This is a genomic window from Christiangramia flava JLT2011, from assembly GCF_001951155.1.
GTDB classification, from domain to species: domain Bacteria; phylum Bacteroidota; class Bacteroidia; order Flavobacteriales; family Flavobacteriaceae; genus Christiangramia; species Christiangramia flava.
The window spans coordinates 3,907,359-4,007,868 of sequence record NZ_CP016359.1 but is presented as its reverse complement, the minus strand read 5'-3'; the positions used below and the strand labels follow the sequence as shown (position 1 = coordinate 4,007,868).

The window sequence follows — 100,510 nt, the reverse complement described above, 5'->3', positions numbered from 1 at the left end:
AGCTTAGCATTAGCGAAGGCTTGAACTGAAGCCCCGGTAAACGGCGGCCGTAACTATAACGGTCCTAAGGTAGCGAAATTCCTTGTCGGGTAAGTTCCGACCTGCACGAATGGTGCAACGATCTGGATACTGTCTCAGCCATGAGCTCGGTGAAATTGTAGTATCGGTGAAGATGCCGATTACCCGCTACGGGACGAAAAGACCCCGTGCACCTTTACTATAGCTTAGTATTGACTTTGAACAAGTGATGTGTAGGATAGGTAGGAGACTTTGAAGCGGTATCGCCAGGTATCGTGGAGTCGTTGTTGAAATACTACCCTTTACTTGTTTAGAGCCTAACTTCCAATGGAAGGACAGTGCTTGGTGGGTAGTTTGACTGGGGTGGTCGCCTCCAAAAGAGTAACGGAGGCTTCTAAAGGTTCCCTCAGCACGCTTGGTAACCGTGCGTAGAGTGCAATGGCAAAAGGGAGCTTGACTGAGAGACATACAGGTCGATCAGGTACGAAAGTAGAGCATAGTGATCCGGTGGCACCGCATGGAAGGGCCATCGCTCAAAGGATAAAAGGTACGCCGGGGATAACAGGCTGATCTCCCCCAAGAGCTCACATCGACGGGGGGGTTTGGCACCTCGATGTCGGCTCGTCACATCCTGGGGCTGGAGAAGGTCCCAAGGGTTGGGCTGTTCGCCCATTAAAGTGGCACGCGAGCTGGGTTCAGAACGTCGTGAGACAGTTCGGTCTCTATCTGTAGTGGGCGTTAGAAATTTGAGTGGACCTGACTCTAGTACGAGAGGACCGAGTTGGACCAACCTCTGGTGTATCTGTTGTTCCGCCAGGAGCATTGCAGAGTAGCTACGTTGGGAAGGGATAAGCGCTGAAAGCATATAAGCGCGAAACCCACCACAAGATGAGATTTCTTTAAAGGACCGTGGGAGACGACCACGTTGATAGGCTACAGGTGTAAAGGCAGTAATGTCATAGCCGAGTAGTACTAATACTCCGTAAAGCTTGATGCGCCTGCCCCGATCAACAGGTCGGGGCAGATAATGCTGCTCTTTTATAGGCTGTTGTATTACTTGTTTCTTTAATCATGTCAACATATTAGAAGTGGGATATTAGATAAGTTAGAGACACTCTAACCGCGCAAGCGATCTAAGGTCTAATCATCTTACTTAAAAATTTAAGGTGGCTATTGCAACGGGGCTCACCTCTTTCCATTCCGAACAGAGAAGTTAAGCCCGTTAGCGCCGATGGTACTGCTATCATTGTGGGAGAGTAGGTCGCCGCCTTCTTCTTGAAAACCCTTTATCTACACAGATAAAGGGTTTTTTTATGCGGTGAATTTAAATACCTTATTCAAAATACGACAATTGCCGTATTGATTGCACTTACTTACCGAAGTAGTTTTATCTCATAATCTAACAAATCCAATAAATTATGAAAACATTAAAACTACACTTAAAAGTTTTCGCCTTTTTCCTATTAATTTCGGTAGCCTTGACTTCATGCTCAGGCGATGATGAAAACGGAGCTGGCGATGGTGGTGGAAAAATGACTGCTAAGATTGAAGGTAAAGATTTTGAATCTTTTGCCATCTCTTCAAATGCCGTAAAATCTTCGAGTAACGGCGGTACTATGCTTTTTCTTCAAGGAACCAATTCAGATGGAATAGGGATCACAATGACTATCATAGGATATGATGGCGAAGGAACATATCAGTTCGGTCCAGTGACTTCCAATTTCAATACAGCGAGTTATACCGAAACAAATATCAGTAACCCTATGAATACACAGGTATGGAGTGCATCATACGACACTTCTTCCAGTGGTTCGGTCACTATTTCTGAAGAAACTGATTCAGGGGTAAAAGGCACTTTCCAATTCAAAGGAAAAAATGGAAATGATGATTCTATTAAAACAATTTCCGGTGGAGAATTCGATTTAAACTTTAAAAGCTAGAACGATGAAAAAGTTATTATTATCATTCCTGGCTTTCGGTTCTCTTTCAGCATTTTCTCAAAGTCAACCAGATAACACATATGAACTCGGCGCGAAGATCAATGAAATGACACTTACGAATGCCGGAACTCTTATCGCTGCAACTAACGACGGTCTTGTTGGAATTTCAGCAGCCAATAGTCAGCCTCTATTTAATTTTACAGATTATGGTGCTATCAAAACTGAAGAAATGGAATTTGTTCCGTTGTCTCCATACGTAATTGTCGCACAAGGAGGTGGTAAAGGTGCTATGGCGGGTCTTTCCGCTTTGACCGGTACAAAAAGAGCAATTATTGATCATGTTTCGGGACGGGTTATTTTCAAAACCGATGATCTTGGCTGGAAACAGGTATATACTTTTGACGTGATTCTTCCGCAGAATAAACTGGTCATTTCCGGACTTCAGAAAGAAGGTTCGATGGCCGAGAAGAATACCGCGAAGGTTGCTGTTTACGATCTTTCCGGTGGAAAAATGGATTATTCTTTTTTCCTGAACGAACCTGGAAAAACAACCGCTAAATATTTTGCTGTTACCGGAAAACCTCTTTTACTAAAATCATCGTTAATCATTCCAACTACACAGGGGCTAATTAGCAAAGATCATTCAGGAAAGACTCTTTGGGAGAATAAAATGAAGGATATAAGCTGGATGGTTTCCGATAAAACAGAAAAGGAAATCTACGCATTTGAACCAGTCAATAACGGTTCCAATACCAGAATTCATAAAGTTGGTTCTAATGGAGCAGAATTATGGAAGGATGACAGAAAGGTAAAGGGAACGATTTCCAATTTTGAAATACTTGATAAAGGTCTTGCCATTGTGAGTGACCAAAGTGGAGGAACAGGTGGCGTAATTGGTAAGAAAAATGAATCGAATATCGCCTTCATGAGTGCAACCAACGGCGAGGATCTTTGGGAGAAAGCCCCTAAAACCAAAGGATATGTCCAGCATTTCTACGTGATGGATGACGGAATTCTTTTCGGAATCTATGAAGGAGGGATCAATAAAATATCTTTTGAAGGCGAAACACTTTTCAAGAAACCTTTGAAAACTGGTGAGAATATTCAGATAATGGCAGAAACACCTCAGGGTCTTATTTATATTACTAATGAAGATGCCAATATCGTTGACCTTAAAACCGGTGATCAGGTTTGGGACAAGCCATTAAAATATAAAAATGCTGCGGCAGTTGCTTCGGCTTATGATGCCAAAAACTCCAGATATTTAATTGGCGCTGACGATGAGATCTTTGCGGTAGATGAGAATACTGGAAATGTTTCGGAATTTGGAAAGGTTAAATTTGATGAAAAGGAACAGCCAGACCATATGGAATTACGGGATAATGGAGTTTACCTGTCCTCCAGTCAGAATATGGCTTTATATAATTTTGACGGGGATGAAGCATATCATGAGTATTACAAATCTCCAACTAATAGCGGTATCATGAAAATTGCTTCCGGAGTTGTTGCTGTAGCCAGTACAGCGCTTGCAATGGCCAGTGCCTATAAAGCAGGAGCCAATAAAACCAGCTTTGGCAGTAGTAATAATCTTCGGAATTATAACGAATACGGAAAAGAAGCCAAGCGTGCTGCCGATATGTTTGCCGGAATAGCCGATGCGTCATTCGCAATCATGTCACAGCGATATAAAGCTACATCTGCTACAGAAAATGATCAGTTCATATTAACCAAACTGGATGATGGCGCCGGATTGGTAAAAGTGAATAAAGATACTGGTAAGGTTGAAAAGGAAATTCTATTAAAGGATAAAAAACCAGAATACAAGGTTGATGATATTGGAGGGGTATTATATTATCAAGCCGATAATAACACGGTTTATGCCTACGACCTTACCAGATAAGCACCTATGAAAATTCAATGATCTTTTATTGGGTTTTTAACAGTAGGCCGGGAAAATTGCTAGACGAATTCCCGGCCTTTTTTCTTGAACCGAAAACTATGGAACGTTTTATTCTTCTCTTTATCATATTAGCCATTCTTGCACTGATGCTGTATTTTAGAAAAGCTAACAGAACTTTTCTGAAGAAATCGCAGCGCGAGGAGCATGCTTTGAAGGAGAAAATAGGGCTGCATAAACAGCAACTTAGTTTTCGGAAAACAAAACTTCAGCAGTATAATTTTCTAATTTTCAATCTTTCAGAAGTTTTAGTCTCACAAAAAAGTATAAATTTAAAGGCATAACTAACCACGATTCCATGAAACAATTAAGGGGTATAATTGTTTTGCTGCTATCGATTTCTTTGGGAAATGCACAAACCAAACAGGAAATCGATTCCCTCAACAACCGGCTCGTTCAGAATGCTTCGATCACGACCGATTCTTTACTCAGCATTTATACGACCAATCTTCGCAACGCCGAAAAACTGAGTTACGAAAAAGGAATAGCCAATTCCTATCAGCAGCTTGCCGTGATCCATACGTATCGCGGCGAATATGAGAAAAGCACCGCGAATATGCTGGAGGCTATCAGGCATTATGAAAAAGCTGATATGCCCAAAGATGTGGCCTATGCTTATGGAGAGCTGGGTTACGGTATGAAACGCCGGGATATGGACAAAGCCCAGTATTACATGAATAAAGGCATTAAGCTCGCGCGTAAACAGGAATTTCTCAATACGTTGAGTCGACTTTATAATAATTACGGCGTTTTAAAGGAAATGCAGGAACAGCTGGACAGCGCACAATATTTTTATGAGGAAGGATTGAAACTGGTTGAACAATTAAAATTTGAAGAAGGCTTGCCCTATAGCTACAGCAATCTGGCCGGCGTTTATAGTTTAAAAGGGAACCATCAAAAGGCGATCGAATTTTTTGAAAAATCGATGGAAATTCGCCAGGAGTTGGATGATCAGAAAGGGCTTGCGGAAAATTATACCCAAATAGGAGAAGTATACCTGGCTCAAAATAGGAATGAACAGGCCATCAATTTTTTTCAGAAATCGGTTCCCATTGCCAGGAAGGAAGATTATCGGTTCCTGGTTCAGTATAATTATGAAAAACTGGCTGAAGCTTTTAAAAATCTAAAGAATACCGATAGTTCGCTATTCTATTTTGAAAAATATAGTCAGTATAAAGACAGTATATCAGGGCTGGAGGTTCAGAAGAAACTGGCAGAACTGAATGTGGAATTCGAAACGGAACAGAAAGAAAACGAGCTATTACGAAATCGAGCGGAACTGTTACAGCAGGAAAAAGACCTTAGAAAAAAGGAAATTATCATCTTTTCGGTTGTAGCGCTGCTAGTGGTGCTTGCTGCTTTTAGCTACCTTTATATGAGGCAGCAAAAACTGAAGAGAGAACAGCTGGAAAAAGAGAAAGAACTGGAAGTCGCCCTGGCACGAATCGAAACGCAGAACCGCCTGGAAGAGCAGCGTATACGAATTAGTCGGGATTTGCACGATAATATTGGTTCGCAACTAACCTTTATCATGAGCAGTTTGGATAATCTTCGGTTTAAATTGAAAGATGAAGAACCAGAAATTTCAGAAAAGCTAAAGCAAACCAGTATTTTCACCTCTCAGACCATCAATGATTTACGGGATACCGTCTGGGCCATGAACAAGGAAAGCATCAGTTTTGAGGAATTGAAACAGCGCCTGATGAACCTGTTGGACCAGGCCAGGGAGATGAACCCTGAAATTTATTATTCTTTAAGAACTGATTCAAACATCGATCCGGAAAGGACATTTACGGCATTAGAAGGCATCAATTTTTTCCGAATTATTCAGGAGGCCGTTAACAATGCCACTAAATATTCCAAAGGTGAGAATATAGATGTGCATATTTTCGAGAAAAAGCAGAAAATATTTTTCCAGGTGAGCGACGATGGGGTTGGTTTTGTGGAAAGTAAGATCAAGAAAGGCAATGGTCTGCGGAATATGCAAAAAAGAGCTGAATTGATTGCGGCTGATATTAATATCAGCTCCAACGGAAACACCAACATAGTGGTAAGTAAAAAGATAAGCTGAACATGGCCAGTATCAGGATAGGGATCGTGGAAGACAATTATTTCCTTCAGAAAGCACTGGAAGAAAAGCTGGGATTATTTCCAGATCTGAGTTGCCGCTTTATTGTTTCCAACGGAAAAGAACTGCTGAAGACGATTGTGGGACACCTGCAAACTGAACTGTTGCTGATGGATATTGAGATGCCTGAGATGGATGGTATCGAAGCGACCGAGAGGATCAAGGAGAAATATCCGCATATTCACGTGCTGGTGCTAACAGTTTTTGATAGTGATGAAAAAATTTTCAACGCCATCAAAGCCGGTGCCGATGGTTACCTGTTAAAGGATACCCCTGCAGAAAGGCTGTATGAAGCTATACAGGAAGTATTAAGTGGCGGAGCTCCTATGACGCCGTCCATAGCGAGGAAGGCACTTCAGTTACTGCGCAAACCCATGGAACAGGCAAGTTTGGAAGAACAGGAAAAAATGGAGCTGAGTACCAGGGAAACAGAGGTCTTGGAACAACTGGCCACCGGAAAAAGCTATACGAAGATTGCAGAAATTCTGGTGATATCTCCCGCAACCGTAAGAAAACATATCGAAAATATCTATAAAAAATTACAGGCTCATAATAAGCTGGAGGCTATCCAGATTGCCCGAAGAAATAAATTGTTGTAATAGCTAATTTTTGGTGTTTAGAAGACTCCAGATGGTTATGGATATAAAACGACCGTTTTTCTTTTCAGCATCTCGCATAATTCCTTCCTGCTGAAACATCAGTTTTTCCAACAGTTTCGCTGAGTTAGTATTTTCGATTTCTACAAATGCTTCCAGCCTGTGAATATGCAATTGATCGAACAAATACGGAAAGACCAGTTCTGCAGCTTCCTGCATGATTCCGCTGCCCCAGAATTCCGGGAAAAGCCATAGACCGATTTCCGCTTTTTCATGTTCCTTATTCCAATCATTAAAACCGATGGCACCGCAAAAATGACTGCCAGATCGCAGGCGGATGATCCACCATTTTCCCGAACCGGACTTTTCCAGGTTTTGATACCACTGCATCTGGATACCGGTTTCTTCAAGCGTGTCGTAATGTACGCCATAATATTTGATGATTTCCGGATGCGACAGACCTTTAAAAATAGCTGGTTGGTCTTCTGAAGTAATATGCTGAAGCAGCAATCTATCCGACTCAAATTCGGGATGTTTCATAGCAGGATTTGACGGTAAGGTATTAAAAAAATAGCCGCGCGTTTCAACGCGCGGCTATTTCCTAACCATTAACTTAAAAAAATCAGTCAATAAACTCTTCGCCATACTTAACTGGCGACAGACTTTCGTATTCTTCCGGCTTAAACATTCTCGATTTGATCACAAAACGAACTCCCATCGGAATTTCCAGGGAGAAACTGGAGCCGCGACCTTTGGTGACATCCACAGTTAAATGGGTGTGTTTCCAATATTCGAACTGGTCTTTTGACATGAAGAACTCGCAACCGTGAATAGTGCCCAGCCAGACGTCGTTTTCATTCAATAGCAGATCACCTTTTTCAAGACACATGGGAGATGATCCATCGCAGCAGCCTCCGCTTTGATGGAACATCAGTTCACCATGTCGCTCTCTTAGCTGATCGACAATTTTTCTTGCTTCATTGGTAATAGCTACTCTTTCGCCCATCTTAGAAGAATCCCATCGGTTTCTTATCATAAGAAATCAGCATATTCTTGGTCTGGCGATAATGATTCAGCATCATCTTATGATTTTCTCTACCAATACCTGATTTTTTATAACCTCCAAAAGGAGCATGAGCCGGATAATTATGATAATTATTCACCCATACACGCCCAGCTTTAATCTCACGCGAGATCTGGTATGCCTGGTGCATATCCCGGGTCCATACTCCGGCACCTAATCCGTATAAAGTGTCGTTCGAGATTTCGATCGCTTCCGCTTCATCTTTAAAAGTAGTCACACAAACCACGGGCCCGAAAATCTCTTCCTGGAACACGCGCATTTTGTTATTTCCTTTTAAGATAGTTGGTTTGATATAATAACCGCCATCAAGACCTTCGTTGTAGGCTGCTTCACCTCCGGTCAACACTTCGCAACCTTCTTCTTTACCAATATTGATATAATTCAGGATCTTTTCGTATTGGTCGTTAGAGGCCTGGGCACCCATCATGGTATCTGGATCCAGCGGATGACCCAATTTGATCGCTTCCGTTCTTTCAATGACTCTTTCAATAAATTTGTCATAGATGCTTTCCTGAACCAGCAGTCGGGAAGGACAGGTACATACTTCACCTTGATTTAGTGCGAACATCACGGCGCCTTCAATACATTTGTCAAAGAAATCATCATCGGCATCCATTACGCTTTCAAAGAAAACATTCGGTGATTTCCCACCAAGTTCCAAGGTTACCGGAGTAATATTTTTTGAGGCATACTGCATGATTAGTTGACCGGTCGTGGTTTCACCTGTAAAGGCAACTTTGTTGATTCTGGAACTGGAGGCCAGAGGTTTTCCAGCTTCCGCACCAAAACCGTTCACGATATTCAGCACGCCAGCAGGAAGCACTTCTTCGATCAATTCCATAAGGATCATGATTCCTACCGGAGTTTGTTCAGCAGGTTTCAGTACCACACAGTTTCCAGCTGCGAGTGCCGGTGCAAGTTTCCAGGCGGCCATCAATAGAGGAAAGTTCCAGGGAATGATCTGGCCTACCACACCCAGTGGTTCTGTAACGTTCAGGCATACGGTGTTCGCATCCAGTTCGCTTACCGAACCTTCTTCGGCCCTGATCACACCGGCAAAATACCTGAAGTGGTCCACTGCCAGCGGAAGATCGGCAGCAAGGGTTTCTCTTACGGCTTTCCCGTTATCCCAGGTTTCAGCTCTGGCGAGATCTTCCAGGTTCTGTTCCATGATATCTGCAATCTTCAATAGCATATTGCTACGCGTGGTTGCGGAAGACTTGTTCCATTCGGGTGCGGCTTTCCAGGCGGCATCAATCGCTTTATTGACGTCTTCTTCGGTGCTACGGGCTACCTTGGTAAAACTATTCCCATCTACCGGGGAAATATTATCAAAATATTCACCATTGATAGGCGCGGTCCATTTTCCGCCAATGAAATTGTCATACTTGTCTTTAAATTGGGGTTTCTGAATGGATTTTTTTTCGGTTGCTTGTACATCGCTCATAATAAAATGTTTTAATTGTTTAATCTGAATATTACCTGCTCGTTTAGAAGTGGTTACAGCAAGTCTTTCAAAGTTATGATTCCCAAGAGCAAATGATCTGACCTATTCTATCATTACCGTGAACAATTCTGTAAAAGCTTGTGATTATGATAATTAATCTTACTTAAAATTGTATATTTAGAAATATATCTTCTTAAAAATTTATAGTTTTCAAAATGGTGCTTCCTGAGAGCTTTTATAAAAATCGAAAATTAGAGAACCTGGTAGAAAATCAGACCTCTTATACGCTGAATAATGCCGCCCTGCATATTTTTGAAACACACCAGCAGGCAGAACGGGTTTTATTGCAATTTGATCAACCGGTATTGGCCAGTATGCTGAAGGGAAAAAAGATCATGCACCTTCGGGAGCAGCAGTCTTTTGATTTTTTACCCGGTGAATCACTTATTTTACCTTCAAATGAATTGATGTGCATCGATTTTCCGGAAGCCCGTGATCAAAATCCTACCAAATGCCTGGCAATGGCAATTTCCGAAGAGAAAATAAGGAAAGTACTGGGGCGTATGAATGAGCTGATGCCTAAAACTGATAACCGCGAATGGCAATTGATCGATTATAATTTTCATTTCACGAACGATATCGGGATCTACCAGATTTTGCAGCGATTGATCTTTCTTTTTACGGAAAACCATCCGTCTAAAGATCTTTTTGTAGATAACATGCTGGATGAGCTGGTCATCAGGATCCTTCAAACCAATTCCAGGAAGATCTATAATGAGAAAAGCTTTGAGCTGAGTTCATCTAACCGTCTGGCCTATGTGGTGGCTTATATTCGTGAGAATTTGCATAAATCCATTTCCGTAGAAGAATTAAGCCAGAAGGCCTGCATGAGCGAATCTAATTTTTACCGGGTCTTCAAAAATGAACTCGGAATTTCCCCAACCGATTTCATCAACAATGAGCGCATTAAACTCGCTGTGAGCCTGCTACAGAACCCTAAAAAGATGATTAAGGAAGTGTATCTGGAGTGTGGTTTTGAGAGTAGGTCTTATTTCAACCGTGTTTTTAAAGCCCGAAAAAGTGTTTCGCCCGGAGAGTTCCAGGCGAAAACAGCAGGAATGGCATAACCTTTTAACGGGTGTACACCTGCTTACCTTTCATGCTCACACTGTAATCGATGCCCATCTGGCTCATGTCCTGAGTGACGTCAAATGTGAGGACCATTCTCGAGCTGGTCAGTTCTTCGATGGTCATAGATTGCACTTCTGCCTGTTGAACATACTGGTTGTTAAAACTGGCAACCTGGTTGCTCAATTTCATCGAGTTGCCATCAATACTCCAGTTTCCGGTTCCGTTAAAAGCGGTATTGGCCATGGTCTGATCCATAGATTGTCCCATATAATCCATACTCATGTAAAAATCGATAGAGCCCGTAGCTTTAAAGGTGTTGTCCTCCAGCAATTCTAAATAGGCGTCGGAATTTTCAGTGGTGACCGAATAGGAAGAACTCAGGTCCATACCGTCATAGCTGCCCTGACTGTCTCCGGAGTAGTAATATTCCTGCAGTTTCCATTTTCCCACCGCATCTGAGGAGTTGACTGAAGGTTTGTCATCTTTGGAACAGGAAACAGCAACAAAGATCACGAGAATCGCAAAAGTGACATTTTTAAAATTTTTCATTCTAAATGGTATTAGTGGTTAGTGAACAGTTAGAATGAAAGACTGGTAGGGAAAGACGTAAGTCGCTATCTTTCTAACTGCAAGATAGTTAAAAACGGTAATTGAAGTTTTAGTTTTTAATAAAATCCGCGAAATCCTTAAAAAACTCTTCCAACTTACTCATTTTCATCGCCAGGAACTCTTTTACCTGCGGCCAGTTGTTTTTATTGTGAATGCTCACACCCGGTAATTCCACGTAAATGCGGGAGATCATTTTTTCTTCTGGTAGTTCATATTCAGGGTCGAAAATGACTTCGGAAAGATATTCCTCCTGAAGGATCTTTTGTAAAGATTGTAACTTTTCGTAATAATATTCCCTGATGAGCGGGTCCTCATCGATAATGTCCAAAGAAACCTGCGCCTTTTTGCGGTCGAAGGTGAACTTCAGTTGAATTTCCTTCATTTTGGTGTTGTACAGCAGCCATTTTCGAGGGTATTCTTTTCCGAAGCTCGTCCAGAATTCCTGCCTGATTTTCTTTGATTCCTCCCGGCTAAACATATCAGATAAAATAAGCGAGCAAAATCCCTAAAATGATCACACCAAGCTTGGAAGCATTGAAACTGTGATTTTTGGAGGCTTCGAATAAAATGGTCGTGGAGACATGCAGGAATATTCCAATAACCACAGCGTTGATGTAGGGAGCATACGCATGCAAGACTTCAAAATGCTGTTTCATCCAGCTTCCTAAAGGTGTCATAAGCGCAAACAAACTTAAAAACAGGACGACCTGGTACTTTTTGATCTTGCTCTTCAGCAGAAATACGGAGAGTATCGCCGCCACCGGGATTTTATGTACGACCACGCCGTGCAGTAAATGAGAATCGTGGTCTATTGGGAAGCCTTCCAGTAGTGAATGAATGCTCAAGCTCACCAGCAGTAACACAGGGAAATGATCTTCGTGGTGATGAATATGACCGTGTTCCACTCCTTTGGACAGAAATTCCAACACGATCTGCAGCAACAATCCAAGTAAAATGAAAACCCCAATGCTCTTTCCTTCGTGGCTGTACACATCTGGCAGAAGCTCCAAAACAGTGACCGAAAGGAGGTAGGCACCACTAAAAGCCAGTAATAGCTTAAAACTGGACGAATCGCCCGGCTTTAGTAAAAGGGAAATTAAGAATCCAAGAATGACCGCGATGACCGGTAACAGGTATAAATAAATCTGGCTGTGCAAGACTTTGGCTGGTTTTGTACTTTGCGCCAAAATTAACCTATTTTTGTGGTTCTATAAAGAGAGAGATGGCGAATAACTATAAAATGATCGCGAAAACCATGTTCGGTTTTGAATCGGTTTTGGCGAATGAACTGCTCCAACTGGGCGCAATGGATGTTAAAGAAGGCACGAGAATGGTAAGTTTCGTGGGTGACAAAGGCTTTATGTACAAGGCAAACCTGTGTTTGCGTACGGCATTGAAGATCCTGAAGCCGTATAAAAGTTTCAAGGTGCACAACGAAAAAGAACTTTATGACCAGATCTATGCGCTGCCGTGGGAAGATTTTATGGGGGTAGATGATAGCCTGGCTATTGATACCGCAGTACATTCTGAAGTTTTTACGCATTCCCAGTACGTGGCTTTGAAAGTGAAAGATGCGATCGTGGACCGTTTCCGGGAAAAATTTGGTCGGCGTCCAAATGTAGACCTGAAACATCCTACTTTACGAATCAATATTCATATTGAAAAACAGTTCTGCAATGTGAGTTTTGACAGCTCCGGGAGTTCCTTGCATAAACGCGGGTACCGTAGTTCCACCAATATCGCCCCGATCAATGAAGTACTGGCAGCGGGAATGCTACTGCTTTCTGGCTGGAAAGGTCAGTGTGATTTCCTGGACCCGATGTGCGGAAGTGGGACCATCCCGATCGAAGCAGCGATGATCGCCTGTAATATTCCGCCGAACATCAACCGGAAGGAATTTGCTTTCGAAAAATGGAAAGACTGGGATGAGGCGCTTTTTGAAAAGATCGAAGAATCTGTCATGAAAAAGATCACAGATTTTCAATATTCAATCAAAGGTTATGACAAGGCTCCTTCAGCCGTGGAAAAAGCCACGGAAAATGTAAAGAACGCGAACCTTTCGGATTTTATAAAAATTGAGCGCAAGGATTTCTTTCATTCTGAAAAGGAAACCGAAGGCTACCTGCACATGGTTTTCAATCCACCGTATGGGGAACGCTTGGAGATCGACGTGGAAAAATTCTTTGAAAGCATTGGAGATACGCTGAAACAGAATTATCACGGGACACACGCCTGGTTCATCGCTACCAATGTAGATTCGATAAAAAGTGTTGGTTTGCGCGCGTCCAGAAAGATCAAATTGTTCAATGGTCCCCTGGAAGGTCGCTTGCTGAAATATGTGATCTACGAAGGCAGCAAGAAGAACCGCGATTAATTGCCGGTTTCGTCCTGTTCTTTTTCTGAAGCCTGGTGCGCTTTCTTATAAAGCGGGATCATATAGGAAATAGAATACCCGTATCCAGCTCCAAAATTGGATTGGTCATAAGTTCTTCCGAAGCCGGGAATGGTAAGATTGTCGTATTCCTCAGGAGCTTTTTCACTAATGCGTCTTTTCAACTGCACGTTCAGGGACAGGAAAAGGTTGTTCAGGACTTCTACTTTGATACCGCCCATTAATTCAACCCAGCTGGCATTCAGGCCTTTTGTTTGCTCGTTGGCTTCCACGATATGGTCTCCGTAATAATTGGAGGAAGTGTAAATGGCGTAGGAATTCAGGGTTTGGGAAAAAGTGGAAAATCCGTAACGCATTCCTACAAATATCATATTTTGCATGTCCTGCCAGTTTTCGTAGGCATTGTAATCTGCTCCAAGCTTGATATAACTTCCGGTTGAAAATGTGGAAATATTATCCCCATCGTAGGTTAGTTTTTCATTTCCAAGTTCGGCGGCGGCATAGAAATTTTCCGTGACGCGATAATCTCCCAGCAATTCCAGACCCCGATACTGGTCATCTAACAGGGAGCGCACCGGTTTGCTAAGGTCCACACCAATTCGCAAACCATATTTGTCTTTATAATTAATGGTATCTGAAGCCTGCTGACTCAAAGCCACGGCAGAAGCCAGCATCATAAGAAGACTAAAAGTATATCGAAACATGGGCTTGGTTTTCATCTTCCACATTATTTTCTTCGATATTAATTTCCCTGATCCAGTTTTGGCCATCTTCTTCGGCGGTGCGATTTACCTTCAAATTGATAAATTTTCTTTGGAAGGAGCAGGCGCGATTGAGGTATTCCTCCTGCAGGTCGTAGCTAAAGGTCAGCGTGTCTGCGTTTCCGCTGGTCACAAATCCGTTTTCATCGATTTCAGTATCCAGTATGAAATAAAAACGAGTCAGATTTTGATCAGTTCTAAGCGGAATGGCGATACTATCCTGGCTTCTTCGGCGCAGGGTAACGGTATTTCCCTCATCATCCACATAGGTCGCCCAGCTTAGGGAGTCGGTTTCTGTCTCAGGAATTTCAGCGATACTTAAATTCTGCGGAGGAGTTGGTTCATCGGGTGCTTCAAAATCGTAAAACCTGATGATGAGCAGGGGTGTGGTATTTGTGCTGCCCGGACAAAGATCGTCCCGCTGGCAGCCCAGCAATACCAATAATCCAACAATTAAAAACCCGAAACTGTATTTTTTCATGAACGCTTTTCTAAACAAACAACATTTTCAACGTGATGCGTTTGCGGGAACATATCTACCGGCCGTACCGCTGTGACTTTATAATGTGCGTCCAGCAGTGCCAGGTCTCTTGCCTGGGTTGCTGAATTACAACTTACGTAAACAATCCTTTCCGGCAATATACCAATAATCTGGTTTACCACATCCTGGTGCATCCCATCACGAGGCGGATCGGTAATGATCACATCTGGCTTACCGTGCTTGGCCACAAAACCTGAAGTAAAAACCTTGCGCATATCTCCAACATAGAACTCTACATTTTCGATATTATTATTTTGGGCGTTTTCTTTGGCATCTTTGATTGCCTCCGGCACAGCTTCCACGCCAATCACCTTTTTGGCGGATCTGGCAATGAATTGAGCGATCGTCCCCGTTCCGGTATAAAGATCGTAAACCAGTTCGTCACCTTTCAGCTGGGCGTATTCCCGGGTGATCTTGTATAAATTGTATGCTTGTTCGGAATTGGTCTGATAAAAAGATTTAGCGTTGATCTTAAACTTCAGGCCTTCCATTTCTTCAAAAATATGATCGCGCCCCTGGAAACATATTACTTCCTGGTCATAGATCGTATCGTTTGCCTTTTGATTGATCACATATTGCAGGGAAGTAATCTGCGGAAATTTTTGCGCTACTGCTTGTAGCAATAGCTCTCTCTGGTCTTTTCGGTCTTCATAGAACTGAATCAGTACCATGATCTCACCGGTAGAAGTGGTCCTGATCATTAAAGTTCTAAGTAACCCTTCCTGTTGACGGGTATTGAAGAAAGCCATCTCATTTTCTGTAGCAAATGTTTTCACGAAATTTCGGATTTCATTGCTAGGGTCTTCCTGCAAATGGCATTTTTTAATATCGAGAATTTTGTCCCACATTCCTGGGATATGAAATCCCAGAGCATTCCGGTTTTCGATGTTTTCACCACTTTGGATTTCTTTTTGTGTAAGCCAGCGGCTGTCACTAAAAGAAAACTCCATTTTATTGCGGTAAAAATAAATGTCTTTGGAACCTAAAATGGGTGTCACCTCGGGCAATTCGATCTTTCCAAGGCGTCGCAAATTGTTCTCCACCTCGTTTTGCTTATATTCCAACTGGTAACGATATTCCATATTTTGCCATTTGCAACCACCACAGGTTCCAAAATGCTGGCAAACAGGCTCGGTTCTTTTGCTGGATAATTTATGGAACTCCGTAGCTGTTCCCTGGTAGTATGATTTCCGTTTTTTAGTCGTTTGGATATCTACCACATCGCCGGGAACGGCATTATCGATAAAGACCACTCGGCCATCTGGAGTTTTAGCTACAGCTTTACCTTTTGCACCGGCATCGGTCACTTCAATTTCGGTAAAAAGCTTGTTTCTGTTTCTTCTTCCCATAGCGCAAAAATAGGATAATTAACAAGACTTAAAGACTGTGCAGTTTAAAAATTCCTCAAACATTTTGTAATTTGCGGGAATGGAATTTTGGGATGATTTCTCTCCCGTATCTGCCTGTTTTCGGGCCAAAGAAGGAATCGCAAAAAACTAATCAAAAACAAAATTTACAATGCCATTACCTAAAATCAATTCTTCTGAAGAAGCCATTAAACTTGAAGACCAGCATGGTGCTCATAATTACCATCCGCTACCTGCCGTACTAAGCAGGGGTGAAGGAGTGCACGTATGGGATGTTGAGGGTAATAAATATTACGATTTCCTTTCGGCTTATTCCGCAGTAAACCAGGGCCACTGTCACCCAAAGATCGTGAATGCCCTGCACGAGCAGGCGTCCAAGCTGGCACTTACTTCCAGGGCTTTTCACAACGATATCCTGGGAGCCTATGAACAATATGCTACGGAATATTTCGGTTTTGATAAGCTATTACCCATGAATACCGGGGCTGAGGCCGTGGAAACTGCAATCAAAATTGCCAGAAAATGGGCCTATGAACGCAAGGGGGTAAAAGAAGCCGACGCCAATATTATCGTTTGCGAAAATAATTTCCACGGAAGGACTACCACCATTATTTCATTTTCTAACGATGAGGAAGCAAGGAGAAATTTTGGGCCCTATACGCCGGGATTCATTAAAATTCCTTACGATGATCCGGAAGCTTTGGAAGCAGCCATTGAAAACAATCAGAATATAGCAGGATTTTTAGTGGAACCTATTCAGGGTGAAGCCGGGGTCTACACACCGTCTTCTGATTTTCTAGCGCGTGCCAAAGAAATTTGCAGCAAACATAACGTGTTGTTCATGGCCGATGAGATACAGACTGGAATTGGCCGTACCGGCGGACTCCTGGCTGTTTGTGGAAATTGTACCTGCCAGGGGCATTGTGAGAGACAGGAAGAAACTTATGTTAGACCTGATATCCTGATTCTAGGGAAAGCTCTTTCCGGAGGGAATTACCCGGTTTCAGCAGTACTGGCAGATGACGAAGTAATGGATGTCATCCAGCCGGGACAACATGGTTCCACTTTTGGAGGTAACCCGGTGGCAGCCGCTGTGGCCGTTGCGGCTCTGGATGTGGTAAGAGATGAGCATCTTACCCAGAATGCTCGAAACCTGGGGAACCTTTTCAGAAGGTTACTGGATGATTATATCAGGGAATCAAATATCGTGGAACTGGTTCGTGGCCGTGGGCTGCTAAATGCCATTGTGATCAACGATTCTCCTGAGAGTTCTACCGCCTGGGATATTTGTGTGGCATTAAAGGAAAACGGTTTGCTTGCCAAACCAACACACGGAAATATCATTCGTTTTGCGCCGCCTTTGGTGATGACCGAAGAGCAGTTGCGAGATTGCGTGAATATTATCGTAACTACCCTGAAGCAGTTTGAGAAATAAGCAGAGATGTATGAAATTAGAAAGCCGGCTCCTTTTGGAGCCGGCTTTATTTTTATCCGCCGTATTGGCGGCCCATTTCCTCCATGACTTCCTGCCAGGCATTGATACCTCCAAAAAACAGGAAGCTGATCAGTGAGGTGATGATACCCAGCGCACTCAGCACGATCCCGATGATCGCCAGGATACGACCGGTCTTCACATTCTGGTAACCGGTGTAGAGTTCTGGTTCTGCATTATAGATCTCGATAGCTTTTTTTGCCATGACCAGGGCGATGATCCCGAAGACAAGCCCGGCAACACCGTAGCAGCAACAGCCAACGATCGAAAGTATCCCGAAAACCAGGATGAGTGTGGAGTTAGGTAATTCTCTTTTTTCCATGAGATTGATATTAATTGGTTAGGTTAAAGAATGAATACATTTTGATAAGGTAAGAAATGATCATAACCGCTGCGGTAAAAATGATGAGCGACAATTTGATGATATGGTCATTTCTAAATTTTACAAATAGGTTCACAAACAGGAAGATCAACAATAAAGCGATAGGATAAATCGCGGGATACATGATAAATGCTTCGGAAAAGTTACCTTTCACCAGCAAAAATGCCGCTCTTTGCGCTCCGCAGCCAGTGCAATCCACACCAAAAAGCGTTTTATTCAGGCAGGGCAACATGTATTCTTCCGGGTTGATCAATTCCTTATTTCTATTTTCTTGGTTATCTCCTTGGCGTCTGAAGTATTGACCTTTACAATATACACACCCGTGCTCAAATTTCCTGTAGCAAGCTGAAATTCTTTTTCCTGGCCTAGGAACTCTTTTAGGGAAACAAGCCTTCCGTTAATCGTATAAAGGCGTAGCATTTGAAGATTTGCTTCGTAAAGCATTTTGATTTCCAATTGTTCTTCCAGATTATTCTGAAAGATTTCTAAACTGTTCAGCAGTACATTTTTGGGTTTGTAGAGCTTTTCAGAGGCCGGGGAAATCAAAGGTTCCGGTTCAACAGGAGATTTTTCAAGAAAGCTAAGATAAAATCGGTCCAGGTATTCGCCGGCATCCAGCCTCATTTTATAATAACCGGTTTTGATGCTGTAATACAGGCCTTCCCTGGAATCGTAAATAAATATGCGGTCAGGATTGAAATTTCGTAATTCACTAATCGAAAACTGCAATTCCGCCGCTTCTTTCAGATAAATATTCAGCGGAATAAGTTCCTGGTCTAACATTGGCCTAACATTGATGGCGTAATTCTTTCCGGAAATAGACCAAGCAATTTCATTAGGCTTTTCATCGAACATTTCGGCATCCATCGCATGGTCTTCTTCAATAGAAGAATCGCTTCGGAAAGCCAGCCCAAGCTGCCGGATGTAAGTAGAATCAGTTTCGATATTCAGGATCAAGGATGGAATGTCTTCCGAAGGTGCTTTGAATTGGGAGAGCAGCGCGTCTGGTTTTTGGTATACTCGTTGGGAATTTTTGAAAATGATCTTCCCGGTCTTCTTTCCTATGACCATAAAACCCTGTGCGATCGGTGCAAATCTTCGCGCGACGAATTTCCCGGTTTCGCCGGTAAAGCTGTAGTCTGAAAACCGGATAAATGCCGGTGGCAGATAGAGATTGGCGCCAGGGGAATACATTCCGTAGCCGCCCTCATAATCTTTCAGGTAGTGGGAATTCAGGCTTTTGCTGCTATCCCAGAAATAGGCTATTCCGGTAGTCGCTGTATTTTCCAAAAGGAATTTGTTGAGGTCCAGCGCAGACGGATATGGATTTCCAAGAAGAATTACCTGATCTTTTTCAATTTCCAGGTCTATCTCACCATCATTGGGCATCCCCAGAAAATTATAAATTTGAGCCGACCCGGGATTGATGGGCTGCCCTTCAATTTCAGAAAAGTTGTTACCGTTCACTCCTTTCATGCTAAAACCTTCGCCAGATTTCAGATTGAAGTCATTTCCCAGGAATTCCCAGGAACTGTATGTTTTTCCGGAGAATTTATAGAGCCATTTTGAGGAAATACTCAGCGGAATGCTCTTTCCATCGAGCTGGAAGATGAGAGTAGCTTTTCGGGAGGTGATCTTATCCAGTGGTTCTGCAACAAAATCGTTGAACAGGAATTGCAAATTTGGAGGAATTCTCACCGGCATTCCCCAGTAATTATACTGGTATGCGTTGGACGTTCCGGTTTGAAAAACGGAAATATTCCCGTTGCCGATATTCTCATTGTCTTTTTTCTCGCCCTGCAGCAACTGCGCATCTTTCCGAAGATATAAGGCAGCTTGTAACGAAGAAGTATTTGTTTGTGCGAGTCGAAGCTCTTTTTGAACAAATAATTCCCGATCCCGAACATAGAGAAAGTGCTCAGCTTGGTCATTAGACTGGATGCTGAGCTGAGAATATGACGGTAATACCGCAAAAAGACCGAATAATATCAGGAGAAGCTTCATGAAAGCCATAAATTTGCATAAATGTAATTAATTGGACGATTCATAAATCAGTCCGATGAAAATTTAACTTACTGTAAATGAATAGTTCGCAGGTTTTAAATACGATTTTAATTGTTGCGGGTGGAGCGCTGCTGATGTACGCGATTTCTGTGGAAAATGCTTCTCCCTATATTAAGATTGCTGGATTGGTGATTATTATGTTTGGCCTTTATCGCGCGACCAATTTTTGGGTGGCAACCAAGGATGATCACGAGGAAAATGATGAAAAATGAGCAAATTCAAGGCAGGAGATCGGGTAGAACTGATGGATGACAATCTGCAGGGGCGCGTGGAAAAAATCACTTCAGACTTTATAACGGTAAGAACTACTGAAGGCTTTTTGATGGATTTTTCGGAAGCTGACCTGGTCAGGATCGATGACGAAATCGATGAATTTGACCTGGTAGATTTTGATTCGGAACAGGTAAAACAGGAAAAAAAGATCCCTAAAAAACCAAGTTCACAGCGTGTCAAACCAAAAGAGCGCAATGCTCCGCCAATGGAAGTGGATCTGCATATTCACCAGCTTACGGTCTCTTCTAAAAATATGAGCAATCACGAAATGCTGAATTTGCAACTGGATACCGCACGACATAAGCTGGAATTTGCCATGAGGAAGCGAATCCAGAAGGTGGTTTTCATTCACGGAGTGGGTGAGGGCGTCCTGAAAATGGAGCTGGACTATCTCCTTAGCCGCTATTCCAATTTAAAATATTACGATGCCGATTATAAGAAATACGGTTTGGGAGCTACCGAAGTTTATATCTTTCAGAATGCTTAATTCTGAGAGCCGGTAGTTTCAGTAGGCTCTTCTTCAGGGCAGGTGTCGTATGGGCAAAGCGTTTGTGGAACATTGGTTTCGCTGAATGACCCCATATTGAAAGGCACTCCAAATTTCAAACTTTCAGCATCAGATTGGTTGGTCCTGGTAAGCTCCAGGCCGGTAATGGTGATGACATAGCTGTAATCCCGGTTGATATCGTGATCCCGATATGTTTCGTTGGGATTGTTATTGCCCGTTTGCTCAGCGTTTCGGTAATCTGCCTTTTCCTCCGTGCTTTGAAGGTTTTCAGGTCTCGTTTCACCGGGATTTACCTCGTTCCTGGTCGGGATACCGTCATTGTCATCATCTTCATCCAGGTAGTCAGGAATACCATCTTCATCAGTATCCAAAAACTCCTTTCCGTTTATCACCACCACCGGATCAGTGTCTGAGCCTTCCAATTCTCTGCTGGTATATACATTGTCATTATCGTCATCCACATCCAAGTAATCTGGGATCCCATCTTCATCTGTATCCTGTTCTTCCTGGAAATTTTCTTCCAAATTGGTAAGCCCATCACCATCAGCATCAGCATTCGCAGCGATATCAGTAGCATATTTCTGAATGAACATTTTCGCTCCGTCGCCGCTGATCCATTCCTGGGTGATCTGGATATTGCTGGGTGGTACTACCGAACAGAAATAGTCTGAAGGCACTTCGGTATTATAAATTCTATAGGTAGCCAGCCCTTCGGTGTTCAGGTTGACCTGCAAGGTTTCCTCTTCCGGGGGAATGATCTGGCCATTTTCATTGGTTTCCAGGATACCGTTGTTGATCTCTACGGAAAAGGATTCGAAACTTCCGTCGTTTTTATAAGCGTAGATCACATCCTTGGAATTGCCCGGGCCGTCACAAAAATCCACTGTACTATCTTCGAAATCAAGATTATCCACAACGATCTCTCCATCATCACAGGCGGCGAACAGCATCACGATAAAAATGGGGAAAATAACTCTTTTCATGAACGGGCTTTTCAACAAAAATAATGGAATCAAATTGATCCCAAAGCCTTGTGAGAAATTATTTTATTTACTTTAATTTTGCGCGCATGAACAAGGTTTATTTCGATTCTGCAGCAACAACCCAGATCAGGGAAGAGGTCATCGATCGTATGACACAGGTATTAAAAGAAACTTACGGCAACCCAAGTTCGACCCATAGTCATGGCCGTTCTGCCAAATCTCAGATCGAGCAGGCCCGTAAGACTGTTGCGGAGATTCTGAATGTGAAAGCTTCTGAAATTGTCTTTACTTCAGGAGGTACGGAAGCCGATAACCTTGCACTGAACAGTGCAGTTAGGGATCTTGGAGTGCAGCGAATCATCACTTCCAGGCTGGAGCATCACGCGGTATTATATACGGTGGAGCAGCTTCAGGAATGTTTCGAAATCGAAGTAGAATATGTTGATGTTACGGCTTGCGGCGATATCGACCTGCAAAACCTGGAAGAGCGTTTGAAAGCGTCTCAAAAAAAGACACTGGTGAGTCTCATGCACGTAAATAACGAAATTGGGAATATGCTGGATCTTCAGGAAACTGCTGAATTGGTCAAATCTCATGGAGCCTTATTTCATTCAGATACCGTCCAGTCTATTGGGCATTTTAAGCTGGACCTGGAAAAGATCCCGGTAGATTTTACCGCGGTTAGCGCCCATAAGTTTCATGGGCCAAAAGGGGTGGGATTTGCCTTTGTGCGACGAAATTCCGGTCTCAAGCCGCTAATCTTTGGAGGGGAGCAGGAGCGTGGCCATCGCGCTGGGACTGAAGGTGTGCATAATATCGTGGGCCTGGAAGAAGCTTTGAAACTGGCGTATGCGAACCTGGAGGAGGAGCGCGATTATGTACTTTCTCTAAAGGCTTATTTCGTAGAGCAGCTTCAGCAGCATATTAATGGCGTGAAATTCAACGGGACCTGTTCTGATCCTGAAAAAAGTACCTATACCTTGATCAATGTGTGTCTTCCGGTAAGCGCCGAAAAGGCCTTAATGCTGTTATTCCAGCTGGACCTGAAGGGCATTAGTTGCTCAAAAGGCAGTGCCTGCCAGAGTGGTAGCGACCAGGGCTCTCATGTGTTAAACGCATTCCTTTCCGAAGAAGACCTGAAAAAACCTTCGCTCAGATTCTCATTTTCGCGTTACAATACCAAAGAGGAGATCGACTACGTGGTAAAGACCTTAAAGGATTTTATCGAAAGCTAGGGTTTTAAATTCCTAATATTTTCGGTGAAAAGTGGCCGTAAAGCTCGTGGTATTTCCCACATTATCGGTCACGATCACTTTCAGATCATTATCAGCAGTATCAGTGATCACGTTATCTGAAAAGTCATACGTCAGCGTGTTGTTCTTATATTCATATTCCATCAATATGAACTTGCCGTTTATGGTGGCCCGGTAAGAATTGATCCCCGAAAGATCATCGCTAATTCGAATTTTCAACGTCTCGTTGTTCGAGATCCACTGCCCGTCATAGAAATTGACCGGACTTACCCTTGGAGGCTGAATATCGGTGGCCAAGGTATAGGTTCCGAAGGTTCGGGTGCGCGTCGTGATTCGATTGCCGTTGCGATAGGTGGAAGAATAGCTCGGTTTTCCATAATCTGAAATACGCGCCACAAATAACTGGTCCCGTTTTTCCGCCGGGACCTCACTAATGTCAAAGCCAATCGTAAAATTGCTCGCCGCGGGAATTTCGTCTTTATGAACTTTAACTGTATCGCCCATGAACTGGATGTCCATAAAGGCATCTTCATAAATTGTACCTGCAGGAATGGAGATATCGATCCCATTCTCTTTTGCTGAAAAGTTCTTACCGGCTTCGACCAGTGTGAAATTTGGCGGAGGTGTTTCTTTGGAAATTTCGTTGCTCGAGCGACCCTTAATAGGAATAGTGATCGTCTTTTCATTTCCTTTAAAATCGGTCACTTTAATGGTGTACTGGTAATCGAGACTGTCTTTAATATTCAGTTTACCGTAATTCTGAAGTTCGCCATACATGCTCAGGGGGTTATCAGGGCTTTTGAATAATTTCTGAATTCGTTTTCTACTGCTCTGGTAATACTGGTAATCGATCAGCCTGTTGAGGTTTCGGGTTTCCGCGAACGAAAATTTATCAAAGTCGATTTCAAAGACCTGTTCGCCATTCAAACTGGCGTCTATTCGGAAAACACCATTGTGATTGTAAGCGCCATCCTGCTGGTCTACAGCAGAAATTCCGAAGCCAATTTCCCCACAGGCATCCACTTCATTGGTGGTAAAATTGCCGTTACTGGTAGGGATCAGTCTTAATTTCTGGCGTTTTTGGCTGTCATTCACGTGTGCTTCCTCATCCAGGGCATAGGCAAAAAGACCTTCTATAAGAGGTTCACGGGAATCTGGAACATCAATTCCGAAAAGCTGCGCGTTCATAGGTCGCTGGCTGCCGTCCCTGATCTCAAAATGGAGGTGCGGGCCGCCGCTGCCACCGGTATTGCCGCTGTAGGCGATGAGCTCGCCCTGTTCTACCTGTAGTTCCCCAGCTTCCGGGAACAGCTCGATTTCATAACTTTCTTTGGCATATTGTTTTTTCTTCAGGTATTCCTGCAATTTTGGAGCTAACTTCTGGAGATGGCCGTAAACAGTGGTGTATCCGTTTGGATGCTGAATATAGAGGGCCTTTCCGTAGCCATAATGCTGAATATTGATACGACTGATGTAACCGGTGGCCGAAGCTTTTACGGGTAAACCTTCGCGTTGCTGTGTTTTGATGTCTAAACCGCTGTGGAAATGATTGGATCGCAACTCACCGAAAGAGCCGGCAAGAACGATGGGCACGTCCAGCGGATTTTGAAAATAATCTTGTGGCAGGGAATTTTGCGCCTTCAGAAGGCTAAATGCTAATAGAAATAGCAGGCTTGTCACTCTCTTCATAAATCTGGGGAAATCAATTTTCAACCTTGGCGTAAATGTAATGAAAAGTCAGTTGAAAATTAAAGCACTTCAGCTCAGATGCTTAGTTTTAATTGTTAATTATAATTTGAAAACTAAAAAGAAAGTATTGGGATATTTCAAACCGTATGTTAACTTTGTAAGGGTTCACATCGTTTAATTGCGAGTATGAGTGAGATTACAGAAATAGTTGATAACCTTGAGAATAGGATCTCGAAACTGCTGCACAAGTTTGAAGTTTTAAAGCAGCAGAACGAGTCCCTGAAGGCCGAACTTGAATCTGTAAGAATGGAACACGGGAAGGTGGAGGAGCAATTGCAGCATTCCAACGACCAGATCCAGACGCTCAAAGCCGCAAATGCGATGCTTGGCAGTACCGAACATAAACGAGAAACGAAGCTCAAAATAAATAGTCTGATCAGGGAAATAGATCAGTGCATTGTTCAGTTATCCGAATAGAGATGAGCGACAAACTGAAGATAAAAATATCGATCGCAGACCGGGTCTACCCGCTAACCATCCAGCCGAAGCAGGAGGAAGGTTTACGCAAGGCCGCGAAAAAGATCGAAGCCATGATCAAACAATTTGAGCAGAATTATGCCGTAAGGGACAAGCAGGATGTATTGGCCATGTGCGCCTTGCAGTTTGCGGCCCAGACCGAGCAGAAAGATATTGATAAATCGAGCGATATGCTGGAAACGGAAGATAAGTTAAGAGCGCTTAACGACCTTCTAAAAGAGCATCTGGCTTCATAAGTTCTTTAAATAGCAAAAGGTAACTGCCTGTATTAGTGCTTTTTTTGACAAACTCAACGCGAATTCTTTAAAGAGGGTGAGTCTAGGTTGTAAAAGCGTGCCGTGTCCTCTCACGAGGAGAGCGGATTCTTGATCAATCTGTTAGCCCTAAACTTGATTTTAAGGAGTTTAGTACAAAAACCATGACTAATACAGGCTTTTTTTATATATCTAAATTTGAAATATGGACATACTAATCATAGTAATTGCCGCAGTGGTGGGCTTAGCACTCGGTTTTGGTATCGCGAAGATGCTGGAAAAAAAACAGGCCTCTCAAACTTTGCTCAATGCCAAAAAAGAGGCAGCCAGTATCGTGAAGGAAGCGAAAGCTGAAGGCGAGAGCATTAAGAAGGATAAAATTCTTCAGGCGAAAGAAAAGTTCATTGAACTGAAATCAGAGCATGAAAAGGTAATTCTTTCCAGGGATAAAAAGATCAACGAAGCCGAAAAAAGGGTTAAGGATAAAGAATCTCACGTTAGCAATGAACTTTCCAAGAATAAGAAACTGAACAAAGACCTGGAAGATAAGCTGGCAGATTATACTCACCGTGTAGATTACCTGGAAAAGAAACAGGAAGAAATCGATAAATTACATAATAGTAAAGTACAGCAACTGGAAGTTATTTCCGGCCTTTCTGCTGAAGATGCGAAAGCTCAGCTGGTAGAGTCGCTGAAAGATCAGGCAAAATCTGATGCTATGGCCCTGATCCAAGATACGGTGGAAGAAGCCAAACTTACTGCGCAGCAGGAAGCAAAGAAGATCATTATTAATACCATTCAGCGAATTGGTACAGAAGAGGCCATTGAAAACTGCGTTTCTGTATTCAACCTGGAAAGCGATGATGTGAAAGGCCGAATCATTGGTCGAGAGGGGCGTAACATTCGCGCTTTGGAAGCAGCGACAGGAGTAGAGATCATCGTGGATGATACTCCGGAAGCAATCATCTTGAGCTGTTTTGATTCCGTAAGAAGGGAAGTAGCAAGGTTATCGCTGCATAAGCTGGTGACCGATGGTCGTATTCACCCTGCACGAATCGAAGAAGTGGTAAAGAAAACGAAGAAACAGATCGAGGAAGAGATCATTGATATTGGGAAAAGAACGGTAATCGATCTTGGAATTCACGGGCTACAGCCGGAACTTATCAAAATGGTTGGAAGAATGAAGTACCGTTCTTCATACGGTCAAAACCTGCTTCAACACTCTCGCGAGGTAGCAAAACTTTGCGGAGTTATGGCTGCGGAATTAGGTATAAACCCAAAACTGGCAAAAAGAGCCGGTTTATTACACGATATTGGGAAAGTGCCGGAAACTGAAACAGAAGTACCACACGCGATCCTGGGTATGCAATGGGCTGAAAAGCACGGGGAAAAACCGGAAGTTTGTAATGCCATTGGAGCTCACCACGACGAGATCGAAATGAATTCCTTATTATCGCCAATAGTCCAGGTTTGTGATGCCATTAGCGGTGCAAGACCAGGTGCGAGAAGACAGGTGCTGGATTCTTATATTCAGCGATTGAAAGACCTGGAAGATATAGCCTTCGGATTTGGCGGGGTGAAGAAAGCCTATGCAATCCAGGCAGGTAGAGAACTTCGTGTGATCGTGGAAAGTGAAAAAGTGACCGATGATAAGGCGGCCAACCTTTCTTTCGAAATTTCTCAGAAGATCCAGACAGATATGACGTATCCGGGACAGGTTAAAGTAACTGTAATTCGTGAAACACGAGCGGTGAACGTTGCCAAATAGTTATCTGGAAAATGTAAATAAAAAAGCCGGGCTTATACAGCCCGGCTTTTTTATGTAATATCACAAAAATTAATCATCGTAAATATTCTCATAAGAATTTCCTTCCATCTCGAAGAATTTTCCGGTTACATATCGGAAATGTTCATCAAGCTCCGCAATCTCTTTCAGATCGTCTTCATCTAACTGGAAACCAGCGCTGGCAAGATTGCCAATGATACGTTCTTTATTGGTCGACTTCGGAATGACTCCCGTCCCTCGTTGTTCGCTCCACTTGATCAAAATCTGGCCTTCGTTAGCACCATGTTTTTTGGCGATACGCTGAATCACCGGATTTTCTAAAAGAGATGGTTCATCAGCCGCTTTCATGCGGTCTGGCCGGTCGCCACTGCCCAACGGAGAATAAGCGGTCACATTGATCTGGTTCCTGCTGCAAAATTCCAACAATTCGTTTTGCTGAAGATAAGGATGCAGTTCCACCTGGTTCATCTCTGGAGTATGATCAGTTTCCTCCATCAATCCTTTTAATTTAGGAATGCTGAAATTGGAAACTCCAATATGTTTTACAAGTCCCTGTTCCTTAGCTTTAACCATTTCATTCCAGGTTTCGATCAGCGGGACTTCATCCAGAGAAAGAAAATCTTCCGCTTTTTCAGGAAAGCCTACTTCCGGTTTAATAGCCACTGGCCAGTGCATTAGGTAGAGATCCAGGTACTCCAGGTTTAGATCATTTAGGGTGTTCTTCAGTGCTGGAATGACATCTTCCTTTTTGTGAGCATTGTTCCAAAGTTTAGAAGTTACCCACACATCATCCCTTTTCACCGTGTTCCCTTCAAACACTTCTTTGAAGGCTTCACCAACTTCGGCTTCATTTCCGTAGGTAGATGCGCAGTCTATATGCCGATACCCGTTTTCCAGGGCAATTTTTACGGCTTTGGTCACTGCGCCTTTTTCAGATTTCCATGTTCCAAGTCCAATAGCGTCCATCTGGTCGCCATTCGTGAATTTTAGTTTTTTCATTGTTCAATTTTTTCTGAATTTACTCAGAATGCCTTGCTTCAGAAAAAAATCTACCCGGTTTAGCAGAACTTTAATATCATTTCCTGGGATGGAAATCTTCCATAACCTTCCGAAGATGGGAACGGTCTACATGCACATATACTTCAGTGGTGGTAATGCTTTCGTGGCCAAGCATTTGTTGGATGGCCCGTAAATCGGCACCATTTTCCAGCAGATGAGTGGCAAATGAATGACGAAAAGTATGCGGACTCACTTTTTTATGAATTCCGGCCAGTTCCGTAAATTTCCGAACCAAGGTAAAGATCATGGCCCGCGTAAGCTGATTGCCGCGTCGATTCAGGAAAAGCGTATCGGTGGCTTCCGGTTTGATCTCGAGATGGTTTCGAATCTGGTCTTTATAGATATTGATGAATTTCTGGGTATAGTTGGAAATAGGCACGAAACGGTCCTTTTCACCCTTCCCGGTCACCTTGATAAATCCTTCCTTAAAGAACAAGTCGGACAGTTTCAGGTTGATCAATTCGGAAACGCGAAGACCACAACCATAGAGTGTTTCGATAATTGCGCGATTTCGTTCACCTTCCGGAGCACTGAGATCGATCGCTTCAATGATCTTATCGATTTCTGAAAGCGATAAGGTATCGGGCAATTTTCGGCCGATCTTCGGGCTTTCCATTAATTCCATGGGATTATCCACGCGATAATCTTCAAATAACAGGTAATTGAAAAAACTCTTTAAACCGGAAATAAGTCGGGACTGTGAACGGGCGTTGAGAGATTTGGAAGCTTCATAAACGAATTGCTGCAGCGTTTGATGGTCAATTTTTTCCGGTGAAATGCTGATGTTGTTAACATTCAGGAAGCGCATCAATTTTCGAACATCCAGGCTGTAATTGGTGATGGAATTATCTGAAAGTCCGCGTTCCAGCCGAAGATAATGCTGATAATCCCTAAGCGCATGCTCCCAATTCATGTGTTAAATATAAGGATTTGCCACTGGTAGTCTTAATAATACTTTATCGAAACCTAACTTTTTTTTAACAAGATGAAGCCTACTTTTGACCCAATTCAAAAACGAAAAATGATGAAGAAGACAATTTTATTATTCGCAGTACTTTTAGTTGGATTCGGTGCCAAAATGAGCGCACAGGAATATTGGAATTTTGGAGTGAAAGGTGGAGTGAATTTCACCAATATGACTTCAGACGGATTTGAGGAAAACAATTCCAGAACAGGTTTTCACCTGGGAGTTTTAGCTGAAATTCCGGTAAGCGACCGTTTTTCGGTTCAGCCAGAGGTGCTATACTCTACCCAGGGAACTGAAGCTACCAGGGTTGTTGCGGGAGATAGGTATACTGGAGAATACCAGTTAGATTATGTTCAGGTGCCTGTTTTAGCCAAAATTTACCTAATAGATGGATTGGCTCTGGAAGTTGGACCATCATTTAACTTCCTGGCAAATGAAAAATACGATTTTGACAGTTCTGCTTTAGATGCTGAATTTGACTCAGACATGGCGAGTTCTTTTGAATTTGGTGGAGCAGCTGGGGTTTCTTACAAATTCAACAACGGATTCTTTTTGGATGGTAGATATACCCAGGGATTCTCAAATGTTTATGACAGTAATGATTTTGATGGAGATGCCATTAAAAACAATGGTTTCCAGCTAGGAGTTGGATTCATGTTTTAAAGATTTGAATCAATTAATTAACACCTAGGAAAAGCGGAGCATGGTCTCCGCTTTTTGTTTTCTTATATTTCTAGATGAGTGAATTGGCAGTTGTGTGGTCGATCCCGAGGCCAAACATTTTAAATTAAGTGTGATTGATAGAATTTTCTATTAGGACAAGCTGGCAACAGCCTATCTGGATGATCCGGAATACAAGTATTTCTTTAAATTTTAAGCCGTTTTTTTTAATAGGAAATTCATAAAGGACGACTGAAACCTCCTTTTTTATTTGCTCAAAATGCTATCTTTAGCTTATGAAACTACTAATTATTAACGGTCCAAACCTGAACCTCTTGGGCAAGCGCGAACCTGGTACTTATGGAAACAAAGATTTCGATAGTTTTTTCACCGAGTTGCAGGCGAACTTCCCGCAAGCGGAACTCGCTTATTATCAGAGCAACATCGAAGGAGAGCTGATTGGGAAGATCCAGAAAGCTGATGATGATTTTGACGGAATTATTCTGAATGCGGCCGCATATACCCATACTTCAGTAGGAATTGGCGATGCGATCAAAGCCATTCAAACTCCGGTGATCGAAGTGCATATTTCAAACACTTTTTCCCGGGAGGATTTCCGCCATAAATCCTTTATTTCCCCTGCTGCGAAAGGCGTGATCATTGGTTTCGGCCTCCAGAGTTACGAACTGGCAGTGCACAGTTTTCTGAAGGAATAGGCATGAAAAAGGCCTATTTTAACTGGAGCTCCGGAAAAGATTCGGCCATGGCACTGTGGAAACTTCAGCAGTCTCAAGAATTGCAGGTCGAATTGCTGTTAACGACCATTAACAAGGAGCTCGCTTTTGTCAGCATGCACGAAGTCCCGGAAAAACTACTCGAGCGACAGGCTGAAAGTCTAAATATTCCCCTACGGAAAATACATCTGCCAACCGAATATACGGCTCCTGTTTATGCTGAAATCTTAACCAAAGAACTTTTGGAACTCCGAAAAAATGGCTTCGAACGAGCAGTTTTTGGCGATATCTTTCTGGAAGACCTGAAAAAGTATCGTGAAGAGCAACTTAAAAATGTTGGGATAGAGGCCGTTTTTCCGCTGTGGAAGCGGGATACAGCTACTTTGATGCAGGAATTCCTGGACAGCGGTTTTAAGGCGATCTGTGTTTGTGTGAATTTGAAATATTTGGACCGGTCATTCTGCGGAAAGGAAATTGACCAAAATTTCCTGAACGATCTACCGGAAAATGTTGATCCCTGTGGGGAAAATGGAGAATTTCATACGTTCGTGTTTGATGGTCCAATCTTCAGGAAAGCCGTAGCCTTCAAAAAAGGAAAGAGCTATACGAAAACCTATCCTGCAACAGCGGGAAAATGGGATACCGAATTTGCCTATTTTCAATTAAAAGCATAAAAAAACCCGGCTTTCGCCAGGCTTCTATAGCTATTTTCCATTATCTTCCTAGATGTGGATCACTTCGTCGTAAGCAGCGGCTACCGCTTCCATTACAGCTTCACTCATGGTTGGATGTGGATGAACCGCTTTTAATACTTCATGACCGGTAGTTTCCAGTTTTCTACCAAGAACAGCTTCCGCAATCATATCTGTCACGCCGGCACCAATCATATGGCATCCTAACCATTCTCCATATTTCGCATCAAAAATCACTTTTACGAAACCATCAGATTTTCCTGCGGCTTTCGCTTTACCAGAGGCAGAGAATGGGAATTTACCAACTTTCAGGTCATATCCAGCTTCTTTAGCCTGCTTTTCAGTCATTCCAACTGAAGCGATTTCAGGAGTGGCATAGGTACAACCAGGAATATTTCCGTAGTCGAGCGGCTGGACGTTCATTCCTTTGATCTTTTCAACACAAATAATACCTTCAGCAGATGCAACATGGGCCAGGGCAGGACCGTGAACCACATCACCGATCGCGTAAATACCTTTTACATTTGTCTCGTAAAAGTCGTTTACAACGATCTTATCCTTATCGGTTTTGATACCAAGATCTTCCAGACCTATATTTTCAATATTGGTTTTGATTCCAACGGCAGAAAGAACGATATCAGCCTCCAAAGTTTCTTCACCTTTCTTGGTTTTTACTTTCGCTTTAACCTTGTCGCCAGATTTCTCCACGCTTTCTACGGAAGAATTGGTCATCACCTTGATTCCGGCTTTCTTCACGCTTCTCTCGAATTGCTTGGAAACATCTTCGTCTTCGAGAGGAACCAGGTTTGGAAGGAACTCCACGATCGTTACTTCAGTTCCCATTGAGTTGTAGAAATGAGCGAATTCCACCCCGATAGCACCGGACCCAACAACGATCATTTTCTTCGGTTGTTTTTCTAGGCTCATGGCTTCGCGGTAACCAATCACAGTCTTTCCATCCTGCTTCAGGTTTGGAAGTTCACGTGACCTTGCACCAGTTGCAATGATAATATGATCTGCCTCATAGGTTTTCTTTTTATCATCTTTATCTGTCACCTCGATCTTTTTACCAGACTTCAGTTTCCCGAAACCGTTGATCACATCGATTTTGTTCTTCTTCATCAGGAACTGCACACCTTTGCTCATTCCATCTGCTACATTCCGGCTTCTTTTTATAACCGCTCCAAAATCTTTGTCGGCTTTTTCAATTTTCAATCCGTAGTCTTCGGCATGTTTCAAATAGTCAAAAACTTCCGCACTCTTCAAAAGCGCTTTAGTTGGGATACATCCCCAGTTAAGACAAACACCACCAAGATTCTCTTTTTCGATCACTGCGGTTTTGAAACCAAGTTGTGAAGATCTGATGGCAGTTACATATCCACCTGGACCACTACCCAAAACTAACACATCGTATTTACTCATATTCGGTATATTTTGAATCGGTTATAGAAGTTGCGAATTTAAGCAATTAAAGGCTAAACTAAAAGTTATTGCCGTTCGTATAAAGGCATAAAAAAACCTGTCGTGTTCAGACAGGTTTTTATATAACGATCTCCAGTTTTTTACTGAAGCGGGGAAACATTGATGATATCGTGATCTTCCATATCGATCAAACTTTGAACGGCATTATAATCACTTACATCAACACCGGAATTCTCCAGGTAATCTGCAGGAACCACAATAATCCTGAAATCCTGGTTATCGGTATAATCAGCAGAAATGGTGGCCGCATCGATGTTGGAGATGATGAACAAACGAACATCATAAAAAGTATAGTCAAAATTATACTGAAACTCTCCGCCATCTACATAATAAGTTTGAGGTAGCTGTTCGAAAATTTCAACAGGTTGCCCATCATCTGTCGTACCGTCTTCACCCACTTTATGGTAAACCAGTACAGCATCTGATTCGTACACTTCTACGCCTGCATCATTGAAATTGATCAGGGCTTCATAGCCTGTGCTATTGTTCAGGTCTACATTTACATCAAAAGTAGTTCCCAGGTAACCATTTAGCCCGTCTTCACCATCCATACCCGGAGGTCCCTGAGGTCCAACAGGACCTTCATTGGAACAAGAAGTAAGCGTTAGGCCGATTATCGTAAAAAGAAATAGAAGTTTTTTCATGATCATTGAGTTTTAGTTATTTTTCAAAATTGATGCTGGCAGAGTTCACACAGTAACGCTGACCAGTCTCTGTAGGTCCATCATCAAAAACGTGGCCAAGATGACTTCCGCAGTTAGAACAAAGGATTTCAGTACGAATCATCCCAAAAGTTCGATCCTGAACATATTCTATTTTTCCTTCTATTGCCTCGTCAAAACTGGGCCATCCGCAGCCGCTTTCAAATTTGGAATCACTTTCAAAAAGTTTTTCACCGCAGGCAGCACATTTATAAGTTCCATCCTCAAAATGCAGATTGAAACGGCCTGTGTGAGGAGCTTCGGTTCCTTTTTCACGAAGAATGCGGTATTCTTCCGGAGTCAGAACTTTTTTCCATTCCTCTTCCGATTTTTCGATATTGTATTTTTTCATCTTATTGCTCGCTTTCAGGTTTGAAATCCATTGCCACGCCATTGATACAGTGACGTTTTCCGGTAGTTTCGGTGGGCCCGTCGTTGAAAACATGTCCTAAATGCCCCCCGCAATTTGCGCAATGCACTTCCTGTCTTTCATAACCCAGTTTTGAGTCCCTTCCGTAGGCGACACCACCTTCAATGGCACGATCAAAACTTGGCCAACCGGTACCACTGTCAAATTTATATTGTTCTTCGTATACCGGGTTGCCGCAGGCAGCGCAGACAAAAGTGCCCGCTTCGTTAACTTTTAAAAGGTCACTGGAGAATGGTCTTTCAGTGGCAGCCTTTCGAAGTACTGCGTATTCATCCGAACTGAGTTCAGCTTTCCATTCGGCATCGGTTTTGGTTACCGGGAAATTTTCAGAACCTTTTTTTTCGGTTTTTTGGGCATTGCCATTACAGCTGGCCAGAAGCGCTGTACACAGCACCAGGAATATCTTTTTCATAATACTTTCTTTGGAATTAAAATTACAAAGATTGTGCCGTGATAAAAGTTGTGATTTTGTTAATTACCGCATCATCACCAAGGATTCGGCGATGCCCCAGGCCGTTAGTGATCATTAGTTCGCTATTTTGCAATTTTTCATGGATCTGGTAGGCGCTTTCTACCTCTACGTCTACATCCTGTTTGTCGTGAATTACCAGGCTGGGAACCTGGACATTTTCAGCAGAATGCGCTCCGGAATAATCGTCCATATCCTGACCAAATTTTTCATCGAGATAGGCTTTCATTTTCCTGGCTACGGTGTCGTTCATTTTCATATTTCGCGCAAAATCTTTGGTGATTTTCGTAACCGAATTGGCCGTCCCGATAATGACCAGTTTCTGAACAGAAAGTCCTTCGGAAATAGCTTTCAGGGAGGACATCCCGCCCAGTGAATGACCAATGATCACATCAAAGGCCCCGCATGTTTTCGATAAATAATGAATGGCTTCAATAAAAAAAGGCATCATCGAGATCTTGCCATCAGCTTTACCGTGAGCCGGAGCATCGAAACTGATGATTCTGTAGCCTTGTTCCACCAGCGCTTCAGCAATTTTAGACATTTGAGTTCCTCTGCCGCTCCAGCCATGAACCATCAGAACCTTTTTTTCAGCATCCTGATTTCCGTAGTCATAAACTATGATCTCGCGATGAATAGCGGGAACAATTATTTTTTTCTGAATGGATTCGCGGTCCATTTTTTCTTCGCGCTTCGGAAGGGGATATTTGAAAGGTGTAAGAAATAATTTCGCAGCAAACCTGCTGGCTAAAAACGGACTAATACTGGTTAATATTCTGGAAAACTGCAGGATGTAATTAGGAACAAGCAGTCTCTGAACGGGGACTTTTTCCTTAGCTTTTTTGGGCATATTTTAAGATTTCTCGTCTGTGCGACTACAAATTTTTTCAAATTTCTGAAAATGCTGCGAGACCTCAATATTACAGCGAATTTTTAAAATGGTATCGTTTTTGGATTATGCTTTATTGTTAAATCATACTTAAACAGAAAAGCGCCAGTTGTTGGCTTTTGTACTTTTAGGTAACTAAAACCAATATTATGAAACTGAAAAAATTATTTATAGGATTGAGCCTGGTTCTATTTATGGTGGCCTGTAAGACCAATCCCTTCACAGGTGAAAAGAACCTGAATTTTGTGAGTAACGACCAGCTTTTTCCGGCTTCGTTCGCTCAATATGACCAGTTTTTAGAAGAGAACGAAGTAGTAAGAAATACACCGGAAGCGGCTGAGGTAAAACGAGTAGGTAATAAGATCGTAACCGCGGCAGAACGCTATTTGAATGCCAATGGATACCAGGGATTCCTTGAAGATTTTGAATGGGAATTTAACCTGGTAAAAGATGATGCGGTAAACGCATTCGCCATGCCAGGAGGAAAAACAGTGGTGTACACGGGAATTATGCCAATTGTACAGGATGAAACAGGTTTGGCAGTGGTGATGGCCCACGAGGTTGCACACGCTCTGGCAGATCATGGTGCGCAGAGAATGAGTGCGGCTCAACTTCAACAATTGGGTGCAGTGGCTGGAACTGTTGCTTTAAGTGGTAAAAGTGAACAAACACAGCAAATGTTTGCTCAGTTTTATGGCCTCGGAAGTACCGTTGGAGTAATGCTTCCTTTTAGTAGAAGTCACGAGTCTGAAGCTGATAGAATTGGCCTTACATTAATGGCAATTGCCGGATATAACCCTGATGAAGCTGCTAACCTTTGGAGACGTATGCAGGCGCAGAGCGACGGGCAGGCTCCGCCAGAATTTTTGAGTACTCACCCGTCTAACCAGACCAGGATCAATAATCTTGAAAAATGGGCACCGGCAGCTAAAGCAGAAGCCGCCAAATACGGTCAGTCGTTTTAATAACGATAAAATATAATAGAAAAAGCCACCAACTCGGTGGCTTTTTCTATTTTTAGGCTATGAAACAACTACCAAAAGGCAGTAAGAAGCTCATCCATGCCTGGGCTTTTTACGACTGGGCAAATTCCGTTTACAGCCTGGTAATTTCTTCAGCCATCTTCCCGATATTTTATGGAGCCTTAACTATTCTGAAAGATGAAAATGGGAAAAAACTGGATGATACGGTTACTTTCCTGGGCATCGATTTTAATAATGACACGCTGATCAGCTATGTCACTGCCGCGGCGTTTTTAATGGTTAGTTTTTTGTCCCCATTCCTTTCTGGAATTGCAGATTACGTAGGAAATAAGAAGAATTTTCTCAAATTTTTCTGTTATCTCGGTGCCATTTCATGTATTGGTCTTTATTGGTTCAACCTGGATTATTTGTGGTTTGGCCTTCTATGTTATTTCCTGGCACTTATCGGTTTCTGGGCCAGCCTGGTTTTCTATAATTCCTACCTGCCAGATGTCGCTTTTCCCGATCAGCAGGACAAAGCCAGTGCGAAAGGATTTTCTTTGGGATATATCGGGAGTGTGATTCTGCTTGTGATCTGTCTGATCATGATCCTGTATTACGATTTCTTCGGATTTAAAAATGAGAATTTTCCAACCCGGTTTTCTTTCGTGTTAACCGGTCTCTGGTGGATTGGCTTTAGCCAGTATACGTATAAGTACCTTCCGAAGGGTAATAAAAAATCTACCTTGCATCGTTCAGTTTTGTTCAATGGTTTTAAAGAACTCCGGAAGATCTGGCGGGCTCTCAAACATAATGTTCAATTGAAGAGGTATCTCGCCGCATTCTTTGTGTACAGCATGGCCGTGCAAACCATCATGCTGATCGCAACTTATTTTGGGATTGAAGAGCTCGATTGGGGAGAACAGGACTCTACTTTTGGATTGATCATCAGTATTCTATTGATACAGCTGGTGGCGGTTGCAGGTGCGTTATTAACTTCCCGGCTTGCAGTGCGTTTTGGGAATATTAAGATCCTGATTTTCATCAATCTCATCTGGATCGCGATCTGTGGCTACGCCTATTTTATTGTAAGCCCGATGCAATTCTACATTGCCGCTGCTTCGGTTGGACTCGTAATGGGAGGGATCCAGTCACTTTCCCGGTCTACCTATTCTAAAATGCTACCTGAAACCGAAGACACCGCGAGTTACTTCAGTTTTTACGATGTATCGGAAAAGATCGGGATCGTCATCGGGATGTTTTCCTACGGACTCGTTGCGCAGCTCACCGGAAGTATTCGGAATGCCATTCTGTTCCTTATTGCCTTTTTTATCGTTGGCGTGTTTTTGCTGATGCGTGTTCCGCAGAAAATAAAAGAATAAAAAAAGCCTGCGATCGCAGGCTTTTTAGTTTTAAGATATCCGTATTTAGTAAGCTGAAATATCTCCGGATCCAGAAGATTTGAAATTTTGCTTTTCCGGATCTCCTTTATACATGATATCTCCAGAGCCGGAAACCGTTGCGGTCAAAGAAGCACTAGCGTAAACCTGGATATCTCCAGATCCTGCAACTCGAGCGTTCACACTTTCTGCTCTCAGGTCATAGGCTGCGAAATCTCCACTTCCGGTAACCGTACAGTCAAAATTACGCGCTTTGCCTTTTAATTTAATGTCCCCACTTCCGGTAATCGAGCCTTTCAGTTCCCCGGCATTGATGTCGAGCACCACATCGCCGCTTCCTGTTACTGAAACTCCGAATGAGGATGAGCTGATCTGATCCCTGGTCCAGATATCGCCGGAACCGGTCAGGGAAACCTGCGAAATACTTTCAAAAGGAACGGTAATAAGAATTTCTTTTGTTGGCCGAAGGTCTACACCTTTTTTAGTTGAAATTTTCAAGGTACCCGCTTTGACTTCAGTAGTTATATATTCCTGAAGGTTGCTTTCGGCTTCAATTTTCAGCTGGCCTTCGTTTCCTGCTACCAGTTGAACGTTCATGGAACCAACGAGTTGCACACCATCATAATCTCCGGTGCTTCGGGATTTTGTTACAACATTGCCGTTACCTTTTACTTTTTCCGAAGAACTCCACCATTGCGCCTGAACGCTGCTGATTGTGAATAAAATACTGGCCAGGATTAAAATTGCTTTTTTCATGATTTAAGATATTGATTGATGATTATTGTTTTTTTGAAAAATCCACGCTACCGTAACTGGTAGAAATTTGAAATTGGGTACCGCCTTTTCCGCCGTAATAGCCCGAAACTTCCTTGCTTGTATTGCGATCATTGCTGCGATTTACTTCCAGATCGCGAAGCCCGCTGATTCCCCCGTAAGAAGTTTTTACATGGAAATCGAAGTTCATTTCGCTGTCGTAGCCAATTTTTACCCCAGTGTAATCAGTATCGATCTGAATGGATCGCGCGCCTTTGATCACTTTTTCGATGCTCAGGGACCCGTAATCCATATCCAGGTTGGCTGTTGTAAAGATTCTATTGATCTTGGTAGAAAGATAGTCACCGCTCCCGCGTAATTCTTTTACTTTATCGATCTTCAGGCTCCCGTAGTCGCAAGAAAATTCCAGGGTGGAAATTTTTTCAAATACAGAATTGGTGTAATCTGCACTGAGGTTCACGCGATCTGCTTCTCCAATTTCAAAGTCGGAATAATCGGCATTGATCTCTGCATTAGTTAGTTTTCCTACGCGACTGTTCCGGGTATAATCGAAATTCAGGAAATTGGAACTACCGTTCAGTTCGCCGATATCAATTTTTCCGTAGTCGCAGTTAATCTTCGCGTTACCGTTGGTCTTATCTATATAAATCCCGCCGTAATCATTATCAATAACCAGGTTATTGCCCACCGGTGCCTTTACCAGAAAATTGATTTCCATATTTACATTATTGAAGCCGTCAAACAGGTTTTTCCACCAGGAACGGTCTTCTTTCTGAAAACGTGTTTTAGCGCTGACGCCCCCGGGGGTCTGGTTAAAATCCACATCGATGGCGCGCAGGCGGTCTTCCACCTTGTCTTCATCATCGCCGTTAGTTTTGATGGTTACTTCAATAACTACCCGGTTTTCATTCCAGGTCGTAATGTCTACGTTCCCATAGCTGTTGTCAATTTCCAGCTCATCACTGGCTCCCACGGTAAATTCTTTTTTGATTTTGCGTTCGCGGGTGTGTTTGCCTTCCATTTTTTTAGAATGCTCGCTCTGTACGACATCGCAGCTGGATTTGAGATCTTCTCCATAAAATGGGAGGTTGTTTGCAAGAACTCCAAAAAGGAGCAGGCTAGATAATAGTACTTTCATGATTGGCATTTTTTAGTTCTTTGATTGTTTCAATTTGTTCTAATACGTTTGTCAAAAGATCGATACGCTGTTGAAAGTTGCTGATCATGGCATGGATCACGCGATTGTCTTTTCCGCTTTCGCTCAAATCTTCCCGAAGTTTGGCGTATTCTTTTTCGAGTTTTTGCATCTGGGACATGGCATCCTGGATGATTGCTTCAGTTTCCGGAGTCTTTTCAGTTCTTAGGGTATTGAGTTCCTTCTGGATCAAACCAGTATAAAATTCCTGTGTTTGTTTCATTTCCGGGGAAATGCTGGCCAGATCAGTATTTCCGGCCTGCACGGGACTGGTGAATTCAAAAACCAGGAAGAGTGCCAGTAAAAATCCAGCGGCTATTCCAAACATCGGGTTCCAGAGCCGCTGGGTTGTTCCTTTGGGTTCTTCGGAAACCTGATGCAATTTTTTGAAAAACCGATCGCGGTGACCAGCATGCGGTTCCTCAATATCGAAATTAAGGCCACCGAAGAGCTCGTCTAAATCTTTATTTTCCATCTTTTTCCAATTTCTTTCGTAAACTTTGTTTAGCTCTTGAAATCATGGTCCTGCAGTTAGCGTAGGAAATATCCATGATTTCGCAAATTTCCTCATAGTCGTAACCTTCTATGAGATGAAGCGTAAGACCAAGGCGGTAATTGCTTTTCAACAGATTAATGGCCTTTAGAATCTTTCGCACCTTTTTGGATGCTTTTTCATCTTCTGCCAGCGCCACGCCGGTATCGTCTGCTTCATTTTTCAATTCATCATTATAACGAACCTCACCAAGTTTCACCGATTTGTTGTAGGCGGTTATACTTTCGTTCACCACGATTCTTTTCAGCCAGGCTCCGAATGTGGAGTTCCCGTGAAAACTATCGATCTTGGTGAACGCGCTTAAAAAAGCTTCCTGCATGATATCCTCGGCTTCAGCTGAATGGCCGGTGATCCTGAATGCGGTATTATACATCGCTTTATAATAGCGGTCATACACCTGCATTTGGGCACGCTGGTCGCCTTCACGACAACGGTCTACCAGGTCGTTAATATGATTGATGGTTGGTGTCAATTAAAACTTGGTTTCTGTAGTAAAGATGGGATTCATTTTAAATTGTTACACTTTCCGCAGAAATTTTTAAAAAAAGCATGGCACAGGAATTGAATAATTAAAATGAAAAATAGCTAAAATCTCCCAAATGTTTTATTTGCAGGGGATTTCAGGAATCTGAAAAGAAATTGTACAGATTGTCCTGGTGACAGTTTGACTTAAAAAAGATTATGGCCAAAACTAAATTTACAAATATTGACAGTTTGTCATTTCAGGGAATAGACGAAGATGCGGATCTTATCCCATTAATGACACCTGAAGATGAAGAAGAGATAAACCGGGAAAATCTTCCCGAAACCCTGCCCATTCTACCCTTGAGAAATACGGTACTTTTTCCTGGTGTGGTAATTCCAATCACTGCCGGAAGAGATACGTCTATTAAGCTAATAAACGAGGCGAATAACGGCAGTAAAATCATCGGTGTTGTTTCACAAAAAGATGAATCGGTTGAAAACCCTAGCGCGAAAGATATCAATAAAGTTGGGGTAGTGGCAAGGATTCTCAGGGTTTTGAAAATGCCCGATGGAAATACGACCGTGATCATCCAGGGGAAAAAACGTTTCCAGATCACGCAGGTTGTGACAGAAGAGCCGTATATGAACGCTACGGTCACGGAAGTGCCTGAAGAAAAGCCTGAAAAGGAAAATGCGGAATTCAATGCGATCATCGATTCTATCAAAGACCTGGCTTTACAAATCATCAAGGGGAGCCCGAACATTCCTTCGGAAGCTTCTTTTGCCATTAAAAATATTGAAAGCAACTCCTTCCTGATCAACTTCGTGTCTTCCAACATGAACCTTACGGTTGAGGAAAAACAGAAGCTTTTAGAGATCAATGACCTGAAGGAACGCGCTCTCGCGACGCTAAAGCATATGAATACCGAGTACCAGAAACTGGAACTCAAAAATGATATTCAGAGCAAGGTTCAAAGTGATATGAGCCAGCAGCAGCGGGAATATTTTCTTCACCAACAAATGAAGACCATCCAGGAAGAGCTGGGAGGTGTTTCCCATGAGGGGGAAATCGAGGAAATGCGCGAGCGAGCAAAATCCAAGCAATGGGATGAAAATGTACAGCAACATTTTGAGAAGGAATTGTCCAAAATGCAGCGTATGAATCCGCAGGTAGCGGAATATTCCATTCAGCGAAATTACCTGGACTTGTTCCTGGATTTGCCCTGGAACGAATTCAGTAAGGATAAATTTGATCTCAAACGAGCCAAAAAAATTCTGGATCGGGATCATTATGGATTGGACGATGTTAAGAAACGAATCATTGAATATTTGGCAGTATTAAAACTGCGAAATGATATGAAATCGCCAATTCTTTGTCTCTACGGCCCTCCGGGGGTTGGTAAAACATCCCTTGGAAAATCGGTTGCGGAAGCGCTGGGAAGAGAATATGTGCGGATTTCATTGGGAGGATTGAGAGATGAAGCGGAGATTCGCGGACATCGAAAAACCTATATCGGAGCTATGCCCGGCCGTATCATCCAGAGCTTGAAAAAAGCAGGGACGAGCAATCCGGTGTTTGTGCTGGATGAAATTGATAAACTCAGTATTGGGAATGCTGGAGATCCGTCTTCAGCTTTACTCGAGGTACTGGATCCTGAACAAAACAGTGATTTTCATGACAATTTCCTGGAAATGGGATTTGATCTTTCCAAAGTGATGTTCATTGCAACCTGTAATTCCCTGAGTACCATTCAGCCGGCATTGAGAGACCGTATGGAAATCATTAATGTGACCGGTTATACAATCGAAGAAAAAGTACAGATCGCCAAACGTCATTTGCTTCCGAAGCAACTGGAAGAACACGGGCTTTCTTCGGAACACCTGAAGATTGGGAAAAAACAGCTGGAAAAGATCGTGGAAGGTTATACCAGGGAATCTGGAGTGCGAGGTCTTGAAAAACAGATAGCGAAGGTAGTTCGTTTCGCCGCGAAGAATATCGCGATGGAGGAGGAGTACAACGTAAAGATTACTGATGAGGATGTGTTGGATATCCTGGGCAGTCCAAGACTGGAGCGCGATAAATACGAAAACAATGATGTTGCAGGTGTGGTCACCGGGCTGGCCTGGACACAGGTAGGCGGGGATATTCTGTTCATCGAATCCATACTCTCTAAAGGAAAAGGAAACCTGAATATTACCGGAAACCTTGGAAAAGTGATGAAAGAATCGGCAACGATCGCCATGGAATATATCAAGGCCAATGCCGAGACACTGAACCTGGATCCATCGGTTTTTGATAAATATAATGTGCATATTCACGTTCCGGAAGGCGCTACTCCTAAAGACGGTCCAAGTGCCGGTATCACGATGCTCACGTCGCTAGTAAGCCTGTTTACGCAGAAAAAAGTGAAGAAGAGCATTGCCATGACCGGTGAGATCACTTTACGAGGAAAAGTGCTGCCAGTGGGCGGGATCAAAGAGAAAATCCTGGCTGCCAAGAGGGCGAGGATCAAGGAAATCATCCTCTGTGAAGATAATAAACGCGATATCGAGGAGATCAAGGAAGAATATTTGAAAGGTCTTACATTCCACTATGTTAAGGAAATGAGCGAGGTCATTAATATTGCGATCACCGATGAAAAAGTGAAAAACGCTAAAGAATTATAGCAAAAAGGCCTCCGAAAGGAGGCTTTTTAATTTCTGTTTCCTTCAGGAAAAAGTAACTTTGTAGTCTTCAAAAAATTATATGAGCAAAAAAATTACCATCGCTATTGACGGGTTTTCTTCTACAGGTAAAAGCACTGTGGCTAAAAGGCTGGCTAAAGAACTCAATTATGTATACGTTGATACCGGTGCCATGTATCGCGCCGTCACTCTTTACATGATGCGAAAAGTATTCGTTTCTGATGGTAGTTTTGATGAAGAAGCGATCATTCGGCATTTGCCTTTTATTAATCTGAAGTTTCATTTTAATGAAGACCTGGGTTTTGGGGAGATGTACCTGAATGCTGAAAATGTGGAAAAAGAGATACGGTATATGGAAGTCTCCAACCAGGTGAGCAAGGTGGCAGCTGTGCCACAGGTAAGAAAAATGCTTGTGGAGCAACAGAAGGAAATGGGGAAAGATAAAGGAGTGATCATGGATGGGCGCGATATTGGAACCGTGGTTTTTCCCGATGCCGAATTAAAGATTTTCATGACCGCTTCTACGGAAGAACGGGCGACTAGGCGCTTTGATGAATTGAAGTCTCGCGGTGATGAGGTGGAATATGAAGAAGTGCTGAAGAATGTGAAAGACCGTGATTTTGTGGATAGTACCCGTGAAGATTCTCCTCTGCGTAAGGCAGAAGATGCAGTAGAGATTGATACCTCCGGGATTAGCGTGGAGGAAGTTTACCAGAAAATGCTCCATTTGGCCAAAGATCGTATCGATTCCTAAAAAGGGATGCCGCAAAAGCTCAGCAACTCCGTTTTATACCTGATGGCTGCCGGCGCTGGCCTGGTGGTCGCCAATAATTATTACAATCAGCCTCTTCTAAGTCTCATCGCCAAAGATTTTGGTGTTTCAGAATCAGAAGTGAGCAATATTCCACTATTTACACAGCTGGGTTATGCTTTCGGGTTATTGTTCATTATTCCGCTCGGGGATAAATTACCACGGAAGAAAATGGTATTGACAGTTTTTGTCCTAATAGTTGCCAGTCTTTTGGGAATGGCACTTTCTCCAAGTCTTCCCATTTTAATAGTTTGCGGATTTCTTGTGGGCTTTTCCTGCGTCGTACCTCAGGTATTTGTGCCGATGGCCGCCCAGCTGGCCGATGATGATAACCGAGGGCGGGCGATCGGGATTGTAATGAGCGGCCTGCTGATTGGAATTTTAGGTAGTCGCTTTATCAGCGGATATATAGGAGAATTTTTCGGCTGGCGCAGTATGTACTATATCGCCGCCGGAATGATGTTGGTCTATTGGGTCTTGCTGAAATGGAAACTTCCGGAGCTGCTTCCAGATTTTAAGGGTTCGTACTGGCAATTAATGAGGTCGCTATTCGGTTACCTGAGATCTGAAAATGCCGTAAGACTGGCCGCCATTCGTGGAGGTCTTGGTTTTGCCGGTTTCAGCGCATTCTGGACTACCCTGGTATTTTTAATGGAAGAAAATTTTGGCTATGGCAGCGGAATCACCGGGACTTTTGGAGTTCTCGGGATTGGTGGAGCGGTGGCAGCGACCTACATTGGCAAGCTAAGCGATCAAATGAATAAAAACCGGCTCATTCTTTTTGCCAGTTTAACCATGCTCCTGGCCTGGATTATTTTTGAATTTTCCGCATTTTCAATAATTGGGATCATAATAGGTGTTTTACTGATGGATATGGGGCTGCAATCACTGCACATCACGAATCAGAACATCATTTTCTCACGGAATCCCGAGGCTCGTAACAGGATCAATACTATTTATATGGTTGGCTATTTCATTGGCGGGGCCCTTGGAACTACCACAGGCGCTTATGCCTGGGAGTATTTCAGGTGGACTGGTGTGGCGAGTCTCGGCCTGTTTTTTACTATTCTGATCGTTATTTTTCATTTGAGTCTTCGGAAAAAGCAATCTGCTTAAAATTAGTGGGAAAGACATTTGATAAAAGGAAATTTCGTTGTATTTTTGCACTCCTTTTTGACGGAAGAACGGAAATTCAAAAAGGTTTGATAATCAAAAATGTAAAACATCTTCTGTAGTGCATTCCGCAGTAATGATTTCCGAAGTACTTACAGGATACAAATTTTTAAGTCAGTAATGGCTGAAGAAACTAAAAACAAAGAAGCTCAAAATGCTGAGCTAGAAGTACAGGATGTAGCTGGAATGGCTACAGATTCTCAACCTGAAGTTGAAAAACAACAGGAAAACCCTGAGAAGTTCCTAAAAGAATTCAACTGGCACAACTACGAAGAAGGAATTGATCCTATCGATGATGAGAAGCTGGAAGAATTTGAAAAGCTAGTTGAAGAGAATTTCGTAGACACTTTAGATGATGAAGTTGTAACCGGAAAAGTGATCAATATCACCGACCGTGATGCAATTATCGATATCAACGCAAAGAGTGAAGGAGTTATTTCTCTGAACGAATTCCGTTATAATCCAGACCTTAAAGTAGGAGATGACGTAGAAGTTTTGATCGATGTTCGTGAAGACGCAACCGGTCAATTAGTTCTTTCTCACCGTAAGGCTCGTGTAATCAAGGCTTGGGAGCGTGTTAACAAAGCTCATGATGAAAGCCTTGTTGTGAACGGATTTATTAAATGTCGTACCAAAGGTGGTATGATCGTAGACGTATTTGGTATCGAAGCTTTCCTTCCAGGATCGCAGATCGATGTGAAGCCAATTCGTGATTACGATGCTTACGTTGGTAAGAACATGGAATTCAAAGTGGTGAAGATCAACCACGAATTCAAAAACGTTGTGGTATCTCACAAAGCGCTTATCGAAGCAGATATCGAAGAGCAGAAGAAAGAGATCATCGGGCAGCTTGAAAAAGGTCAGGTACTGGAAGGTACTGTTAAGAATATCACTTCTTACGGTGTATTCGTTGACCTTGGAGGTGTTGATGGACTTATCCACATTACTGATCTTAGCTGGTCACGTATCAACCATCCAAATGAGATCGTTGAACTTGATCAAAAACTGAACGTTGTAATTCTTGACTTCGATGAGTCTAAGACAAGAATTCAGCTTGGTCTTAAACAGTTGAGCCAGCACCCATGGGATGCCCTTAGCGAAGACCTGAAAGTTGGTGACAACGTGAAAGGTAAAGTAGTGGTAATTGCTGATTACGGTGCGTTTATCGAAGTTGCTGAAGGTGTTGAAGGATTGATCCACGTTTCTGAAATGTCTTGGAGCACTCACTTGAGATCTGCTCAGGATTTCGTAAATGTTGGTGATGAAGTAGAAGCTCAGATCCTTACTTTGGACAGAGAAGACAGAAAAATGTCTCTTGGTATCAAGCAATTGACTCCAGATCCATGGACTGATATTACTTCGAAATACCCTGTTGGTTCTAAGCACACCGGTATCGTACGTAACTTCACCAACTTCGGTGTTTTCGTAGAACTGGAAGAAGGAATCGACGGATTGATCTATATCTCTGACCTTTCTTGGACCAAGAAGATCAAGCACCCATCTGAGTTCTGTAACGTAGGTGACGAGCTTGAAGTAGTAGTTCTTGAATTGGATGTAGAAGGAAGAAAACTTTCTCTAGGTCACAAGCAAATCGAAGACAACCCTTGGGATAAATACGAAGATGATTTCGGAGTTGGAACCAAGCACACTGCTAAGATTGCTGAGATCGTAGACAAAGGAGCTACTATAGATTTCAACGAGGATATCACTGCGTTCGTACCGCAAAGACACCTTGAGAAAGAAGATGGAAGCAAACTGAAGAAAGGTGAAGAAGCAGAATTCCAGATCATTGAATTCAACAAAGAATTCAAAAGAGTGGTAGCTTCTCACGCTGCAATCCACAGAGAAGAAGAGCAGAAGATCGTGAAGCAAAACGCTAAAAAAGCGGCTGCACAAAACCAGGAGAAAACAACTATTGGTGATGTGAACGCTGATCTTCAGGCATTGAAAGACAAAATGGAAGGAAAGAATTAATCACTTTTCCAGAAGTTTATAAAATGAAAAACCTCCCAACTGGGAGGTTTTTTTATGTCTTTCCAGTAAGTTTTTAAGAATTGGGAATATTGGTTTCGTTCTTGAAATTTTCCAGAATGCTCTTCAAGTCTTCTGAGCGAATAGGCTTTACCAGGTAATTGCTTACATTATCATACTTCTCCGCCCGTTTCGAATCGGCCGGATCAACCGATGAGGTCACGATATAGATCGTGATCTGTTTGCTGGTAGGAATATCGATGAACTCATCCAAGAACTCCCAGCCATCCATGATGGGCATATTCAGGTCCAGCAAAATCACTTCCGGGATATTCTCACCTTTTTCAATAATTGGCTTAAGGTTTTGCAAGGCCTCGTGGCCATTGTGGAAAACCATGATACTGCTGGAGAAATTCGCAAGTTCCATGATCTTCTTGGTTCCAAAAACAAAAACTGGATCATCATCGATGATACAGGCAATATCAATCTTCATGATTTTTCTTCATTTTAATTAAAAACTCGGTTCCTTCACCGGGTTGACTTTTTACAGTGATCGTTCCGCCCATGGCTTCGATCTGGTTTTTAGTGATAAAAAGGCCAATTCCGCGGCTGTCTTTATGACGGTGGAAGGTTTTGTACATTCCGAAGATCTTGTCACCATGCCTTTTGAGATCGATGCCCAGGCCATTATCTTCAATTTTTAACTGAATCTCATCGGAAGTTTCTTCCGCCGAAAACCTAAGAAAACTGTCTTTTTCACTATCCAGGTACTTGATCGCATTGGTCGTGAAATTCAGAAGGATACTGTCAAGATACGCTTTAATTGACAGAATTTCAATATTTTGAGGTACCAGATTTTCCACTTCAATTCCCGATTCCTGGATGTGCGCATTCACTGAAGTCAGGATTTTATCAATGGAAGAATGCAGGTTAAAGTGTTTGAGATTCTCATCTACGGAAGTATGGATTAGCGTCACCTCGTTGAGATGGTCGATCGTTTGTTTCAGGTTATCAGAAGCCCTGTACAACATTTGCAGGATCTGGTTTTCTTTTTCTTCTGGATGGTCCCCAATATAAAGATCCAGCAACATCCCAAAATTGCTGGAGTGGGAGCGCAGGTTGTGGCTCACGATATGCGCGAAATTTTTCAGTCGGTCATTCTGGTCTTTTGTAAGGTCTAGGATTTCTGATAATTCTCGCTGCACCACTTTCAGCTTACTGATATTGGTAGCCACTTTCAGGTAGCCGATGGTTTCGCCCTCATCTTCAATACGCGTGATGCTTAATTGAACCGGGATCGTCGTTCCGTTCTTTCTGATATAGGTCCACTCCCGGGTGTCATGCATCTTTGTCTGCGCCAGGTACTGAAACAGTTCCATTCCCTCATGTTTTTCCCCGGTTTCAGTTAAGATCTCTTCAGAAATCTTCTGAAGCTCTTTTTCCGGGAAAAATATCAGTGGCGTTTGTTTGTCTATAACTTCCTCCTTATCATATCCAAGAAGGTTTTCGGCCCCGGTATTGAAGGAGGTGATCACGCCATCGTAGTTCATAGACATGATACTCACCTGCGTGCTCGATTCAAAAAGGCCTTCCATTTCAGCCAGGGCTTTACGGAGTTTTTGCTCAGCAACCTTTTCCTTGGTAATATCGGTGATCTGCGAAACAAAATACAGCGGATAACCTTTTTCATCGCGTACAACGGAAACGGCCAGATGAATATACACCAGGTGCCCGTTTTTATGGAAATAGCGCTTATCCATATGGTAATACTGGCGCTCCCCGGCGATCAATTCCTGCAGCAACTGCAGGTCTGATTCCAGGTCTGCCGGGTACGTGATATCCTGGAAAGTGAGTTTTCGTAGTTCTTCTTCCCGGTATCCCACGATCTCACAAAGGCGCGTGTTCACTTTCAGCCATTTTCCTTCCGGGCTGATCAGTGCCATTCCAATTGCCGCGTGCTCGAACCCGCCTCTAAAGGCTTCCTCGCTGATTCGTAGTTTGTCTTCAGTTTCCACCCGGTTCGTAATATCGTGCATGGCGACTACGGCACCATCTATTTCTCCATTTTCGTCAAATAGCCTTTTTCCGTTTACTGAAACAATGATCGGTTTGCCGTTATTTGGCTTGATCATGATCTCTTCGTTCTCTAGCTTCCCGCTTTCCAGTACTTTCAGCAAAGGAATTTCTGACATTTCCAGCGGCCGTTTGCCGTCTGCCGTATACAATCCGTAATATTCTGATAATTTCTCCTGCGGAATCTGTTCCGCCGGCAATCCATGCCATCTCTTGGTCGCTTCATTGAAAAGCGTGAGCTGGCCGTTTCGATCGCAGGCAACCAGGCCAACGTCGATACTATAAAAAACAGCTTCCATCATCCGCTGCTTTTCAAAAACCTCTTTCTCAGCTTCTTTTATTCGGGTGATGTCCACGGTATTCATGATGATACCGCCAATTTCGTCTTCGTGGGTATACCACGGTCTCACCTCCCAACTTATCCATTGTTCTTCGCCCTGGTCATTAATGAATCCATCCTCATCTTTTTTCCTGATGGCGCCTGCCAGGCACTGTTGATGAACCACTTTCCAGGCTTCCGGCATATTGGGAAAAATTTCATAATGTGATTTTCCCGTAATATCTTCTTCTTCCAGTTTATAATCTTCGTACCATTTCCGGGATGCAGCGATGTAGCGCATCTCATTATCGAACATGGCAATGGCCGTAGGAGCCTGGTCAATGAACATTTTTTTAACGCCTAGTCGATGTTTGATCTCGCTGATCTCTTCCTGGAATCCTGCCATCCATTCAGGTTTGCCGTCCTGCGTCCAGCTCACGACCTTACCTTTGTCTTTTACCCATACCCAATTGCCGTTCTTATGCTTCATGCGGGCTTCACTGAGGTAATAATCCGTCAGCCCATTGAAGTGATTCTGGAATAACTGATCACAGAGCGCGAGATCTTCTGGATGTGCCAGTTTTCGCCAGGTATCTTCGGAAGTAGGTTCCAGTTCCTGAAGTTCATAACCCAGTAATTTCGCCCAGTTTTCATCGAATATGGTTTCGCCCGTTTGCACATTCCATTGCCAGGCGCCCAGGTCGGTATCTTTGAGAATGCTGGTGTACCGTTTTAATTTCTGAAGATTCTCCTGCTCTTTTTTATTGCAGGTCTTACGAATGGCCAGTAACATGCTGTTTTCTGATGGCAATTGAAGGATATTTCCTTCTGCGGAAAGTCTGGAGCGATCTTTTCGAAAAAGATGAAAATCAAATCTTTCGGTTACCGAATGGATCATCTGAAATTCTTCCGGAAGAAAAAGGTCGGCAGCCTGGATCTCCTGCAAATTCTGGTATCCCAGAACCTGAAGAATTTTGGGGTTAGCGTAAATAATGTTGTCAAAATCGTTTTCCAGGATCAGGAAACCATCTAATCCATAAACCTGGGAAAACTCAAATGCATCCGAATTTTCGCGTAAATAATCTAAGGCATTCACAGTCTTAGCCATTCCTGTAGCTTTTTGGGTGATTTGGGAATCAGGATTTTACGAAAATAACTTCTTTTGAGTATATAAAACAATAGGGCACTTAAAAAAATATAGTGCTTAATTCCAGATTTCGGGTCTTTCACCGTTTTTTTCGTGTGTTTTAAAGGGAAAGGAAGCTTTTTCTAAATATTGAAATCGGTAATATTATTCAGCTTTTAGCAGAATTTCCTTACCCGTGAGAACAAATTCCCGGTCAGGAGGAATCGCCTGAAGTTCATTTCCAATAGATAGATTGGAGAATTTTTCCGGTAAATGGAAAATAACCTTCCAGTTTTCCTGTGTCTGGATTATTTTCAGGTTCATAACCTCATTTTCTTCTGAATAAAATACAGAAAGTTCATTATCGCCAATTTTGACATTTTCCAGGGATGCTTTCGGCCAGGCCTTGGGCATCAAAGGTCGGAGATGAATCTCTTTTTCCGAAGCCATAGGATCTATTCCGAAGAATTGCTGGATTATAGGAATCGCATAGCTATAGATGGTCCAGGCCTGGGTGATCATCCCGTAATCTGGCGAAACTTCGTAGATGCTTCCGGGAAAAGCGTAGCTGAAAGACCGGGTCATTTTTTGCAAGTATTCCAGTGCACGATCTGGATTTCCATAATTATTTTCGGCAATCGCCTGGACGCCTGTAGGAAGTGTCATCACCGCACCGGTGTAGGAAAAACTTTTACTGCCCTTAAAACTTCCGTTTCCGGTCTCTGAACTTTCATCACGATCGATCCCGGTTACGAAAACACCAAACGGATTGGTGTATGAAACAGCGGTTTCCAGTGCCATCCTCGCCTTACCAGGATCTGCAATTCCCATTTCCATTGGGGTGTTCACTACCCAGTTGTGATGCAAAACAAATGGCCTGGCAGTTGCCGAAGGGTTCTTTAAAAGGTAATCCCTGGTATTTTTCAATTCTTTGACAGACCAAGGTTTATTTAATGTATCGGCCCTGATGATCGCATCTTCCGTAAGCTTCAGTGCCTGTTCGTCAGTTCCAATAAAATCAGCATACGATTGAAATTCTTCTGACCAGAACCTGTCATTGATACGTGTTTTTAGCTTTCTGGCGATCTCAGAATAGGCTTTTTGTTTGTCAGAATTTCCTAATTTCTCTGCAATTTTTGCAGCGTCTTCAAAACCTTGTTGCGTATAGACCGCTACATCTATCATTTCGCTGTCCAGGCCATGAATTTCCATCATTCCAAAACCATCCGGGAAAAGATTCCCATTTTTATCATTTTCTGAGAGCAGCCAGTCCAGTCCTTTTTCGATAGTTGGGAAATATTTTTTCAAAAATGCCTCGTTTCCATTCCATTTATAGATCTCCCAGATCAGGGTGGAAAACTGTGGAGTTTCATTAATATTGCCTCTATTGAAAACCGCTCCATTGGTAGACATTTCGTGAATGATACGGCCATTGGCGTTCACGGCAGACGAAACACTGTCTAGTAAACTGATGGTTTGGAGCACGGTTTCTTCCTGTCCTACGGCCATATATCCTCTCAGGGCATATTCGCTATCCACCCCAAAATACCAAGGATAATCTGGAATCCCGGCAGTCATTCCAGTGCCCAGCCCGGGAACGGTTTGAACCAGCCATTCGCTGTTGTACTTCAGCCATTCAAAAGCAGTTTGCAAGTTTTTATCAGGGATCTGAAGCCTGGATAGTTCTCCTAAATGTTCAAATTTTGAAATTTTGCTTTCGATTTCCTGAAAAAGATTTTGGCGAAAACGCCGGTAATTCTGCTGAAGTTCTCTTTCAGAAACATTGGAGCCGGAAAGATAGAATTGGATATTTTTGGTGGTTTTCGCAGGGATTTCCCATTCATAATCCATTTTGATACCCACACCTTTTCCCTTATATTTTGTAGGAATTTTTGTGGTTTTCACAGCTTTCTGATCACTGGCTATCATCGCGAACCAGGAATTGAGACTGTCTTTGAAAAGTACCTTGCCATGCTGAATTGCGGCAACATCCTTTCCGTCTTCCATATTGGTTCTTTCTCCAAGCCATGTTGGTCGCAAGTCTGAAAATATGCTGAAATGAAGTCCTATTTTTTGCGGCTGATCTGATGTATTCTGAATTGTGAAATTGATCAATAGCGCTTCGGAAGTATCTGCCACAAATTGCCAGCGTTCGACTTTCAACTGTTCTTCGGAAAAATTAAAAACCTGCCTGGAAGCCACCGGGAAATTAGTGAATTCCGAAGCATCGTCCAGTGCGATCGAGTGGCCAGAAGTTGTAATTTCAGCCTGAAAACCATCGAACAATTTGATGGGATGATCCCAAATCCCACCCATTTCTCCGGGAATGTGCCAGCCAATCTCCGGGAAAGAACCGTTTTGATGACCCACCATATATAACCTCCTACCGGAAACCAGGAAAGGAGAATCCAGGTATTCTGTTTTGCCGAGGATTGCCGGGGAATTCTTCAGTAAGCTGTCCAGCTCTACCTTCTGGGAAAATCCGGATGCAGATAGCAGGAAGGAAAATAAAAGTAGTCTTTTCATGAATGGTGGATTGCGTGTGGATTTCCGTAAAAATAGAAATATTAAGCCGTTTCAGATATTCCGAAAAGAAAAAACAGAATAGCCGAGATTCGGGAAGAACTTTTAAAGTTTGAAACAAAAAAATCTTATTTTTGTGGCAACTCACAATTTCGTGTATGAGCCGTAAAGTCCTGTTAAATGCCAAAGAAATCGATATTATCCTTCATCGATTGGCATGTCAGCTGGTAGAAAAACATACTGATTTTCAATCTACGGTTCTTATTGGTATTCAGCCACGTGGCGTATTTCTGGCCAACAGGATCGTAAAAATTTTAAAAGAGGAATACCAGCTGGAAAACCTGAATTTTGGTCAGTTGGATATTACCTTTTATCGAGATGACTTCCGAAGAGGAGAAAAGCCGCTGGAGGCGAACAAGACCCGCATCGATTTTATAGTGGAAGACAAGCGCGTGATCTTCATTGATGACGTTTTGTATACCGGTCGTAGCATCAGGGCCGCGTTAACGGCTATCCAGTCTTTTGGAAGGCCAAAAGAAATTGAATTACTGAGTTTTATAGACCGAAGATTTAGCAGGCATTTGCCTATTCAGCCAGATTATAACGGGCGACAGGTAGATGCGATCAACGAAGAAAAAGTAAAGGTTTGCTGGGTAGAAAATGAAGGGGAAGATGCCGTTTACCTGGTTTCAAAATAAGGAACAATGAGCGAATTAAGTGTAGATCACTTACTGGGAATCAAATACCTTAAGAAAGAGGATATTGATCTCATTTTTGCAACTGCCGATCATTTCAAGGAAGTGATCAACCGGCCCATTAAAAAAGTTCCTTCGCTTCGAGATATTACGATCGCCAATTTGTTTTTTGAAAACAGCACCCGTACCAGACTATCTTTTGAACTGGCTGAAAAGAGGCTTAGCGCCGATGTGGTGAATTTTTCGGCAGCATCTTCTTCAGTAAAAAAAGGAGAAACCCTGATCGATACCGTGAACAATATCCTTTCCATGAAAGTAGATATGGTAGTGATGAGACATCCCAATCCTGGAGCGGGTATTTTTCTCTCAAAACACGTCAAGGCCAGTATTATCAATGCCGGTGATGGCGCTCATGAGCATCCTACACAGGCACTTTTGGATTCCTATTCCATACGAGAAAAGCTTGGTGATGTAGGAGGGAAGAAAGTAGTCATTGTAGGAGATATTTTACACAGTCGTGTGGCCCTTTCAAACATCTTTGCGCTGCAACTTCAAGGTGCGGAAGTAAAGGTTTGCGGTCCAAAAACCCTGATCCCGAAGCACATTGAATCACTAGGGGTAGCAGTGGAGCCTAACCTGGTTAAAGCCCTGGAATGGTGCGACGTAGCCAATATGTTACGTGTACAGAACGAACGGATGGACATCAGTTATTTTCCCAGTACGAGAGAGTATGTGAAACAATATGGTCTTAGCAGGAAGATACTCGACAAACTTCCAAAAGAGATCGTGGTGATGCACCCGGGACCTATTAACAGAGGAGTAGAGATCACCAGCGATGTGGCCGATTCAGACCACGCGATTATTCTCGACCAGGTGCAGAACGGAGTAGCGGTGAGAATGGCCGTAATTTACCTACTGGCTTCGAAAATCAAACAATAGGTTTTATTTCGTAACGGTTTTTTATACTTTTAATTAGAATTCTGATAGACATGAAGTTTGATAGAAAGGAAAATTATGTTTTGATCGCCCATAAAGGTGGTTCTATAACTGAATTTATTTCCGCGCTTACAAAACATCACGAAGAAATCGAGCAGGACAACGTGGTCGTGGATCTATCTCATAACCCGAATGTAACCTCAGAACATCTGATGGGGTTTTTGGAAATTGCCGAGCTTTACCGAACCAATAACCGAAGCTTTGTGATCATTTCTGATCAGGTTAGTATAGACGATTTGCCCGAGGAACTGGTGGTAGTGCCTACCAGCCAGGAAGCCGAGGATATGATCCAGATGGATGAAATCCAGCGTGATCTGGGTTTCTGAAATATCGATAAACAAGCCGTAACATGAAAATTACTATTCTTGGTTGCTACGCCGCAACTCCAAGAAGCTTCACCAATCCAACCTCCCAGGTGCTGGAGATGAAAAATCATCTTTTCCTCATCGATTGCGGGGAAGGAACCCAGGTTCAGCTTCGGCGAAATCGCATTAAATTCTCCAAGATTCGCCATATTTTCATTTCGCATTTACATGGCGATCATTTCTACGGACTCGTGGGACTTATTTCTACTTTCCGTTTATTGAACAGGGAGCAGGAATTGCACGTATATGGGCCCAAGGGTATCAAGGAAATTATCAGTTTACAGCTGAAACTGGCCAATTCCTGGACCAATTACCCGCTGATCTTTCATGAATTGCAATCCAAAGAACAGGAGCTTCTCTACGAGGACGATAAACTGAGCGTGAAAACCATCCCGTTAAAGCACAGAGTGTATACCAACGGATTTTTATTTGAAGAGAAGCCTGGCGAACGCAAGTTACTGGTTCATGAAGCACAACGACTGAACATCGATAAAACTCTTTTCAAAAGCCTGAAAAAAGGAAAAGATGTAGTTTCAGAAGATGGGGAATTGATCCCGAATTCGATGGTCACATCAGATCCGGAACCAGTAAAATCGTATGCGTTCTGTAGCGATACAGTCTATGATCCTGAGATCGTACCAATGATCAAGCGGGTCACCGCATTATATCACGAATCCACTTTCCTGGAAGAGCAGCATGAGCTGGCTTTTCCAACCAAACATTCTACTGCAAAACAAGCCGCTTCTATAGCCAGAGATGCCGGGGTGCAACATCTTATTCTGGGACATTATTCTACCCGTTATAGCGATATTGAACTATTTCGCACCGAAGCCTCTGAGATTTTTCAGAATATTTCCCTTGCCGATGACGGGAAGGAATTTACCTTTTAGCGACTAATTTTTCTTAAAGCTTTTCGCCCTTTAACCGGTTCTAAATCAATTCACTGGCCGTACTTTCCTACAAATTATGTTAAAATTTCTTCAAATTTGACAGAATATTGACATTTGAGTGCTTTTAGTCGATTTAATATGTACATTTATCGTCCCTGAATGTAACATGATTGACCTATGAAAAAAATTACGTTAAAAACCATTATGTTAATCTTCTGTGGGGTAATTCTTACATCTTGCTCTAAGGATTCCCTTTCTGAAGATGTGACATCGTATGATCAGGTGGTTACTAAGAAAGTAGCTTACGACTATGATGCCATTGAAGTTGAAATTCTGGAAGACATCAATCTTTACAGAAAAGCAAACGGCTTAGCTGAATTGCAACCGCTTACTGAAGTTTCTATCGAAGCTGAATCTCACAACGAATATATGATCGATCAGGGTACGGTTAGTCATGATAATTTTTCGCAAAGAGCTTCTTTTTTAATGCAGGAATTAGGCGTGCGTTCAGTGAGTGAAAATGTAGCCTACGGGTACAGAAGTGCCGACGCAGTTGTTAAGGCATGGCTGAAGAGTAAAGGTCATAAAGAAAATATAGAGGCAGACAATACCCATTTTGGGATATCTGTTCGCCAGGACGCAGATGGAAGAAATTATTTTACTAACATCTTCGTCAAAAAGTAAAAACCGCAAGTTTTGTTTTCCCCCCCAAATCTAAAAAAGGGTTCAGGCTAGAGGCTGGCCCTTTTTTTATTTTCTAAAATTTAACTTAAATCCGATTTTGAGCTAGCAGTGAGAGCTCCGGATTATCCATTTTAACAGGTTTTAAGTAATTGCTATAAATCGATTTTTAATTTACCACTTTGAGCGTAATGAAAATATGGATTAGCCGCAAATTAGACCTCACCAAGTTTGTACTTTCAGCCGAGGATATTTCAAAATAGGTTGTAGAACTGAAACAGTTTTAGAGTGAAGTTTAGTTGGTTATAGAAAGGACTACTTCCTGCACTTTGAAAAGAAAGCTAAATGACAGAGCAATCTTGGATGACAATTGGGAATTAGGTGTAATCATTTCAGATTTCTTTCCATTCGTTATTAAAACCTTTTCAAGATCCAGATCGATAACTATCAAAATAAAAAAATCAGATAATTAATTCATAGGATAAATCACCTGTCAACTTTCTTTCTTTAGAGAGTTTCCGCTGGCGCGATATTATTCTAAAATCTTATCTAATTCTAAATTTGATTGGGGGCAGGAATTTGGGTAAAATTATGGAAGCGGATTTTCGAACTGAATAAAATCGAAAAAGGTCCAGGCTAGAGGCTGGACCTTTTTCTTCATCATCGATTTGTTGGGGTCGATTTGCTTTTAAAACTACTAGGTAATCCTGTTTTATACCCCGTAAACCGAGTTTTCAGATATCAGATAAAGAAAGAAGCATCAATAATTCAAGTTCCGAAATTAGGGAAACGATTGACGGGAACCCTGAAAAACATTGATACTTCTTTCGAGTTGGTTAGTTAGCTTATTCTTTCATTTGAACGACCTTAAACATCGAACGACGGTTCAATTGGTGATCCTGTTCGGTACAACGGTCACAGTCTATTGCCGGCTCGGTTTCTCCGTGACCTTTGTAGTCTGCAATCCGTTCCGGAGCAATTCCTTTAGAGATCAGGTAATCATAAGTTGATTTAGCGCGACGTTCGGCTAGTTTTTCGTTATAGGCATTAGTCCCTCTGCGATCGGTATGTGAGTTGATCTCGATGACGAGTTCCGGATATTCGTTTTGCATAAGATCTACCAGTTTATCCAGTTCCTGAGCGGCATCCGGGCGAATGTTCGATTTGTCAAAATCGAAGTAGATATTATTAATTTCAGCCAGGTAGTCTACATCACGAACAGGGTTCAGCTGAATGTCATAGACCATTTCATCCTGTTCATCACTGTCGTTTGTATTGACGGTACCGGTAAAAGTTTCATATTCGATTTCCTTGGCTTCGATTGGAATCATTTGATCACGAGCGACCTCGGTTTCATAATTTCCGTCCTCATCGGTTTCCAGGAAAGCAATCTGGTGATTTTCATCGTCCATCAGTCGAACAGTAGCCTGGCTTATAGGCTCTCCATTAATGGCATCGGTCACCGTTCCTTTCAGGACTAAAGGATTCAGCTTATTAAAAACATAAATATTGTCACTGCCACCATCACGGTTGGAAGAAATGTATCCCTGGCGGGAATCATTTACCTGGAAATAGGCAAAATCATCCATGTTGGAATTGATGCTCTCTCCAAGATTCATGACCGTATCATTTTCTTTTTCGAGGCGGAAGAGATCAAAAAGTCCCAGGCCGGCATGCCCGTTTGATGAAAAATACAAGGTGCCATCAGTATCCATAAAAGGGAAGGTCTCATCAAATTCAGTGTTTACAGGCTCGCCAAGATTTTCAGGTGTTCCGAAGGAAAGACTATCTACACTTACTTTATAGATATCTGTTCCACCCATTCCGCCTGGCATATCAGATGCGAAGTAGAGCGTTTTACCGTCTTTGCTTAAAGTGGGGTGCCCTACCGAATAATCATCAGAATTAAATGGCAATTCTTTTACATCTGTCCATTCTCCATTTTTCCAGCTTGCAGAATACAGCTTCAGGTTATTGGTCCTGTCTTTATCTTTTTTTCCTTCTTTATTTCCAAGGATATTGTTTCTGGTAAAATAAATGGTCTTTCCATCAGGAGAAATCACCACTGGGCCATCGTGTAGCTTGGTGTTTACATCACCTTTAATAGGACTAATGTTTCCGCTTTTCTGATCCAGCACGTATACGTCAAGAAACGGTTCACCGTTCCAGCTGTAGGTTTTCTTTTTGACATCACTATCCTGTGCGCGTGCCGATACGAAGTAAAGCATACTGTCTTTTGCGAACACCCCAAAATCGCTTACTTCTGAATTCAATTCAGGAGAAGACTGAAGTTTGTAGGTGATCCCAGGACGGTATTCGTCTTTTTCGATCATTTTCTCGATCTCATCCGAAGAATTGCCACTTTCGAGGTACTTCTTCAGCCAGGTGCGAGATTCCTCGTAACGCTTCACCCCACGAAGAGCCTGAGCGTACTTATAATAATATTCGGGATCGATGTTGTCTTCTTCGATCACATCACCATAATAGTGAACGGCGTTTTCAGGGCTGCGCAACATCATGTAGGCATCGCCCAGCTTTTTGCTGTTTTCAGAAACCTGGTAGCCGTCTTCGATGAGTTCTTTGTAAACATCGGTAGCCTCCAGGTAAGCGAAATTGTTATACAGTTTATCTGCCTTCTTTTGCTTTCCGCTTTGGGCCTGCATCGATACCGACGCGATTAGAAGTATTAGTATGAAGTAAAGTTTTTTCATAATCCACAGGCTTTAATTAGAAGAAACGAGGTGATTTGTATCGAGTGTTTTTAAGTCTGATTTCATAGATCAGCAGGATTTCGTGTGAGCCACTGGTGTACGGGCGAATATCAGATATTGGATATTCATAAGCATAACCTGCACGAAAGCCGTTAAAGACCTGCACATCCAGGAAGGCACCAACCGCATCATCGATCCTGTAGGATCCGCCCAGATAGAATTTCTCATTGAAGATCGCAGTAGCCGTAAGATCTACGGAAAGAGGCGCTCCTTTGGTCATTTTAACCAGGGTAGTGGGTCTTAATTTCACATTATCGCTCAGGTCAAACACATAACCTCCTGTTAAATAGTAGTGAACCTGCTCCAGAGCCAGATATTCGTTGAACTCGTTATTGTTATTGTTGATCAGTTTAGGAGCTGAAGCCCCGATATACCAATTCTGAGACGACAAATAAAAACCTAGCCCGAAATTTGGCGTCCAGCGGTTCAACCGATCCTGAAAAAACGGATCGTTCATAACTTCCGGCTCTGTGAACAGTTCTTCTTCAAGATTGTAATAGCTCGCACCTGCTTTTAATCCCATTCGCAGACTTACATCGGCACTCAGGTCAATGCGGTAAGCGAAATCACCATAAGCATAGGTGTAGTTTTCGTAACCCGCGTTGTCATTAATGATAGACAAGCCAAGACCTATCTTATTATTGCTGAGCGGCGAGTTGATCGATAGTGTTTGCGTTGTTGGTGCGCCTTCAAAGTCTGCCCACTGACTGCGGTGCAGCCCGATGATTGAAAAAGCATCCCGACTACCGGCATAGGCCGGGTTGATAGATATGGTGTTATACATATACTGCGTAAACTGAGGGAGCTGTTGCGAGAAAGCTGGGGCGGCAACAAGTATCACTAAAAAGATTAGAAATTGTTTTTTCATGGTTTCCCTTTTTATTTTGTTCCTAAATAGATGTATCCAGTTATCGGCTCGAAATCTGTATTTCTTACCTCGATCACGTAGTAGTAGGTACCTGACGGTAACTGGTTCGAACTTGTGAACGATTTCTCAGAGAAACCATCCCAGTTATTCTGATAGCTGGTGGCAGTGAAAATCTCTGCACCCCAACGGTTGAATATTTTCACATCATACGTAAAGTCACACTCGGTTCCCTGGCCAATTTCGAAAAAATCATTTCGTCCGTCTCCATTTGGAGTTACCACTTTAGAGATGTTGTCGCGTACATCCTGAACCGTACAGGCCAATGGTACACAATCATCATTTATAGTTACCGTTACTGTTGTTACTGAAGGACAGTTGCCTTCGATCACGTAATCAAAAGTATAGGTGCCTAAATCTGCCTGTGAAGGATCCAGGAATGAATCGGTCAACGCGCCAGAATTGTCATTATCTATCCAGGTTCCGTTTTCGTCATATTCGCTTAGGAAAAGATCGAATAGGTCCAGCGTGGAATCATCAATACACAGCGTTGCATCAGTTGTTTCAATTTCCGCAGCTACAGCTTCATTAACAGTTACTGTTGTTGCTTCGGAAACCTGCCCGAATTCATCTTTTACTGTTACCTGATATGTTCCAGGAGCAACTTCAGAGAAGGTGTTGCTTTCCTGATAGTTTTCACCGTCGATGCTGTAAGTAACACCTTCCACAGCGGTCACAACAATAGTTCCGGTTGGCTCGGCACAGGTGGCCTGCGTTACGGTTGTTCCAGGAGCTCCTGGTGGTTCCGGTAGCGGTTCTTCTTCTACCGTTACGGTAAAGCTACAGCTGGCTGTGTTTCCGGCGGCATCAGTTACGGTGTAGGTAACAGTGGTTTCGCCCACTGGGAATTCCTCACCAGAGGCAATTCCTTCTGTCATCTCCACAGTGGTTCCTTCGCAGTTATCAGTATAACTTACCATGGTATAGTTCACTATGACGCTGGAAGTTCCAATTTCAACCTGAATATTTATACTTTCTGGACACTCGATCACCGGAGCTTCATCATCAGTCACAGTTATAGTGAAAGTTGAAGTCGCTGTATTACCATTAGTATCAGTAGCGGTGTAAGTGATCGTTGTGGTTCCAATTGGGAATTCACTTCCAGGAGCAGCACCTTCAGTAAGTTCTACACTTTCAATTCCGCAATTATCAGTCGCTTCAGGAATTAGGAAATCTACCACAGCACCACATGTTCCAGGATCGTTGCTTACTTCAATATTTGAAAGTTGTTCAATCGAAGGACCTTCATCATCGTTGACAGTTACATCGAAAGAACATTCAGCAGTGTTTCCGGTAGCATCAGTTGCTCTGAAAGTTACAGTTGTAGTTCCCACAGGGAACACCTCTCCAGAAGCTGGACCAGAAATTTGCTCGATACTTACTTCTCCAGAATTGTCTGCAAATTCAGGCATGTCAAATTCCACTGCAGCTCCACAGATTCCAGGATCATTTGGAGTTACAATATTTTCAGGGCACGAGATCGAAGGATCTTCGCCATCTTCAACAGTAACAGTGAAGCTACATTCTGCCGTATTTCCAGAATTATCTGTAGCAGTAAATGTTACAGTAGTATCACCGATAGGGAACTGAGATCCTGATAATGGACCAGCAGTTTGTTCTACAGTCACATCACAATTGTCAGTTGCAGTTGCGTCTGCAAACTCAACGATTGCGTAGTTCTGACCAGTAGCAGTTGTCACAGTCATGTCACCAGGACAGCTGATGATCGGGTTGGTATTGTCAACCACAGTCACATCGAAAGAAACTGTAGCGGTGTTTCCATGAATATCGGTCACGGTCCAGGTTACTGTAGTAGTTCCTACAGGGAATACTTCGCCAGAAGCCAGACCTTCAGTAATTTCTACAGATTCCAGTCCGCAGTTGTCATCAGCACCGATCATTCCGAAATCTACCACAGCACCACAGAATTCCTGTTCTGCGTTCACGGTGATGTTTTCCATCGTTTCGGTAGTTGGTGCTTCGGTATCATTTACAGTTACATCGAAAGAACATTCAGCAGTGTTTCCAGCCGCATCAGTTGCTCTGAAAGTCACGGTTGTAGTTCCAACTTCGAAGAATTCACCTGAAGCAGGACCAGTTAGTTGTTCGATGGTTACCTGGCCAGAATTATCTGCAAACTCAGGCATAGCGAATTCCACAACAGCGCCACATAGTCCAGGATCATTTGGCTGAACGATATTTTCAGGACAGGTGATCGTTGGATCCTCATCATCTTCTACAGTGATCGTGAAAGAACATACCGCAGTATTTCCAGACGCATCAGTTGCAGTGTATTCAATAGTATGAACACCAGGACCGAACTCAGAACCAGAAGCCTGTCCGCTAGTTTGGGTAACAGTTACCTCACAGTTATCAGTTGCCGTAGCATCTTCAAAAGTAACCACCGCGAAGTTTTCACCTTCAGCAGTTGATACTTCGATATTACCAGGACAGGTGATCATAGGGTCTTCGTTATCTACCACAGTTACTGTGAAAGTCATTGTAGACTGGTTGCCAGAAGCATCAGTTACCACATAAGTCACTGTAGTAGTTCCTACTGGGAATACCTGACCAGAAGCGATACCTTCGGTCATTTCGATCGACTCGATCTCACAGTTATCGGTAGCCTGAATAGTACCATAGTTGATCACAGCACCACAAGTTTCCGGATCGGTATCGATATCAGTATAATTTTCTATTTGAGTCACAACCGGAGCTTCATCATCGCTAACAGTTACGTTCTGTACACAGGTAGCAGAATTTCCGTTAGCATCAGTCGCCGTCCAGGTTACCTCAGTAGTTCCAAGAGGGAAGGTGGTTGGTGCATTGTTTGTAATGGTGATCTCACCTTCACAATTATCAGCAGCAGTAGCCATTCCCAGATCAAGGTTCGCTAAAGACACCCCACAAAGGCCATCTTCAGTAGTAATTTCAATATCTGCAGGACAGGTAATTTCAGGTGCTTCATTATCAGTAATGGTTACATCGAATGAACACTCTACAAAATTGTCATCATCATCAGTCGCTCTGAAAGTCACAGTGGTAGTTCCAACAGGGAATACAGATCCTGAAGCAGGACCAGCAACTTGCTCTACCGTAACACTTCCAGAATTATCAGAAGCATCTGGTGTTGCGAAAGTTACCACAGCACCACAAACGCCTGCATCAACATTTTGAGAAATATCTCCAGGACAGTTGATCACCGGAGGCTCACCGTCTGTCACAGTTATATTGAACGAACATACAGCAGTATTTCCAGAAGCATCTGTAGCAGTATATTCTACTGTGTAGAAACCTATTGTTAAGTCTGAACCAGAAGTTGGACCAGCAGTTTGTTCAACAGTCACATCACAATTATCGGTTGCTGTAGCATCATTAAAGTTTACGACTACAGAATCGTCTCCTTCAGCTGTTGGAACAACCATATCACCAGGACAGCTGATAATTGGGTTGGTATTGTCAACCACAGTCACATCGAAAGAAACCGTAGTGGTATTTCCATGAATATCGGTCACGGTCCATGTTACTGTAGTAGTTCCTACAGGGAATACTTCACCAGAAGCCAGACCTTCAGTAATTTCTACAGATTCCAGTCCGCAGTTGTCATCAGCACCGATCATTCCGAAATCTACCACAGCACCACAGAATTCCTGTTCTGCATTCACGGTGATGTTTTCCATCGTTTCAGTAGTTGGTGCTTCGGTATCATTTACCGTTACATCGAAAGAACATTCAGCAGTGTTTCCAGCCGCATCAGTAGCTCTGAAAGTCACGGTTGTAGTTCCAACTTCAAAGAATTCACCTGAAGCAGGACCGGTTAGTTGTTCGATAGTTACCTGGCCAGAATTATCTGCAAACTCAGGCATAGCGAATTCCACAGCAGCGCCACATAGTCCAGGATCATTTGGCTGAACGATATTTTCAGGACAGGTGATCGTTGGATCTTCATCGTCTTCTACAGTGATCGTGAAAGAACATACCGCAGTATTTCCAGAAGCATCAGTTGCAGTATATTCAATAGTATGAACACCAGGACCGAACTCAGAACCAGAAGCCTGTCCGCCAGTTTGGGTAACAGTAACCTCACAGTTGTCAGTTGCCGTAGCATCTTCGAAGGTAACTACCGCGAAGTTTTCACCTTCAGCAGTTGAAACCTCGATATTACCAGGACAGGTGATCATAGGATCTTCGTTATCTACCACGGTTACTGTGAAAGTCATTGTAGACTGGTTGCCAGAAGCATCAGTTACCACATAAGTTACTGTAGTAGTTCCCACAGGGAATACCTGACCAGAAGCGATACCTTCGGTCATTTCGATTGACTCGATCTCACAGTTATCGGTAGCCTGAATAGTACCGTAGTTGATCACAGCACCACAGGTTTCCGGATCGGTATCGATATCCGTATAATTTTCTATTTGAGTCACAACTGGAGCTTCATCATCGCTAACAGTTACTTTCTGTACACAGGTAGCAGAGTTTCCGTTAGTATCAGTCGCAGTCCAGGTTACCTCAGTAGTTCCAAGAGGGAAGGTGGTTGGTGCATTGTTTGTAATGGTAATCTCACCTTCACAATTATCAGAAGCAGTAGCCATTCCCAGGTCAAGGTTCGCTAAAGACACCCCACAAAGGCCATCTTCAGTAGTAATTTCAATATCTGCAGGACAGGTAATTTCAGGAGCTTCATTATCGGTAATGGTTACATCGAATGAACACTCTACAAAATTGTCATCATCATCAGTTGCTCTGAAAGTCACAGTTGTAGTTCCAACCGGGAACACTTCTCCAGAAGCTGGACCAGCAACTTGCTCTACCGTAACATTTCCAGAATTATCAGAAGCATCTGGTGTAGCGAAAGTTACCACAGCACCACAAACGCCTTCGTCATTAATATCAGTGATGTCGCCAGGGCAACTAATTGTTGGATCTTCATCATCCACAACCTTAATTTCAAAGGAGCAGGTAGCAGTATTTCCAGAAGCATCGGTTGCAGTATATTCTACAGTGTAAGTCCCGATTGCCAGATCTGAACCAGAAGTTGGACCAGCAGTTTGTTCTACAGTCACATCACAATTATCAGTAGCTGTAGCATCGTTAAAGTTCACAATTACAGAATCCTCACCTTCGGCTGTTGGAACAACCATATCACCAGGACAGCTGATGATCGGTTTAGTATTGTCAACCACAGTCACATCGAAAGAAACAGTAGTGGTATTTCCATGAATATCGGTCACGGTCCAGGTTACTGTAGTAGTTCCTACAGGGAATACTTCACCAGAGGACAATCCTTCAGTAATTTCTACAGATTCCAGTCCGCAGTTATCCTCGGCACCAACTTTATTGAAGTTCACTGTAGCCCCGCATATAGTTGGATCTGCATTTACAGTAATGTTATCTGGTTGCTCGGTGGTTGGATCCTGATTGTCAACGACTGTTATTTTCTGGGTACAAATGGCGGTATTGTCCGCATCATCTTTTACTGTCCAGGTTACTGTAGTAGTTCCTACTGGGAATTGAGCAGGCGCATTATTGGTGATCTCCAAATTCGTATCGCAATTATCAGTAGCGGTAATGCTTCCTAAATCTACACCGGTCGCATAGCAGAAACCATTATCAGCATTAACTGTCTTGTCTGTCGCACAAGAAGTGATCACTGGATCTTCCGTATCAACCACGGTAACAGATTGTGTACAGGTGGCTATGTTTCCTGCTTTATCTTTTACAGTCCAGGTTACAATGGTAGTACCAGCCTGGAAAACAGTTGGAGCGTCATTTGTAATGGTAAGGTCAGTATCACAATTGTCAGTAGCCGTAATATTTCCCAGATTCACATTTGTTGCAGAACAGCTTCCTTCGTCGGCAGGCTGATTAGTAATATCACTGGCACAGGAGGTGATAACAGGTTTTTGAGTGTCTACAACAGTGATTGTTTGCTCACAGGTTACAGAATTTCCGGCATCATCAGTAACTGTCCAGATAACTACTGTTTCACCTAAAGGAAATTCAGAAGGAGCATTATTGGTAATGCTAAGGTCTGCATCGCAATTATCAGTTGCAGTTACGCTTCCAAGGTTTACGTTAGTAGCAGAACAGCTTCCATTATCTGCTGGCAGATCAGTTATATCAGCAGCACATGCAGTAATAACCGGATCCTGATTATCGATTACAGTAATTTCCTGTTCGCAAGTAACAGAATTTCCAGCGTCATCAGTAATAGTCCAGATTACAGTTGTTTTTCCCGCTGGAAAAATTGCCGGAGCATTATTGGTAATGCTAAGGTCTGTGTCACAATTATCAGTAGCTTCCACCGATCCAAGATCTACTCCTGAAGCAGTACAAAGACCAGCATCGGCATTTACGGTTTTATCAGCCGCACAACTGATGATTTTTGGGTCCTGATTGTCTACGACCGTAACTACCTGGGTGCAGGTTGTGAAATTACCCGCGTCATCGGTGACGGTCCAGGTAACGGTAGTTGATCCTGCAGGGAATACGTTAGGCGCATCATTGGTAATGGTTAGGTTAGTGTCACAATTGTCAGTAGCGGTGATAGTTCCAAGGTTCACGTTCGTGGCAGAACAGCTTCCCTCATCAGCCGGCTGGTTGGTAATATCAGTAGCACATGCTGTGATCACTGGTTTCACATTATCGGTTACAGTAACTTTGACGTTTTTTGAAACTGAATTTCCTGCACCATCTGTCACTTTATAGGTAATGGTGGTAATCCCAATATTGAATGTATAGGTTCCAACCTGACCATTTCCGGAACCGGTAGTGGCACCTGTCAATACATAGCTTAAAGCTGCTCCAGAACAGTTATCAGAAAATGTAGCATCAGGAACTGCAATGGAAGCATCACAGCTGGTGGTCGAGGTGTTTTCGTCAATATCTGCGCTAACGCTTAAGGTTGGATCTGTTTCATCTGCATCAGCCGAAATAGTGATCCCGGTTTTTTCCGCAATACAATTTCCATTACTAGCTGTGATAGTGTACGTCCCGGCGGGAAGGTTGCTAACAATTCCGTTAGTATGAGAATAGGTATTGTTTTCAGAATCTGTAATCGTATAAGTATTTCCTGAAACTACATTGAAAACAATTTCTCCATTGTCCTCGCCACAGGTAGTATTAGTAGTACTTGATACTACCGGTACACCAGGATTTTCATAAATGGTCACATTGGCGTAGGCATATTTCTCACAACCTTTAGTGTTATAGGTATAGGTAACCTGGTAAGTTCCAGGGGTGCTGGCAGAAACATCTATTTTCCCGGTAGTTGCATCAATGCTTAATCCCGCAGGAGCTGAAAATGTTCCTCCGGTCACACCTGAAAAATCAACTGCTACATCACTGTCATCTTCACAAACAGAACCGGCATAACTATAATCAATAGTTGCTGTTCCGAAGGTGATTTTAGTCTGAATTGGCTCTACAAAATCATTTAGTGCTGCAGTATCGGAATTTGCATTCTTGGTTTTGATTAATAAAGTTTTGATGCTGATTCCGATACATGGGTCAACCGTACCTAAGATTTCGGTAAGGTTAACAGCGGCTTCTGCGAATTGTTGCGGTTGGTACTGGCTGGTTCCGAAAGCTCCGAAAGGAACGTCTACGGCTGTAGCGTTCACAGCGGCATATGTTTGAACCGTACTGATATTTTTCTCTACAAAGGCATATCCATTACCAACAGCTTCCCATAAATAAAAATAAACTTTGGCGATGGCACCTCCGTTTTCAAACTGTACGGTAACAAGAATGTCATTTATGGTACGTCCTCCGTGAGGTCCCTGGGTACTAAAACCACTTCCGGTAGTAGCAATAGTATTCTGATAAAATCCAAAATCGATATAGGCGTCACCTGTTACTGATTTACGATCTGCACCAACTACCAACCATTCATCTCCATTAGCCGATTTGGCTATATGATACATGGCGTTATTGATATCCCCTTTACCGGTAGCGTTTCCGGTGGTCCAGCTCCAGCTAGCAGGACTATTTCCTGCCTTAGATCCCTGGGTAAAGGCATTATCATTTCCATCATAAGCATCCTGGATCAGGGCTGTTAATGTTCCGTCAACAGGAGTTCCATTATTATTTAGGACGAATCCGCCTGAACCTGAAGCTCCCTGTACCCAATCTCCAATTCCGCTTACCGGAATGTTAGATTTAAGGTCGCCATCAATTCCAAATCCACCTGTTGGGTTTAAAACAGGAGCAACTCCGGGAGCAGTTTGCGCGCTCACAGAACCAAGGCCTAGAAATAGCAGTAAGGATAGAAACAAGAATAAACTGTTGAATGACAGATTGTTGCTGCTAGTTCTTACAGCTGCTACTTGTTCTCCGCCTTCATTTGAATTAGTAGTTTTCCAAATCATATTAATAATGTTTAGAATTATCAACAATTTTTAATCGTTGACCGATTTTAAGTTTAATCAATACACAAGGTTTTCAGAGAAAACCGCTTTCTTCTGATTTGGGGATGTCAGTATAAAAATCTTAGGGTATGTACACCAGGTAAGTTGAGGGGTTTACCTTTGAAGAGTTTTTGGGGGTGACTCTGCTTGATGTTTCTGAGGTTAAAATTATTATAAAAAATGGCAGTTGAATGTTTTATTGAAAGTTTTAGATATAAACGACAAAATACTCGTCCAAATACACATTTTTCCCTTTTCCGGGGTTTCGAAATGAAGGGTTTTGACCCATTCTATAGACTTGGCATGTAGGATTTTACTAAAATTGATAGGGGAAACCCCTTATAAGTTGCTGCACATTTGAATGAAAATGGTAGATGTTCCTACAATGTTAAAATAGAGCATTTACCTTACTATGATACTTTTATTTGAAAGAGGTTTCCGAAGTCTCTTTAACATAAGTTTAGCCTTTGCGAACGCTGCTTTTTGTTTCTTTTGTTTTAACTATTCCGGAAAATTTTCCACATTGATAGATAAACTTGTAACTTGCAATAAAGATTTCTGATAATGGAGAAAGACCTTACGGCCTATCGTAAATCATATGAAAAAGGCGCCCTGGACGAAGTGGATGTTCCGCAGAATCCCTGGGAGCTTTTTCAAAATTGGTTCGAGCTGGCTGATGCTTCTGCAAATATTGAAGAAGCCAACGCCATGACGCTGGCTACCGTAGATCAAAGCCTCATGCCTAAGTCCAGGGTTGTGCTCCTAAAATCCTTTGATCAGGAAGGTTTTCGGTTTTTCACCAATTATGGATCAGAAAAGGGCAGAGACCTGGAATCAAATCCGCAATGTTGCCTGTCATTCTTCTGGCCTGCTTTGGAAAAGCAGGTGATCATAAAAGGGAAGGCAGAAAAACTTCCGCGCCAGGAATCTGAAGAATATTTTCATTCGCGACCCAAAGGCAGCCAGCTAGGAGCCCTGGCGTCGCACCAGAGTTCCGTCATTTCCAATAGGGAAGAACTTGAAAACCGACTAAAAGATTTGGAACAACAATATCAAGACGGCAGTGTGCCATTGCCAGATTACTGGGGCGGTTACCTCGTAAGACCGGTCTCCTTTGAATTCTGGCAGGGACGACAAAATAGACTGCACGACCGCCTGCTATACACACCGAATAATGATAACTGGAAAATTGAGAGATTAGCACCCTGATGTATGAAAAGACTTGTATTGGTTAGACACGGAAAATCTTCCTGGGAACATGACGTACCAGATTACGAAAGACCTTTAAAACAACGAGGCTATGATGATGCGGAGCTGGTTCTGAAAACCTTCAGCCAGTTTTATAAATTTTCAGCAAAAGTTTGGACCAGTCATGCCGTGAGAGCCCGTACCACTGCTGAAATCTTTAAATCTACACTTCAGATAGCCGATGAAGATTTCACCGTTAAAGAAGAGCTTTACACCTTTAATCAAAACGATCTGCTTCGGGAAATAAAGAATTGCCCCGATTCTATTCATAAATTGATGGTTTTCGGGCACAATCCTGCCATGACCATCCTGGTAAACTATCTGGGTGATAAGCCGCTTGATAATCTTCCCACAACCGGCCTGGTGGTGATCGATTTTGACACCGATCGCTGGGAGGATATCAACCAGGGAACGACCATTTTAACCCTCCTCCCTAAAAATTTACGATAATTAATGACAGAAAAGCGGTATATCAACAGAGAGCTGAGCTGGTTGTCGTTCAATGCCCGTGTCCTTCAGGAAGCGGCAGATGAAACTGTTCCTTTGCTGGAACGCCTCAGATTTCTGGGGATTTTCTCAAATAATCTGGACGAATTTTTTAAAGTTCGTTACGCCACGGTTAAGCGTATAGACCTGGCCGGAAAAGCGGGGAAAAGTGCGCTTGGCGGTATTAAAGCCAGTAAGCTGCTGGAAGAAATTACCCAAATTGTGATCGATCAGCAGGCAGAAAGCCTGAAGATTCTGGAAGATATTCAATCCAAACTGAAGAATCACAATATCTATATCATTAAGGAAAATGAAGTCACCGAGAGTCAGCATGACTTTATTAAGAACTTCTTTCTTACAAAGGTTAGCCCGGCACTGGTTACAATTATCCTGAACGAACTTTCAGAAATGCCTTCGCTTAAAGACAGCGCCGCATACCTGGCGGTGAAAATGGTGATGAGTGAAGATAAGAATGGAGAAGCGAAAGGGATCAGTAAAATACTGAACAGGCCGGTGCGGGAAAAGCGTTATGTTTTGATCGAAATTCCGCGCAGTATCGAACGATTTGTAGTACTTCCGGAAGAAGATGGAAGGCAGTATATCATCCTGCTTGATGACCTCATTCGTTATAACCTGCATTCAATTTTCAATATTTTTAAGTACGACAGTCTCACGGCTCATATGATCAAGATTACCCGGGACGCAGAACTCGACCTGGACAGCGACCTGAGCAAGAGCTTCATTGAAAAGATTTCAGACAGTGTGAAAGACCGGATCAAGGGAGAGCCGGTTCGGTTTGTGTATGACAAGAATATAGACGAAGACACACTTTCCTATTTAATGAATAAAATGGGAATTGATTCCAGTGACTCCATCATCCCCGGTGGCCGTTACCATAACCGTCGCGATTATATGGATTTTCCTAGTCTCGGGCGAAAGGACCTGCAATATGAAGTTCGCGAGCCTTTGCCAATTCCAGGATTGATTCTCCAGACCAGCGTTTTGAAAGGTATCGCGAAAAAAGATTATTTGCTCTATACGCCTTACCAGAGTTTTGCTTACACCGTTAAATTTTTACGGGAAGCGGCACTGGATCCGAAGGTGAAATCGATAAAAATTACCATTTACCGTTTGGCGAAGATCTCGCACATTGCCAGTTCACTGATCAATGCGGTGAAAAATGGAAAAAAAGTAACGGTTCAGATCGAACTACGGGCACGTTTTGATGAAGTTGCCAATATTCGTTATGCGGAACAGATGCAGGAAGAAGGTGTGAAGCTCATCTTTGGTGTTCCTGGACTCAAAGTTCACTGTAAGACCTGCGTAATCGAACGAGAAGAACAGGGTAAAATGAAGCGTTATGGTTTCATAAGTACCGGTAATTTCAACGAAAGCACCTCAAAAGTGTATACCGATTATACGCTTTTCACGGCCGATCCTGAAATTCTGAAAGAAGTGAACAAGGTCTTCGATTTTTTCGAAACCAATTACAAGGTTAATAAATACAAACACTTGATCGTTTCACCGCATTATACCCGAAATGCGATTTATAAACTGATTCAGAATGAGATCGATAATGCCAAAAATGGTAAACCTGCGGGTATCAGGATGAAACTGAACAGCCTTTCCGATTATCACATTATCGATAAATTGTACATGGCGAGCAAGGCCGGCGTGAAAGTAAAACTCATCGTTCGCGGTATTTGTTGCCTGGTTCCGGGAATTCAGGGATTGAGCGAAAATATTGAAGCCATTAGTATTGTAGATAAATTCCTGGAGCATCCAAGGGTATTTATATTTGAAAATGCCGGAGACCCCAGGGTGTATATTTCTTCGGCCGACCTGATGACCAGAAATCTCGACCAGCGTGTAGAAATTTCCTGTCCTATTTACCAGCAGGATATCAAAGAAGAACTTATCGAAACTTTCGATATTAGCTGGAATGATAACGTGAAGGCCCGTATTCATTGCCGCGGAATGGAAAACCCGTACCGCGGGACAGAAGGAAAGACCGTACGCTCCCAATTCGATCTTTATAATTACTATCTGAAAAAAATTGAAATCAACTCGTGATGATTAATCAGAAAACATATGCCGCTATTGATATCGGGTCGAACGCCGTTCGATTGCTGGTATCCACGATCACTGAAAAAGAAGGTTCGGAAACCAATTTCCGTAAGACCTCACTGGTTCGAGTGCCAATCAGGTTAGGCGCAGATGTTTTCCTGAAGCAAAAAGTTTCAGATAAAAACCTGGAGCGAATGGTAGATACCATGCAGGCTTTCAATTTACTGATGAAATCACATGGAGTGGAAAAATACAAAGCCTGCGCAACTTCCGCTATGCGGGAAGCTAAAAACGGAGAAGCTGTGACCAATACCATCCGGGAGAAGACCGGTGTCGAAATTGAAATTATCGACGGTTCTCATGAAGCAGCGATCATCGCCGCGACCGATCTCCATGCTTTGATCCAGAATGATTGTAATTACCTGTATGTAGATGTGGGAGGTGGAAGTACCGAATACACACTGTACAGCAATGGTAAAACTGTGACCTCCCGTTCCTTTAAAGTTGGAACGGTTAGGATGATGGAAGACCTCGTGGAACATCGAACCTGGGAAGAAATGCGTGACTGGGTGAAAGAAACAACCAAAGATTACGCTGATATTGACCTGATTGGTTCCGGTGGAAACATCAATAACATTTTTAAGACCAGCGGAAAGAAAGAAGGGAAACCCCTGAGCCTGAAATATCTGAAGGACTATGATGAAAAGCTCAATTCTTACACGTATGAAGAGCGTATCACCGAACTGGATTTGAAAAATGACCGTGCCGATGTAATTATTCCGGCTTCCAAGATCTACCTGAATTCCATGAAGTGGGCGAGAGCAGGTCGTATTTTCGTTCCGAAGATCGGTCTGGCTGATGGGATCATCAAGTCGCTATACAATACATCGAAAAGAAAGAAGAAGGCCTAGCCGTGAATGCTTTCCTTGTTGCCAAGATCTTTCATGATACTGGCTTCAAACTCCAAAAGATCCTGCCATTTCTGGTCTACGATCTCGCGACTTTCTCCAAATTTACGGGCGAACTTTAGAAACATCGTGTAATGATTCGCTTCACTGATCATCAGGTCTTTATAGAATTTGGCGAGTTCCTGGTCTTGCAGTTGTTCAGAAAGTAATCGAAAACGTTCGCAGCTTCTGGCTTCGATGAGTCCGGCGATTAAAAGGCGGTGAACCAGCTGCGTGGCACGGCTTCCACCTTTCGGGAAAAAATCCCTCAATGCGATCACATAATCGTCTTTTCGATCCCATCCCATTTGATAACCGCGTTGCAAAATTTTATCATGAACCATCTTAAAATGTCCCATTTCTTCCCGTGCCAGCGCAGTCATCGCAGTTACTAATTCAGAATATTCAGGGTAGGTTACAATAAGCGATATTGCTGTTGAAGCTGCTTTCTGCTCACAATAGGCATGATCCACGAGGATTTCCTCTATATTTTTTTCGGCGATATCGGCCCATCTCGGGTCGGTTGGTAATTTTAGTCCTAACATCTTAAACGTCTAAATCAAATGTAGCTCTTAGTTTATCGATCAACGGGTTGGCTTCCCGCAGTTTCTCATATTTTTCCTGGGGAGTGAAAGCATATTTTCTGGAAACGGCTTCGTCCACACGAATATTCAGGCTAATATGGGTATTTCTCAATCGCTGTTTCAAAAAGCGCATTAAGCGATTCTCTTCTTTTTCCAGGTCAAGCTTCATGGTCTCATTTGGAAAAACGAGGCAGATCTTTTTGCCTTCCAGCTTGGGTTCCTGCGACTCCAAAATAGAGGCCAGGATCTTTTCGCCTTTTCGCTTCAGCTTTTCGGTGTATTTCTTCCATTGCTCGACCATTTCTTCCTCGGTAAAAGCATCGTCCATCACCTCTTCCTCAGGCATCATCGATCGCTGCTGTTCGGCGATTTCCTTTTTTTTATTGATGCTTTTCAGGGATAGACCGGAAACGCGTTCTCTTTTGATCGCCGGCTGGGAAGGAGTATGTTGAGCCACCGACTCTTCTTTCTTTTCTTCGGAAGGAATTTCAGCCGATTTTGCGCCGGGACTATCGTCAGAATAATATGCTTCATCTTTTACGCTGGCACAGGTTTCTACGGCAGTATGATCTTCCGGAAGTTGTACTTGTTCGTCATTATTTCCCTGTTCATGCTCATTTTGCTGAACGATCTCTCGTTTAGCGGTAGGCATGGGCCTGGCTCCAACTTTGAAATGGGAGGGAGGGACTATGCCTCGTTCAGACTTTTTTTTTTCGCCTTCGAAGGTGATCGAGGCGAGCTGCATCAGGCATAATTCTACCAACAGGCGTTGGTTGTGACTGGTTTTGTATTTCAGGTCGCAGGAATTTGCCAGGTCGATTGCTTCAACCAAAAATGTGTGGGAACATTTCTGGGATTGTTCAAAATATCTGGCTTTTGTCTGCTCTCCAACTTCGAGAAGGTCGATCGTTTTTTGATCCTTGCAAACCAGCAGATCTCTGAAATGACTCGCCAGTCCTGAAACAAAATGATGACCGTCAAAACCGCTGGCCAAAATATCATTGAATTTTACCAGCAATTGCGGAATATCGTTCTCCAGGATCATATCGGTTGCCTGTAGGTACGTGTCGTAATCCAGCACGTTCAGGTTTTCCGTAACTGCCTGCCGTGTTAACTGCTGCCCGCTGAAACTTACCACCCGGTCATAGATCGAAAGGGCGTCGCGCATGGCACCATCAGCCTTTTGAGCAATAATATGCAGTGCATCATCTTCGGCGGAAACACCTTCCTGTTGTGCAATATACCCTAAATACTCTTTCGCATCCCGAACGGTGATCCGTTTGAAATCAAATATCTGGCAACGGGAGAGAATCGTAGGAATGATCTTGTGCTTTTCCGTGGTGGCAAGGATGAAAATAGCATGTTTAGGCGGTTCTTCCAGCGTTTTCAGAAATGCATTGAAGGCTGAAGCTGAAAGCATGTGCACCTCATCGATGATATACACTTTATAGTTTCCAACCTGCGGCGGGATACGAACCTGGTCGATCAAATTCCGAATATCATCAACCGAGTTATTGGAAGCCGCATCCAGTTCGAAAATGTTGAAAGCAAAATCTTCATCTGGATCCTGGGTCTCCTGTTGATTGATCATTTTTGCCAGGATTCGGGCACAGGTGGTTTTACCAACCCCACGCGGACCTGTGAAAAGCAAGGCCTGCGCCAGGTGGTTGTTCCTGATCGCATTCGCCAGAGTATTGGTGATCGCCTGCTGGCCAACCACGTCTTTGAAGGTTTGCGGGCGATATTTCCTTGCAGATACTACAAAATGTTCCATCAAAAAGTATTGGATTACAAATATAAAAATCACCGGGCTAAACGCCAGCCGGGCTCGTGATTTTTATGAACAAAACGCCTAAGAAATCAACAATAATTGCGTTACATTTGCCGCAGCAGGTCGCCTTATCGCTCTGTTCAATCAGGGAGGAAAGTCCGGACACCATAGAGCAGCTTAGTGGGTAACGCCCACCGGTCGAAAGATCAGGACCAGTGCAACAGAAAGAATGTACAGGTAATGCTGTAGTGAAACCAGGTAAACTCTAGGCGGTGCAATGCCATGTATACCGGTTGAGTCGGGTTGCTCGCCCGCATACCGGAGGGTAGGCAGCTAAAGACATGCAGTAATGTATGTCTCAGATAAATGATAAGGATTTTTGAAATTTTCAGAAATACAGAATCCGGCTTACAGACCTGCTTTTTTTATTTTTTCTGATAAACCCGAACATAGTCTATAAGGAGTTTCTGCGGAAAGATCTCCGGGTCTACCTCACCAGCCCAATTTCCGCCGAGTGCCAGATTAATGATTAGGTAAAAAGGTTTCCGAAACAGATCAGCGTGATCTCCTGCTTCGGAAAGTTCAAAATGATGGTAAATCTTCCCGTCTACCAGAAAATCTATTTTTTCCGAAGTCCATTCCATGCCATATATATGAAATTGCTCCTGTGGTTTTTCCACCTGAATGGTATTTCCAACCGACTGGTAGCCTACATGGTTATTCGCCGGAAAATGTACGGTTGCATGGATTTTCTCCGGATCTTTACCTACATGTTCCAAAATATCAATCTCACCATTCTCAGGCCATACAGCCGATTCAAAGTCGCTTCCAAGCATCCAGATGGCGGGCCAGACGCCTTGTCCAGCTGGTAGTTTCGCCCGGACTTCCACATAGCCATACTGAAATTCAAATTTTCCAAGACTTTCTATACTGGCTGAAGTATATTCGGCTTCCTTAGTGTAGTATTTCCAGTTGGAAGCACTTGCCTCATATTTGCGATTTCGAATGGCCTCTTTGCGTGCTGTAATCTCGAGCATCCCGTTGCGCACTCGGCTGTTCTTTTTACGCGATGTGTAATATTGTTTTTCCAGATTGCGCAAAAGCCCTTCTTCGTGGCTCCATTTTTTTCGGTCAGGTTTGCCGCGATATTCAAACTCGTCCTGCCAGAGGAGTTCGTAATTTTCGGGAACGAATTGGGAGCTGGAATTCATGCTAAGCATTCCGCAGAATAAAACTGCCAGGAATTTCAAGAGTTAATAAGTCCTTTGGCCCAGGCTTTGGCTTCTTCCAGATCCTGAAAAAGGTCAAAAGGCATGGTCGCAAACTGCCGTTCAAAATTGGCGGTCTGCAGGCGGTTAAAATCTTCGCATACGATACATATACCTTTGAGAAGGTTCAGCTGTACCAGATTCACATAGATCAGCGGGTTCACACTGTAACTGTGAAGGCGGTTGGAGATATAGACAAAAGGCCTGTTCTGGTAATAATCAATAATTACATCTCTCAATTCCTGAATTTCAGATTCATCAAGATTGGAATTTTCGTGCACCGTGGAAACAACGAAATTTTTATAAAATTTCAGGGTGGTGAAAGCTAGCTCGCAGGTCTTTTCAACTTTAATCATATTTTGAATATACAGATTATTCAAAAAAACTGAAAACGCTGCTTCCGTATCTTCGTTGTTCTAAGAAATTTTTAACATGTGACAGGTCGGTGTGTTTGGAATGTTCCACAATGAGGCGGCCATTTTCCTTCAGTAATTCCTTCTGAGAGACCAGCTCGATGATCTTCTCAAATTGTGCTAAATCCATGTCATATGGAGGATCGGCAAAAATGATATCACTGGTAAGCGCCGTATGTTCCAGGTATTTAAAAACATCGCTTTTGATCACGGCAATAGGGAAACCTAGTTCTGTGCTGGTTTTTTTTATGAATTTCATGCAGTCATAATTGCCATCAACGGCGGTAATGCTGGAACATCCGCGAGCCGCAAATTCGTATGAAATATTCCCGGTGCCACTGAAAAGATCCAGCACACTGAGGTCCTGCAGGAAAAATTGGTTATTCAGAATATTGAAAAGGGCTTCTTTCGCCATATCGGTGGTTGGGCGAACGGGCAGTTTGGAAGGAGCGGTAATTCTCTTCCCTTTGTATTGACCGGAAATAATTCTCATTAAAATGAATTTAACAGCAAAAAGCCTGCTTGCTCATTTTGCTCTTTCGAAGTGTCAAAGGTAAAACTGTGAAGCGGGCCGGCAAAAGAAATATTCTTAATATAATTCCAGGCAAGTTTGTAGGCTTCAGCATCATTACTGATGTTGCCGCAAAGCACCAACTCAAAATCTTCCGGGTCCATGCCAAGTTGTTCCGCGGTAAACAGTAAATAGTACAGAAAATCCTCGCTGGTTTCATATTCAAAAGAATTGGCAAATAGCAGTTTGCCTTTTTCGATGATCACCAGTTCAAAATGGTTCGGCTGGCAATGTAAAAAAGCTTTTGCAGTTCCCTGTTCCTGTTGAAGAAAAGTTTCAATGAGCACGCTCATGGAGTGCTGGTATTCGAACTCCCCGTATTTGTCAAAAAAATAGTTGGTGATATTGGCGTAGGGAATGTAAACATTCACAATACCTTCGGAAAGTTTGTCGAATGCGACAAAATCAGTTTTCAGGATCTTGGCATTGAACTTTAAAAAACTGGAGGCTTGCTCTTCGCTAAAAAGTTCTTCGGGGACAAGCGTGAACAGCGCGTTGCTGAAGATTACCTTGACGTCATCAACCGGTTGATTCAGGCGGGATTCGTTTTCATATTCCAGCTCGATCTTTGATAATAGTTTAATAGGATCCAGCTGCTTTTCAAAATTCAGTGTTTTGGAGAAAACCACGCTTTTAGAGCTTTCGTCCAGGATACAAAAAGAAAGTCCATTCAAGCTAACCTGAATGGACAGTTTCTTTTGGGTATTTTGTGAATTACTGGTCACCATAAACTTTTGGCCAGTTACCGCTGGTATTGACCTCATTCATAGAGCCTACGCTGATATATCTTCCGTTAACGTCATCAACAGACTGGATTTCGTTTTCCTGAAGGATTAAGGTTTTGTCCTGATCGAAAAGCACTTGGCTTTTGGCCACTTTTACTTCAAATACAGGAATGGTACTTTCGTTACTTTTCTTGATCTTACCAGCCTGAAGTTCAAATTTGGCATCTGCTCCTTCAATTGGCACGACCATCATGTTCCTGTAACGCTGCTCATTTCCTTTGAATAAAGAATCTTTTACAGGTACGAAGCCCAAGGTATCGATGATTGTTTTTTCGATGTTTTTATCTACACCATAAGTTTTTTGATATTCTTCATCAAGTACTACAGTGTCACGACGCTGAGTAATCGCAAATTCAGCAGTGTCAATAAATCTGATAAGGCTGTCAAAATCTCCGGTAAATCTTCCGGTAACTTCTTTGTGAGCCATTTCGGCTGCACGGATGTCTTTTAGATTTTTAATAACTTTAGCATACCTCTTCTCTTTTACTTTATTGAACTGGATTGGCTCATAAACGGCATTGAAGGTTAGGTATGCCAAGAAGATAATCACCAACCAAAGAAGTATCTGAATTACAAATCTCATGCTTTTAAGTTTATTATTTAATGAGTGTTAAAGGTTTCACGACAAATCTACAATTTTTTTTTATTCGGAAAAGTTTTGGTCATAAAAATCCATTGTTATCTTTGAGATTTTACGCCGTTTTATGCAAAAGCATACCCCCGCAAGCTTTCTGAAAATTCTAAATGAGGACCTTGGTTTCACTGCAACCAGTAAGCAGGATATTGCCTTACAGCTACTTAGTGATTTCGTGGTGACGCCATCAAAAGACCGTTTATTTCTGCTGAAAGGTTACGCCGGGACGGGGAAAACGACCATTATCAGTACCCTGGTAAAGAACCTTTGGAAAGTAAAAAAATCGGGTGTGTTGCTGGCGCCTACTGGACGTGCGGCGAAAGTGATCTCCAATTATTCCAAAAAGGAAGCTTTTACCATTCATAAAAAGATTTATTTTCCGAAGAAATCGGGTTCGGGTGTGCAGTTTACGCTGCAGCCCAATAAGCACAAGGAAACGATCTTTATCGTGGATGAAGCTTCGATGATATCAGATGATCGCGGAAATGCCAAGTTATTTGAGAATGGTTCGCTGCTCGATGACCTTATACAATATGTGTATTCCGGAAGAAACTGCCAGTTAATCCTGATTGGAGATACCGCGCAGCTGCCACCGGTCAAGATGGAGATGAGTCCCGCACTGGAGCAGGACACGCTGGAGATCAACTATCATAAAGATGTGGTCTCGATCGAGCTGGATGAAGTGGTTCGCCAAAGTGAGACCAGTGACATCCTGCATAATGCCACGCTGATTCGGGAAAGTCTTCAGGAAGAATTTTACGAAAGTTTCCAGTTTGAGCTCACACCAAACGCTGACGTGGTTCGGCTTCAGGACGGTTACGAGATCATGGACGCCATACAGGATAGCTACGGAAGTCTGGGGCACGAAGAAACCAGTATTATCGTACGTTCCAACAAAAGAGCGAACCTGTATAATGAGCAAATCCGGAATCGCATCCTGTTTCAGGAAGAAGAAATTTCAGCCGGCGATTACCTGATGGTGGTTAAGAACAATTATTTCTGGGTGAAGCCCAGTTCCGAAGCCGGTTTTATTGCCAATGGAGATATCGTCAAGATTTTAGAAATTTTCGGATTTAAAGAACTGTATGGTTTTCGTTTCGCGGAAGTGAAAGTCCAGATGGTTGATTACCCGAAAATGCGGCCTTTCGAGACCGTCGTGATGCTGGATACCCTTACCAGCAACACGCCTTCCTTGAGCTACGAAGAGTCTAATAAACTTTATGAGGAAGTGAAAAAGGATTACGCCGATGAACGCTCGAAATACAAGCAATTCATGAAGGTGAAGAACAACCCGTACTTTAATTCACTTCAGGTGAAATTTTCCTACGCGATCACTTGTCATAAGAGTCAGGGTGGGCAATGGAACACGGTTTTTATCGAACAGCCTTATTTGCCCAACGGGGTGGGGAAAGAATACCTGCGATGGCTGTATACCGCGATAACACGGGCTAAGGAAAAATTATATCTCATAGGCTTTCCAGACGATTTTTTTGCAAAGAACTAATTAGTATTTTTACCGAAAATTCGCCATGACCAAGACTTCTGAAAAGCGCATTATCGCTATGATCCCTGCCAGGTTGCAGGCCACCAGGTTTCCCAGGAAATTATTGCAGGACCTGAAGGGGAAAACCGTTATTCAGCGCACGTTTGAAGCTGCTGAAAGTACCGGCTTGTTCGACGCGGTTTATGTGGTCACCGATAGTGATGAAATTTTTGATGAAGTGGTGAATTTCGGCGGAAATGCTATTCGCAGTACCCGGGAACATGAATGTGGAAGTGACCGAATTGCGGAAGCGGTGGAAGAAATGGATGTGGACATTGTCGTAAATGTCCAGGGAGATGAACCATTTATCGATAAATCCAGCCTGCAAAAACTGCTTCAGGTCTTTGAAGCAGATTCTAAAATGGAGATCGACCTGGCTTCTCTAAAAACACCGCTGAGCGATAGCGATGAAATTACCAACCCGAACAATGTCAAGGTCATTACGGCAAAAGATGAGACGGCGCTCTATTTTTCCCGTTTTCCCATTCCGTATCCGCGGGATACGAATGCCAACGTTACCTATTACAAACATATCGGGATATATGCCTTCAGAAAATCAGCCTTGATGGATTTTTACACACTGCCTATGTTACCGCTGGAAGCTGCGGAAAAAATCGAGTGTATTCGGTATCTGGAATATGGCAAGAAGATCAAAATGGTAGAGACCAGCGTGAAAAATATCGGCATCGACACGCCGGAAGATCTTGAACACGCCAGAAAAATCCTGGGTTAGTTGCTAACGGCTTTTTTATAAGTTTCCAAAGCCCTTTCGCGAGCTTCTTTATGAACAACCATTGGTTCAGGATAATCATCAGTTCCGTACTCCTTTACCCATTCTTTGATGTAAGCTTTGTCTTTATCAAATTTTTCCACTTGAGACTCCGGATTGAAAATTCTGAAATAGGGAGCGGCGTCCACGCCACTTCCGGCAACCCACTGCCAGTTACCAACATTTGATGACATTTCGTAATCCAGCAACTTTTCAGCGAAATAAGCTTCGCCCCATCGCCAGTCTATCAGGAGATGTTTGCACAAGAAACTCCCCACAACCATCCTGATGCGATTGTGCATATAACCGGTTTGATTCAGTTGGCGCATTCCCGCATCCACAATTGGGTAACCGGTCTCTCCTTTTTTCCATTTTTCGAATTCTTTCTTATTGTTCCGCCAGTTGATCGAATCATACTTTTTCCGAAAAGCATCGGTCACTGTTTCCGGATAGTGAAAAAGGATCTGCATGAAAAATTCCCGCCACACCAGTTCTTCCAGAAAAGTCTTATTCCGCTGTTTGTTGGCCTCCCGAACCATTTGCCGAACGCTCACCGTTCCGAAGCGCAAATGCGGTCCCAGCCTTGAAGTACCTTCTTTTGCCGGGAAATTCCGTGTTTTTTCATAATCCTTGACCAGTCCCGGAGTAACCTGGTAGTCCGGAACTTCAATAGAAGATTTTTTAAAACCAATATCTGCTAATGTGAGGTTGGGCAAACGGGAATTCTGGATATAATTGTTAGTATAGCGGCTTGTATAGTGAAATTCCAGGTCGGTATTGTTGAATTTGCTGATCCAGGTATTCTTATACGGCGTGTAAACCACGTATGGGTCACCGTCCTGTTTAGTGATCTCATCTTTTTCGAATATTACCTGGTCTTTAAAATCGCAAAATTCGACAGCTTCTTTTTCAAGTATTTTCCTGATCTTTTCATCGCGTTCTTTTGCGTAAGGCTCATAATCGCGATTGGTAAAAACCTTTTGAACAGCATGCTCCTTCAGGAGTTGTTTAAAAATCTTTTCCGGAGTGCCGTGATACATCGCGACCGAGCTGCCATGTTCTTCCTGGAGCGTATTGCGCATAGACTGCAGCCTCTCGAAAATAAAGCTTACCCGTGCATCATCCTCCGGTAGTGAATCCAGTATTTCAGGATCAAATATAAAAATTGGCAAAACCGGGAAGTCTCCCTGTAAGGCAGCCTTCAGGCCGGCATTGTCATCCAGTCTCAGGTCTCTTCGGAACCAAAATATACTAACTTCCTTTCCCATTAATTTACGTTTAAAGTGGAAAGTCCGCCGTCAACTCCTAAAATTTGCCCGGTCATCCAGCTGCTGTCCTCGCTTAGTAGGTAAACCGCCAGATTGGCAATATCGCTGGCTGTCCCGGTTCTTTTAAGCGGGTGGCGTTCTCCCATTTTTGTTTTCTTTTCTTCGGAAGATAATAGTTTTTCGGCCAAAGGCGTATCTGTCAGGGAAGGAGCTATCACATTCACACGGAAGCTCGGGGCATACTCGGCAGCCAGTGATTTTGCGAAGCCCTCAATGGCTCCTTTAGCAGCCGCTACGCTGGTATGGAAAGGCATTCCTGTTTTAACGGCCACAGTACTGAAGAAAATAAGACTAGCCTGATTGGCATTTATCAGTTTATCGAGCACCCCTTTCAGTGAACGGACCAAACCGAAGAAGTTTAGCTGCATTTCTTTTTCAAAAGTTTCGGGTTTGATCATTTTAAAAGGTTTTAAATCGATGCTTCCGGGACAGTAAACGAAACCATGTAGTTCTTCAGGAAGATCAAGCGAACTAGTGTCATCTTTGAGCACATCGAATGCCAGGTGATGAATTTGGTCGTCTTCAGGATCATTGCGAGAGGCCATAAAAACCTGGTGATCTTTTTTCAGTTTATCTGCGATACTTTTTCCGATTCCGGTGGAACCCCCAATCAGTAAAATATTTTTTTTCATGATTTTCAATTTAAAATGTCCTGCTTCAGTTTTGGTTTCGGTTCATTTTCTGAAGGAAAATCGCCGAATAGCTCGATCAGTTTTTTGCGCCGGTACTCGAAAATCTCGTTCAGTTTTGGCTTTACCATAAATGGGTGAACCAGTTGGCCAATTTTTCCGAAGGGCAGCTTATAATCAACGATATCCTCCATTTCCACACCGCCATCGATAGGTTTGATAAAATGTTTGTGATGCCAGAGTGCGTAAGGCCCAAAACGCTGTTCATCTACAAAGTACTCGCCATCCTTCACATGTGTGATCTCTGTGACCCACTTGGTTTTGATGCCCGCAACCGGACTCACCAGGTATTGAATGATCTGGCCCTGGTACATTGGCCTGTCAGCTCCCGAGAGGATCTCAAATCCCATATAATCTGGCGTAATCGTTTTTAAATTAGCGGGATCAGAAAGAAATTCCCAGGCCTGTTTGGCAGAAATGGGTAGTTTTTGCCGACTATGAAGCGTATAAATTTTCATAGGAATAAAATTAAGATGCATTTTGTTTAAAAAAAATATTATTGAGTTAAACAAAACATAAATCCTGTTGCGATATTCTTATTTTATTGATTGAAAATTGATAATTGAATAAAAAATCGATTTAGCTTTTTTTTACCGAATTATTCTAATAGTTTAGACGCGTTGCAAGTAATTGATCTACCTTTTTAATTAAAACTTTATAATAACTGCAATAAACCTTTCTACCTTTAATGTTAAAAATCTTATCGCTCTCCTTGAGCCTTCTCTGCTTTTGCCTTCATCAGGCAAGGGCGCAGGATCAAGCTATTTACAAGGCTTTCGATAATGCAATAGGAATTGAAAACACCGTGCTCTTCAGTGGGGTGGAATACCTGGACAACACCCAATCGGTCAATGCAAAGAACAAGTTTTTGTATACCGGGCAGGAATATGTACCGGGAAGTCTTACTTACAATAAACAGTTTTTTCCGGAAGTTTTCCTGAAATATAATGTCGTAGATGATCGGCTGCTCATCCAGTTATCTTACCAGGGTAAACAATCAAACTTTGAACTGGTTACGGCGCAGGTAGACAGTTTCACTATCGGGACACACGATTTTGTAAGGATTCAAAACGAAAATCCAGATATTCAGAATGGCTTTTTTGAAAAGTTATTGGATAAAAATGGGCTTCAGTTATTTAAAAAATATCGAAAGAACAGTCGGAAGAAACTGGACCGAAGTTTTACGTATTACGAATACGAGTTCAATACTCCTGATTATTTTCTGCAAAAAGGGAATGATTTCTTTGAAATTGGGGGAAGGGGAAACGTAGTGGATCTGTTTCCGGAAAACAAGACTGAAATCAAAGAAATTTTTAAGCAATACCGTGATCTATTCCGCAGTAACCGTGATGCCTTCATGAAATTACTTTTCGGATCGATAGCCGATAATTATAAAATGCCGGAATGATGAAGAAAATTATCCTCCTGGCCGTATTCTTACTGGGAATTTCGGCGAGTGCACAAGAACGAAAAGAGCCAACAGTTAGCATCAGTTTCGAAAATGAAAGCCTTGCAACCGCATTGGCTCAATTGAAAGCTAAAGCTGGTATCCAGATATTTTATCCTGATTCCTGGATTCCCGAAAAGCAGGTTAGCGGAAACTATCAGAATACCGCCATTTCCACAGTTTTGGAAGATCTACTTGACGAATCTCTGCTGAACTTTTACCAACTGGAAAATGGCGATGTGGTGCTAACCCGTAATAGCATGATCTACTCCAAACTTCCGGAAGGTTTCTTCGGAAAACTGGCAGAAACCGATCAAAATATTCCCGCAGAAAATGAGGAAGAAACCCTTTACAGTGCGCCGGTCCTTTATGAGAACACCACCAGTTCCAACCAGGAAGTTCAAACCGTACGTATTGGTAAAGAAAACCGTAGAAACAATCAGAGCAGGTTTCGCCTTTCCGGTCATGCGTATGATAAAAAAACCGGCGAACCAATTACCAATCTGGCTATTCTTGTTAATGATTCCAGGACTGGTGTAAGTACGGATATTGATGGATATTATGAAATTTCCCTTCGTCCCGGGATCAACCTGATCCAGACAAAATCTCTGACGAATGAAAATGTGACCCGAAGGATCATTATTTACAATGATGGTAGTTATGATTTACAGCTGGCAGAAAGTCTGGAGCAATTAGGTGAAGTTCAGATTTCCTCTAATGCTGATAAGAATGTGGATAATGCCAATACGGGAGAAGAAGAGATCGATATTGAAAATATCAAAAATATTCCGCTGGTCCTGGGAGAACGTGATATCATGAAGGTTGCCACAACCTTGCCGGGAATATCTACCACCGGCGAAGGTTCAGCAGGATTTAATGTTAGGGGAGGGAAAGCTGATCAAAACCTGATCTTGCTCGATGATGCTGTAATGTACAATCCTGCCCATTTCTTCGGAATATTTTCAGCAATTAATCCGTTCACTACGGGCGAAGCGACGATCTATAAAGGAAATATCCCGGCGAAATACGGCGGAAGATTATCTTCAGTTTTTGATATACAAACCAAAGACGCGGCAACTGATGAATTCCAGGGAGAAGCCTCAATTGGTCCCGTGACCAGTAACCTGGCCTTACAATTACCCATTATAAAGGAAAAATCAGGGTTGATGATTGGTGGTCGCAGTACGTATTCTGACTGGATTCTGAAGAATCTCGATGAACCACAATTAAAGAACAGTACGGCCTTCTTTTATGACGGAATTGCCAAGTACAATCACCAGATCAACGAGAATAACAAGCTGAGTCTTACAGGCTATATGAGTAAGGATCGCTTCAGTATCACCTCAGATTCGGTATATAGCTATGAGAACAGGATAGCCACGCTCCACTATGAACATCGTTTCAACGACCGAAATAGGGGGGAACTCATTTTGACCAATAGCAATTATCGTTTCAATATTGATTACGAAAACAACTTCCGTGATAATTTTAATTCCGGTTACCAGATTAATGAAACGGAAGTGAAACTGGATATGAAGCATATTTTGAGCAGTAAACACCAGTTCGATTATGGAGTATCCGGGAAATTGTACCAAATAGATCCAGGATTTATCGAACCAATTGGAGAAGATTCTGAATTGCTTCCCGTTAGTTTATCTCGCGAAAAAGGATTGGAAAGCGGTATTTGGGTGGCTGATGATTTTAAAGTGAACGACCAGCTTCTGTTAAGTGCCGGGGTACGCTACAGTTTATTTACGGCTTTGGGGCCTGATACCGTAAGGTTCTATGAAGAAGGAAATGCAAAGGCTGATAATACCGTCGTAAGTCAGGAAGAATACTCGAATAACGAACCCATTCAAACCTATAGCGGCCCGGAATTCAGGCTTTCCGGAAGGTATTACCTTTTACCCGACCTGTCATTGAAAGCCAGCTATAACAATACCTATCAATACATCCATACCCTGTCTAATAACGTGACGGTTTCACCAACTGATACTTACCGACTTTCAGGTTACCATATCCAACCTCAAAGGGCGCAGCAGTACAGTCTTGGTCTCTTTAAGAATTTCGAAAATGATGAGATCGAGACCAGCATTGAGGGCTATTACAAAACCTCGGAAAATATGCTGGATTTCAAGACCGGCGCAAACCTGTTTTTGAATGAATTTGTAGAAACTGAAGTCATTCAGGGGCAAGGGAAATCGTATGGAGTGGAGCTCCTGCTAAAGAAAAAAGCGGGTGATCTGAATGGTTGGATTGGTTATACCTATTCAAGATCCTTCCTGAAGCTCGATGGTGAATTCCGGGAAGAACGGGTGAATTCAGGAGAGTATTTCCCCTCGAATTACGACAAACCTCATGACCTGAGCATAGTGGCAAATTACAAACTTACCCAGCGGTTCAGTTTTTCAGCGAATTTCATCTATCAAACCGGGAGACCTATTACGTATCCCGTAGGCCAATATTCTTATGATGGTTCTGAGTATGTGTTATACAGTAACAGAAACCAGTTTCGAATTCCGGATTATTACCGCCTGGACCTGAGTTTTAACCTGGAGGGTAATCATAAATTGCAAAAACTGGGTCATTCTTTCTGGAATTTTTCAGTCTATAATGTCCTGGGAAGAAACAATCCCTATTCGGTTTATTTTGTAACGAAAGACGGGGAAATTGAAGGACGACAGAGCTCAATATTTGCCGTTCCGGTGCCAACTATCAGTTATAATTTCAAATTTTAGGTGGATGATGAAGAAGAATATTTTAAAATCTATGAAAGGAATTTTTGGGCTTGCTGTTATTGGCATCATTTTATTTTTCCACTCTTGTGTGGAGCCCTATACACCTTCTACTGAAGTTTTTGAACAGGTTTTGGTCGTGGAAAGCTTTTTAACTTCAGAGTTAAAGCATCACCAGGTGAAGCTTTCAGAAACTTATCGCCTGGAAGATGACACCGTGTCTTATGTCACGAATGCGAACGTGAAGGTTCTTTCAGATAAAGGAGAACGCTTTGATTATTTTTCGGCAGGGCAGGGAATTTATCTTTCTGTGGATGAATACCGGGCAGAGCAAGGGGTGAAATACCAGCTGGAAATAGAATTTCAGGGGAAGATCTATCGGTCAGACGAGGAAGAGATCACCGGTGTTTCTAATTTAACCAGTGTGGAAGCTAACCGGGCCGTTGACGATGATGGAGTTCTCGGGGTAGCGATCCAGGCCAATAGCAACAGTGCCTCTGGCGATACCAAATTCTATCGTTACACTTATGAAGAAACCTATAAAATTGTTTCACCCTACACCTCGAACCAGAAATTCATTACTGATGAAGATGGTTTTGCGGTGCTGGTAGATGTTGGTCCAGATGAGGAACGGGAGATTTGTTACAATACACTTAGTTCAAAAAAAGGGGTTTTGAGCAATACCAATTTTCTGAATGCCGATAACCAGGAAGATGTCCTGATAAAATTTATCCCGGTAACTGATAAAAAGATTTTGAATCGTTACAGTATCCTGGTTTCACAGCTGGTAATTTCAGGAGAAGCCTATCGGTATTTTGAAACTTTGGAAGAATTGTCTAATTCGGAATCGGTTTTTTCCCAGAACCAGCCAGGTTTTCTGAATGGAAATATCATGTCAGTGAATGATCCGGAAGAAAATGTGGTGGGGTATTTTGAAGTAGCCAGTGTTTCCAAACAGCGTATTTTCTTCAATTTCACAGATGTGTTCAATTCTGATGAGCGGCCAGACCCAACAGCCGATTGTGAAGTGGTGAGGCCCTTGACAGGTTTGGGATTTGAACCCGGGGACATTGATTTTTACGTTTCCGCGGGACTTTTGCAATACCTGTCTGATGCGCCACCTTCCACAGATCCTCTGAATCCCGAAGGACCTTATAATATGGTTCCGGTAGAATGCATAGACTGTAGAAGTATTGGAACACCGATAAAACCTGATTTTTGGATCGAAGAAAATGAAAACTAAGATGAAGAAAAGAATAGCAATTATGATCATCGTTGCGGTTTTCGCTTTCACCGCACAGGCACAGCAGAATGTCCGCCTGGAACTGAAAAATGCAAACGTAGGTGCCGAGCAGGTTTATGCCCAGGTAAATACATCCATGCTGCTAACGGGTGAATACCTTTATTATTCAGTTTATTGTCTGGAAAAAGGAACCAATACCCGGAGTTCACTGAGTAAGATCGCTTATGTGAGCATTCTCAATAAAGCCGGAGAGCAGGTGTTTAACGAAACGTTGGACCTGAAAAACGGGAAAGCCTACGGAGATTATTTTGTGCCTACCAACCTTCCTTCTGGAAATTATAAGTTGCTCGCCTATACCAACTGGATGAAAAACAACGGGCAGGATTCGTTCTTTGAACAGGATCTCTTTATAGTGAATCCTTATACTTCGGCACAAACTGCGATTAGAAAAGATTCTTTGGTTTACAGAAAATATGCTGAAAAAGGGAATTCCGGCAAACTCAAAATCACTGGAAACACCTACGGAAAACGGGAAAAAGTTCAGCTAGAATTAGATAATTTGCCAAAAGGAAGTTATTCAGTTTCCGTTCGGCAATTCGATTCCATTCCTCATCCATCCGAAAGATCAGCAGTGGCATTTAACCAGGTTATCTCCGGGAAGAATACCTTTGAAAATGGGAGTTTTACGCTGCCTGACCTAAGAGGGAAATTGCTTAGTGGTCAAATTCGCTCTTCCCAGGGTTTGAGCGTTTCCAATAAAAAGATCGCGCTTAGCGTACCCGGAGAAGAGTATTTCCTCCGGATCGCCAATACCAAGGACGATGGTAGTTTTTATTTCAATGTTCCTGAAAACTTTACGGAAGAAAAAGCCTTTGTAAAAGTTCTGGATACTGCGGGATTTGAGATCAAGCTTTCGGAACAACAATTGCCACACATAGAGAAGCTGGAATTTGAAGATTACGGAGTTGACCTGAAGTCACAAAAGTGGATCGAGGATCACAGCGTGTACAACCAGATCGAAAATGCCTATTTCAGTCTGAAACCAGACACGGTTCGAGTGAACCAGCAATCAAACCTGTTTGACGGCCTGGACCAGATCGAGTATGTTCTGGATGAATATACCAGGTTCAAGACCGTAAGGGAAACTTTTGTAGAAGTTGTTCCCTATGCACGTGTCCGGAATGAAAACGGGAAAATGGCCTTTAGAGTGCTGGGAAAAGCACCGTATCAAGATTTTCAGGGAATTCCACTAGTGGTGATTGATGGTATTCCGGTAAGTGATCCAGATGAATTTATCAGGAATTACGAATCGGTGAAAATTGATAAAATCAAAGTGATCCAGGATAAGTTCTATTTCGGTTCGGCCCTCTATAAAGGGGTGATCATCATTCAAACTTTCAACGCTGATTTCGCTGAAAATTATCGCGATTCCTCCGCAAAAGAGATCAGGCTTACCTCGGGGAACATCCGGAAAAATTATTTTCGCCAGGATTATTCAAAGAACGACGGGAATCTTCCTGATTTCCGTACCCAGTTGCTCTGGGAGCCCGAATTTACAGGTGAACAGAAAGATATTTCCTTTTACACTTCTGATGTACCCGGGATATATGAAATTTCTGTTCAGGGCTTTACAGCTGAAGGTGAACCGGTTTCAATCTATGGCAGTTTTAAAGTTCAGTAGCCCGGAATTGATATTTTGAAAGGCTTTTATTTCTATATTTAGACAAACTAAACTGTTTCAAAATGAAAAAATTACTACTGCTAGTTGTTTTTGCGGCCTTTGGAAGCGCATTGAGCGCCCAGGTTATGGCACCGCAGCCGAGTCCCACCGGGAAGATTGAGCAAAAAGTTGGTCTTACAGATGTGACCATTGAATATTCCAGGCCAGGCATGAAAGGTCGAAGCATTTTTGGAGATCTTGTTCCCTACGGAAAAGTTTGGAGAACAGGTGCCAATGCCAATACCAAGATCACTTTTGGAGACGATGTGAAGATTGGTGGAAAGGACCTGAAAAAAGGAACATATGCCATTTATACCATTCCGAACCAGGATTCCTGGGAAGTGATGTTTTACAGCAAAAGTGATAACTGGGGTGTCCCCCAGGAATGGGATGATTCAGCAGTTGCTTTAAAAGCGGAAGCCAGTGTTTCCACACTTCCTTTTGATATGGAAACCTTTACGATCATGATCGATGATCTTTCCAACGATTCCGGAGTGATCGAATTCATTTGGGCTGATAAAGTGGCTAGCCTGCCATTTCAGGTTCCAACCGAGCAAAAAACAATGGTTAGTATCGAACGAACTATGAGCGGTCCTACGGCAAACGATTATTTCGCTGCTGCGTCTTATTACCATGACTCTGGTAAAGATTTGGACAAAGCTTATGAGTGGGTGAGTGAGGCCGTTAAAATGGCCGGTGATGATGCTTATTGGATGCTTCGGAAGAAATCGCTGATCGAAGCAGAAATGGGGAAAAAGGATGCTGCCATCGCTACAGCAAAACGTTCTCTCGCTGCCGCTAAAAAAGCCGGCAATCCAGATTATGTGAAAATGAACGAAGATTCCCTGAAAGAATGGGGAGCGAAATAAAAAAAGGCCTCATTTGAGGCCTTTTTTAATATTGTAAATCAATCTTTTCCCGAATACTGTCCAAGAGACTGATCAGTTCCAGGCTATCCTGAAAACTCATAATATCGCTTTCTTTTTTACCCTGTTGCAACATTTTCGTTACATGTTCCGCTTCAAAATTATAACCCTTCGTGGTCACCCCGTAATTCCGAATTTCCATTTTTCCATCGATCTCAAACTGGGCAGAAGTTGGTTCGTGAAACCTTGAGTGCATGGTGATCTTGCCATTTTCCAGTTCAATTTCAGCAGTTGTACCACTATCTTCCTGCAGGGTGCTGAATAGTTCTGCGGAAGTTCCATTATTATAATGAAACCTGATGTCGCAGCGCTCGTCTACCCCAGTTTTCCCTATGATCGCTTCGGCTTCCACAGAATCTGGCATTCCTAAGAAATGATGAGCCAGAAAAACGGGATAGATCCCGATATCCAGTAAACTTCCGCCACCAAGATCTTTATTGAAAAGCCTCTTTTCAGGATTGTAATCGGCCTTGAAGCCAAAATCAGCTTTTATAGCTTTGATCTTCCCATATTTGCCAGTTTTGATGGTTTCCTCTACGGCTTTAAAATGCGGAAGAAATTTCGTCCATAGTGCTTCCATTAAAAAGATATTCTTCTCTTTGGCAAGGGCGATCATTTCCTCGACCTGGGAACGGTTCATCGCGAAAGGTTTCTCGCAGAGAACCGCTTTGCCGTGATGAAGGCAATCTTTGGTGATCTCAGCATGATAGACATGCGGTGTGGCCACATAGATCACATCTACCTCTTCGTCTTTTAAAATAGCTTCATAACTTCCAAAAGCCTTTTCGGCGTGAAATTCTTCTTTGAATTCTTCGGCTTTTTCCATGTTTCGGCTTGCGACACCGTAGAGAATAGCCTCCTCTACTTTTTGCAAATCACCTGCGAACTTCCCGGCGATCTTACCTAAACCAATGATTCCCCATTTTATCTTTTTCATACTGTCGTTTCTGTTTTGTTCTTCGCGTTATTCGAAATCTGGATGATCCAGGAAATACTGATCACCAGGATACAGCCTAACACATTCAGCCATAAATAAGGCATTAAGTTGAGGTTGAACACCAAAATTACCAAGGCCTGGGTGATGATGGCAGCGATAAATACCGCGTTGCTTTTAATCTTTTTCATGAAGAAGGCCAGCAGAAAGATGCCGAGTACATTTCCGTAGAAAATACTTCCAATGATGTTCACCAGCTGGATCAAATTATCAAAAAGATCGGCCAGGCTGGCAAAGGCGATCGCGATCACTCCCCACATAAGGGTAAACCATTTGGATGCTTCGAGATAGTGCTCTTCGCTTTCATCTTTACGAATATTCCTTCGGTAAATATCGATGGTGGTGGTAGATGCCAGCGCATTCAGTTCAGATGCGGTACTGGACATCGCTGCGGAAAGGATCACGGCGATCAGCAAGCCTACGACGCCCTTCGGAAGATTATTCAGTATAAAATGGATGAAAACGTAATCTTTATCATTGCTTTCTGCTCCACCTTCGGCGGCATCAATAAAAGTTCTCGCGTCTTCCTTCAGCATTTCCTCCTTTTCACTAAGACTCTTAAATTCTTTCTGAAAACTGGCAATTTCCTGATCGCTCATCGTTTCCTTATTCTCGGCATAATTCAGGCTGATTCGCTGCTTTTGTTCCTGGGTATTTTCGTGTTCAACCATCAGGTCTTCATACTGATTGGCATATTGGGAATTCAGCACCGTTTGTGTGGCTGCCGGGTTGAAATTGAGCGGCGCCGTGTGAAACTGGTAAAATACAAACACCATGACGCCCACAAGCAATATGAAAAACTGAAGGGGCACTTTCAGCAACCCGTTGAAGATCATCCCAAGCTGACTTTCTCTTACCGAGCCGCCGGTTAAATAGCGCTGCACCTGGCTTTGATCGGTCCCGAAGTAGGAGAGGGCCAGGAAGCTTCCGCCAATGAGTCCGCTCCAGAGCGTATAGCGGTTTTCAAAATCAAAGGAATAGTCCAGGATATCCATTTTTCCGCCGGTACCAGCAATTTCCAAAGCATTGGTAAAACTAACGCTCTCTGGCAGGAAATGGAGAATCATCACAAAAGCCAGGATCATTCCGGTAAGGATCACGGCCATTTGTTGCTTCTGGGTCACACTAACAGCTTTGGTTCCACCGGAAACCGTATAAATAATTACCAGTACTCCAATAATTACGGTCAATGTTGTAAGATGCCATCCCAAAACTGCAGAAAGGATGATCGCAGGTGCAAAAATGGTAATCCCGGCAGCCAAACCCCGTTGGATCAAGAACAGCAAAGAAGTGAGCGTGCGGGTTTTACGATCGAATCGTGTTTCCAGGTATTCGTAAGCGGTATAGACCTTTAATCGGTGATAGATCGGGATGAACACCATACAAATGATGACCATGGCTATAGGCAGTCCAAAATAGAACTGAACAAAGCCCATTCCGTCGTGAAAAGCCTGTCCAGGTGTAGAAAGAAAGGTAATGGCGCTGGCCTGCGTAGCCATCACTGATAATCCAATCGTCCACCACTTGGCGTTCTTTCCGCCGCCGATGAAATCGTGCACATTCTTACTTCCCCGGGTTTTGTACACCCCGTACCAGACGATGAAAGTGATGGTTCCAACAAGTATGATCCAGTCTATTAACTGCATATCAGGTAAAAGAATTCATGATAAAATAAAATAACAGGATGTAAAGCAAATTGGCCAGCAGGACAATGGTATAGCTTTTTTTCCAGATATACTTTTCGGGCTTTTCCATTTATTTTCCTATTGAAATCATATTGGCAAAAAGTCGGTAAGCTCCTGGCACACCCGCAGGTAGCTGCCTGAAAAAGCTGATCCCGGTATAAATGAAATAGCCTTTTCCATATTGTGCAACCAGTAAACTTCCGGTTTTAGCGCTTTCATCCTGGTCGTGCATGCTCAGAATCGGTGTAAAGGTGTCGTCCCAATTACCCGGGAAGTAAAGTCCGCGTTCCTGAACCCAGCCATCAAAATCGGCTTTTGTGAGCTTATTCGGCACATTTAGCAGCGAATGGTTAGGAGCAATGAAAGTCACTTCCGCATCTTCTTCGGTGACCCGGTCACGTGAAAGCTCCAGGTGGAACGGTGCGAGGTCTTCTGTTACCAGCCCGCGATTGGTATTATATTGTACGATCAGCGTTCCGCCATTTTTTACATAATCAAATAAAGCCGATTGTTTAAAGGCGAGGGCATCATCCACATTATATGCTCTGATCCCAAGGACTACGGCATCAAAATTCTGGAGTCTTGAAGCGGAAATTTCATCTGCTTCCAGTTTCTGAACCTGGTAACCAATCTGGCGCAGGCTCTCATCTACCACGTCGCCCGCTCCGGGAACATAGGCAATGCGTTCTCCCTTTTTGGCAATATTCAGCCTTACCAGCTTCATTTTGGCGGGCCTGATAATATTCTGGTTGGAAATATGCGGATATTCGATCTTTTTGAGACTGTTGCTGAAGCTTTGATCATTGACGGTCGCTTCAGCCGTTAATACGGTTTCGTCCTGCCCGGCAGGCGGGGTAACTTCAAAATCTACGGAAACAGCACCGCCTTTTTCGGTGATATCGAATTCTTGAGAAGCCGGTTCGATCTTCCAGTTCTTCCCGGCCTTCAAGGAAATTTTTCCTTTGGCAGCACCATTATGACACTGAAGTTCTACCCGGATCGTTTGTGGTTTTTCCTCGCTGAAAATGAGGACATCGTCCTGGAATTCTACCGAAATCATCGGGACAATCTCGAAATTGCGGTAATTTTCACCCGAAACATTGTCATTGAATTTATAGACGATCGGTTTTACGAATTTCAGGCTTGTTCCGTTTATATCCAGCTGAAAAGTCGCCGTAGTTTGTACCTTGTCTTCCGGTAAACCCCGTAATTGCTGATCTTCTACCCGGTACATTCCGGTTGTTCCGGGTTCTTTCAACCAGTAGGGAGAGGTGAAATTGGCATTTTTCGGAATGGTATAGGAGACAGGACTGCTCCAGTCTTTATTGTTTTCTAAATCCACATTCATTGTCAATTCGGTCTGGCCGGGATTCAACAGTACTTTTTTCAGGTTAATCGCGGCATTACTGCGATTGATGGCTTCCAGTTTCAAAGGCAGAGTTTCCGAAGCAGTTGCTGAAGGCTGGCCGGTACTGGCTTCCAGGAAAAGCCCACTACAGGCATAAATAATCTCTTTGATCGCTGCCAGCTTGATATTTTTCCAGTGTTCATCCTTTAATTTGCCAATTAACTGATAAGCCTGTAATAATTTTTCCAAACTCTTCTCCGGATGCTCAAAATCGAAATCATTTTCTACGGAAGTGAGTAATTCCCCGATCTCTTTCCCATTTTCGAGCCTGTTCCAGGAGGTATCGATGCCATCAAAAACATCCTGGTCTGAAGGCTTGTCACCCTTGAGCAATTCCAGGTATTCCATTTCTGAACCTCTGCTGCCGGTGCTTCCGAATCCCTGGGATTTATGCTGACTCCTACTGAGAGACGCGATTTCCGGATTAGAAAGGCCTTGAACTGGAAAATAGGTCCCAGTATCAAAACTTACAAAATTCGATTTATCAGCTTCCTGAAAAGCCTCATTTCCGCCGTAAAACCATGGAGAAGTATTAAAAAATAGCCTTTTTGGCTGGTAAGTATCAACAAATTTCAGTTGTTCCGAAAAATTTTCGGTATTTGCTGCCATATCGAAAGCTTCAACACTAAGGATCGCTGAAGTAGTATGATGGCCATGAGTGGAGCCTGGCGTACGATGGTCAAAACGGTTGATGATCACATCTGGCTGAAACTTCCGGATCACCCAAACGATATCGCTGAGCACTTCTTCCTTATCCCAGAACTGTAAAGTTTCCGTAGGGTTTTTGGAGTACCCAAAGTCATTGGCACGGCTAAAAAACTGGTAACCGCCATCGATCTTGCGTGCTTCGAGTAGTTCCTGTGTACGGATCAACCCCAGTTCTTCGCGTAGTTCCGGGCCTATCAGGTTCTGGCCGCCATCCCCTCGGGTCAAAGCCAGGTAAGCGGTACGGGCATGAACATCATTCGAAAAATAAGAAATGAGCCGCGTATTTTCATCATCTGGATGGGCTGCAACATACAGCACAGATCCCAGGAAATTCAATTTTTTAATATGTTCGTAGATCTCAGCCGAAGACCATTTTTCCGGAGCCTGAGCGTTGCAAATAGTAAGTTGAAGAAGAAAAAGCGCTAAAAAGACTTTTCTCATGGAATTTGAGTTTTACCAAATATAAAAACTTTCATTCCTCCTCCCCGAATTTTTACCGATTAATTAAAGGGCATCCTTGCCTTCATCAAAATCGCTGTGTTCGATCAGGGAAACCGCTTTCTGTAAAATCAGGTTGTTGGGGTAAGTGATGAGTTCGCCCTCGCGTGTACGCAAGTGCAGGTGAAAAGCCTTAATGTCTTCAATGACCGCTTCGACCGGCAGATCCTTATCATGAATTTTTATGGTATCTCCAATTTTATATGGAAAAGAGAAAAAGAGAATGATACCGGAAGTGATATTGCTCAGAATGGACCAGATCGCGAAGAGCGCGACACCAATTACGGCAAAGACCGAAGAAAAGATCAGTGCCAGTTCGGCAATGCCCACGCCCCAGGCCAGCGCCATGAGAAATGCCGCTATCAGCACCACCAGGATATTGATGTATTTGAACATGAGTCGGGTTCTGGTGATGTTGATCTCACTTTTCTTTCCAACCTTGTTCGCGGCTTTCTTCAGTATGAACTGGATAAAGATAAGGATCACGAGAACGATGAGCGAATAGACCAGTTCTTCCCGATAATTTAAAACGATATCATTCATAAGTCAACTTCAAACTATCGCGCAAAGATAGATTTTTATTGGCGTTTTTGGTCCAGTAATCAGTTTTTAGGCTGGCCATTTTTACAGCGCTGGTGGTAAGGGATTTTCCTTCAGGAGAGGTAGTGGTTTCTTCCCATTTTTCAATACTGAAAGGAAATGTTTTGGTGTAATAGATCTTGAGTGTTCGCTGAAGCTCTTTGTAAGTAAGCCTGTAGACATTGAAGTTTTCAGCAGTATATATTTCACCGAAAGCTTTATAGGTCTGAACCGGCTGGTGACTCAGCCGCAGGTATTCCAAAGAAGGGATCATTTCAAAATCGCCGGTTGGCAGGCTGTCTGGCTGAATACGAACCTGTGTCCAGATCTCATTTTCCAGGTCAGCTTTGTCTATTTGTAAATTTTTATCGGCTTCTCCCTGGAAATAGGAGTGGAGCACGATCTCGTAGGTATCGCGATTATTCAGCTGCATATAAACCTGGCCGCACCACTCCTGAATGGATGCCGAAATTTTTAGTGCATGACCGGTATGATACAAAGGCTGAAACGTACTTTGCATTATACTGTAAGGGTAAATTCCGGTAACAAATTTTTTGGTGGCGTTTAGTTTCAGGACTGGAATGTTTTTTTCGCCTGCCTGGTTAGCTTTGACCTGCTCGCCGGGCAAAAAATCTTCGGTTACGTAGATCAGGCTGGCGTGACCTTTCCGAATTTCCCCGTACCGGGCCTGTTGTAGTTTATAGGTAGTGATCTCGGCTTTTCCGCTAAACCAGTAATCCTGGAATTCTGAAGATAATTCGCGGCTTGCTGGCTCTTGGTCATTTCCGCAGGAGAGAAAGGCCAGAGCTATAAAAATGTAAAAAAATCGGAGTGCCATTTTTAACGAAAGATACGAATTTATTGACTCAGCATTTCTTTTAACGTGGTATAAACCAGGTGTGTGGGCATACCCACGACATTGAAATAGCTGCCGGTGATCGAGGTGATACCCACCAAACCAATCCATTCCTGGATGGCATATCCACCGGCTTTATCAAATGGTTTGTAGGTAGCAACATAGTGTTCGATCTCATCTCGTTCCAGTTGGCGGAAAGTCACTTCAGTAGTAAAAGAAATGGTCTTCTGGTCGTTTTTAGTGGTAAAACAAACCGAGCTGATAACCTCGTGCTTTTTTCCTGAAAGAGCGCTGATCATTTGCACCGCTTCGGCGTGATCCTGCGGTTTGCCCATAGCCTTTTCATTCAAATAAACGATCGTATCGCTGGTGATCAGGATCTGGCGGGCTGCAAGGTCATCGAAGGCTTCAGCTTTCAATTTTGCCAAATATGCTGTGATTGCTTCTCCCTTTAAATGCGTCGGAAAAACTTCGTTTATGGGTCTAACGTCTGATTTAAAAGGGATTTCAAGTTGCTCCATGAACCGGTGCCTTCTCGGGGAGCCGGATGCCAGGATGACCTCGTGATCTTTCAGTAGTTCTTTCAGTAGCATTAAATGAGTATAAATTGAAGCAGGCCTATGGAAATAAGTCCGAAAAACATGACGATTTTCAGCAATTTGCTCAGCCTGGTGTATTCTTTCTTTTTATTCGCATTCCAGATATTGATCGCAAAATAGAGCAGTGGCCCCACTAATAAGAGCAACACATACATGACTGCAGCGATCGTATCGAAAAGGTATTCATAAATATAATAGATCAGGAAAGCGATGGGTAAGACACTGAGCACGGCAAGGATCTTATTAACGCGGTCTTTACCCAGGTTTAAGGAGAGCGTCTGGTATCCCGCGTTGTAATCGCCATCTACATCTTCCTGGTCTTTAACGATCTCCCTAATGAAATTGATCAGGAAAGCAAAGATCCCGTAATCTACCAAAATGGAGAAAATGGTAGATTGGGTTGCCTGGTTTTCAGGGGTAATGGCCGGCAAAAGATCGTAAAGTCCCACACCAACAGGCACCAGACCAATAATGAGACTAACGATAAAATTTCCTACCAGTAAAGTTTGCTGAAGCTGGGAATTATAGATGTAAAGGGCGGCAGAACCGAGAATGAAAAATGCTGTAAATCCGGGTCGGCCGATAAGGTTAGACATATAAAAACCTAACAAAACTCCCAAAATATTGAAAATGAAGAAGAGATTATAAGCCGTCTTTTCAGAAATCTGGTTGTTTACCAGTGTGCGATCTGGCCGGTTGGTCTGGTCAGCTTTTACATCATAAAGATCATTGATGATGTAGCCAGCTGCAGCGACAAAAATTACCGCCAGAACCAGCAGAGTAATTCCAAGAAAGTTTAACGTGATAGGAACCTGAAACGGATGAAAAAGGCCATATTTCACGAGGTACATCGTGAGTGCAATGAAGAGCAGGTTTCCCGCCCGAACCAGTTTGAAGTATTTCAACATCTTATTTCTGGTCTTTTGAGATCCATTTTCCCTGAACCTTCATGACCTGTTCAATCACGTCG

Annotated in this window: 88 protein-coding genes, 1 rRNA gene, 2 other RNA genes and 1 other annotated feature (1 of these 92 running past the window's edge); of the genes, 42 read left to right on the top strand and 49 right to left on the bottom strand. The window is 42.9% G+C overall.

Translation table 11 applies throughout. The features are described 5' to 3' along the window. Positions 1 to 1,015, top strand: a sequence feature (23S ribosomal RNA rRNA prediction is too short). A 165-nt stretch (positions 1,016 to 1,180) separates the two neighbouring features. The 6 genes from rrf to GRFL_RS17920 all read left to right on the top strand — a co-directional run bounded on the left by rrf (position 1,181) and on the right by GRFL_RS17920 (position 6,642). Further along, positions 1,181 to 1,291: ribosomal RNA gene (rrf, locus tag GRFL_RS17945) — 5S ribosomal RNA — on the top strand. A 145-nt stretch (positions 1,292 to 1,436) separates the two neighbouring features. Beyond that, complete coding sequence (locus GRFL_RS17940; protein WP_139839269.1) at positions 1,437 to 1,958, top strand: DUF6252 domain-containing protein; 522 nt, start codon at positions 1,437 to 1,439, stop codon at positions 1,956 to 1,958. Between the two features lie 4 nt (positions 1,959 to 1,962). After that, on the top strand, positions 1,963 to 3,858 hold the full coding sequence (locus tag GRFL_RS17935) for an outer membrane protein assembly factor BamB family protein (protein ID WP_083645886.1): 1,896 nt from the start codon (positions 1,963 to 1,965) through the stop codon (positions 3,856 to 3,858). 98 nt (positions 3,859 to 3,956) lie between these two features. Beyond that, positions 3,957 to 4,199 (top strand): hypothetical protein, encoded by a 243-nt coding sequence (locus tag GRFL_RS17930; protein WP_139839270.1) that lies wholly within the window; start codon positions 3,957 to 3,959, stop codon positions 4,197 to 4,199. Between the two features lie 14 nt (positions 4,200 to 4,213). Next, positions 4,214 to 5,986, top strand: coding sequence for a tetratricopeptide repeat-containing sensor histidine kinase (locus tag GRFL_RS17925; protein ID WP_083645884.1), 1,773 nt, complete (start codon positions 4,214 to 4,216; stop codon positions 5,984 to 5,986). A 2-nt stretch (positions 5,987 to 5,988) separates the two neighbouring features. Beyond that, a complete protein-coding gene (locus GRFL_RS17920; protein ID WP_083645883.1) occupies positions 5,989 to 6,642 on the top strand; it encodes a response regulator in 654 nt (217 codons plus the stop codon). A 3-nt stretch (positions 6,643 to 6,645) separates the two neighbouring features. On the opposite strand, the gene GRFL_RS17915 is transcribed toward GRFL_RS17920, so the two are convergent. From GRFL_RS17915 to exaC, 3 genes are all read right to left on the bottom strand, one after another. Beyond that, the gene (locus GRFL_RS17915) at positions 6,646 to 7,179 is read right to left on the bottom strand and encodes a GNAT family N-acetyltransferase (RefSeq protein WP_083645882.1); all 534 of its coding nucleotides are present in this window, start codon (positions 7,177 to 7,179) and stop codon (positions 6,646 to 6,648) included. An 82-nt stretch (positions 7,180 to 7,261) separates the two neighbouring features. After that, the gene (locus tag GRFL_RS17910; protein ID WP_236995842.1) at positions 7,262 to 7,675 is read right to left on the bottom strand and encodes a DUF779 domain-containing protein; all 414 of its coding nucleotides are present in this window, start codon (positions 7,673 to 7,675) and stop codon (positions 7,262 to 7,264) included. Then, positions 7,647 to 9,170: an acetaldehyde dehydrogenase ExaC gene (gene exaC, locus GRFL_RS17905; RefSeq protein WP_083645880.1), complete on the bottom strand. Its 1,524-nt coding sequence runs from the start codon at positions 9,168 to 9,170 to the stop codon at positions 7,647 to 7,649. The genes GRFL_RS17910 and exaC overlap by 29 nt, the downstream gene beginning before the upstream one ends. A 215-nt stretch (positions 9,171 to 9,385) precedes the next feature. On the opposite strand from exaC, the gene GRFL_RS17900 reads away from it, so the two are divergent. Continuing rightward, on the top strand, positions 9,386 to 10,297 hold the full coding sequence (locus tag GRFL_RS17900) for an AraC family transcriptional regulator (protein WP_083645879.1): 912 nt from the start codon (positions 9,386 to 9,388) through the stop codon (positions 10,295 to 10,297). A gap of 4 nt (positions 10,298 to 10,301) precedes the next feature. Here GRFL_RS17900 and GRFL_RS17895 read toward each other — a convergent pair whose 3' ends face one another. The 3 genes from GRFL_RS17895 to GRFL_RS17885 form a co-directional block, all read right to left on the bottom strand. After that, a complete protein-coding gene (locus GRFL_RS17895) occupies positions 10,302 to 10,850 on the bottom strand; it encodes a lipocalin family protein (protein WP_083645878.1) in 549 nt (182 codons plus the stop codon). A 109-nt stretch (positions 10,851 to 10,959) separates the two neighbouring features. Further along, the gene (locus GRFL_RS17890; protein WP_083645877.1) at positions 10,960 to 11,388 is read right to left on the bottom strand and encodes a DUF4268 domain-containing protein; all 429 of its coding nucleotides are present in this window, start codon (positions 11,386 to 11,388) and stop codon (positions 10,960 to 10,962) included. Between the two features lies 1 nt (position 11,389). Then, complete coding sequence (locus GRFL_RS17885) at positions 11,390 to 12,097, bottom strand: ZIP family metal transporter (protein WP_236995841.1); 708 nt, start codon at positions 12,095 to 12,097, stop codon at positions 11,390 to 11,392. Between the two features lie 35 nt (positions 12,098 to 12,132). Here GRFL_RS17885 and GRFL_RS17880 point away from each other — a divergent pair, with 35 nt between their 5' ends. Next, positions 12,133 to 13,284, top strand: a complete 1,152-nt coding sequence (locus GRFL_RS17880; protein WP_083645876.1) for a THUMP domain-containing class I SAM-dependent RNA methyltransferase — start codon at positions 12,133 to 12,135, stop codon at positions 13,282 to 13,284. Here GRFL_RS17880 and GRFL_RS17875 read toward each other — a convergent pair. The 3 genes from GRFL_RS17875 to rlmD are packed head-to-tail and all read right to left on the bottom strand — an operon-like array spanning position 13,281 to position 15,953. Further along, positions 13,281 to 14,006, bottom strand: a complete 726-nt coding sequence (locus tag GRFL_RS17875) for a DUF6048 family protein (protein WP_083646269.1) — start codon at positions 14,004 to 14,006, stop codon at positions 13,281 to 13,283. The genes GRFL_RS17880 and GRFL_RS17875 overlap by 4 nt on opposite strands. Continuing rightward, a complete protein-coding gene (locus GRFL_RS17870) occupies positions 13,987 to 14,544 on the bottom strand; it encodes a DUF6452 family protein (RefSeq protein ID WP_083645875.1) in 558 nt (185 codons plus the stop codon). The genes GRFL_RS17875 and GRFL_RS17870 overlap by 20 nt, the downstream gene beginning before the upstream one ends. Next, the gene (gene rlmD / locus GRFL_RS17865; RefSeq protein WP_083645874.1) at positions 14,541 to 15,953 is read right to left on the bottom strand and encodes a 23S rRNA (uracil(1939)-C(5))-methyltransferase RlmD; all 1,413 of its coding nucleotides are present in this window, start codon (positions 15,951 to 15,953) and stop codon (positions 14,541 to 14,543) included. The genes GRFL_RS17870 and rlmD overlap by 4 nt, the downstream gene beginning before the upstream one ends. Positions 15,954 to 16,122: 169 nt before the next feature. On the opposite strand from rlmD, the gene rocD reads away from it, so the two are divergent. Beyond that, on the top strand, positions 16,123 to 17,406 hold the full coding sequence (gene rocD / locus GRFL_RS17860; RefSeq protein WP_083645873.1) for an ornithine--oxo-acid transaminase: 1,284 nt from the start codon (positions 16,123 to 16,125) through the stop codon (positions 17,404 to 17,406). Positions 17,407 to 17,458: 52 nt separating this feature from the next. On the opposite strand, the gene GRFL_RS17855 is transcribed toward rocD, so the two are convergent. From GRFL_RS17855 to GRFL_RS17845, 3 genes are read right to left on the bottom strand one after another with little or no spacing between them, the layout of a single operon-like run. Further along, positions 17,459 to 17,785, bottom strand: a complete 327-nt coding sequence (locus tag GRFL_RS17855) for a CCC motif membrane protein (protein ID WP_083645872.1) — start codon at positions 17,783 to 17,785, stop codon at positions 17,459 to 17,461. A gap of 10 nt (positions 17,786 to 17,795) precedes the next feature. After that, positions 17,796 to 18,098 (bottom strand): DUF2752 domain-containing protein, encoded by a 303-nt coding sequence (locus GRFL_RS17850; RefSeq protein WP_236995840.1) that lies wholly within the window; start codon positions 18,096 to 18,098, stop codon positions 17,796 to 17,798. Further along, a complete protein-coding gene (locus tag GRFL_RS17845; RefSeq protein WP_158091649.1) occupies positions 18,095 to 19,849 on the bottom strand; it encodes a T9SS type A sorting domain-containing protein in 1,755 nt (584 codons plus the stop codon). Before GRFL_RS17845 ends, GRFL_RS17850 begins: the two co-directional genes overlap by 4 nt. Before the next feature lie 77 nt (positions 19,850 to 19,926). On the opposite strand from GRFL_RS17845, the gene GRFL_RS17840 reads away from it, so the two are divergent. Then, a complete protein-coding gene (locus GRFL_RS17840; protein ID WP_083645869.1) occupies positions 19,927 to 20,121 on the top strand; it encodes a hypothetical protein in 195 nt (64 codons plus the stop codon). Next, positions 20,118 to 20,669 carry a Smr/MutS family protein gene (locus GRFL_RS17835; protein ID WP_083645868.1) on the top strand — a complete coding sequence of 184 codons (552 nt, stop codon included), beginning with the start codon at positions 20,118 to 20,120 and terminating at the stop codon, positions 20,667 to 20,669. Before GRFL_RS17840 ends, GRFL_RS17835 begins: the two co-directional genes overlap by 4 nt. On the opposite strand, the gene GRFL_RS17830 is transcribed toward GRFL_RS17835, so the two are convergent. Then, positions 20,666 to 21,673, bottom strand: a complete 1,008-nt coding sequence (locus GRFL_RS17830) for a hypothetical protein (protein WP_083645867.1) — start codon at positions 21,671 to 21,673, stop codon at positions 20,666 to 20,668. The genes GRFL_RS17835 and GRFL_RS17830 overlap by 4 nt on opposite strands. Before the next feature lie 86 nt (positions 21,674 to 21,759). On the opposite strand from GRFL_RS17830, the gene GRFL_RS17825 reads away from it, so the two are divergent. Continuing rightward, a complete protein-coding gene (locus tag GRFL_RS17825; protein ID WP_083645866.1) occupies positions 21,760 to 22,908 on the top strand; it encodes a cysteine desulfurase family protein in 1,149 nt (382 codons plus the stop codon). Between the two features lie 12 nt (positions 22,909 to 22,920). Here the strand turns inward: GRFL_RS17825 and GRFL_RS17820 are convergent, their stop codons facing one another. Continuing rightward, complete coding sequence (locus tag GRFL_RS17820; protein WP_083646267.1) at positions 22,921 to 24,615, bottom strand: M23 family metallopeptidase; 1,695 nt, start codon at positions 24,613 to 24,615, stop codon at positions 22,921 to 22,923. A gap of 186 nt (positions 24,616 to 24,801) precedes the next feature. Between GRFL_RS17820 and GRFL_RS17815 the strand changes: the two genes are divergently transcribed. From GRFL_RS17815 to rny, 4 genes are all read left to right on the top strand, one after another. After that, a complete protein-coding gene (locus GRFL_RS17815; RefSeq protein ID WP_083645865.1) occupies positions 24,802 to 25,092 on the top strand; it encodes a hypothetical protein in 291 nt (96 codons plus the stop codon). Between the two features lie 2 nt (positions 25,093 to 25,094). Beyond that, on the top strand, positions 25,095 to 25,388 hold the full coding sequence (locus GRFL_RS17810; RefSeq protein WP_083645864.1) for a cell division protein ZapA: 294 nt from the start codon (positions 25,095 to 25,097) through the stop codon (positions 25,386 to 25,388). 51 nt (positions 25,389 to 25,439) lie between these two features. Then, a non-coding RNA gene (gene ssrS / locus GRFL_RS17805) (6S RNA) lies at positions 25,440 to 25,558 on the top strand. 53 nt (positions 25,559 to 25,611) lie between these two features. Then, positions 25,612 to 27,174, top strand: coding sequence for a ribonuclease Y (rny, locus tag GRFL_RS17800; protein ID WP_083645863.1), 1,563 nt, complete (start codon positions 25,612 to 25,614; stop codon positions 27,172 to 27,174). Between the two features lie 69 nt (positions 27,175 to 27,243). On the opposite strand, the gene GRFL_RS17795 is transcribed toward rny, so the two are convergent. Further along, positions 27,244 to 28,191, bottom strand: coding sequence for an aldo/keto reductase (locus tag GRFL_RS17795; RefSeq protein WP_083645862.1), 948 nt, complete (start codon positions 28,189 to 28,191; stop codon positions 27,244 to 27,246). Between the two features lie 76 nt (positions 28,192 to 28,267). Continuing rightward, positions 28,268 to 29,164, bottom strand: a complete 897-nt coding sequence (xerD, locus tag GRFL_RS17790) for a site-specific tyrosine recombinase XerD (protein WP_083645861.1) — start codon at positions 29,162 to 29,164, stop codon at positions 28,268 to 28,270. A 108-nt stretch (positions 29,165 to 29,272) separates the two neighbouring features. Between xerD and GRFL_RS17785 the strand changes: the two genes are divergently transcribed. The 3 genes from GRFL_RS17785 (at position 29,273) to GRFL_RS17775 (ending at position 31,286) form a co-directional block, all read left to right on the top strand. After that, positions 29,273 to 29,881, top strand: coding sequence for a porin family protein (locus tag GRFL_RS17785; protein WP_341475760.1), 609 nt, complete (start codon positions 29,273 to 29,275; stop codon positions 29,879 to 29,881). Positions 29,882 to 30,174: 293 nt separating this feature from the next. Then, entirely contained in the window at positions 30,175 to 30,594 is a 420-nt protein-coding gene (gene aroQ, locus GRFL_RS17780; protein ID WP_083645860.1) for a type II 3-dehydroquinate dehydratase, read from the top strand. A 2-nt stretch (positions 30,595 to 30,596) separates the two neighbouring features. Beyond that, a complete protein-coding gene (locus GRFL_RS17775) occupies positions 30,597 to 31,286 on the top strand; it encodes a Dph6-related ATP pyrophosphatase (protein ID WP_083645859.1) in 690 nt (229 codons plus the stop codon). A gap of 48 nt (positions 31,287 to 31,334) precedes the next feature. Here the strand turns inward: GRFL_RS17775 and lpdA are convergent, their stop codons facing one another. From lpdA to GRFL_RS17750, 5 genes are all read right to left on the bottom strand, one after another. Further along, positions 31,335 to 32,726 (bottom strand): dihydrolipoyl dehydrogenase, encoded by a 1,392-nt coding sequence (gene lpdA / locus GRFL_RS17770; RefSeq protein WP_083645858.1) that lies wholly within the window; start codon positions 32,724 to 32,726, stop codon positions 31,335 to 31,337. A gap of 140 nt (positions 32,727 to 32,866) precedes the next feature. After that, the gene (locus tag GRFL_RS17765; RefSeq protein ID WP_139839268.1) at positions 32,867 to 33,430 is read right to left on the bottom strand and encodes a collagen-like protein; all 564 of its coding nucleotides are present in this window, start codon (positions 33,428 to 33,430) and stop codon (positions 32,867 to 32,869) included. A gap of 16 nt (positions 33,431 to 33,446) precedes the next feature. Next, positions 33,447 to 33,839, bottom strand: a complete 393-nt coding sequence (gene msrB / locus GRFL_RS17760) for a peptide-methionine (R)-S-oxide reductase MsrB (protein ID WP_083645856.1) — start codon at positions 33,837 to 33,839, stop codon at positions 33,447 to 33,449. Between the two features lies 1 nt (position 33,840). Continuing rightward, positions 33,841 to 34,329, bottom strand: a complete 489-nt coding sequence (gene msrB / locus GRFL_RS17755) for a peptide-methionine (R)-S-oxide reductase MsrB (RefSeq protein WP_083645855.1) — start codon at positions 34,327 to 34,329, stop codon at positions 33,841 to 33,843. 22 nt (positions 34,330 to 34,351) lie between these two features. Beyond that, complete coding sequence (locus GRFL_RS17750; RefSeq protein ID WP_083645854.1) at positions 34,352 to 35,236, bottom strand: alpha/beta hydrolase; 885 nt, start codon at positions 35,234 to 35,236, stop codon at positions 34,352 to 34,354. A gap of 188 nt (positions 35,237 to 35,424) precedes the next feature. Here GRFL_RS17750 and GRFL_RS17745 point away from each other — a divergent pair, with 188 nt between their 5' ends. Together GRFL_RS17745 and GRFL_RS17740 are read left to right on the top strand one after the other, a co-directional pair. Further along, positions 35,425 to 36,240: a M48 family metallopeptidase gene (locus GRFL_RS17745; RefSeq protein WP_173850103.1), complete on the top strand. Its 816-nt coding sequence runs from the start codon at positions 35,425 to 35,427 to the stop codon at positions 36,238 to 36,240. 59 nt (positions 36,241 to 36,299) lie between these two features. Continuing rightward, entirely contained in the window at positions 36,300 to 37,619 is a 1,320-nt protein-coding gene (locus GRFL_RS17740) for an MFS transporter (protein WP_083645853.1), read from the top strand. Between the two features lie 45 nt (positions 37,620 to 37,664). On the opposite strand, the gene GRFL_RS17735 is transcribed toward GRFL_RS17740, so the two are convergent. From GRFL_RS17735 to GRFL_RS17720, 4 genes are read right to left on the bottom strand one after another with little or no spacing between them, the layout of a single operon-like run. Continuing rightward, the gene (locus tag GRFL_RS17735; RefSeq protein WP_083645852.1) at positions 37,665 to 38,393 is read right to left on the bottom strand and encodes a head GIN domain-containing protein; all 729 of its coding nucleotides are present in this window, start codon (positions 38,391 to 38,393) and stop codon (positions 37,665 to 37,667) included. A 22-nt stretch (positions 38,394 to 38,415) separates the two neighbouring features. After that, positions 38,416 to 39,549, bottom strand: a complete 1,134-nt coding sequence (locus GRFL_RS17730; RefSeq protein ID WP_083645851.1) for a hypothetical protein — start codon at positions 39,547 to 39,549, stop codon at positions 38,416 to 38,418. After that, positions 39,530 to 40,081 carry a hypothetical protein gene (locus GRFL_RS17725; RefSeq protein ID WP_083645850.1) on the bottom strand — a complete coding sequence of 184 codons (552 nt, stop codon included), beginning with the start codon at positions 40,079 to 40,081 and terminating at the stop codon, positions 39,530 to 39,532. The genes GRFL_RS17730 and GRFL_RS17725 overlap by 20 nt, the downstream gene beginning before the upstream one ends. Further along, complete coding sequence (locus tag GRFL_RS17720; protein ID WP_083645849.1) at positions 40,071 to 40,631, bottom strand: RNA polymerase sigma factor; 561 nt, start codon at positions 40,629 to 40,631, stop codon at positions 40,071 to 40,073. Before GRFL_RS17720 ends, GRFL_RS17725 begins: the two co-directional genes overlap by 11 nt. Before the next feature lie 209 nt (positions 40,632 to 40,840). Here GRFL_RS17720 and lon point away from each other — a divergent pair, with 209 nt between their 5' ends. The 4 genes from lon to rpsA all read left to right on the top strand — a co-directional run bounded on the left by lon (position 40,841) and on the right by rpsA (position 47,267). After that, positions 40,841 to 43,291, top strand: coding sequence for an endopeptidase La (gene lon / locus GRFL_RS17715; RefSeq protein ID WP_083645848.1), 2,451 nt, complete (start codon positions 40,841 to 40,843; stop codon positions 43,289 to 43,291). A gap of 79 nt (positions 43,292 to 43,370) precedes the next feature. Then, entirely contained in the window at positions 43,371 to 44,063 is a 693-nt protein-coding gene (cmk, locus tag GRFL_RS17710) for a (d)CMP kinase (RefSeq protein WP_083645847.1), read from the top strand. Between the two features lie 6 nt (positions 44,064 to 44,069). Then, entirely contained in the window at positions 44,070 to 45,236 is a 1,167-nt protein-coding gene (locus tag GRFL_RS17705) for an MFS transporter (RefSeq protein WP_083645846.1), read from the top strand. A 177-nt stretch (positions 45,237 to 45,413) separates the two neighbouring features. After that, positions 45,414 to 47,267, top strand: a complete 1,854-nt coding sequence (rpsA, locus tag GRFL_RS17700; RefSeq protein WP_083645845.1) for a 30S ribosomal protein S1 — start codon at positions 45,414 to 45,416, stop codon at positions 47,265 to 47,267. Positions 47,268 to 47,340: 73 nt separating this feature from the next. Here the strand turns inward: rpsA and GRFL_RS17695 are convergent, their stop codons facing one another. The 3 genes from GRFL_RS17695 to GRFL_RS17685 form a co-directional block, all read right to left on the bottom strand. After that, positions 47,341 to 47,757 carry a response regulator gene (locus GRFL_RS17695; protein WP_236995839.1) on the bottom strand — a complete coding sequence of 139 codons (417 nt, stop codon included), beginning with the start codon at positions 47,755 to 47,757 and terminating at the stop codon, positions 47,341 to 47,343. After that, positions 47,747 to 50,764 carry a PAS domain S-box protein gene (locus GRFL_RS17690; RefSeq protein WP_083645843.1) on the bottom strand — a complete coding sequence of 1,006 codons (3,018 nt, stop codon included), beginning with the start codon at positions 50,762 to 50,764 and terminating at the stop codon, positions 47,747 to 47,749. The genes GRFL_RS17695 and GRFL_RS17690 overlap by 11 nt, the downstream gene beginning before the upstream one ends. A 183-nt stretch (positions 50,765 to 50,947) precedes the next feature. Next, on the bottom strand, positions 50,948 to 53,308 hold the full coding sequence (locus GRFL_RS17685) for an amylo-alpha-1,6-glucosidase (protein WP_083645842.1): 2,361 nt from the start codon (positions 53,306 to 53,308) through the stop codon (positions 50,948 to 50,950). Positions 53,309 to 53,463: 155 nt separating this feature from the next. On the opposite strand from GRFL_RS17685, the gene pyrR reads away from it, so the two are divergent. The 5 genes from pyrR to GRFL_RS17660 all read left to right on the top strand — a co-directional run bounded on the left by pyrR (position 53,464) and on the right by GRFL_RS17660 (position 56,935). Beyond that, positions 53,464 to 54,003, top strand: a complete 540-nt coding sequence (pyrR, locus tag GRFL_RS17680) for a bifunctional pyr operon transcriptional regulator/uracil phosphoribosyltransferase PyrR (RefSeq protein WP_083645841.1) — start codon at positions 53,464 to 53,466, stop codon at positions 54,001 to 54,003. Between the two features lie 6 nt (positions 54,004 to 54,009). Continuing rightward, positions 54,010 to 54,939 carry an aspartate carbamoyltransferase catalytic subunit gene (locus GRFL_RS17675; protein WP_083645840.1) on the top strand — a complete coding sequence of 310 codons (930 nt, stop codon included), beginning with the start codon at positions 54,010 to 54,012 and terminating at the stop codon, positions 54,937 to 54,939. 50 nt (positions 54,940 to 54,989) lie between these two features. Next, positions 54,990 to 55,322, top strand: coding sequence for a ribonuclease Z (locus GRFL_RS17670; protein WP_083645839.1), 333 nt, complete (start codon positions 54,990 to 54,992; stop codon positions 55,320 to 55,322). A 23-nt stretch (positions 55,323 to 55,345) separates the two neighbouring features. Then, positions 55,346 to 56,251, top strand: coding sequence for a ribonuclease Z (locus GRFL_RS17665; protein WP_083645838.1), 906 nt, complete (start codon positions 55,346 to 55,348; stop codon positions 56,249 to 56,251). A 204-nt stretch (positions 56,252 to 56,455) separates the two neighbouring features. Beyond that, positions 56,456 to 56,935, top strand: coding sequence for a CAP domain-containing protein (locus tag GRFL_RS17660; protein WP_236995838.1), 480 nt, complete (start codon positions 56,456 to 56,458; stop codon positions 56,933 to 56,935). Positions 56,936 to 57,777: 842 nt separating this feature from the next. Here the strand turns inward: GRFL_RS17660 and GRFL_RS17655 are convergent. Genes GRFL_RS17655 through GRFL_RS18070 form a run of 3 tightly spaced genes read right to left on the bottom strand, consistent with a single transcriptional unit; the run spans position 57,778 to position 69,000 of the window. After that, positions 57,778 to 59,643 (bottom strand): OmpA family protein, encoded by a 1,866-nt coding sequence (locus GRFL_RS17655; protein WP_083645836.1) that lies wholly within the window; start codon positions 59,641 to 59,643, stop codon positions 57,778 to 57,780. Between the two features lie 16 nt (positions 59,644 to 59,659). Next, positions 59,660 to 60,571, bottom strand: coding sequence for a PorP/SprF family type IX secretion system membrane protein (locus GRFL_RS17650; protein ID WP_083643466.1), 912 nt, complete (start codon positions 60,569 to 60,571; stop codon positions 59,660 to 59,662). Positions 60,572 to 60,582: 11 nt separating this feature from the next. Then, a complete protein-coding gene (locus tag GRFL_RS18070; RefSeq protein ID WP_157493008.1) occupies positions 60,583 to 69,000 on the bottom strand; it encodes an HYR domain-containing protein in 8,418 nt (2,805 codons plus the stop codon). A 603-nt stretch (positions 69,001 to 69,603) separates the two neighbouring features. Between GRFL_RS18070 and pdxH the strand changes: the two genes are divergently transcribed. The 4 genes from pdxH to GRFL_RS17565 are packed head-to-tail and all read left to right on the top strand — an operon-like array spanning position 69,604 to position 73,751. After that, positions 69,604 to 70,248 (top strand): pyridoxamine 5'-phosphate oxidase, encoded by a 645-nt coding sequence (gene pdxH / locus GRFL_RS17580; protein WP_083645835.1) that lies wholly within the window; start codon positions 69,604 to 69,606, stop codon positions 70,246 to 70,248. A gap of 3 nt (positions 70,249 to 70,251) precedes the next feature. Further along, a complete protein-coding gene (locus GRFL_RS17575; protein WP_083645834.1) occupies positions 70,252 to 70,737 on the top strand; it encodes a SixA phosphatase family protein in 486 nt (161 codons plus the stop codon). 3 nt (positions 70,738 to 70,740) lie between these two features. Next, a complete protein-coding gene (ppk1, locus tag GRFL_RS17570; RefSeq protein ID WP_083645833.1) occupies positions 70,741 to 72,846 on the top strand; it encodes a polyphosphate kinase 1 in 2,106 nt (701 codons plus the stop codon). Beyond that, entirely contained in the window at positions 72,846 to 73,751 is a 906-nt protein-coding gene (locus GRFL_RS17565; RefSeq protein ID WP_083645832.1) for a Ppx/GppA phosphatase family protein, read from the top strand. The genes ppk1 and GRFL_RS17565 overlap by 1 nt, the downstream gene beginning before the upstream one ends. Here the strand turns inward: GRFL_RS17565 and GRFL_RS17560 are convergent. Further along, entirely contained in the window at positions 73,748 to 74,332 is a 585-nt protein-coding gene (locus GRFL_RS17560; RefSeq protein WP_083645831.1) for a MiaE family protein, read from the bottom strand. The two genes, GRFL_RS17565 and GRFL_RS17560, sit on opposite strands and share 4 nt — an antisense overlap. A gap of 1 nt (position 74,333) precedes the next feature. Continuing rightward, complete coding sequence (locus GRFL_RS17555) at positions 74,334 to 76,145, bottom strand: DNA polymerase III subunit gamma/tau (protein WP_083645830.1); 1,812 nt, start codon at positions 76,143 to 76,145, stop codon at positions 74,334 to 74,336. 112 nt (positions 76,146 to 76,257) lie between these two features. On the opposite strand from GRFL_RS17555, the gene rnpB reads away from it, so the two are divergent. Beyond that, an RNA gene (rnpB, locus tag GRFL_RS17550) (RNase P RNA component class A) lies at positions 76,258 to 76,569 on the top strand. Here the strand turns inward: rnpB and GRFL_RS17545 are convergent. From GRFL_RS17545 to GRFL_RS17525, 5 genes are read right to left on the bottom strand one after another with little or no spacing between them, the layout of a single operon-like run. Continuing rightward, complete coding sequence (locus GRFL_RS17545; protein ID WP_236995837.1) at positions 76,568 to 77,353, bottom strand: glycoside hydrolase family 16 protein; 786 nt, start codon at positions 77,351 to 77,353, stop codon at positions 76,568 to 76,570. The genes rnpB and GRFL_RS17545 overlap by 2 nt on opposite strands. 35 nt (positions 77,354 to 77,388) lie before the next feature. Beyond that, positions 77,389 to 77,766, bottom strand: coding sequence for a hypothetical protein (locus GRFL_RS17540; protein ID WP_086047664.1), 378 nt, complete (start codon positions 77,764 to 77,766; stop codon positions 77,389 to 77,391). A gap of 16 nt (positions 77,767 to 77,782) precedes the next feature. Then, positions 77,783 to 78,316, bottom strand: coding sequence for an RsmD family RNA methyltransferase (locus tag GRFL_RS17535; RefSeq protein WP_083645827.1), 534 nt, complete (start codon positions 78,314 to 78,316; stop codon positions 77,783 to 77,785). After that, a complete protein-coding gene (locus GRFL_RS17530) occupies positions 78,316 to 79,158 on the bottom strand; it encodes a DUF3822 family protein (RefSeq protein ID WP_236995836.1) in 843 nt (280 codons plus the stop codon). The genes GRFL_RS17535 and GRFL_RS17530 overlap by 1 nt, the downstream gene beginning before the upstream one ends. Continuing rightward, positions 79,109 to 79,762 carry a hypothetical protein gene (locus GRFL_RS17525; RefSeq protein ID WP_083645825.1) on the bottom strand — a complete coding sequence of 218 codons (654 nt, stop codon included), beginning with the start codon at positions 79,760 to 79,762 and terminating at the stop codon, positions 79,109 to 79,111. Before GRFL_RS17525 ends, GRFL_RS17530 begins: the two co-directional genes overlap by 50 nt. 121 nt (positions 79,763 to 79,883) lie before the next feature. Here GRFL_RS17525 and GRFL_RS17520 point away from each other — a divergent pair, with 121 nt between their 5' ends. Together GRFL_RS17520 and kdsB are read left to right on the top strand one after the other, a co-directional pair. Continuing rightward, positions 79,884 to 81,317: an ATP-dependent DNA helicase gene (locus GRFL_RS17520; RefSeq protein ID WP_083645824.1), complete on the top strand. Its 1,434-nt coding sequence runs from the start codon at positions 79,884 to 79,886 to the stop codon at positions 81,315 to 81,317. A 25-nt stretch (positions 81,318 to 81,342) separates the two neighbouring features. Beyond that, positions 81,343 to 82,089 (top strand): 3-deoxy-manno-octulosonate cytidylyltransferase, encoded by a 747-nt coding sequence (kdsB, locus tag GRFL_RS17515; RefSeq protein WP_083645823.1) that lies wholly within the window; start codon positions 81,343 to 81,345, stop codon positions 82,087 to 82,089. Here the strand turns inward: kdsB and GRFL_RS17510 are convergent. The 3 genes from GRFL_RS17510 to GRFL_RS17500 are packed head-to-tail and all read right to left on the bottom strand — an operon-like array spanning position 82,086 to position 84,600. Further along, positions 82,086 to 83,393 (bottom strand): cryptochrome/photolyase family protein, encoded by a 1,308-nt coding sequence (locus tag GRFL_RS17510; RefSeq protein ID WP_083645822.1) that lies wholly within the window; start codon positions 83,391 to 83,393, stop codon positions 82,086 to 82,088. The genes kdsB and GRFL_RS17510 overlap by 4 nt on opposite strands. Further along, positions 83,393 to 84,085, bottom strand: coding sequence for an SDR family NAD(P)-dependent oxidoreductase (locus GRFL_RS17505; RefSeq protein WP_083646258.1), 693 nt, complete (start codon positions 84,083 to 84,085; stop codon positions 83,393 to 83,395). Before GRFL_RS17505 ends, GRFL_RS17510 begins: the two co-directional genes overlap by 1 nt. 5 nt (positions 84,086 to 84,090) lie before the next feature. After that, positions 84,091 to 84,600: an SRPBCC family protein gene (locus GRFL_RS17500; RefSeq protein ID WP_083645821.1), complete on the bottom strand. Its 510-nt coding sequence runs from the start codon at positions 84,598 to 84,600 to the stop codon at positions 84,091 to 84,093. A 230-nt stretch (positions 84,601 to 84,830) separates the two neighbouring features. Between GRFL_RS17500 and GRFL_RS17495 the strand changes: the two genes are divergently transcribed. From GRFL_RS17495 to GRFL_RS17475, 5 genes are all read left to right on the top strand, one after another. After that, positions 84,831 to 85,550 carry a hypothetical protein gene (locus GRFL_RS17495; protein ID WP_083645820.1) on the top strand — a complete coding sequence of 240 codons (720 nt, stop codon included), beginning with the start codon at positions 84,831 to 84,833 and terminating at the stop codon, positions 85,548 to 85,550. Further along, the gene (locus GRFL_RS17490) at positions 85,547 to 88,327 is read left to right on the top strand and encodes a TonB-dependent receptor (protein WP_341475759.1); all 2,781 of its coding nucleotides are present in this window, start codon (positions 85,547 to 85,549) and stop codon (positions 88,325 to 88,327) included. The genes GRFL_RS17495 and GRFL_RS17490 overlap by 4 nt, the downstream gene beginning before the upstream one ends. A 4-nt stretch (positions 88,328 to 88,331) precedes the next feature. Next, complete coding sequence (locus tag GRFL_RS17485; protein WP_083645819.1) at positions 88,332 to 89,567, top strand: DUF4249 domain-containing protein; 1,236 nt, start codon at positions 88,332 to 88,334, stop codon at positions 89,565 to 89,567. Position 89,568: 1 nt separating this feature from the next. Then, the gene (locus tag GRFL_RS17480) at positions 89,569 to 91,248 is read left to right on the top strand and encodes a hypothetical protein (protein WP_139839210.1); all 1,680 of its coding nucleotides are present in this window, start codon (positions 89,569 to 89,571) and stop codon (positions 91,246 to 91,248) included. A gap of 62 nt (positions 91,249 to 91,310) precedes the next feature. Then, on the top strand, positions 91,311 to 92,156 hold the full coding sequence (locus GRFL_RS17475; RefSeq protein WP_083645817.1) for a DUF2911 domain-containing protein: 846 nt from the start codon (positions 91,311 to 91,313) through the stop codon (positions 92,154 to 92,156). Positions 92,157 to 92,181: 25 nt separating this feature from the next. Here GRFL_RS17475 and GRFL_RS17470 read toward each other — a convergent pair whose 3' ends face one another. The 8 genes from GRFL_RS17470 to GRFL_RS17435 all read right to left on the bottom strand — a co-directional run. Beyond that, positions 92,182 to 93,150 carry a Gfo/Idh/MocA family protein gene (locus tag GRFL_RS17470; protein ID WP_083645816.1) on the bottom strand — a complete coding sequence of 323 codons (969 nt, stop codon included), beginning with the start codon at positions 93,148 to 93,150 and terminating at the stop codon, positions 92,182 to 92,184. Continuing rightward, on the bottom strand, positions 93,147 to 94,853 hold the full coding sequence (locus GRFL_RS17465) for a sodium:solute symporter family protein (RefSeq protein ID WP_083645815.1): 1,707 nt from the start codon (positions 94,851 to 94,853) through the stop codon (positions 93,147 to 93,149). The genes GRFL_RS17470 and GRFL_RS17465 overlap by 4 nt, the downstream gene beginning before the upstream one ends. Before the next feature lie 109 nt (positions 94,854 to 94,962). Beyond that, entirely contained in the window at positions 94,963 to 97,449 is a 2,487-nt protein-coding gene (locus GRFL_RS17460) for a PIG-L family deacetylase (RefSeq protein WP_083645814.1), read from the bottom strand. A 63-nt stretch (positions 97,450 to 97,512) separates the two neighbouring features. Next, positions 97,513 to 98,049, bottom strand: a complete 537-nt coding sequence (locus GRFL_RS17455; RefSeq protein ID WP_083645813.1) for a mechanosensitive ion channel domain-containing protein — start codon at positions 98,047 to 98,049, stop codon at positions 97,513 to 97,515. Continuing rightward, positions 98,042 to 98,923: a septum formation inhibitor Maf gene (locus GRFL_RS17450; protein ID WP_083645812.1), complete on the bottom strand. Its 882-nt coding sequence runs from the start codon at positions 98,921 to 98,923 to the stop codon at positions 98,042 to 98,044. The genes GRFL_RS17455 and GRFL_RS17450 overlap by 8 nt, the downstream gene beginning before the upstream one ends. Positions 98,924 to 98,943: 20 nt before the next feature. Next, positions 98,944 to 99,534 carry a Maf family nucleotide pyrophosphatase gene (locus GRFL_RS17445; protein ID WP_083645811.1) on the bottom strand — a complete coding sequence of 197 codons (591 nt, stop codon included), beginning with the start codon at positions 99,532 to 99,534 and terminating at the stop codon, positions 98,944 to 98,946. Next, entirely contained in the window at positions 99,534 to 100,448 is a 915-nt protein-coding gene (locus GRFL_RS17440) for a geranylgeranylglycerol-phosphate geranylgeranyltransferase (RefSeq protein ID WP_083645810.1), read from the bottom strand. The genes GRFL_RS17445 and GRFL_RS17440 overlap by 1 nt, the downstream gene beginning before the upstream one ends. 1 nt (position 100,449) lies before the next feature. Then, a protein-coding gene (locus GRFL_RS17435) for a KdsC family phosphatase (RefSeq protein ID WP_083645809.1) crosses the window boundary here: on the bottom strand, positions 100,450 to 100,510 show its 3' portion. Its footprint extends 458 nt past the window's final position; only the last 61 of its 519 coding nucleotides appear in the window; the start codon falls outside the window, past its right edge; it ends in the stop codon at positions 100,450 to 100,452.

Excerpts from the sequence above, each read along its gene's own strand:
- GRFL_RS17940 (WP_139839269.1), top strand. The coding sequence starts at position 1,437 with ATGAAAACATTAAAACTACACTTAAAAGTTTTCGCCTTTTTCCTATTA.
- GRFL_RS17935 (WP_083645886.1), top strand. The coding sequence starts at position 1,963 with ATGAAAAAGTTATTATTATCATTCCTGGCTTTCGGTTCTCTTTCAGCA.
- GRFL_RS17930 (WP_139839270.1), top strand. The coding sequence starts at position 3,957 with ATGGAACGTTTTATTCTTCTCTTTATCATATTAGCCATTCTTGCACTG.
- GRFL_RS17925 (WP_083645884.1), top strand. The coding sequence starts at position 4,214 with ATGAAACAATTAAGGGGTATAATTGTTTTGCTGCTATCGATTTCTTTG.
- GRFL_RS17920 (WP_083645883.1), top strand. The coding sequence starts at position 5,989 with ATGGCCAGTATCAGGATAGGGATCGTGGAAGACAATTATTTCCTTCAG.
- GRFL_RS17915 (WP_083645882.1), bottom strand. The coding sequence starts at position 7,179 with ATGAAACATCCCGAATTTGAGTCGGATAGATTGCTGCTTCAGCATATT.
- GRFL_RS17910 (WP_236995842.1), bottom strand. The coding sequence starts at position 7,675 with ATGATAAGAAACCGATGGGATTCTTCTAAGATGGGCGAAAGAGTAGCT.
- exaC (WP_083645880.1), bottom strand. The coding sequence starts at position 9,170 with ATGAGCGATGTACAAGCAACCGAAAAAAAATCCATTCAGAAACCCCAA.
- GRFL_RS17900 (WP_083645879.1), top strand. The coding sequence starts at position 9,386 with ATGGTGCTTCCTGAGAGCTTTTATAAAAATCGAAAATTAGAGAACCTG.
- GRFL_RS17895 (WP_083645878.1), bottom strand. The coding sequence starts at position 10,850 with ATGAAAAATTTTAAAAATGTCACTTTTGCGATTCTCGTGATCTTTGTT.
- GRFL_RS17890 (WP_083645877.1), bottom strand. The coding sequence starts at position 11,388 with ATGTTTAGCCGGGAGGAATCAAAGAAAATCAGGCAGGAATTCTGGACG.
- GRFL_RS17880 (WP_083645876.1), top strand. The coding sequence starts at position 12,133 with ATGGCGAATAACTATAAAATGATCGCGAAAACCATGTTCGGTTTTGAA.
- GRFL_RS17875 (WP_083646269.1), bottom strand. The coding sequence starts at position 14,006 with ATGTTTCGATATACTTTTAGTCTTCTTATGATGCTGGCTTCTGCCGTG.
- GRFL_RS17870 (WP_083645875.1), bottom strand. The coding sequence starts at position 14,544 with ATGAAAAAATACAGTTTCGGGTTTTTAATTGTTGGATTATTGGTATTG.
- rlmD (WP_083645874.1), bottom strand. The coding sequence starts at position 15,953 with ATGGGAAGAAGAAACAGAAACAAGCTTTTTACCGAAATTGAAGTGACC.
- rocD (WP_083645873.1), top strand. The coding sequence starts at position 16,123 with ATGCCATTACCTAAAATCAATTCTTCTGAAGAAGCCATTAAACTTGAA.
- GRFL_RS17855 (WP_083645872.1), bottom strand. The coding sequence starts at position 17,785 with ATGGAAAAAAGAGAATTACCTAACTCCACACTCATCCTGGTTTTCGGG.
- GRFL_RS17845 (WP_158091649.1), bottom strand. The coding sequence starts at position 19,849 with ATGAAGCTTCTCCTGATATTATTCGGTCTTTTTGCGGTATTACCGTCA.
- GRFL_RS17840 (WP_083645869.1), top strand. The coding sequence starts at position 19,927 with ATGAATAGTTCGCAGGTTTTAAATACGATTTTAATTGTTGCGGGTGGA.
- GRFL_RS17835 (WP_083645868.1), top strand. The coding sequence starts at position 20,118 with ATGAGCAAATTCAAGGCAGGAGATCGGGTAGAACTGATGGATGACAAT.
- GRFL_RS17830 (WP_083645867.1), bottom strand. The coding sequence starts at position 21,673 with ATGAAAAGAGTTATTTTCCCCATTTTTATCGTGATGCTGTTCGCCGCC.
- GRFL_RS17825 (WP_083645866.1), top strand. The coding sequence starts at position 21,760 with ATGAACAAGGTTTATTTCGATTCTGCAGCAACAACCCAGATCAGGGAA.
- GRFL_RS17820 (WP_083646267.1), bottom strand. The coding sequence starts at position 24,615 with ATGAAGAGAGTGACAAGCCTGCTATTTCTATTAGCATTTAGCCTTCTG.
- GRFL_RS17815 (WP_083645865.1), top strand. The coding sequence starts at position 24,802 with ATGAGTGAGATTACAGAAATAGTTGATAACCTTGAGAATAGGATCTCG.
- GRFL_RS17810 (WP_083645864.1), top strand. The coding sequence starts at position 25,095 with ATGAGCGACAAACTGAAGATAAAAATATCGATCGCAGACCGGGTCTAC.
- rny (WP_083645863.1), top strand. The coding sequence starts at position 25,612 with ATGGACATACTAATCATAGTAATTGCCGCAGTGGTGGGCTTAGCACTC.
- GRFL_RS17795 (WP_083645862.1), bottom strand. The coding sequence starts at position 28,191 with ATGAAAAAACTAAAATTCACGAATGGCGACCAGATGGACGCTATTGGA.
- xerD (WP_083645861.1), bottom strand. The coding sequence starts at position 29,164 with ATGAATTGGGAGCATGCGCTTAGGGATTATCAGCATTATCTTCGGCTG.
- GRFL_RS17785 (WP_341475760.1), top strand. The coding sequence starts at position 29,273 with ATGATGAAGAAGACAATTTTATTATTCGCAGTACTTTTAGTTGGATTC.
- aroQ (WP_083645860.1), top strand. The coding sequence starts at position 30,175 with ATGAAACTACTAATTATTAACGGTCCAAACCTGAACCTCTTGGGCAAG.
- GRFL_RS17775 (WP_083645859.1), top strand. The coding sequence starts at position 30,597 with ATGAAAAAGGCCTATTTTAACTGGAGCTCCGGAAAAGATTCGGCCATG.
- lpdA (WP_083645858.1), bottom strand. The coding sequence starts at position 32,726 with ATGAGTAAATACGATGTGTTAGTTTTGGGTAGTGGTCCAGGTGGATAT.
- GRFL_RS17765 (WP_139839268.1), bottom strand. The coding sequence starts at position 33,430 with ATGAAAAAACTTCTATTTCTTTTTACGATAATCGGCCTAACGCTTACT.
- msrB (WP_083645856.1), bottom strand. The coding sequence starts at position 33,839 with ATGAAAAAATACAATATCGAAAAATCGGAAGAGGAATGGAAAAAAGTT.
- msrB (WP_083645855.1), bottom strand. The coding sequence starts at position 34,329 with ATGAAAAAGATATTCCTGGTGCTGTGTACAGCGCTTCTGGCCAGCTGT.
- GRFL_RS17750 (WP_083645854.1), bottom strand. The coding sequence starts at position 35,236 with ATGCCCAAAAAAGCTAAGGAAAAAGTCCCCGTTCAGAGACTGCTTGTT.
- GRFL_RS17745 (WP_173850103.1), top strand. The coding sequence starts at position 35,425 with ATGAAACTGAAAAAATTATTTATAGGATTGAGCCTGGTTCTATTTATG.
- GRFL_RS17740 (WP_083645853.1), top strand. The coding sequence starts at position 36,300 with ATGAAACAACTACCAAAAGGCAGTAAGAAGCTCATCCATGCCTGGGCT.
- GRFL_RS17735 (WP_083645852.1), bottom strand. The coding sequence starts at position 38,393 with ATGAAAAAAGCAATTTTAATCCTGGCCAGTATTTTATTCACAATCAGC.
- GRFL_RS17730 (WP_083645851.1), bottom strand. The coding sequence starts at position 39,549 with ATGAAAGTACTATTATCTAGCCTGCTCCTTTTTGGAGTTCTTGCAAAC.
- GRFL_RS17725 (WP_083645850.1), bottom strand. The coding sequence starts at position 40,081 with ATGGAAAATAAAGATTTAGACGAGCTCTTCGGTGGCCTTAATTTCGAT.
- lon (WP_083645848.1), top strand. The coding sequence starts at position 40,841 with ATGGCCAAAACTAAATTTACAAATATTGACAGTTTGTCATTTCAGGGA.
- cmk (WP_083645847.1), top strand. The coding sequence starts at position 43,371 with ATGAGCAAAAAAATTACCATCGCTATTGACGGGTTTTCTTCTACAGGT.
- GRFL_RS17705 (WP_083645846.1), top strand. The coding sequence starts at position 44,070 with ATGCCGCAAAAGCTCAGCAACTCCGTTTTATACCTGATGGCTGCCGGC.
- rpsA (WP_083645845.1), top strand. The coding sequence starts at position 45,414 with ATGGCTGAAGAAACTAAAAACAAAGAAGCTCAAAATGCTGAGCTAGAA.
- GRFL_RS17695 (WP_236995839.1), bottom strand. The coding sequence starts at position 47,757 with ATGAAGATTGATATTGCCTGTATCATCGATGATGATCCAGTTTTTGTT.
- GRFL_RS17690 (WP_083645843.1), bottom strand. The coding sequence starts at position 50,764 with ATGGCTAAGACTGTGAATGCCTTAGATTATTTACGCGAAAATTCGGAT.
- GRFL_RS17685 (WP_083645842.1), bottom strand. The coding sequence starts at position 53,308 with ATGAAAAGACTACTTTTATTTTCCTTCCTGCTATCTGCATCCGGATTT.
- pyrR (WP_083645841.1), top strand. The coding sequence starts at position 53,464 with ATGAGCCGTAAAGTCCTGTTAAATGCCAAAGAAATCGATATTATCCTT.
- GRFL_RS17675 (WP_083645840.1), top strand. The coding sequence starts at position 54,010 with ATGAGCGAATTAAGTGTAGATCACTTACTGGGAATCAAATACCTTAAG.
- GRFL_RS17670 (WP_083645839.1), top strand. The coding sequence starts at position 54,990 with ATGAAGTTTGATAGAAAGGAAAATTATGTTTTGATCGCCCATAAAGGT.
- GRFL_RS17665 (WP_083645838.1), top strand. The coding sequence starts at position 55,346 with ATGAAAATTACTATTCTTGGTTGCTACGCCGCAACTCCAAGAAGCTTC.
- GRFL_RS17660 (WP_236995838.1), top strand. The coding sequence starts at position 56,456 with ATGTTAATCTTCTGTGGGGTAATTCTTACATCTTGCTCTAAGGATTCC.
- GRFL_RS17655 (WP_083645836.1), bottom strand. The coding sequence starts at position 59,643 with ATGAAAAAACTTTACTTCATACTAATACTTCTAATCGCGTCGGTATCG.
- GRFL_RS17650 (WP_083643466.1), bottom strand. The coding sequence starts at position 60,571 with ATGAAAAAACAATTTCTAATCTTTTTAGTGATACTTGTTGCCGCCCCA.
- GRFL_RS18070 (WP_157493008.1), bottom strand. The coding sequence starts at position 69,000 with ATGATTTGGAAAACTACTAATTCAAATGAAGGCGGAGAACAAGTAGCA.
- pdxH (WP_083645835.1), top strand. The coding sequence starts at position 69,604 with ATGGAGAAAGACCTTACGGCCTATCGTAAATCATATGAAAAAGGCGCC.
- GRFL_RS17575 (WP_083645834.1), top strand. The coding sequence starts at position 70,252 with ATGAAAAGACTTGTATTGGTTAGACACGGAAAATCTTCCTGGGAACAT.
- ppk1 (WP_083645833.1), top strand. The coding sequence starts at position 70,741 with ATGACAGAAAAGCGGTATATCAACAGAGAGCTGAGCTGGTTGTCGTTC.
- GRFL_RS17565 (WP_083645832.1), top strand. The coding sequence starts at position 72,846 with ATGATTAATCAGAAAACATATGCCGCTATTGATATCGGGTCGAACGCC.
- GRFL_RS17560 (WP_083645831.1), bottom strand. The coding sequence starts at position 74,332 with ATGTTAGGACTAAAATTACCAACCGACCCGAGATGGGCCGATATCGCC.
- GRFL_RS17555 (WP_083645830.1), bottom strand. The coding sequence starts at position 76,145 with ATGGAACATTTTGTAGTATCTGCAAGGAAATATCGCCCGCAAACCTTC.
- GRFL_RS17545 (WP_236995837.1), bottom strand. The coding sequence starts at position 77,353 with ATGAATTCCAGCTCCCAATTCGTTCCCGAAAATTACGAACTCCTCTGG.
- GRFL_RS17540 (WP_086047664.1), bottom strand. The coding sequence starts at position 77,766 with ATGATTAAAGTTGAAAAGACCTGCGAGCTAGCTTTCACCACCCTGAAA.
- GRFL_RS17535 (WP_083645827.1), bottom strand. The coding sequence starts at position 78,316 with ATGAGAATTATTTCCGGTCAATACAAAGGGAAGAGAATTACCGCTCCT.
- GRFL_RS17530 (WP_236995836.1), bottom strand. The coding sequence starts at position 79,158 with ATGAGGTCAATACCAGCGGTAACTGGCCAAAAGTTTATGGTGACCAGT.
- GRFL_RS17525 (WP_083645825.1), bottom strand. The coding sequence starts at position 79,762 with ATGAGATTTGTAATTCAGATACTTCTTTGGTTGGTGATTATCTTCTTG.
- GRFL_RS17520 (WP_083645824.1), top strand. The coding sequence starts at position 79,884 with ATGCAAAAGCATACCCCCGCAAGCTTTCTGAAAATTCTAAATGAGGAC.
- kdsB (WP_083645823.1), top strand. The coding sequence starts at position 81,343 with ATGACCAAGACTTCTGAAAAGCGCATTATCGCTATGATCCCTGCCAGG.
- GRFL_RS17510 (WP_083645822.1), bottom strand. The coding sequence starts at position 83,393 with ATGGGAAAGGAAGTTAGTATATTTTGGTTCCGAAGAGACCTGAGACTG.
- GRFL_RS17505 (WP_083646258.1), bottom strand. The coding sequence starts at position 84,085 with ATGAAAAAAAATATTTTACTGATTGGGGGTTCCACCGGAATCGGAAAA.
- GRFL_RS17500 (WP_083645821.1), bottom strand. The coding sequence starts at position 84,600 with ATGAAAATTTATACGCTTCATAGTCGGCAAAAACTACCCATTTCTGCC.
- GRFL_RS17495 (WP_083645820.1), top strand. The coding sequence starts at position 84,831 with ATGTTAAAAATCTTATCGCTCTCCTTGAGCCTTCTCTGCTTTTGCCTT.
- GRFL_RS17490 (WP_341475759.1), top strand. The coding sequence starts at position 85,547 with ATGATGAAGAAAATTATCCTCCTGGCCGTATTCTTACTGGGAATTTCG.
- GRFL_RS17485 (WP_083645819.1), top strand. The coding sequence starts at position 88,332 with ATGATGAAGAAGAATATTTTAAAATCTATGAAAGGAATTTTTGGGCTT.
- GRFL_RS17480 (WP_139839210.1), top strand. The coding sequence starts at position 89,569 with ATGAAGAAAAGAATAGCAATTATGATCATCGTTGCGGTTTTCGCTTTC.
- GRFL_RS17475 (WP_083645817.1), top strand. The coding sequence starts at position 91,311 with ATGAAAAAATTACTACTGCTAGTTGTTTTTGCGGCCTTTGGAAGCGCA.
- GRFL_RS17470 (WP_083645816.1), bottom strand. The coding sequence starts at position 93,150 with ATGAAAAAGATAAAATGGGGAATCATTGGTTTAGGTAAGATCGCCGGG.
- GRFL_RS17465 (WP_083645815.1), bottom strand. The coding sequence starts at position 94,853 with ATGCAGTTAATAGACTGGATCATACTTGTTGGAACCATCACTTTCATC.
- GRFL_RS17460 (WP_083645814.1), bottom strand. The coding sequence starts at position 97,449 with ATGAGAAAAGTCTTTTTAGCGCTTTTTCTTCTTCAACTTACTATTTGC.
- GRFL_RS17455 (WP_083645813.1), bottom strand. The coding sequence starts at position 98,049 with ATGAATGATATCGTTTTAAATTATCGGGAAGAACTGGTCTATTCGCTC.
- GRFL_RS17450 (WP_083645812.1), bottom strand. The coding sequence starts at position 98,923 with ATGGCACTCCGATTTTTTTACATTTTTATAGCTCTGGCCTTTCTCTCC.
- GRFL_RS17445 (WP_083645811.1), bottom strand. The coding sequence starts at position 99,534 with ATGCTACTGAAAGAACTACTGAAAGATCACGAGGTCATCCTGGCATCC.
- GRFL_RS17440 (WP_083645810.1), bottom strand. The coding sequence starts at position 100,448 with ATGTTGAAATACTTCAAACTGGTTCGGGCGGGAAACCTGCTCTTCATT.